The following is a 115,343-nucleotide window of genomic DNA, read 5'->3' as shown; positions in this document are numbered from 1 at the left end:
TGCGCCATCCAGCACCGAATACACCAAATCCGGTTGGATTTGAATGGCAATCAGCATCGCCAATAAACTGCCGAAAAACAGCATTCCCGCCAGCAACAGCGCTTGCCATTCGCGCCGCACCAATTGCGGTAAATCTTGCAAATAAAACTGAATAAAGCGATGCGCGAAATGCAGCCGTGAGGTGTACAAACAGTGATGCCCGCGTGTTACCAACTCGTTGAGTTGCGCAAGCAGCAAGGGGCTATACATGCGCGATTGTGCCAGCGCTAACTGGTGACACAGTTGACGGTAGGCAGCAGGGAAATCCAACATTGGCTCACTGAGTGCGTCACGTTTGCGCTGTTTTGGGGGCATTTGCTGGTAATCCAGCCAAGCACGCATGTGTTCCCACTGCGGTTGGTATTGGCTGATGAATTGTTCTTGCTTCATGTTCTGCCTCCGCCGGTTAACCAACGGGCAATGCCTTGCACATACGCTGTAGGCTTGGATTGCGGCGCGACGAGAACGCCAGTCATCTGCGCCAGTTCATCCAAGCGGGCGGGGGCGAGGGTGTGGCTACGTTGGGCAAACAACATAATCGCTTGTTGTTCGGGCAGGGTTAATGTGACTTCGGGGCGGATTGCCTCTACCGCTGACATTGGATTGGGCGTATCAGCCCGGATTTTATGGAGCACCACTGTATTTGCAGCCAAATCCCCAAGGCGCTGAAAGCGTTGATTTAACAACATGCTGGCAAGTCCAAACCCGTAGAGAAGCGGCAAAAAATCCACAACGCGTAATAAGTTACGGACTAACGAGGCTGAAAAGGTAATCGGGCTGGCATCGGCGTGCGCAACATAAATGTCCAGCATTTTTTTGCCGGGTGTTTGCCCTTGATGACGCAATTCAAAATAGACGGGGTAAAACCATTCCAACAAAAAGGTGAGGATTAGCGCAATGCCGATGCCCATTTCGCCGAGTAGCGCGAGTCCGATAAATAACAATGCGCTAACTAAACCGCGTAGCAATAAATCCACCAACCATGCCAACAATCGTGGGGCTGGGCCTGCGGGTGATAGTTGTAGTGCAATGCCTTCCGGCGTGTTGACCGTGTAGGTGGTGTCTAATTTCATGCAACCTCACCGTTTAGCCCATACCTCCCTTGATGAGGGGAGGTTGGGAGGTGTTTCTTTTATAATTATTTTGCAGCAGGGGTAGGAGGCAAAGCCGGTGCCGGTGTTGGATTAACCGTCGTTGGCATCCAACCGGACGTAACGCCTGCGGGCGGGTTATTAATGATTTTCTCACCCGGATTCAAGCCCGAAATAATGGCTACTTTGCTACCGCCATTCTGTTCTGCGCCCAAGCGCACCATGCGCAATTCCGAAGTATTGTTATCTTTAACCACCAAAACACCCGGTAAGCTGCTGCCCTTCATCAAGGCAGAGCGCGGAATTACGGTCACTTGGCTGCCGCCTTTTTTGTTTTCAGGCACATAGATTTCTGCATACATACCCGGTGCGGTAGTGATTTCCATCGGAATATCAAACTTCACCGTAACGGTATGACGGTTAGGGTCAGCAATCGGGTAAATTTCAGAAACCCGCACCGAAGTGTCGGTACTGCCATCAATCTTCGCCGGTAACAACATGTCTTTGCTCAAATTTCCGACCAAACCGGAGGGCACATCCGCTTGTAAACGTTTGTATTTGACGTAACCGAATTTGACCAGCGGTTGACCCGGTTGCACGGTGTCGCCAACTTCGACCATTTTTTCGAGGATAATGCCTTCAAATGGCGCAAGGGCGCTGGCATCGCGCAACGCCGAATCAATTTCTTGCAACTGCGACATGGCTTGTTGAAGTTGGCCTTGCGCTTGTGAAACGACCGACATTGCGTTGGTCAAATCACTCTGCCGGATGGTGTCAGCGTCATAACCACCGATAAAGGATTCCGCAAAAGGGCGTACCGCAAACCGATCAAACATCGACGGCAAGCCGAAGCCGGGCATGGCGCCGATGTCTTTGCTACGCGGGGAGGTCATTTCACGGTAATATTGAGCTTGCGCATTTTGGACGCCCGCTTGTGCAATTGAAATTTGGGCAAGCACGGCATCGCGTTTTGCCACAAGTTGGGCTTCATCAATCTTAAAAACAGCCGCGCCTTCGGTCAGGTTGGTGCCTACTGCGCCTGCTACGTATTTGACAACACCGGGAATTTGGGCACTCAAGGTGACTTCTTTGTACGGAATAACGGTGCTGCCCAGTACCGATTGCGAGCGTGCGCCAGCGGTTTCAACTTGAATGATTTCGGCGGCTTGTGCGGCGAGTGTGCTGGCAAGTAAACCAGCCATTAACAATACCGACGCTGTTTTGCGTGTAGTCATGTGATCTTTTATCCTCAGAGCGGGCAATTCAACAAATTATGGCATATTAGCATGATCTTGCGTTATTGCCGGTATTCAATCGAGGCCAGCAAATCGCGATTATTCAGTAATTGTAATGCATTTTCGGGTGTATCAATAAACGGATTTCGGATACCTAAGCGCGAATATACCCAGTTATTGTAAGCCAACTCCCAAGCACTGGGGCTGTCTACCTTCGCCCAATGCACCAGTGTCGCAATGTGACGATTATAAAGTTCGTCGATTTCGTATACCAGCAGCATGTACAGCAGCGCCCGCGCGATGTCTCCCCGATTGCGGGAAGGAATGACCCATTCATGATCGGCATCAAAACCCGTGGCCTCACTGAAACTGTCCGCGTGTAAGATTAGGTTGTAAGGCCGCACAATCTTGTCATCGTCCAGATCAAAATTGAAGTTAGAACGCTTGGCATTTAAACCGCGCTCTGACGGCGCGAAATTGAGCGGATTGGTGCTGGCGCCGTTACGCACATGACGCGGCACGTTTTTGTACGCAAGGTAACGGTCTAAGAAATCCCGTGGAATCAGGTGTTCAATGCTGTGATGTTGTTTTTGATACAGCTCATTGACCGGAGCGGTGCCGTAAATGGACGTGACCCAGCCGTATTCATTGTCAAAAAAGAATGACCAGAAATTATTCCATTTGGCGGTACCGTCCCATTGTTTGAAGTGCTCGCGTGCTTGGAATACACCACCAGCATATGCCACAAAGTCCTGCCGCGTGAGAATATCAGCGACGTGCTTAATATTATGGGCAGGGCGTTGGTGAATACTATCGGCGTAGTCAGGGGGCGCATCGCAGGGAAGCAGTTCCACGCAGACTTGCCCATGATCCGATTGCAGGCGTTCATCCATTCCATCGGTTTCCAAATGCTGATTCCAGACTTCATAGTGTGCAACTTCGGCTTTGGCGTCGGTATTTTTGGGGTTAAGCGCATTGGAGACAAGAATGTAATCGAGAACACCACCCGTGCCGCGATGAATTTTAGTAAACGGGCGTACCCGCTGGCGCATATTCGGCGCAAGCCGGAAGGTATCAGCCAAACGATAAGCGTATAACCAAGGTGTAATGCCTTCTGGCCATTGTTCTGCTTCTAAGCCGCCAATTGCGTAAACGCGCTCCTGCATGGTTAGCGCCGCCAGTGGAATGGAGTTTTCGCTATCGTTCATGTCACCCAATACCACGATGGGGTGGGTGGCATCCTGTTCTAGGCGGCGCACAATGTGGTGATAGAGCAGGGTAGCCTCCAAGCCGCGTTGCAGCAAGGAGGCAATCGTGCCGCGTGATAAGCGTTGCAAGGTGTCTGCAACACGCTGTTGCCATTCCAAACTGTCGGCGTAGCGCAAATCCAAAGTGGCGGGGCGTTTGGATTTAAGGTGTAGCACGTAAACAGTCAACAGACCGAACCCAGGTACTTGCACATCAGCACAAATAGGTGCGCGGCTAAAGCGAAAACTTTCAGGAATCGGCAATTCATCGCGCACTGCGTCAATAATGTCTACCGGATGAACTGCCACCACCGGAAAGCGCGAGGCTAAGGCCACCACCGACTTGTGATAGACCAACGGATCGTCGTCACGCACACCTGAGGTGTCAACTTGGATAAAGTACGGATACCCCGCTGCCAAGCACAATTGCTGAAGTTCGGGAATACTGAATACTTCTTGAAAACCCACGATGTCTGCATCCATTTGGTGCAAGCGTGTGCGAATCCAGTGTTGTTTTTGTTCCCACTCAGCAGCACTAAAGGTGTTGTATTCGGTATGCTCATGCCAGTAATACCCGTGTGCAGCGAACTGATAAAGGTTAAATGTGGCAAGTTTCATCTTGTTTTGGCCTCCTTCTTGCAATCGTCATCCTCGCACGTTTCGTTTATAATGTCCCCCACGCGCTGAGAGACAACCACCAAAAATTGGAGAGAGTACCGATGTACCAACATATCAAAGTCCCCGCACAAGGCGAGAAGATTACGACCAACGCCGATTATTCCCTGAATGTGCCGAACAATCCGATTATTCCATACATCGAAGGCGATGGCATTGGGGTTGATATTAGCCCAGTGATGATGAAAGTTGTCGATGCGGCTGTGCAGAAAGCTTACGGTGGTGAGCGCAAAATTGCGTGGATGGAAGTGTACGCTGGTGAAAAAGCGACACAAATTTACGGCGAAGACGTGTGGTTGCCGGACGAAACAGTCGATGCCGTCAAAGAATTCGTGGTGTCGATCAAAGGCCCATTGACCACGCCGGTCGGTGGCGGAATTCGTTCGTTGAACGTTAAGTTGCGCCAAGATTTGGATTTATACTTGTGTTTGCGCCCGATTCGCTATTACGACGGCGTGCCCAGCCCAGTCAAGCACCCGGAGAAGACCAGCATGGTGATTTTCCGCGAAAACTCTGAAGACATTTACGCGGGGATTGAATGGGCAGCAGAATCCCCCGAAGCCAAGAAACTCATCGATTTTTTGATGAATGAAATGGGCGTCACTAAAATTCGTTTCCCCGAAACGTCTGGCATCGGCATCAAGCCCGTGTCGCGTGACGGTACGAAACGTCTGGTTCGCAAAGCATTCCAGTACGCGATTGATAATGACCATGACTCCGTAACGCTGGTGCACAAAGGTAATATTATGAAATTTACCGAAGGTGCCTTTAAAAACTGGGGCTACGAGTTGGCGAAAGAAGAGTTTGGCGCAGTGGAAATTGATGGCGGCCCTTGGTGTTCCATGAAAAATCCGTTGAACGGCAAAGACATTATTGTTAAAGACGTCATCGCGGATAACTTCCTGCAACAAATTTTGCTGCGCCCAGAAGATTATTCAGTGGTAGCAACCCTTAACTTGAATGGCGATTTCGTATCGGATGCGCTCGCCGCGCAAGTGGGCGGGATTGGCATTGCTCCCGGTGCTAACTTGTCTGATACCATCGCGATGTTTGAAGCGACTCACGGTACGGCACCAAAGTTTGCAGGTTTGGATCAAGTCAACCCTAGCTCGATCGTATTGTCAGCCGAAATGATGCTGCGTCACATGGGTTGGTTAGAAGCGGCTGATTTGATTAACAAAGGCACGGCGGGGGCGATTTCCTCTAAGCGTGTGACCTTTGACTTTGCCCGCATGATTGACGGGGCAGAAGAAATTGCCTGTTCAGAATTCGGTGATAATGTGATCGCTCACATGTAACGCTCGGTACGCGATTGTGTGGCAACAGGCGACCTGAGTGTCGCCTGTTTTTTTATTGAGGTACTTGTATTTCGAGAAGTTACACCAATCTATGCAGGGAATAGTGACAGCGAACGGTCAAACCGTTTATAACATTAGCATCAAAACCCGTAAGCTTGGGGCAAGGTAAATTAGGTATGGCGCAAAAACACAAAGAAGATCACGGTAACGGTCAGGATTCCGGTGTAGCGGTACAGGAATCCCGCCCAGAGGTGAAAGAACCCCCCCGCTTTAAAGTTATACTATTAAATGATGATTTCACACCGATGGACTTTGTAGTTGAAGTGCTGCAAACCTTCTTCGATATGGATCACGAAAACGCGACTCGCATCATGTTGCACGTACATACACGTGGCAAAGGCATTTGTGGGGTCTATACTCGTGATATAGCGGAAACCAAAGTGGCACAAGTCAGCCGGTTTGCGCGGGAATATCAACATCCTTTGCTGTGTACAATGGAAGAGGCATAAGTTTTATGTTGAGCGCTGAAGTAGAATATTCAATCAATACGCTGTACAGCGATGCCCGTAGCCGCCGTTACGAATTCGTCACCGTTGAACATTTGTTACTGATTATGCTGGATAACCCCAGTGCGGCAGAGGCATTGCGTGCCTGTTCCGTGGACATTCCGCAGTTACGCCGTGAACTGGAAATGTTTGTGGATGAAAACACCCCACTGGTTCCTGATAATGATTCCTCGCGTGATGTACAACCTACTTTGGGTTTTCAACGCGTTATCCACCGCGCCATATACAGTGCCCAAACTTCGCGCAAGGGTGAGGTGACTGGTGATGCTATTTTGGTGGCTATTTTCGGTGAGCCGGACTCTCATTCGGTGTACTTTCTGTCACGGCATGATGTGACGCGCTTGGATATTATTAATTTCATCTCCCACGGTATCCGCAAAGACCATCAGCCTGAAGCGTCTAAAGGCAAAAATCCTGACGACAATTCATCGCAGTCATCTGGCAATCAAGCGGATAACGACTCTGATACCAATGATAATGGCAAACCGTTGGAAAAATACGCCAGCAATCTGAATGAGATGGCATTAGAAGGCAAAATCGATCCCTTAATTGGGCGCGATCTCGAAATCGAACGCACCATTCAAGTGTTGTGCCGTCGTCGAAAGAACAATCCATTGTTGGTTGGCGAAGCAGGCGTTGGCAAAACCGCGATTGCCGAAGGTCTAGCCAAACGCATTGTGGATGGCGAAGTGCCGGAAATTCTTGCTGATGCGGTGATTTACTCCTTGGACATGGGGTCGTTGCTGGCGGGCACCAAATACCGAGGGGATTTTGAGAAACGCCTGAAAGCCGTGTTGAAGCAAATCAAGAACGAGCCGCACGCGGTGCTGTTCATTGACGAAATTCACACGATTATTGGGGCGGGCGCAACTTCCGGTGGCACGATGGATGCTTCCAACCTCATTAAGCCGGTACTGTCATCGGGCGAACTCAAATGCATTGGTTCCACTACCTTTCAGGAATACCATACCATTTTCGAGAAAGACCGTGCCTTGGCGCGACGTTTCCAGAAAATCGACATCAATGAGCCATCAGTAGAAGAAACCATTGAAATCCTCAAGGGCTTGAAATCACGGTTTGAGGCACATCACAATGTGCGTTATACCCAGCCTGCGCTCAAGGCGGCGGCAGAGCTGGCAGCTAAATACATCAATGACCGGCATTTACCCGACAAAGCCATTGATGTGATTGACGAAGCAGGCGCTAACCGTCAATTGCAACCGGCAGCTTCTCGCAAAAAAACCATCAATGTCACCGATATTGAAGACATCGTGGCAAAAATTGCGCGGATTCCACCCAAGTCGGTGTCCACTTCGGATATGCATACTTTGCGCAATTTGGAACGTGACCTGAAAATGGTTATCTTCGGGCAAGACAAAGCGGTTGAGCAATTAACCGCTGCTATCAAAATGGCGCGTTCTGGCTTGCGTGATGATACTAAACCGATTGGTTCCTTCATGTTTGCAGGGCCAACCGGGGTAGGGAAGACCGAAGTTTCTAAGCAATTAGCATTACGTTTGGGAATTGAATTGCTGCGCTTTGATATGTCCGAATACATGGAACGTCACACGGTTTCACGCCTGATTGGTGCGCCGCCGGGCTATGTGGGTTATGACGAAGGCGGTTTGCTCACCGATGCGATTAATAAACACCCGCACGCGGTATTGTTGCTGGATGAAATTGAAAAAGCCCACCCTGATATTTTCAACATCCTGCTGCAAGTAATGGATCACGGCACACTGACCGATGCGAACGGGCGCAAGATCGACTTCCGCAATGTGATTCTGATCATGACCAGTAACGCAGGGGCGGAGAATATCAGCCGTAAATCGCTCGGTTTCACCGTGCAAGATCACACCTTGGATGCGACCGAAGCGGTTAATCGCACCTTCTCACCCGAATTCCGCAACCGTTTGGATGCGGTGATTCAGTTTAACCCGCTGACGGCTGAAGTGGTGTCTTCGGTAGTGGATAAATTCATCATCAAACTGGAAGCACAATTGGAGCCGAAGAAGGTGGTACTGGTGGTTGATGAAGCGGCTCGGCGTTGGTTAGCGGATAAAGGCTACGATCGCTTAATGGGCGCACGTCCAATGGAGCGGGTGATTCAAGAGCACATTAAAAAACCACTGGCAGACGCCATTCTGTTTGGCGAACTCAGCCAGGGTGGTCGGGTGGAAGTATCGGCAGATGCTGGAGGGCTGGTGGTCGAAATGCACGGCACGGAAGCCGTACCAGCCTGAGCATTATCGGGAAACGGAGACACGATGCGCCCTGCGGGGCGCATTTTTATTTGTTGCGGTAACTGATGCGGCCTTTGGTGAGGTCGTAAGGGGTGAGCTGTACGGTAACGCGGTCGCCAGTCAAAATACGGATGTAGTTTTTACGCATACGGCCGGAAATGTGAGCATTCACCACGTGACCGTTGTCTAATTCAACGCGGAAAGTTGTGTTTGGCAGGGTTTCCTGCACAATACCTTCCATTTCAATATAATCTTCTTTCGCCATAATCTCACTAAATACTAAGGTGTACCAAACGACGTATTATCCTTGCCACGCGCCATATGACAAGTTCTTTTTTGGATTTCTCGATTTGACAGTTTTCATGGCAACGTAATTTTATTAGGATAGAACAATTTTTCACGCGGGAGCAGTAAAACACATGACCATTGCGGGTATTTTTCCGGGGCAAGGTTCGCAGTCACTCGGTATGTTGGCAACCTTGAGCGCAGACTTTGGGGAAGTGCGTGACACTTTCCAAGAAGCTTCCGCCGTATTAGGGCGCGATTTGTGGCTATTGGCGCAAGCAGGGCCTGAAGCCGCGCTCAATAGCACTGAAAATACTCAGCCGTTAATGTTGGCTGCTGGCGTCGCTGTTTGGCGTGTTTGGCTGAAACAAGGTGGTTGTCAACCTGTTGCGTTAGCGGGTCATAGTTTGGGTGAATATTCCGCACTGGTGGCGGCAGGTGTGTTGAGTTTTACAGATGCGGTAGCTTTAGTTGCAGAACGCGCCCGTCTGATGCAATCGGCAGTGGCAGACGGTGACGGCGCAATGGCAGCGATTTTAGGGTTGGATGATGCACAAATTGTAGCCGCTTGTGCGCAAGCCGCTCAAGGCGAAGTGGTTGAAGCAGTGAATTTCAATTCACCGGGGCAAGTTGTAATTGCGGGAAATGCGGCTGCAATTGATCGCGCCATTCAAGTGGCAACCGAGATGGGAGCGAAAAAAGCCATCAAATTGTCGGTGAGTGTGCCGTCTCATTGTGCGCTGATGTTACCTGCCGCGACCCAATTAGCAAGTCAGTTAGCCGTTACTACGCTTAACACGGCGCAAATTCCCGTGCTGCATAACGTCGATGCGGTAGCGCGTACTACGGCGGATGCCATGCGTAGCGCTTTAGAGCAACAACTCTATCGCCCGGTGCGTTGGGTTGATACGATTCAAGCCTTACAGAATACTTACGGTGCGACGGCGGCTGTCGAGTTTGGCCCCGGCAAGGTGTTGACTGGTTTGAATAAACGGATTGACCGCAAACTCAATGCCGTGTGCATTTTGGATAGCAAAACATTGGAAGAAGCATTAAAACTTTGTGAGGAGGCGGGAGCGTAATGGATTCACTCATCAGTCTACAGGGTGAAATCACCCTAGTCACCGGCGCAAGCCGAGGTATCGGACGTAGCATTGCAGAAATGCTAGGCAAAGCGGGCGCAACGATTGTTGGTACGGCGACCAGTGAAAAAGGCGCAGAAGCCATTTCTGCCTATTTGGCTGCTGCGGGTATTGCTGGCAAAGGGATGGTGTTGAATGTCGCCGACAAAGATTCCATCGAATCCCTCACTAAAGCGGTGACAGGCGAGTTCGGCAGTATCAGTGTGTTGGTGAATAATGCTGGCATTACCCGCGATAACCTGCTGATGCGCATGAAAGATGAGGAATGGGATGACATTATTGCGACCAATCTGACATCGGTGTACCGCATGAGCAAAGCATGTATGCGCGGCATGACCAAAGCTAAAAAAGGGCGCATTATCTCGATTTCATCCGTGGTGGGTGCGTCCGGGAATCCGGGGCAAACCAATTACGCAGCCGCCAAAGCCGGTTTGGTTGGATTTTCCAAATCACTGGCTCGCGAAATCGGTTCACGCAATATTACGGTGAACGTGGTTGCGCCGGGCTTCATTGATACGGATATGACTCGCGAATTGTCCGAAGAGCAGCGCAGTCATTTGCTGCAAAATATCCCACTAAGCCGCTTAGGGCAACCCAATGAAATTGCTGGTACTGTGTTGTTTTTAGCGTCCCCCTTGGGCGCATACATCACAGGCGAGACAATTCATGTCAACGGTGGTATGTATATGGCTTAAACCTGCTGGTATGATGCACGGGTTTTAAATACAATAGCCTACCGCTACCAATACTTTTTATTTACGAGGAATACAAAACCATGAGCGATATAGAAGAGCGCGTCAAGAAAATCGTTGTTGAACAATTAGGCGTTGATGAAGCTGAAGTGAAAAATTCATCTTCTTTCATTGACGATCTGGGCGCGGATTCTCTGGACACCGTTGAACTGGTTATGGCACTGGAAGAAGAATTCGGCGCTGAAATCCCTGATGAAGACGCAGAAAAGATTACCACTGTGCAAGCTGCTATTGATTACATCAAAGCTCAGCCACAAAAGTAAGTTCTTGCTTGATAAACCGCAGCTTAAGGTTGCGGTTTATCTGTGTATCACGATGAAATAGGGGCATAAGTTTGTCTAAACGACGTGTAGTAGTAACAGGTCTCGGTATTGTTTCACCTGTGGGTTCCAAGCTGGAAACAGCATGGGACAATATCAAAGCTGGTCGCAGCGGGATTAACCGTATTAGTCCTGACCTGTTCGATACCAGTGCTTTCAGTGTGCAAATCGCTGGTAACGTCAAAGGCTTCAATGCTGACGATTACATCAAGCCTAAAGATCAGAAAAAAATGGATAAATTTATCCATTACGGCATCGGTGCGGGCGTTGAGGCGATTCGCGACTCTGGTTTGGAAGTCACCGAAGAAAATGCGGAACGCATTGGTGTACTGATGGGATCAGGGATTGGTGGATTGGATACTATTGAGCGCAATTATGCGACCTTCCTCAATGGCGGGGCGCGGAAGATTTCCCCTTTCTTCGTGCCTGCTAGTATTATCAATATGGTGGCGGGTAATCTTTCCATCATGTTTGGCTTGAAAGGCCCAAATATGTCTATCGTGTCGGCGTGTGCTACTGCGACTCACAGTATCGGTGATGCAGCACGGATGATTTCTTACGGCGATGCAGATGTCATGGTTGCCGGTGGTGCTGAAATGGGTTCAACCCCGTTAGGTATCGGTGGTTTTGCGGCAGCGCGCGCATTGTCTACCCGCAATGATGACCCTGAAGCGGCCAGCCGCCCGTGGGATAAGGATCGTGACGGTTTCGTACTCGGTGACGGCGCAGGCGTTTTGGTGCTGGAAGAATACGAATTTGCGAAAAAACGCGGCGCTCGGATTTACTGCGAACTGGTCGGCTACGGTATGAGCAGCGATGCTTACCACATGACCACGCCATCCGAAGGCGGCGAAGGTGCAGCACGCTGCATGGTGAATGCCATGAAAGATGCAGGTTTGAATACGACGGATATTGATTACGTCAACGCACACGGCACATCAACACCGGCTGGTGATAAAGCGGAAACGATGGCGGTGAAACGTGCGCTGGGCGATTATGCTTACAAAGTGGCGGTCAGTTCCACCAAGTCGATGACCGGGCATTTGCTGGGTGCTGCGGGTGGTATTGAAGCGGTGTTTAGTGTATTAGCTATCCGTGATCAAATTCTGCCGCCGACGATCAATATGGATAACCAGGATCCTGAGTGCGATTTGGACTATGTGCCAAACGTTGCCCGCGAAACCGCTGTCACGGTTGCCATGAGCAACTCGTTTGGCTTTGGTGGCACGAACGGAACGTTGATTTTCAAGAAACTCTGATTGCATACGCAAACTTTCAAGGGCGAGTACGATTTACTCGCCCTGCATTCACAAAATCCCGTCCGTTATCCTTTCCTGCTGGAAAGTGTCGCCACATCCCCACTATCCCGTTACAGCTTGCTGTTTGCGTTCCCGCAGGAAAGCATTCGTCTGGATAGTTTGGCAGAAACCAGTTTTTGTGAGCGCCTAGATGTTGCCTGGGCAGAAGCAGGTAGGGGCAGTTCACTAACTGCCCTTGCGCACACATTGCCTTTTCGAGGTGGATGGTTTCTTTATTTGGGGTATGAGCTGGTTGGGCAATTGGAGCCGACGTTGGAATTGCCGGACACGCCAGCAGGTTTACCAATTGCATTAGCAGTACGTATCCCAGCAGCGGTGATCGTAGATCATTTACGTGGTGAGACGATCGTTGTAGCTGAGGAGGAGTTTGCCGAAGCTTTTGCTGAAATACAGACAGACATGGCAGCAACGAACGTAGAGACGCAAGATTTTGCGTCTCTACAGGTGCGAATTTCCGAAGACTTGCCAGAACAATTTACCGCTGGGGTTGAGCGTATTCGTAATTACATTGCGGCGGGGGATGTGTTTCAGGTGAATTTATCGCGTGTATGGCGTGGTGATGTACAGTCGGAACATTCTGCTGCTGACGTTTACCGCTTGTTACGCAAAACCAACCCCGCACCGTTTGCCTGTCTTGCCGATTTCGGCGAATTTGCGGTGATAAGTTCCTCGCCAGAACGTTTGGTCAGAGTGCAAGCGGGCAGGGTGGATACGCGTCCAATTGCGGGTACACGTCCACGCGGTGCTGGCCCTGAACGTGATCAAGCTTTGTTGGAAGAGCTGATTGCACACCCCAAAGAACGTGCTGAACACATTATGCTCATTGATTTGGAGCGTAACGATCTGGGGCGGATCTGTGAATACGGCACGGTCAAGGTCGACGAATTAATGGTGGTGGAAAGCTATCAACACGTCCACCACATTGTTTCCAATATTCAGGGAACCTTGCGGGAAGGCATGACACCTGGGCAAATAATCCGCGCGGTATTCCCCGGTGGCACGATTACTGGCTGCCCCAAAGTGCGCTGTATGGAAATCATCGCCGAACTGGAACAGGTTGGCAGAGGCGCTTACACCGGCTCGGTCGGCTATCTGAATCACAACGGCGATATGGACTTGAATATCCTGATTCGCACCATGACACTGCAAGGCAAACAGTTACAATTTCGCACGGGTGCTGGCATCGTCATGGATTCGGTTGCCCCCAACGAACTCAAGGAAACCCGCCACAAAGCGCGGGGGTTATTGCGGGCACTTGGTCATGATATGGGTTAATGGTGACATCGCCACGCATTTGCCGGTCACTGATCGGGGTTTGCTGTACGGTGATGGTGTTTGGGAAACCATTGGTGTGCAACAAGGTAAACCGCAATTGCTCGACTGGCATTTGCAACGCCTGAGTGTCGGTTTGCAAGCCTTGAACATCAGCTTTCCACATTTTGAAGCGTTCCGTGCGGAAATACTGGCTGCCTGTGTTGCGCAGGAACGTGCAGCCCTGAAATTGATCGTGACGCGCGGCGCGGGGCAACGTGGTTATAATCCGCAAACCACGGCTGAACCAACACGCATTCTGCAATTATCCGTTTGGGCAAACTACCCGGCAAGTTACGCCGAGCAAGGCATCCGCCTGACCTTGTGTGAAACCCGCTTGGCACACCAGCCGCGTTTAGCGGGTTTCAAGCACCTGAACCGTTTGGAACAAGTGTTGGCAAGAGCAGAATTTGGAAGCGATTATCAGGAAGGGCTGGTCTGCGATTATCACGGCAATGTCATCGAGGGCACCATGAGCAATCTGTTTGTGATGCGTACCGATGGCTCAATATGTACTCCCGACTTAACACAATGCGGTATTGCGGGCATAATGCGCCGATATATTATCCAAACGCTTGAGAAATTCGGCAGTCAATGCCACATTCACCCTTTAACGCTGAAGGACGTTGAACAGGCGCACGCACTCTTCATGACCAATTCCCTGATTGGTTTATGGCCTGTACGCGAATTTTCCGGCAAACAGTACACCCTACCGCCATTGCTTAGGGATTTGCAGGCGGCAATACACACACTAGCATGAAACTGTTATTCAAATTAATCAGCCTGTTACTCATTACTGCAATTGCTGCCGTTGGATTTCTAGCTTGGTATCAGTACCAACGCTTTCAAGAAACGCCGCTGGCAGTCACGCCAGAAAATGCCCTGTTTGAAATTAAGCCTGGCAGCAATATTCGCCAAGTTGCCAAACAGTTAGCAGATAAAAAGCTGATCGAAAACGAACTATTGTTTTTCGCCCATGCACGGATCACGGACAAAGCGGCGCAAATCAAAGCAGGGGAGTACCAACTGGAACCCGGTATGCTACCCGATGAAGTGCTACAAAAATTTGTGTCAGGTCAGGTGTTGCAATACCAATTGGCGATTTTGGAAGGCAAAACCTTTAAAGATATTTTGGCAGATATACGCAAACATCCTAATCTCGAACAAACACTGGGTGATGCGGATGGACAGGCGGTTATGCGTCAATTGGGTGCGCCCGACGGCATGTCGCCAGAAGGGTGGTTTTATCCCGATACCTACAGTTTTCCGCGCAAAACCAGCGATATAGCTTTTTTGCAGCGCAGCTATAAGGCGATGCAAACCTATTTGCAAACCGCATGGGAGGGACGCGAGCCACACCCGCATATCAAAACCCCTTACGAAGCGCTAATTTTAGCCTCTATTGTGGAAAAAGAAACCGGATTGCCAGAAGAACGCCCGTTAGTAGCTAAAGTGTTTTTGAACCGTCTTGAAAAAGGCATGTTGTTGCAAACCGATCCTACCGTAATTTACGGCATAGGCGATAAATACGATGGCAATATTCGCAAGACCGACTTGCAAACCGATACGCCTTACAACACCTATACCCGTGCTGGTTTGACGCCAACGCCGATTGCTACACCGAGCAAGGCGGCGATTGATGCGGTGATGCACCCGGCTGGCAATCCCAAAGTCTTGTATTTTGTCGCGACCACGCCCGGTGGCGCATCACATTTCTCCGAAACATTGGATGAACACAACCAAGCCGTGCGTCAATACATTATCAATCGCAATAAAATCAAGGAACAACAACCATGAATCGCGGTGTTTTTATTACGTTAGAAGGTGGCGAAGGTGCTGGCAAGAGCACTAACGTACCGTGGGTAGCTGATTATTTGCGTTCCCAAGGTAAAACGGTATTGGTGACACGCGAACCGGGCGGTACGGAGGTCGCGGAAGCGATCCGGGAAATATTGTTGTCTCCTGAATTGCCAACGATGAATGCAGATACCGAATTACTGCTGATGTTTGCGGCACGAAACGAACATTTGCAAACTAAAATTTTACCGGCTTTGGCACGCGGTGAATGGGTGGTTTGTGACCGTTTCACTGATGCAACCTACGCTTATCAGGGTTATGGACGGGGCATTTCTCTATCACGCATCGCTGCTTTAGAACAGTGGGTACAAGGCGATTTACGCCCTGATTATGTGATCTTGTTTGATATTGACGTGACAACCGGCATGACAAGAGCTAAAGCGCGGGGGCGGGCGGATCGTTTTGAGCAAGAACACGCCGCGTTTTTCGAGCGTATTCGCAGTGGCTACTTGCAAAGGGCAGGGGAGATGCCAAACCGTTACGTTACTATCCAAGCTGCTCAGGCACGGGTCAATGTTCGGGAGCAATTGCAGCAGGTGTTGGCGCGTATTGTTGCTGAGAAAGAGGCGTGAGTAATATCTATCCTTGGCAAATACCCGCATGGCAACGCTTGCAACAAGCTAGGGTGAGTAATCACTTGCATCATGCTTTGTTGTTTAGCGGCGAAGCTGGGTGCGGAAATGAGCGTTTCCTTGCAGCATTAGCGAACAGTTTATTGTGTCTAAACCCTGACAGCGATGGCAGCGCCTGCGGTGAATGCCGCAGTTGTAAGGTGCAAGCAGCGGGGGCACACCCGGATTTTATGGCGGTTGGCATATTGGATGACAAGCAATCTATCCTAATAGATCAGATTCGTGAGCTGAACTATTTTTTGAACTTGAGCCGTAGTTACAGCCCGCGTCGTGCTGTCATTATTCATCCTGCTGAACGTATGAACGCCAATGCCGCCAATAGCTTGCTGAAATCATTAGAAGAACCTGCTGCCGATACTCATATCTTACTATTGACGGAAAATCCGGCTGTATTATTGCCTACAATTCGGAGTCGGTGCTTAGCGATTCGGTTGCCATTGCCAACGCATCAACAATCCGTGGCATGGCTGCAACAACAAACCCTGCAACACCCTGTTGAATCATTGTTGGCAACAGCGTTGGGTAGGCCATTAATGGCTTTAGCGTTGGATTCTACGGATACTTTGAGTCATCGCACTCAGTGGTTAGCGCATTTAACTCAATGCCTACAGGGGCAGGGTAATATCACTGAGATTTCGGCACATTGGGAGAAATTTGACAAAGTACAGTTGTTAGATTGGCAGTTTACGTGGCTACAATCACTACTAAAACAACGTGCTGGTGACGACAGCACCATAATAATCGGCGAATTACACAACCTGTATACTTTGTTAAATTCACACCGTTTGTTAAGCATGTACGATAAATTACTTGAACTTAAGAAATTATCCACTCATCCCCTTAACCCCCGTTTGTTTATAGAATCCATGCTAATATTGTGGCAAGCACAACATTAGTCGTTTCAAAGAGAGTTAAAGTTTACGTTAAATGGACGATACCCAGCAGGCGCATCATAAACATTCCAGAGTGGAAGGCAATCCAGCCAGCCTCTCCATGGCTATTGCTGAAAAATCTGCGTTGCACGCCAACTACATGCCGTTTATTAAAGATGGTGGACTTTTTGTGCCAACAACCGAAAAATTTGGATTACATGATGAAGTCGTGTTGCACCTGCGTTTAGTGGAAGATGGTAAAAAATTGCTGATTCCGGGGCGGGTTGTATGGATTTCTCCTGGAATTGGTCAGCGTGGCACAAGCCCTGGCGTTGGCCTACAATTTACCGGGGAACACCGTTTTCGCGTCAAACAATTCATTGAAGAAATGCTAGGTGATCTCTTAAAACAGCCCATTACAAACCCCGCTTATTAGATCTAACAGATGTTAGTTAAGGTACCATCATGTAGTTCTTTATTTCGCATAATACATATTATGTCAAATTGACATAATATAAGTGTTATGTAGATATACAGTAAATAACTATGATGTAGAAACACAATTTAGCGTTTGCAAATAGGTGAATCATCCGGTGTTTCGACACTGCGTACAATCGTATCCACAAAAGTGTTCATTTCCTCAGTCGTAATGACCGTTAGCATTCGACTCATAACGTCGGGGTCAACTTGCGCAATGGTTTGATGCCCTCCTGCTAATTGCAGATAAATGCCAGCCGTACTTTTATTTTCTTCATGTTCAAATCCCGCTTCTACCAGTGCTTGATCAGCTTCGCTGAGTTCATCGTACAAATCGTCCAGCGTGTCCCATAGATCATCGCCTACCCCTTCGGCGATTTTTAGAACAATAGCACCCTGCATTGATTCGATCTCGCGTTCAAAGTGCAAATCATGTTCGTGCAATACCGCAATAAATTGGTCAGCAATGTCTTGGGTGAAAAATAAATATTCTAATGTTTCGTTCATAATGTTGACAACCTATTGATTTTCCTTGTTAGAAATGCGTAATAAAATGCTATCTAACCAACGTGTCGGCAATACTCGCCGCAAAACCCAAAAAAGATGCGCAGGTACTGTGACCGGGTAACGTGATTTGGGATTTGGGCTTTCTAAAGCATGAATGACTTTCGCCAACACTGCTTCCGGTGGCAAAGTAAACGGTGCTGCTGGCTCTTCCTTTTCCAAACGGGAAATTGCGCCTTGGTATTTGGCACGGTGCACACTTTGATCAATGCTGACATGCGCTTTCAGTGACTGCAAAGCATTGACTCTGAAACGGCTCTCAATCGGGCCTGGCTCAATCAAACACACTTTAATGTCGGTATCCGCGAGTTCCAAACGCAAGGTGTCTGCCATGCCTTCTATCGCGTATTTACTGGCATTGTATGCGCCGCGAAACGGTAACGCTACGTAACCTAGCAACGAACTGTTGTAGATAATTCGGCCTTCATTGCGTTGGCGTAACAGCGGCAAAACCATTGTCGTCAATTGATGCCAACCAAACACATTGGTCGCAAACTGTTGTTCCATTGCCGTCCGGGATAAGTCTTCCAACGCCCCTGCTTGTCCGTAAGCGCCATTATGAAACACCGCATACAGTTCGCTGTTAGTGCGCAGCATCAGCTCGTATACCGCGTCCTGTACGCTTTCAGGATCAGCAAGATCCAATTGCAACGTTTTAAATCCCTCTGCCTCCAAGCGCTCGACATCCTCCGCTTTGCGTGCAGAAGCAAAAACTTGATAACCCCGTTCACGCAAGCCTTTTGCTACGCAATAGCCAATGCCGCTGGAACACCCGGTAATCAATACATTACGCATGTTTTTCATTCCTTTGCTCTCACGAGGTAAGAATGTAGCGTGATTCATTGAATTCATGCAAGTACACCCCTATTATCACGGTTCACTAATATACACGGACTGGAGTCTCAATATGCCTATTTATGCTTATCAATGCAGTCACTGCGGTCATGAAATGGAAGCTTTGCAAAAAATGTCAGATGCGCCCCTGACTGATTGCCCTGCTTGCCACGCATCGACTTTAGCAAAAACAGTAACAGCTGCCGCATTCCGCCTAGGTGGTAGCGGTTGGTATGAAACTGACTTTAAAAGCAACAATAAGAAAAATTTGGCAACTAATGACGCCCCGTCTGCGGCGTGCGGAACGGGTGCTTGCCCAGCTTGCAAATAAATCGATTGCACCCCCTTCACCTACTTATTAAGTGAAGGGGGTTTTTGGTCAAAGCCACTCATCGGAAACACTCTAGCGCTCATTGCTTCTTACCTATCGACCAGAATAAAATGTTTGTGATTGCTTAATTACAACAATAAAAGGTACAAGCATTATGAACAAATCTATTTTGGTAGCAGCTGCTATTGCTGCATTTTCCAGTTCTTCGGTATTTGCTGGCGGTTCTCTCTTTGGTAACAGCAGCCCTTCAGATGAAGATGGCACTGGAGCTATTTACGGTGGTGCAAGCATTGGGCAGTCCAGCGACAGTACCTGTAATTCTGTGGCTGACCAAGCCGGGCTGTTATTGGATAATATTGACTGCCCTACTCCTAGCGCTTGGAAAGTTTTCGGCGGCTATGAAATCGCGCCAAACTTGGCTATTGAAGGCGCCTATATTGATTTTGGCGAATCTTCCGCAGAAAGCGTTATTCCCGTCATTCCCCGCATCAATACCGTAGCTAATCCTGCCGGTCTCACCACGCAAGCAACGGGATTTAATGCCTCAGGCGTTGCTAACGCGCCTGTCACCGATGAACTTAGCGTGTTTGGCAAAGCTGGCTTAACCATGTGGGACAGAGAAACAACCGCTACTGTTCAAAACGTGGGTGCAAGTGCAACTACAATCGTACAAACCACCGCAACTGATGGTATTGATTTGTCTTTGGGTGCTGGTGCCGAATACAAAATCAGTGACAACTGGGGAGTACGGGGCGAGCTTGAGCATTTCAATGGTTTGAATAACAACCTTTACTCAGTAGGCGCGACTTTTTCCACTTTCTAATTTGTTAATTGTGAGTCCCTTGCTCGTATCTGAGCGGGGCTTTTACAAAGGAAACCCCCATGAAAATTTCCTACTTGATCTGTTTGTTTAGTTTGAGTATTGCCCCGTCAATAAGCTTAGCCCAAGACATTTTTACCGCGAATGAGACTGTGCCTGGTCAGTTTTACGCAGGTTTCAGCTTGCTTAAATCTGAGGCTGAATGTGATTATCAAGGTGTAGCTTGTGACAGTGCTGGCTATAAAATGGCAACCGGGTACAAATTCAATGATAGTCTCGCAGTGGAAGGAGGGTATTATGATTTATTCACCAGCGACGGTACCAATACAACCACGGGTGAAAATTCAACGGTTAATGGCTCCGGCTTAGCGCTTTCGACTATCGGCACATATGCGATTGATAATAAAAAATCGGTTTCGGGTAGAGCTGGATTTATGGCGTGGGATGCAGAAGCCAGAGTTACTGGATTGCCAGTAGCAGGCATGAGCGGCACCAATATTTTATTGGGTGTTGGTGCCGGGTATAAGCTAAACGATCAGTGGCAGCTCCGGGGCGAATACGAACACGTTGGCGGTGATTTAGAAGCAAACGTTTACTCACTGGGTACGACACTCTCCACCTTGTAACAACCTGCCTCGCTTTCCTGTATCTCGCTTGCGTATGAGGCTGTCAGGGCTTAACATTCCCGCCTTTACACTGCAATGTTCCCGGTTTAAATAACAAATCGGGGCAGATTGAAACCAACAGGAATAAGCAATGCGTAGCCATTATTGTGGGCAGGTGGATGAAGCCCTGCTAGATCAGCAAGTAACTTTGTGTGGATGGGTCAACCGTCGCCGTGATCACGGTGGTGTTATTTTTATCGACTTACGTGACCGTGAAGGCTTAGTGCAGGTTGTATTTGACCCTGACAGAGCCGATGTTTTCCAAACTGCTGAAAGAGCGCGTAATGAATATGTGTTGCAAGTCATTGGCAAAGTCCGTCAGCGTCCTGCGGGTACGGAAAATGCCAATTTGCGTAGTGGGCAAATTGAGATCCTTGGTCTGGAGCTGAATGTTCTGAATGCGGCTGAAACCCCGCCATTCCAGCTAGATGAAGACAATGTTAATGAAGAAACCCGCTTAACTTACCGTTATATCGACCTGCGCCGCCCTGAAATGCAAAAGCGGATGCAAACCCGCGCCAAAGTCACCGGCTTCTTACGGCGCTTCCTCGAAGATAATGGCTTCCTTGATATCGAGACTCCGATGTTGACCAAAGCAACGCCTGAAGGAGCGCGTGATTACCTTGTGCCTAGCCGTACCCATCCGGGTTCATTCTTCGCCCTGCCTCAATCACCGCAATTATTCAAACAGTTGCTGATGATGTCAGGGATGGATCGTTACTACCAGTTTGCGCGTTGTTTCCGTGATGAAGACTTACGCGCTGACCGTCAGCCTGAATTCACTCAGTTGGATATTGAAACCTCCTTCATGGATGACAATGCCATCATGGGCTTGATGGAAGAGATGATGCGGGCAACCTTCAAGGAAACCTTGGGTGTAGAGCTACCTAATCCGCTGCCACGTATGCCCTACTCCGAAGCCATGCACCGCTTTGGTTCTGATAAACCGGATATGCGTATTCCACTGGAATTCATCGAAGTCAGTGATTTGATGGAAAGCGTGGAATTCAAAGTTTTCTCCGCCCCTGCAAAAGATCCTAACAGCCGTGTCGTTGCCATGCGTTTACCTAAAGGCGGCGATTTATCGCGTAAAGAAATTGACGATTACACCACGTTTGTCGGGCGTTACGGCGCAAAAGGCTTGGCCTATATCAAAGTGAATGACGCCGCTGCTGGGCGTGACGGTTTGCAATCCCCTATTCTCAAATTTCTACCCGATGAAACCGTTACTGGCATTATGGAACGTACCAGCGCACAAACTGGCGATTTGATTTTCTTTGGCGCAGACAAGTCCCGCGTGGTGAATGACGCTTTAGGCGCGTTGCGGGTAAAGCTGGGGCATGATCGCGGTTTAATTGAAGGCGCTTGGGCGGCATTGTGGGTTGTCGATTTCCCCATGTTTGAATGGGATGACAAAGACAACCGCTGGGTCGCCTTGCACCACCCGTTCACTGCCCCAAAAGGCTCACCCGAAGAATTGCTGGCAAATCCAGGGGAAGCATTGTCTATCGCTTACGACATGGTATTGAACGGTACTGAGGTTGGTGGCGGTTCTGTGCGTATCCATAATATGGAAATGCAGAAGTCAGTGTTCAAACTGCTGGGGATTTCTGATGAAGAAGCCCAAGAAAAATTTGGTTTCCTACTGAACGCATTGAAGTACGGTTGCCCTCCACACGGAGGCTTAGCATTTGGTTTGGATCGCTTAATCATGTTGATGACAGGTAGTCAGTCGATTCGTGATGTGATGGCTTTCCCTAAAACACAAACCGCAGCTTGCCCATTGACAGATGCACCGGCTGAAGTCAGTGCTAAGCAATTACGTGAACTGAATATTCGAGTGCAATTGCCACAAAAATAATAGTTGTACAGTTCGATTTTAATGTATTTAGTTGCCTCTTTCACAAGAGAAGAAAGAGGCAACTTTCTTATAAAAAGCTATTACCAGCGTGATTTTTAAAAAGTTCAGCGTTTCTTACGTAGCCTTGTACAGTCTGTATAGATTTGTGCCGAGATATATCCATTATCTTAAACAAATTAGCACCAGCTTCAGCAGCGGTGGTGATGAAGCCTGACCGTAAGCTATGACCACTAAACTCCTCTGCGTTCAAGCCTGCTGCTTTTGCATAACGTTTCACAATATCAGCTACAGAACGATCAGTTAATGTTTGTTTGCGAATTTTACCGTATTTGGTAATCGGTCTAAAAATAGCGCCTTCAGTAAGATTTGCTGCTTTTAAATAATCTTTGAGGACACCAACAACATTTAACCGCCCATTTAAAATGGCAATGGTATGTCCTTCACCCTCTTGGTCTGTTTTTGATTTTTGTATCAAAATTTTCAAACCATCCGGTACTTCTTCAATATCAGCAACCGTTAGCGCTACCAATTCAGAACGACGAAATGCACCTGCAAACCCTAAGATCAAAATTAACTTGTCACGCTTACCCTGTAAGGTTTGGGTATTACAGTGCGCTATCATTTGGTAAAGTTTATCCACGGTAGCTGCTGCTTTCTTGCGTGTTCGCACTCTGTTAGCGCGACGAATACCTTTTAAAGTAACACTAACCAATTTATTCGTAGTTGGCGTTTCGTACCCTGCTGCTTCATGAGCATAACGAATCGCTCCAATACGACGGTTTAACGTCGATGGTGAAATGCCTGTTTGCGCTTGACCTGCTAAAAAGTCAGCTATCGTTATTGCAGTAGCAGGAATCGCTACTAATCCCCTTTCTTCACACCAAGTTACGAATATCTTGACATCAGCACGATAAGCGCGTCGTGTCGATGCGCTTGTTGCTTCAACCACAAAACGTTGAACGTTTTCACTAAGTACACTCGACGTTAAACCTATTGCCTGAAAATTGTTCATTAATCACCTCTTCAACTAACTTCCGAGAATAATAGTTATCAGAAGTTATAGAATCTAGTTAAATTATTTAAAATAAATAAATAAATAAATAAATAAATAAATAAACGTACTTACGTAAAATTATAAAAATTGATAAAATACAATAACTTAATTTCTAATTAAGTGGTTTTATTTTTAAGTAGTTTACTTACTTAGTATCTGATAAGTTCAAAAATCGTAGCAGGCTTGCCACTACGACCATCAGAACGGTGTTTAACTGTACGTTTGATGCGTCCTTGTGTTTCCAACGATTTCAACAACGTATTCATCGCCGCTGATTTGATATTTTGCTGAAAAACGTTGACTCGGATCTGTGTTGTAGTTAGGCCGCCGTGTTTGCGTAACGCTGCGATGATTTTACCTTCATCTTCGTTTTGCTCACCTTCAAAGATGTATGCAACGCTGCCAAGGCAGTAATCCCAAATATGGGTAGCGGCATGTAAATGTTTTGGCTTGACTTGATCGGTACAATCCAGCAAGGCAAAAATGCAGGCGATGCGTAACACTTGCACACGCGAGCGTTCCGACATGGGTGAATTCACTTTCGCTAACGACAGTGCCAATGTTGACCATAACTCCAAAGATTCAGGCGAAAGCGCTAATTCGTTCACGTCGCTCGAAAACTGAATGGCTTTGGCGACTTCATCTGCGTAGTGCAACATTTTGACAACAGGAATGCTTTCGGGAATGGCTACAATTTTCGGGCGACGTACACAAATCCATAAAATGCGGCTGGCTAATGCAGTGGCATATTCACTTTGCTCCAAACGCTTCACCAACTCTTCATAAGTAATGTGACCTACGAAACACACATGTGCATCCGTGACCGTCACGCGATTGTTTTTAGTCAAGGGAGAAAAGTTACCCGTATCCCAAAAGCGACGAATTGCAGCCGAGACCGTATTACCTTCACGACGCGCTGCTTGCAGAACAGCGGCGAATTCTTCTTCGAGTATCATTAAGCGCTTGTCGGTAACACCTTTGTCGGTTGGGTTGCCATCTTCATCATCCGTATCCGCCGGATCACGTACCGCCCATGCCAACCCTTCCCCGCTCGACATTGGCCCGTCCCGGTACAATATCAACGGTAAACCTAACTTACGTAATTGCACGTTTACATAGTCATGCATTAATTTTCTTACTGGGGAAGCTGCTGTGCCTTTACCACCACCGGCAGAACTCGCTGTCACGCTAAAAAGACGTGGTGGCGCTTCCACATCTCCTAAACGCAATACCGCTTTGTTGCCGAAATAAGCACCCGCCCATGTTAATAGGTGAATGAGCACCCCCATGGGATCGGCCTCGGACTGCTGACAAGCATCAAAGGCAAATTTCCCGGCTATTCCGTAGTAACAACCCTCGTGAGGAATTGGAAATTCTGACGGAGCGTCTTCTACCTCAATTCCGTTCTGCGAGCCTGTTTCAGGCAATTTGACAACATTACTCATGGTGTTTCCCCGTTCAAAGCACTATTAAGTACGTAATAGTATAAACTATAAAATATCATAAAATAACATTTAAGTTAATGTAAATAAACGTTAATTTTATTTTTACGTAAATACGTTATATAATTTTTATAAGTTACAGCATAATACCAGTGCACGTAATGAATACGCGCACCTTACTCATTACTTATGGCGAATTAACCAACAACTATGAATTTTAGGATCACGTTCAAAATCCAGTGGCAATGACTGCTTGCGGTAATCTTGTACCGCATATTGGTCTTCCACTTCAGCATCCAACTTGAATTTACGGAAATTGTTGGAAAAAATCAGTGTGCCATCCGGTGACAGTACCCGCATGGCATCGTTGATCAGCGCGATATGGTCACGTTGTACATCAAAGGTATCCTGCATCCGTTTGGAATTGCTGAACGTGGGTGGATCAAGAAAAATCAAATCGTAATATTCATCACAGTCATACAACCAATCCAACACATTTGCTTGAATAAAGCGGTAACGGCGATACGGATCATGTTGCAAACCATTCAGTTCAAAATTATCTTTTGCCCACTCCAAATAAGTTGCTGACATATCCACGCTATCGACACGATTTGCCCCGCCTATTGCCGCATGAACGCTTGCGGTGCCGGTATAGCAAAACAGATTCAACACTCGCTTCCCCTTAGAATGCTGCTGCAACCAATAGCGCATTGGGCGATGGTCTAGGAATAGCCCAGTATCCAAATAATCCGTTAAATTTACTTTAAAACGTGCGCCATGCTCAGTGACAACGAGGGATTGTTCTGCCCTACCCTGTTTTTGATACTGACTTTTACCTTTTTGCTGCCGCCGTTGTTTCAGCACAATCTTTTTGGGGTCAACACCCAACGCCTCAGGCAAGGTTAGCAACGCTTGTTGCAAACGTTGTTCTGCCGCTTTTTCATCAATGGTTTTCGGTGGTGCATATTCCTGCACATGCAACCAGTCTGCATAACGGTCAACGGCAATGGCGTATTCGGGAATATCCATATCATAGACGCGGTATGCATCGGTATGCCCTTGCTTGATGAAACCTTTTAGCTTACGTAAATTTTTGCCAAGCCGATTCGCCAAATCCTCAGCAATCCAAGCAGTTGGGCGTTCTTTCTGCAATAACTTGTCAAAAGTATAGAGCTTGAATTCGGTTTCACTGTTCAGGAAACGGTATTCTTTGCTGTAAAACAGATTGGTTAGCGCAACAGGTGCCTCGTTTTCCGCGAACAATGCCCCGCGATAAGTATCCGGCAAACTAGCCATCCATTGCCCCAACGCATCATAAATTGGGCGGAGTGCAACCACGTTGCTATCGGTAGTAAACGGTGGACTGCTAATCACTAAACCTGTTGTCGCTAATGTAGGTTCTGGCATTGCCTTCAAGTCACATTGCGTCCAACGCGCCGCAGGTAAGTCGATAGAACGCCAATCCGCTCGCGCAGCCATCACAGCCGCCGGATTATTGTCATTCCCCCAAAATTCAAAACGTTCAGCATTCGCAAAACCAGCACTACGGCGTTGTTTAGCTTCGGCATACAGTCCATCCCACAACACAGCATCATGACCTAACCAACGTTCTGCAACCGTTTGTTCACGCAATAAACCGGGAGCAATATCCAGCGCCATCAACGCGCCTTCGATCAGAAACGTGCCAGCACCACACAGCGGATCAATCAATACTACTGTCGTAGCATCACTGACCAACATTTCTAACCACCCAGCTCGCATCAACACTGCCGCAGCAAGATTTTCACGCATGGGCGCGTGTGTATCTAAATCGCGGTAGCCACGTTGATGCAAACTGTGTTGGTTAAGTTCGATACCAATGCTGGCATTGCCTTTATGTAAGTTCACCACAACAACCAGATCAGGCGTATTACTGACGCTAGGGCGCACCCCGTGTTGACTGCGAAATTGATCGCCAATTTGATCTTTAACCCATTGCGCCCCAAATTGCGTATTGCGAATATCGTCATTTAAACCAAAAAATCGCACTTTTAGCGTTCCCTCTGGGCGCAGGTGTTGTTGCCAATCAATGCTATCGATCAGCGCTTGTAACTCTGTTTGGTCTTTGCCGAAACCGTGAGCCAGTTGCAAGGTAGCGCGCGAAGCCAGTCGACTCCACAACATTGCGCGGTAGCCGAAACGCAAATCCCCAGTAGCTTGCACACCGGCGTGACCGATTTTGACTGATTCTGCCCCATAACGGGTAAGTTCATCTGCCAACAGTGGCTCGATAAATTGAGGACAGGCAAAAAACCATTGCAAAGGGGCTGAAGCGTCTGCTTGCATTGTGTTGACCGGGGTTAAAAGCAAAGCGGGATTCTACCATCAAAATCGGCTGGAATTCGCAGTTGTGCTAACATCTCATGAATTTTACCTCTTGTAGGAGTTTCAATGACCATGATAACTCAACCTAAAATCGGCTGGATTGGCCCCGGCATTATGGGGCTACCGATGTGTAGAAACCTGATGAAAGCCGGTTTCACCCTCGCCGTTTATGCGCGTCGCCCTGAAGCGGCACAAGAACTCGTGAATCAAGGCGTGGAATATTACGCCACCCCCGCTGCACTCGCTGCAAATGTCGACATCGTAATTTCCATCGTATCCGATACACCGGACGTCGAAGCAGTATTATTAGGCGATAATGGCGTTATTGCAGGTGGTAAACTTGGTTTGCTAGTGGTTGATATGAGTACCATTTCCCCAGTCGCAACCCGTGAAATTGCCGCAAAACTGTTAGAGAAAGGCATCCGAATGTTGGATGCACCTGTATCTGGCGGTGATGTTGGCGCAATCGCTGGCACATTAACCATTATGGTGGGCGGCAATGCGGATGATTTGGAATATGCTCGCCCCGCTCTTGCTGCAATGGGCAAAACCATCACCCACATCGGCGATCACGGCGCTGGGCAATTAGCCAAAGCCTGTAATCAGTTGATTGCTGCACAAACAGTCATTGCAGTCACGGAAGCATTTGAAATGGCAAAAGCGGCGGGCGTTGATCCCGCTAAAGTACGCGCGGCGCTGCTGGGTGGTTTTGCCTATTCAAAGGTGTTGGAACTGCACGGTCAACGCATTTTGGATGAAAATTTCCAGCCCGGTTTCAAAGCGCACTTGCACAACAAAGATATGCATATCGTGACCGACACGGCGGCTACGTTTGGCTTACACTTACCGGGAACACAACGCGCTGCCGATTATATGCAGGCGTTGGTGGATGCAGGTTTTGGGGAACTTGATTCGTCAGCATTGGCGAAAATCGTGCAGCAAAACGCCCTTACTTAAGTGCCTGAAGTCGCAGCAGAATGAGGCGCACCGCTTCACGGCGTAATTCTTCCTTGATAACGGTTTCCTCTTCTGCTGTGCCTAATACGTATTTACCATCATACACTTGGGCACGAGTGGCACTTACCGAACGTTCCACACTTTCAGTCATAGCAGGTGTCTTAACAATGAAATCGACAGTGACGGAATGATTGAACTCGCGCACCTGCCGCGTGGATGAATATCCCGAAACCGAACGGTTTTCCCGCACATTACTGATCGTTAATGTGGTAGCCGCATCTTGCGGGTTTTGTTTAATATCCGCGCCTGCATCCTCCAAACCATCGCGCAATGCCAAGGCAAAATCACTTTGCGGGTCAAGCCCTTGCAAATAAATCCCCTGACGCATGAGTTCGGGCAAAGGCTTGCTGCCGCGCAGGTGGAACGGTTCTCCCCCACATGCTGACAGCAATAATAGTAAACCGAGAGCTAAGATTAGCGTTTTCATTAGTTTGCCACAATGTTTACCAAACGACCTTTCACAACAATCACTTTTTGCACGCTTAAACCTTCGAGGAATTTCTGGACATTCTCATTGGCTAAAGCCGTGGCTTTAATGGCGTCCTCAGCCGTGTTAGCGCTTACCTGAATCTTACCGCGTACTTTGCCATTCACTTGCACGATCAGCTCCAGCGTGTTTTGCACCAAAGCACTCTCATCCACGGCAGGCCAGCGCGTATTCACTACGGCGTCATCATGTCCCAATGCTTGCCAGAGTGCATGAGAAATGTGCGGGGTAATCGGCGCCAGCATCAGCACCACGGTTTCTAAGGCTTCGTGACGCACTGCCCGACCTGTAGCGCTATCATCGCCAAAGCGCGAAATCTCGTTCAGCAATTCCATGTTCGCGGCAACGGCGGTGTTGAACGTATGGCGACGTGCCATATCATCCCCCACTTTCTGTATCATCTGATGAACTTTGCGGCGCAATGCTTGTTGCACATCATCCAAAGCAGTGGTATCCAGCGGGGTGACGGAGCCGGAAGCCACGTGATCAAAAACCTGTTTCCACAAACGTCTGAGGAAGCGCTGCGCACCTTCTACGCCAGCATCTGACCATTCCATGCTTTGATCTGGCGGTGCAGCAAACATGGAGAACAAACGTAACGTATCCGCGCCGTATTTCTCAATCATTTCCTGTGGATCAACGCCGTTATTCTTGGATTTAGACATTTTGGTAACGCCACCGGATTGCACGGGTAAACCATCCGCAAGTAGCGTTGCACCCACGACACGCGCTTTATCATCACGTTCGACATTCACGGCAGTGGGTTGAAACCAATCCTGACCACCGTTCTCTTTCTCGCGGTAGAACGTTTCTGCCAACACCATGCCTTGGGTCAGCAAATTAGTAAATGGCTCATCCGAATCCACTAACTTATTGTCGCGCATCAATTTATGGAAGAAGCGCGAATACAACAAATGCAAAATCGCGTGCTCGATTCCACCGATATACTGGTCAACCGGCAACCAATAATTAGCCCGTGAATCCAGCATCGCGTCATGATTATCTGAACAAGTGTAACGGGCGTAATACCACGAAGACTCAAAAAACGTATCAAACGTATCGGTTTCGCGCGTCGCGGGCTTGCCACAGCACGGACAAGTCGTTTGGTAAAATTCCGGCATCCGTTTAATCGGTGAGCCGCCGGTTTCATCAAAGGTCACGTCTTCCGGCAAAATTACCGGCAAATCTTTTTCGGGAACAGGTACAGCGCCGCAATCATCGCAATAAATAATGGGAATTGGGCACCCCCAATAACGTTGCCGTGAAACGCCCCAGTCACGCAAACGGAAATTAATCCGTCGCCGCCCCTTCCCCTTCTTCACCAAATAGTCAGCAATGGCTTCAAAGGCCGCCGCAGAAGTCAGCCCGCTAAACTCACCTGAATCAACCAACACGCCTTTTTCGGTAAATGCGGCGCTATTCAAATCAATGTCACGTTCATCGGTGGGCGCGATGACTTGCTTGATAGGCAAATCGTAAACCTTGGCAAATTCCCAGTCACGCTGATCGTGCGCCGGAACCGCCATCACTGCCCCCGAGCCATAAGACATCAACACGAAATTGGCAACCATGACCGGCACGCTTGCGCCCGTCACCGGATGCAGCGCCATGATTCCCGTCGCCATGCCCTTTTTTTCCATTGTCGCCATATCAGCTTCGGCAACTTTGACCAATTTGCATTCTTCGATGAAAGTGGCTAATGCTGAGTTAGTGGTTGCCGCTTTCAGGGCTAAAGGATGTTGTGCGGCGACCGCCACATAAGTCACACCCATTAACGTATCTGGGCGTGTCGTAAACACGCTTAACTTAGCATCTGAACTCGCTAAACCGAATTCAAGTTCTACCCCTTCCGAACGTCCAATCCAGTTCTCCTGCATGGTGCGTACTTGTTGCGGCCAGCCCGGCATCTTGCCGATTTCTTCTAATAATTCATCGGCATAAGCAGTAATCTTCAGAAACCACTGGTCAATTTCACGTTGTTCAATCAGGGCACCAGAGCGCCAGCCACGCCCGTCAATGACTTGCTCATTGGCTAATACGGTTTGGTCAACCGGATCCCAATTTACCGTGGATTTTTTACGATATACCAAGCCTTTTTCATACAATTGAGTGAAAAACCATTGTTCCCAGCGGTAATATTCAGGCGTACACGTAGCAATTTCGCGTGACCAATCAATGCCCAAGCCCATGGATTTGAGCTGAGTGCGCATGTAATTGATGTTTTTGTACGTCCACGCGGCAGGCGCGGTGTTATTTTTGATTGCCGCATTTTCAGCAGGCAAGCCGAACGCATCCCAACCCATGGGTTGCAAGACGTTTTTACCCTGCATCCGCTGGAAACGTGCAATCACATCTCCGATGGTGTAATTGCGAACATGCCCCATGTGCAGCACGCCGCTGGGGTAAGGAAACATGGAGAGGCAGTAATACTTTTCCTTGTTGGGGTCTTCGGTGACTTCAAAGGTACGTTGTTGTTCCCAGAATTGCTGAATTTCCGGTTCCAAGGATTGCGGTTGATACTGTTCCTGCATATTACTCATAGCCTATTTACGGGTAAGCGCGGGATTATAGCGGATTATTTAGGGCAATTCTCCACGCAAAACTGATAAGGCTTCACCGCCCCACCACAACTGGTATAGCACTGGCGATATTGCGTGTCACATTGGCATTCATTGCTGCAAATCAGGTCACGAATCCGTGCGGTTTCGCTGGTTAAAGTAGGCTTTTCAGGCATGTTCTCAGGGCGACGCGGCTCACTGAGTAACGGCATTCCGTTTAGCAGGGAATGATGGTGCAAGCAATTCGCTGATTCTTTGCCCTCGCGGTCACAGGTGAGTCGCTGCAAATCGTGTTGCAATTCACGCTGACGCAATTCCATTTCGTAAAAGCGCAAATCGGTTTCATAACGTTCTCTCTCGCGTTGCCAAGCAGCAAAGCGCGTATCGTACTCGCTAAGCTTTGCGGGAAGTTCGGCTTTAGCTTGTTGTTCCGCTTTAGCGCTGCATTGACCGTATTGTAAATTGCATTGCAGGTTGCAGGTGCGCGTTTGGGTTTCGCAGCGGTTGAGACAACTCAAACCGCCGGTACTCGTCGGTGGCGTGAACTCGTAGCGGGTTTCGTATTGCGGCGCACAGCCGGATAACAGCCAAAGGCTGATTAGTAATCCCCACCATTTGTTCATCACTCACCTCATTATTTATTTACGCATTTTCGCCAAGGCTGCGGCTAAGGCATCACCCATTGCTGAGTTTGCGGCAGGCGCTGGCTCTTTCATAGGCTTTTTCGCGTTTGGCTGACGGGTGTCCGATTTACGGTCATTACTACCGTGATTACGGTCATGATTGCGCTCCTGCGGCGGACGCACCGCTTGTGGTCTGCGTTCTTCGCGATTAGCTGCCGCCTTGGACATGGGGTTTTGGACAGCTTTCGGCTGGGTGGGTTCCAAACGCATGGTTAAGCCAATGCGCTTGCGCTGCACATCGACTTCTTCCACGCGCACTTTCACCACATCACCGGTACGCACTACTTCACGCGGGTCTTTGATGAATTTATCGGTCAGTTGAGAAATGTGAACCAAACCGTCTTGGTGTACGCCAATATCCACAAATGCCCCGAAATTCGCTACATTAGTGACCACGCCTTCGAGAATCATGCCCGGTTGTAAATCCTTCAACTCATTCACGCCTTCGCGGAACGTGGCAGTCACAAATTCGGGGCGCGGGTCACGACCCGGCTTCTCCAGTTCCGTCAAAATATCGCGGATAGTGGGGACACCGAATTGTTCGGTGACGTAATCGGTTGGTTTCAGGGTGCTGACAAACTCGCTATTACCGACCAGTTCCTGCAAAGGCTGACGGTGGACGGCAGCAATCTGTTCTACCAATGTATAGGCTTCCGGGTGGACGGCGGATGCATCCAGCGGGTAATCCCCATCGCGGATACGCAAGAAACCGGCGGCTTGTTCAAAGGTTTTTGCACCCAGCCGTGACACTTTTTTCAATTGGTTGCGATTGCGGAATGCGCCATTGTCATTGCGAAAATCCACAATATTGTCGGCAATGCCGCTGTTTAGACCGGAAACCCGTGCCAATAATGCCGCAGATGCGGTATTCACATCGACACCGACCGCGTTTACACAGTCTTCGACGACCGCATCCAGTGAACGCGCCAGTTCTGGTTGATTCAAATCGTGTTGGTATTGACCGACACCAATGGATTTAGGGTCGATTTTCACCAGTTCTGCCAGCGGATCTTGCAAGCGGCGGGCAATGGATACTGCACCACGGATAGAAACATCCAAACCGGGGAACTCGCGGGCAGCCAATTCCGAAGCGGAATACACCGATGCACCCGCCTCCGAAACCACGATTTTAGACAATTTGAGTTCGGGGTGACGGCTAATCAAATCGCCTGCCAATTGATCGGTTTCGCGGGATGCCGTGCCATTGCCAATGCTAATCAGTTCAACACTGTGTTTAGCGCATAAATCAGCCAATATCGCAATCGACTGATCCCATTGCTTTTTCGGCACATGCGGATAGATGGTGGCAAAATCCAACAGCTTGCCGGTGGTATCAACGACAGCAACTTTCACACCCGTGCGCAAACCGGGATCAAGCCCCAGCGTATTACGCGCCCCAGCAGGCGCTGCCAATAACAAATCTTTCAAATTGGCGGCAAACACACGAATGGCTTCTGCTTCCGCTTGTTCACGCAAACGCTGATTCAAGTCGGTGCTTAAGCGGCTGTGCAATTTTACTTTCCATGTCCAACGCACCGTCTCCAGTAACCACCGATCCGCTGCCCTGCCCTGATCACCAATATTGAAGGCTTGCGCAATTTTAACTTCACACGGGTGATTCATGCCCTCTGCCACCGTGACATCCAGTTTTAAATCCAGAATGCCTTCATTGCGCCCACGGAATAATGCCAAGGCACGATGCGAAGGAATTTTGTTTAATGCTTCGCTATACGCAAAATAATCCGCAAACTTTTGTCCTTCCTCTTCCTTGCCCGCAATCACGCTGGACTCGAAACCGCCCTGCTCCCACAAATATTCACGCAACACACCGCTCAATTCAGGGTTTTCAGCGAAATCTTCCATGAGGATTTGCCGTGCACCATCCAGCACCGCTTTGGTGTCAGCAAACTCCATCTCAGGGTTGAGGTACTTGGCGGCTTCGGTTTCAGGGTCAAGTTGCGGGTTACTGAGCAAAGCGTCTGCCAGTGGTTGGATACCGGCTTCGCGGGCAATCATGGCTTTGGTGCGGCGCTTGGGTTTGTAAGGCAGGTAAATGTCTTCGAGTTCGGTGCGGGTTTGTGCTTGCAATACTTGTTGCTCTAACTCGGCACTCAGCTTGCCTTGTTCGCGGATGGAGTTGAGCACGGTGTCACGACGCTTTTCCAGTTCACGTAAGCTGCCCAGACGGGTTTCGAGGTAACGCAGTTGGGTATCGTCCAACCCGCCGGTTTTTTCCTTACGGTAGCGGGCAATGAAAGGAACCGTTGAACCCTCGTCCAATAAAGCGACAGCACTAGCCACTTGCTGTTCTTGAACCGCCAATTCGGTAGCGATACGGGAAAGAATACTTTGCATACGAAACTCGTTGTTGTGATCAATGCCTTGCATCATAACAAAGTCGGGGAAAGCCGCAAAACAAAGCGAATTAAATGTGATTGGTGATGATTATCACAGTAAAACGCCCAGACCGCTGCGATAATTCGCTCACTAAGTAAGCAATAGAATGCACATACCTCCCTTCAGCTGGTTGGATTGATACAGCGGGGGTGATGATGTGCACAAACACTCGCTGTGTTTATAAAATTTTTTGGCATTGCCATTTCTCAAAAAGGGTCTAATTATCATGGGTGTACATTTACATCTTGCTGCAATTTCTGATTTTAATATCAGCCGTCTGATGGCTAATCCTAAGCTCATCTGGACTGTCGCGTTTGCAGAACAACTCAAGGCCATTCAAGCGCAACAACCATTTCCTGCATCACGCTACGCACTCGAACCCGAAATTATTCAACTGCGGGAAACACTGGGTGAGTATTGGCACGGGATTCATTACTTAATGTGTGGACAAGTGTGGAGCGGTGAATTTCCTGATGCATTTCTGATTGATGGCGGCAGCTATGTCGGTGATGTCGATTTAGGTTACGGCCCGGCGCGTGCGTTTGAATCGTGTGAAGTTAAGCATATCGCGCAAGCATTGCTTAATAAAACACCGGATTCATTAGCCCAACATTTTGATGCTAACCAAATGTTGGATGACGATATTTATCCGCAAATATGGGATGGTAACGATCAGGCATTGACTGACTGTTTGAACCGTTTCAAGGCCATGCAACATTTCATGAGTCATGTTGCCGAAAATGATCTGGGATTAACGGTTTACTTGCAAGCAACGCATTGAGCATGATCCCCGTACCGTTTAAACAGTACGGGGATTACGTCAGATTAAACACATGAGCGGGGTTTTAGACCGCCCCAGCTCTAATCGTAGCAAGGCGATTCCGTGCATACATAAAATACATCAGCGGAATCAGTACCAGCGTTAGCACAGTCGATACCAATATCCCAAAGATCAGCGATACCGCCAAACCGCCGAAGATAGGGTCATCAATAATAAAGAATGCCCCGACCATTGCCGCCAGTGCGGTTAAAGCAATCGGCTTCGCACGCACCGCGCTGGAGTTGATTACCGCCGCCTTTAAATCCATGCCGCCGCGTACTTGTTCATTAATAAAATCTACCAACAAGATGGAGTTACGTACAATAATCCCCGCCAAGGCAATCATGCCGATCATCGAAGTCGCGGTAAATTGCACCCCTAATAGCGCATGACCCGGCATCACCCCAATAATGGTCAGAGGAATGGGCGACATAATGACCAATGGCACCATGTATGAGCGGAATTGCGCCACAATTAATAAGAAAATCAGAATCATCCCAAATGCGTAAGCAATTCCCATATCCCGGAAGGTTTCATAAGTCACCTGCCACTCGCCGTCCCATTTCATCCCATACAAATACGGGTCGTCGGGTTGCGCAGTAAAGAATTGATTAATGGGATTATCGTAAACCGACAACTCCTTAATACCGCTAAAAATTTCAAACATGCCATACAGCGGGCTATCGGTAGTGCCCGCCATGTCGCCTGTTACGAAAACAACCGGCAGCAAATCTTTGTGATAAATGGAGTGTTCACGGGTGGTTTCTTGCACGCTCACCAATTCGGACATCGGCACCAGCTCGCTGGATTGGCTACGCACCCGCAACGCAAGTACCGAGTCCATTTTGTCTTTAAGCGCTACCGGGAATTCCACACGAATTGGTACCGCGTATTTGATGCCTTTGCCATGCAAGAACACCACGTCTTCGCCGCTCAGCACCGTATTGATAGCAGAAGCAATGGCATCTTGTGATACCCCCAGCAAAGCCGCCTTGCGCCGATCCACTTGCACCACCAAACGCTTTTGCGCTGCTTCCACGCTGTCATCAATATCGACAATATCCGGCGTTTGCTCAAATACTCCTCGAACTTGCTTGGCAACCGCAATTTGCCCCGGATAATCCAAACCGTAAACTTCCGCCACAATCGGTGACATCACGGGTGGCCCTGGCGGTACTTCCACGACTTTCACGTTCGCATTGTATTTCTTGGCAATTTCTTGCAACGGCGGGCGCACCCCCAAAGCAATCTGATGGCTTTGGCGTTCGCGTCCGTGCGAATCGGTCAGGTTTACCTGAATATCGCCAACATTAGCCCCCTCGCGCAGATAATATTGACGCACCAAGCCATTAAAGTTGATCGGTGCAGCCGTCCCCGCGTAAATCTGGTAATCGGTCACTTCATCCACTTTGCCCAGATATTCCGACATCTCATTGAGTACCCACGAAGTTTGCTCCAATGACGTGCCTTCCGGCATATCCAGAATCACTTGAAATTCAGATTTATTGTCGAAAGGCAGCATTTTCAGCACAACCAGCTTGAATACCGCCAGCGAAGCCGATAATACGATCAGCAAAGTAATTACCGCAAACAACGTGACCCGCCGCTTCCCGCCCTTTTTGTCATCCAAAAACGGCGACATAATCCGGCTGAAAAATCCGTGCAGCTTATTGTTACCGTGCTGATGATGGCTGAAATCGACCTTCTCCAACATTTTACCCGTCATCCACGGCGTTACCACGTAAGCCACTGCCAAAGAAACCAACATCCCCATGCTGGCGTTAATCGGAATCGGTGACATGTAAGGCCCCATTAATCCCGATACAAACGCCATTGGCAGCAATGCCGCGATCACCGTAAACGTCGCTAAAATAGTCGGGCCGCCAACCTCATCAACAGCCAACGGAATGACTTCCAACAGTTTTTTACCGCCCTGCTGCATGTGCCGGTGAATATTTTCCACCACCACAATCGCATCATCCACCAGAATTCCGATAGAGAAAATCAACGCAAACAATGACACCCGGTTCAGCGTAAACCCATACGCCCACGAAGCAAACAAGGTGACTGCTAACGTAATCACTACCGCTGCACCAACAATTAAAGCCTCGCGCCACCCTAAAGCAAACCAAATCAGCAACGCGACCGCAATCGTTTCAATGATCAGCTTGTGAATCAGCTTCTCAGATTTGGCTTGCGCAGTTTCACCGTAATTGCGCGTCACTGACACATTCACGCCCTCTGGTACAAACGTACCGCGCAACTTCTCAAAACGGTCAATGACATTATTGGCAACATCCACGGCGTTCGTACCCGGCTGTTTGGCTACCGCAATCGTTACCGCCGGTGTGTGAATGCCAGTGGGCAAGCCTTTGTGTGCCGCCGCCGCACCCGTGCCAAAGCTCACATACGCTTCCGGTGAATCCGAAGTACGCTTCACTTCCGCCACATCGCTGAGGAATACAGGTTTGCCATCAAACACCCCGACCATCAGCTCGCCCACTTCATCGGCATCCATGAGGAAAGTACCGGCTTGCACCTGAATCTCTTCATTATTATTTACCAAGGAGACCGCATCCCGTGCCGAATTGCTCGCCTGCAATGCACTACGCAAATCGGCGAGTGAGATTCCATGCCCGGCAAGCTTCTCCGCATCCAAGAGCACATGCACCACTTGCTGCGGGCCGCCGATGGTATAAATATCACGCGAACCGGGAACGCGTTTCAGCTCGGATTCAATCGCATGTGCCACCTGATTTAACTCATACGCACCGCGCTTGTCATCTTCTGTCCACAAGGTCAGCGCCACAATCGGTACGTCATCAATGCCCTTGGGTTTAATCAATGGTGTACCCACCCCCAAATTTTGGGGCAACCAGTCTTGGTTAGACGCAACTTTATTGTACAAACGCACCAAGGCATCGGTACGATCCTGCCCCACCTTGTACTGCACTGTCAGTACCGATATCCCCGGCATGGACGTGGAATAAATGTGTTCCAAGCCCTCAATCTCGGACATAACCTGTTCCGCAGGTGTGCTCACCAAGCTTTCCACTTGTTCAGCACTGGCTCCCGGAAACGGGATAAACACATTCGCAAAGGTCACATTAATTTGCGGGTCTTCCTCTCGTGGCGTCACCATTACCGCAAATAGTCCCAACAGCAGCCCCACCAACGCTAATAACGGCGTGATTTCAGTAATCAGGAACTTTTTAGCAATCGCCCCGGATATGCCCAACTTTGGCTCATTCATCGTGCTTTGCCTCCGCTGTTTGTTGTTTAAGCGAAATTGCCGCGTGCACCGGATCCAGCGCAATGGTTTCCCCAGCGGCTAAACCTGCCAAGACGCTGATGGTATTGTCGTCCAATTTCTTGCCCAAGCGAATCTGCCGCAAGGAAGGCTTGCCCTCAGCGTTCAACACGTAGACGCCAATCACTTCACTGCGCACCACCACCGCGCTTTCAGGAATACTCACCACGCCTTGCTGTTGCCCCATGACAAACGCCACCTTGACGAACATGCCAGGAAACAAATCTTGTACACCCGCTTTCAGATCAATTCTGACCTTGAAAGCATTGGTTTTAGGATCGGCATACGGAAAAAACGTAAGTGAATCAACCGCTAACGATTTGTTAGAACCGTCTTGAAACACAAAGGCCTTCTTTTCTTGGCGCACTTTAGCGATCAACCGTTGCGGCACTTCAACCACTACGCGCATTTTATCCAATGAAATACCCGTCATCACTGGCGTGCCCGGGTTGACTGCTTCACCTAATTGCACGTGACGTTTGGTCACAATGCCGCCGTAAGGTGCAATCAATGAGGTGTAACCCAACTGCTCACCGGCTTGCGTCACTTGTGCTTTCGAGGCGGATAAACGTGCTTCCGCTGCTTTCAATCCCGCTTGAGCACCGTCCAAATCGGCTTTGGGAACGAGGCGTTTTGCATAAATTTCACTGATGCGCTTGAAATCTGCTTGCGCTTCGGTGTAGCGTGCTTGCGCCTCATCCAATGAAGCTTGTGCCTGTTCGACACCTGCTTGCTGATTTTTGGATTTGATCCGCGCAATTACCTTGCCCGGTTCAACATAATCGTCTACGTCATAGAACAATTTTTCGATAACGCCGCTGGTTTGCGCGGAGATAGTGCTCTCATTGACGGCCTCAACGTGACCATCGAGATAGTGCAATTCAGGCGTGCCGACAGCACTGACTGTCGCGGTTTTAAGCACCGAGGATGAAGTCGTTTTTACAGCGTCTGAATCGGCAGCGTGTTCAGCTTTTCCGCAGGCTGACAATCCACACAATCCGATGATCAGTAAGCACTTTACTAACATTTTCATGGCATAATTACCTTAAGCAAAATGAGAAATTGACGCATCCTAACAGAGAATATTAGAAAATACTAATATGTGATCAAACACTAACAACACAAGGTGATTCATGAAAAAAGCAATCTTTATGCCAGTTATACTAATGACAGCCGCGCTGGTAGTGACTGATGCAGCCGCTGAAATGTACAAATGGACCGATAAAAACGGTGAAACACATTATACCCAAACGCCACCGCCACCTGAGGCCAAAGGTGAAAACATTGAAGATGAAATTCGCCTATCGACTGGTAAATTAGGTAACACCATTCCCACTGCCCCAGAAGAAGCCCCTAAAGACGAATTGGCTGAAGCGCGTCAAGAAGGTGAGAAAAGCGATCAGAAACACCGGGAATTCTGTGCCCAACAAACCGACGCCCTGCAAAAAATGACAGCAAACGCTATCATCAAGTGGAAAGATGCCAAAGGCGAACGCTTCCTAACCGCCGCAGAGAAAGCAAGCAAAACACAAGAAGTCCAAAAAAATATCGACAGCTTGTGCAAGCCAGAGATGTTCAATAAAACGGATAAATCCAGCAATCAAACCAAAGAATCCACTGATACGCCGCCAAGCGATGCGACTCAAACCACTCCAGAAGTCAGCCAAAATACTGACACATCAAACGCCGGTGATAGCACCGCGAATTCAGGCAACGCTGCCACCAATCAGGCTGCCACGGCAATGCTACCGGCAACCGATTGACTTAAGTCAAGAAAGTACGCCTCAACCTAGTAAAAACCCTTGAGAAACCCGCTATTTCCCCACGGTGCTGCGCATTGGTTTATTAGCAAATACTAATTACAATCCGCGCCAACACTTGCAACAACAACCGCGTGTGACGCTAAGCTAGGAGCGAAAGCAAGTGCCTCTGAAATAGACCGAACGAAACCATAATAAAACCAATCTGGGGAGTCAGAGTCATCTGACTCCCCAATTTTTTGGGATTTTCGGTACAGTAAAATTATCTGCTACTATAAGTTTGTTACAACAGGGATAAAGTTATGCTCAACGATATTGACAGCGAAAACGTCAACAAAAAAGAAGATGACAATCGCACCATCATCGTTGGCATTGGCGCATCCGCAGGCGGCCTAGAAGCATTAAGGGCCTTAGTTCCCAATCTTCCAATTGATGACCGCGTTGTCTATATTTTAGCGCAACATTTAGACCCCAAGCACAGCAGCATGATGGTGCCCATTCTGGCACGCGAGACCAAACTGCCAATTGCCGAATTACAACACAACCAGTCCATTCAAACCGGGATGTTCTATATTATTCCGCCTGGAATGGATGCTTTTTATGCCAGTGGACGTTTTCATTTGGAAAAAGCCACGGGTATTGGCCCCAAACCTTCTGTCGACCGGCTGTTTGCGTCGTTAGCAGAAAATCATGGCAGGCATTCGGTTGGCATTATATTGTCTGGAACAGGTACCGACGGCACACACGGCATTCGTGCGATCAAGGCAGAAGGCGGGATTACCATTGCGCAGCTCGAATCCACCGCGCGTTTCGACAGTATGCCGCATTCTGCTATTGGCACGGGTCACGTTGACCTTGCCTTGCCTCCTGAAGATATTGCCCAGCAAATTCACGATATGCTGGCACAACCGGATATTTCGTTTTTATTTACCAGCAAACCTGAACCGAGTGAAGATGAGATTCAGGAAATCCTGAGAATGCTGCTCGATCAAACGGGTACGGATTTTCGCGATTACAAACGCAATACCTTGCTACGCCGCATTGAACGCCGCATGACGGTGCACAAATGCAAACAGTTGAGCGAATACGCTGCTTACCTGAAACAAAAGCCCGAAGAATTATACGAACTGCACAATGATATTCTCATTTCAGTGACCAGCTTTTTCCGCGATACGGATGCTTATCAAGCACTGCGGCGCGTGATTGAAGACGTGGTACCTGAAGGTGGGCATGAAATCCGCGTATGGGTAGCCGGTTGTGCCACGGGTGAAGAAGCTTATTCGATTGCTATTATGCTGTCCGAGTACCTCGGCAATCGCATTGCACGCTACAAAATACAAATTTTTGGCACAGATTTATACGATGGCGTCTTAACCATTGCACGGCAGGCGCGTTATTCCAAAGCTTCGGTAGCCGGGATTGATCAACGTATTCTCGACAAATATTTCATTCAAAAAGACGGTGAATACCAATTGACGCAAACCATTCGCAATATGGTATTGTTTGCGCGGCATGATTTGGTACGCGACCCGCCCTTCTCACATTTGAATTTAGTATCCTGCCGCAATGTGTTGATTTACTTCAATCAGACCTTGCAACGCAATGTATTGGAGTCTTTTCATTACGGTTTAGAGCCTGATGGCATTATGTTTCTCGGCAAATCTGAAACCATTGGCGGCAGTGATCGCTTATTTGTAACCGTAGACCGTAAATCACGCATTTATCGCCGTCGCAGTGACGTAAAGGGTCACTTACCCTATTTATTGCAAAATCGTTCACTGCGCGAACAACGCAACCAACAATACAGCAATAATCTGCGTGATAAACCCCGCGCTAAACTGCAAGACTCCATCGACAAGCTGTTAGTCAATATTTACCAACCGGCTTGTATCATGCTCGATGACCGCCAAGAAATCGTGTACGTGCGCGGCAATGTTGACCCTTATTTGGGTTTTGCGGAAGGGCGTGCCGCATTGGGAGTATTGGATTTAATTCGCACTGAATTACGTCAAGATTTACGGGGTTTGATTTACAAAGCACGGCGTACCGACGAAACCATCAGCAGCCGCCGCATTAATTTCACACTCAACGGTGAGCCTGTGCGTGTGGTAATGCGTACCCGCCACTTTCCTGCGGGCAAACTCACTGAAACCGAAGTTAGCGTGGTTATTTTTGAAGTGCTGCCCGCTAACGATTACCCTGTCACGCCAGAGCAAGAGGCGATCAGTGTCAGTGATGCGCTACGAATCAAAGAATTGGAAGAGGAATTGCGTGAAGTTCGTGAAAGTTTGCAGACCACGATTGAAGAGCTAGAAACGTCCAACGAAGAGCTGCAATCCACCTACGAAGAAGCCCAATCCACTAACGAAGAACTTTATACCTCCAGTGAAGAGTTGCAGACCTCTAATGAGGAACTGCAATCCACCAATGAAGAACTGCGCACAGTCAACCAAGAAGTTAGCGTCAAAAGCAGTGAACTCGAAGCGGCTAATTTGCAATTAAAAAACACCAATGAACTGTTAATGCACGAAATTGAAGAACGCAAATGGGCTGAAGCTCGCTTGGAAATCGAACGCGCTAAGCTGGATACTATTTTCCAGAGCCAACCCAATTGGATTAACATTTGTGCATTGGATGGTACCATTCAAGAGGTGAACCCGGCGGGACCACTGATTATGGAGGCTAAAAATCCAGAACAGTTGATTGGACATTCGCTTAAGGATTTCGTTTTCCCTGAATACCAAGCGGATGTGGATGCTTGCATCACCCAAATCAGTCAAACGGGCGAATTTCATGCGCGTGAAGTGAAAGTAAACACCTTCAAAGGCAATATTCGTTGGCTGGAAATACGCCCTGTCTTGATTCATCTGGATAACGATGAACTGCGGATTATGTCGATAATTGTTGACCATACCGACCGTATGATTGCCCAGCAATTGCTGGCTGACCGTCAACAGGAACTTGCACACATTATGCGTTTGAACACCTTAGGCGAAATGGCGTCGGGTATTGCGCATGAGCTTAACCAACCCTTGTCAGCGATTGCGAATTACATTCGTGGCTGTGAATTACGCATGAAAAGCGACGAATGCAGCATGAAAGACATTGCCGATGTTATCCAGTTGGTTAGCACACAAGTACGACGCGCTGGCGAAATCTTACGCTATGCCAAGGATTTTACCCGCAAAGATCAGGATGTCGAATGGCAGGAGCACGACATTAACCAAATCATCGAAGAAACCTTGCACCTTTTGGATACCACAGAGCAGTTTAAACAAGTTAGATTAAGCAAAGTGCTCTACCCCAATTTACACTGGGTGAATGTGAATAAAATCCAAATAGAGCAAGTATTGGTGAATATGATTTTGAACGCACTGGACGCAATGGAAGAATATTCTCCAGAATCCATGGGTAGACTGCACATTGTTAGCGAACCTGTTGGTACTCAAGCGGTGCGAGTTTCGGTGATCGACGAAGGCACTGGCCTACCCGAAGACTTTGCTAGTAAAATTTTTCGACCTTTTTATACCAGTAAAAAAAGTGGCATGGGCATGGGATTACCCATCAGCAGTTCCATCATTGAAGCTCACGGTGGTAAGCTTGAAGCTTTTAACAATACCACTAAAGGCGCTACTTTTAGTTTCACTTTACCGCTAACAGGAACTAACCGTAAATGAATTATGAACCTACCGTATTTATCGTTGATGATGACCCCGCTGTGCGTGATTCCCTACGCTGGTTATTGGAGTCAATGCGTTTAAAAGTGGCGACATTCGGTTCAGCCGAAGATTTTCTCAAGTTTTATACCATGCACATGATCGGTTGTCTAATTTTAGATGTGCGGATGCCTGGCATGAGTGGCTTGCAACTACAGCAATTTTTGACCAAACAAAAATACGCGCTGCCCATTTTATTTATTACCGGTCATGGCGACATTCCGATGGCAGTACGCGCCATGCAAGCCGGAGCCATGTATTTCTTGGAAAAGCCGTTTGAAGATCAGGTATTGCTGGATTATGTACACGAAGCTTTGACGTTGGATGTTGAAAATCAACAATCCCGCATTCGTTTGACCATGATCCAAGCGCGTATTGCTAACCTGACCGAACGTGAACGCGAAGTCATGGAATTAGTGATAGACAACAATTCCAACAAAGAAATTGCCACCAAACTGGGCGTTAGCATTAAAACGGTTGAATTTCACCGCAGCCACATGATGGATAAAATGCACGCCACGTCACTGATTGAGTTGGTGAACATGGCACGCGAAGCCAGCGACAACGAAAAAATTTAGGTTTAATGGTGTTCGCCGACCAAGTGAAAACTGCGCACGGTACGTCCATCGGGTTCTACTGAGTGCAAATTGACATCATAACCCCACAACTGATGCACATGGCGTAACATTTCGTTCACGTCATTATTCAAGGGGCGACGGTCGTTCAACACGTGCTGCAAAGTCAGCGAACGGTCGCCGCGTACATTCACTTTGTAAATTTGAATATCCGGCTCTTGCTGACTCAGGTTATATTGCAGGGATAACATTTCTCGCACCCGCCGATAACCTTCATCGTTATGAATCGCTGCCACATCAATGGTATTTTTGCGGTCGTCATCCTCCAATGCAAACAAGTGAAAATCCCGAATCACTTTCGGCGATAAAAATTGTAAGATAAAGCTTTCATCACGGTAATTGCGCATCACATTATCCAAAGTGCTGAGCCAATCACTGCCTGCAATATCAGGGAACCACTGCCTATCTTCGTCCGTCGGGTGTTCACAAATGCGTCGAATATCGCTCATCATCGCAAAACCCAGCGCGTAAGGATTAATCCCACTGTAATACTGGCTATCAAAACCGGGTTGCATCACTACATTGGTGTGTGACGTCAAAAATTCCATCATGAAACCGTCGTTTACCAGCCCTTCGTCATACATTTCATTCAGAATGGTGTAATGCCAAAAGGTCGCCCACCCCTCATTCATCACTTGCGTTTGGCGTTGTGGGTAGAAATATTGCGCCACTTTGCGCACGATACGGATAATTTCACGTTGCCAAATTTCCAGCGATGGCGAATTTTTCTCAATGAAATACAGTAGATTTTCTTGCGGGTCTTGTGGGAAATTCCTGACTACTTTCTCTTCATCGCGTTCCCGCCCGCGATGCGGCAAGGTGCGCCACAAATCATTGAGGTGCTGCTGAATATACAACTCACGTTCTTTTTGGCGGTTTTGCTCTTCTGCTGCGGAAATCGGCGCGGGACGTTTGTAACGGTCTACCCCGTAATTCATCAGTGCATGGCAAGAATCCAACAATGTCTCGACCTGCTCCACACCGTGGCGCTCTTCGCACTCACTGATGTATTTTTTCGCGAACATCAGGTAGTCGATGATCGCTTCCGCATCCGTCCAAGTGCGGAACAAATAATTGCCTTTGAAAAAAGAATTATGCCCATAACAAGCGTGCGCAATTACCAGCGCCTGCATCGTCATGGTATTTTCTTCCATTAAATACGCAATACACGGGTTGGAATTAATGACGATTTCATACGCCAAGCCCATGCGCCCCCGGCTGTAGTTTTGCTCCACATTGACAAAATGCTTGCCATACGACCAATGGTTGTAGAAAACCGGCATCCCGATAGACGCATACGCATCCATCATCTGATCCGAGCGGATCATTTCAATCTGATTCGGGTACGTATCCAGTTTGAATTTATCGCGGGCAATGCGAGCAATTTCACGCTCATAGGCTTCGATGGTCGCGAATGTCCATTCTGAACTGGTGGAAATATAGCGGTCAGTCATCAATCAACCTCCTCACCCGCGTGTTTGCGGAACAACTCACGGAATACTGGGTAAATTTCAGCGTTATTGCGCACCCGTTGGATCGCAAACCGATCCATAAAATCACGCTGCAAGTGCTCGTACAAATACCACAAGCCTTGCGGATCACGGTCGCCAATTTCGATATAGGTGTAATACTGCACGAATGGCAAAATATCCTTGATCAAGGCATCGTGACAGCGTTGATTATCTTCGTGCCAGTTATCCCCGTCAGACGCTTGCGCAACGTAGATATTCCATTGGCTGGGTGCATAACGTTCTTCAATGATCTCGCCCATCATATTCAAGGCGCTGGACACCACTGTGCCGCCGGTTTCGCGGGCGTAGAAAAAAGTGTTTTCATCCACTTCCTGCGCTTGCGTATGGTGACGAATAAACACCACTTCGATCTTTTCGTAATTCTTTTTCAAGAATAAATACAGCAAGAAAAAGAAACGTTTTGCCGTGTCCTTAATATCCTGTGTCATCGAACCCGATACGTCCATCACACAAAACATCACGGCCTTAGGCGATGGTCTGGGTATCTTAACTCGAAGGTTGTATTTCAGGTCAAAATCATCTAACCAAGGAATTGCGTGAATCTTCACATTCAAGCGTGCTAATTCAGCCTGCAATAACGACTGTTGCGTGGTAGTTTCAGCAGAAGTATTGGCCTGCTCCAATAATGCCAGCTCAGCCAAAATTTCACGCCGCCGCCGCCGCTCTTTGCCTCGCAGTGCGATGCGCCGCGCATGAGCACTGCGCATCGAACGCACCACGTTAATTTGCGCCGGATTGCCGACTTCACTAACCCCAGCGCGGTGATAATCAAACGAATCGCTGCTCAACAACTGACGTTTCACCATATTGGGCAAGGCGAGGTCTTCAAACAAGTATTCGAGAAATTCTTCCTGCGAAATCTGGAATACAAAGTCTTCCATGCCCTCGCCGTCAGCGGACGCTTGCCCTGAACCGCTGCCGCCGCCAGCACCACCGGGTGGACGCTGGATACGGTCGCCTTCCACAAACTCCTTATTGCCGGTATGCACAATGCTGCGCTTGCCGCCCTGCCCGTGCCGAAACACCGGCTCAGAAATATCACGCTTGGGGATCGTAATACTCTCCCCTTGTTCCATATCCGTGATGTTGCGACGGCTCACCGCATCCGACACAGCGCGGCGAATCTGCTTCTGGTAACGCTTTAAAAAGCGCTCCCGATTCACCAGACTTTTGTTCTTGCTGTTTAACCGACGATCAACAATATAGGCCATACGGCACTCCTTTGGGTCTCACCGTTTACTGCGATTTACGTACCCGTAAATACCACTCAGCCAACAAGCGCACTTGTTTCTCGGTGTAGCCACGTTTCATCATGCGCTCCACGAAATTGTCATGTTTACGCTGTTCATCCGCTGACGATTTTGCGCCATACGAAATCACCGGCAGCAAATCTTCCGTGCTGGAGAACATTTTCATCTCAATCACGCGGCGTAACTTTTCGTAGCTTGTCCACGCCGGATTACGTCCGTTATTGCTATTGGCACGCGCCCGCAACACAAAGTTGACGATTTCATTACGGAAATCTTTCGGATTGCTGATACCCGCCGGTTTCTCAATTTTTTCCAAATCGGCATTGAGCGCCGCACGATCCAAAAACTCGCCGGTTTCAGGGTCACGGAATTCCTGATCCTGAATCCAGAAATCGGCATACGTCACGTAGCGATCAAACAAGTTCTGACCGTACTCTGAGTACGACTCAAGATACGCTGTCTGAATTTCCTTGCCGATGAAATCCACATAGCGCGGCGCAAGATACTCTTTGATAAAGCGCACATAACGGTCTTGCAATTCGCGTTGGTACTGCTCTTTCTCAATCTGACGTTCCAACACATACATTAAATGCACCGGGTCAGCCGCCACTTCGGTCGCATCGTAGTTGAAAACTTTGGACAGAATCTTGAAGGCAAAGCGCGTCGACAGCCCATTCATGCCTTCATCCACACCGGCAGCATCCTGATATTCCTGAATGGTCTTGGCTTTCGGATCAATATCCTTCAGGTTTTCACCGTCATAAATGCGCATTTTGGAATAAAGACTAGAATTTTCCGGTTCTTTCAGGCGTGACAGCACAATAAATTGCGCCAACATCTTCAAAGTATCCGGGGCGCATGGCGACGCCGCTAAAGAGCTATTAAATAATAACTTTTCGTAAATTTTAATTTCTTCGGTAACGCGCAAGCAATACGGCACTTTCACAATCGACACGCGGTCAATGAATGCCTCATTGTTGCGGTTATTTTTAAAGGTCTGCCATTCAGATTCGTTGGAATGCGCCAGAATCACCCCACTGAAGGGAATCGCACCGATACTTTCCGTGCCGTTGAAATTGCCTTCTTGGGTCGCGGTCAATAGCGGATGTAGCACTTTAATCGGCGCTTTGAACATCTCCACGAATTCCATCAAGCCTTGGTTCGACAAGCACAAACCGCCGGAATAGCTGTACGCATCGGTATCGTTTTGCGGGAAATCTTCCAGTTTGCGAATATCAACTTTGCCCACCAGTGCCGAAATGTCTTGGTTATTTTCATCGCCCGGTTCGGTTTTGGACACCGCAATTTGGTTGAGGCGCGAAGGATAACGCTTCACCACCCGGAACTTGGTAATATCACCACCGTATTCGTGCAAGCGCTTGACTGCCCAAGGCGACATCACGGTTTTCAGGTAACGGGTCGGAATCCCGAAGTCTTCTTCCAAAATCGCACCGTCTTCTTCTACATTGAACAAACCCAGTGGCGATTCGTTAATCGGCGAGTTTTTGATGCAATAAATCGGGGCTTTTTCAATCAATGCTTTGAGACGTTCAGCGAGGGACGATTTACCGCCACCCACGGGGCCCAGTAGATACAACACCTGCTTGCTTTCTTCCAAACCTTGCGCGGCGTGACGGAAAAAGGACACGATTTGTTCAATGCATTCCTCCATGCCATAAAATTCAGAAAAAGCCGGATAACGACGGATAACTTTGTTGGAAAACATCCGGCTCATGCGCGGATCGCGAGACGTATCGACCAATTCCGCTTCACCGATAGCGTACAACAGTCGTTCAGCGGCGGTGGCGTAAGCCATGCGGTCGCGTTTGCACAGTTCCAAATATTCTTGCAGCGAGTATTCTTCTTCCTGCAAAGCTTCATAACGCGATTGATAGTGATTGAAAATGCTACTCATTGTGTACCCCTTTCACGGTAAATACGGGGGCAGGTCAGTGCCCGGCGATGTATATGCAGACAACTATCTATTTCTGATAATGACAGTTTGCAAGTCGAATGCCAATTGACTGCAAACCGACTAATGTTGAATTCCTGCCTACCTCTTAGTGTAGACAGCCGATTCGTTAAAAAGTGTGATGAAAAGAACCTTTCATCATCAAACGTTATCTGTTATACCATTGCTGTTGACTTAACCAATAATTAGCATTGGAAAACTCAATGCTAAACCATGAATACCATGAGGAGGAAATTTTCTATGTTAAAACAAACAATTCTGGCATCCTGCCTACTGATGTTAGTGACAACAACCAGCCAAGCGGCCGAATTTATGGATGCAGCTTGGGCAAAACAAGCCTGTGATGCATGGAACGCAGACGCTACACTGACCACTGGTCTGAAAGAGAACGACGGCTATTCATGGATTCAAAATGATAACGGTCGAGGCTATAAATTGGTGCAAATGTACCGCACGGATTGCGGTGAAAGCACCAAAGTGCAGCTCAATATCGGTTTGCAAACTGATAAAGCCATGTGCACTTACGGCGGAGTACCGGATGGTAAAAAAATGGAAACCAGTTACGACTACCTGATGCACGCTACTGATGCAGATTGGACGTGCATGGGCGAAGGCAAGTTCGGTTGTGGTGCAATGGGCGCGATGGGCACGGGCAAGCTCAAATTCACCGGCCCAAAGATGGAGGCCATGAAAGTGATGGGGCCATTTGAAAACTTCCTTAAGCTCACCGGCAAAGTCGCGGGCACAAAAACGGAATGCAAGGCCAAGTAAACCGCACGGGGTGAGGTTGCTCCTGCGCAAAACATGCTATTATCCGCGCGGTCAATATTAGGATAAGAACCATGTCGGAGCAGCTTCCCCCGCAATTACCCAAATCCGTGCTATACCAGTGGTCGCAATCATTGGGTTTACGCACAATTGTTGTTAGCTTGTTGGGACTACTGATGTTGGTTCCCCTGTTTTTTGTCGACAAAGTGGTGAAAGAGCGCCAAGCGCATTACCAAACTGCGCTGAACGGTATAGCGGAACGTTGGGGTGGCAAGCAAACATTGATCGGCCCGGTTTTGGTTGTGCCGTATGTGGAACACTTCACCAGCGTTGACACCATTAGCGATGAAAACGGCGAAAGTCGTGTGGTTAGCAAGGATGTTTTCAATGACCGTACTGCTATTTTATTACCTGAATCGCTTGAAATCCGCGCTAATCTTAACGAGGAACACCGTCAACAAGGCATTTACGATGCGCTTGTCTACAACGCCACCGTTAGCTTGAGTGGCAAGTTTAACCACGCTCAAGTGCTGCAATCGAGCGAAGGTGAGCGACGCATTCTGTGGAACAAAGCTTTCATCGCATTGGGCTTGACGGATCAACGCGCGATTGATACCGCATCCAGCTTCTTTTGGAATGACGGACGCATCGAGATGCAACCCGGCACGCGGTTGAGCAAGCTACTGCCTTCTGGCTTTCACATTCCTTTGAACGTCAATGCCGATAGCACCCCCACCAATGAATTCAAGTTGACACTCAATCTGCGCGGCAGTGATGGCTTACTGTTCGCACCCTTGGGGCAAACTACCGCGATTCGCATGACCTCAGCGTGGACGCATCCCAACTTTCAAGGTGATTTGCTGCCCAGCAAATACGACATTACCGAAGCGGGCTTTAATGCCGCATGGAATATTCCCCACCTTGTGCGCAACTACCCGCAATATTGGGTACTGGAAGATCAGCAAACTTACGATTTACGCAGTTTCAGTGCCGGGGTGAGTTTGGATGAACCGGATGCGCTCTACCCCTTAATTGAGCGTGCTGTAAAATACGGGGCGCTGTTTATTGGAATGACTTTCTTGGTGTTTTTCGCGTTTGAAATTAGCCTCAAACAACGCTTGCATGTACTGCAATACGGCTTAGTCGGCGTAGCATTATCGTTGTTTTATTTGATATTGCTGGCGGCGGCGGAACACATTGGCTTTTTGTATGCCTATGTAGCGGCGGCGGCGGCGACTATTCTCAGCATCACGGTTTACACCGGGGTAATATTGCGCAATGGGTGGCGAACTTTCCTGCTGTTTTTGCTGTTAGTGTTATTGTACGGTTTACTATACTTGTTGTTACAGATGGAAGATTACGCGCTGTTGATCGGTGTAGGGCTGTTGTTATTTGCCAGTGTTATTATGATGTACGTGACGTGTCATTTGATAAATAATCCTGTATAGCTTTTGAGGAGATATACACAGTGTATGTAGCCACCCCTTCATACCAAGCGTTTACGTTGGAGTGGCAAAGCAGCATTGCTACACACCACGATTGTTGGTTTGGTCAACGGCCTACAGGAAACGCTGCCAAGGTGTCGGCAACAACATTCGCAGCCGGTGAATTGACAAGCCCTAATCAAACTCCCCCTGTGGTATTTCCGCGCCAACGGTTCATTACCCAGCACCGCCAGCTTACGGTTGAACCGCACGCGGGGCGCTTTTACCCGCAAGCTTACGCGTGGGAAGCATTGGGTTGCAGCCGCAGTGAATTTCGCCCGTTTCGTTTGATTAACCTGACAGCGAACACCTTAACCGCTGACGTGAATCATCCTCTCGCGCCCTATGCGTTGCGTGTCAGCGCGGCGGAACACGCCCCCATTGCCCCTGAAATCATTAAAGCGCTCACCGAAACCGGCGCGGGGATGCAAGCACCCTACCCCGGCGTATCTACCGATTATTACGCGGTTTATCCTTTCACCCGTGCGGATGAGCGGGCAGATGCGCAATTTTATACGGCACCGCGCTTCGTTAATCATTTGGATACCACCGCTTTAACGCAAGTCACTGCTTTATACAAACGTTTGCTGCGCCCCGGTATGCAAATTCTTGACCTGATGACCAGCCACGTTTCGCACCTGCCCGATACTCTAGTAGACGTAGAAATCACCGGGCTTGGCATGAATCCGGCAGAACTTGCAGCTAATCCGCGCTTGCATCGTCACGTCGTTCACGACCTCAATCAACACCCGCAATTGCCGTTTGCCGACAGCACTTTTGATGCGATTATTTGCACGGTTTCTGTCGAATATTTGACTCAACCACTGGAAGTTATGCGTGACGCACTGCGAGTAACCAGGAGCGGCGGCTTGGTAATTGTGGCATTTTCCACTCGCTGGTTCCCACCCAAAGCCACCACCTTGTGGACTGAAATGCACCCGTTTGAGCGTCAAGGTTTGGTGTTGGATTTTTTTGTAAAAAGTGCAAAGTTCACTGATTTGCACACCACATCAGTACGCGGTTTGCCACGCCCTAGTAACGATCCGCACCGTCGTACCACGCCATTCTCCGACCCGGTTTTTGCGGTGTGGGGAACAGTTATGCCCAAAGAGTTCTAATAAACCCCACAAAATCTTCGTTTTCTAGCAGTTTCCTACGTCCATATCGCATACTTGATCGTATAAATAAGGTATAGGTTTTGACAAGGAATGCGGGAAATGTACAGGAAGAAGATTGCCATTATTGGTTCAGGTATTACAGGATTAGCCTCCGCGTGGCTACTCCACCAGCAGTATGACGTTACCTTGTTTGAAAAGGATAATTACATTGGCGGACACACACACACCATTGAAGTATCTGAAGCAGATCGCACTGTGCCAGTCGACACCGGGTTTATTGTGTACAACGAGCGCAATTACCCCAATTTAATCGGTCTTTTTGCGCAACTTGGCATTGCCACGCGTGAAACCGATATGTCCTTTGCCTTCTCACTGAACCAAGGCGAATTAGAATACGCGGGTTCTAACCTCGATACCTTGTTTGCCCAGCGCAAAAATGTATTTAATCCGCGTCACTGGCGTTTAATCAGTGAAATCATGCGTTTTAATAAAGTGGCGCATCAATTATTGGCTGACTCTGCGACGCTGCCTGATTTGAGCTTGGGTGAAATGCTCGACGCACACCGTTTCTCACGCGACATGCGCGAACATTACCTGTTGCCAATGGGGGCTGCCATTTGGTCATGCCCGGTCGACACCATGCTCACGTTTCCCGCGCTCAGCTTCCTCCGCTTCTTTGCCAATCACGGTTTGATCGATCTGCGTAACCGTCCCCTGTGGCGAACTGTTTGCGGAGGAAGTTCTTTTTATGTGCGCAAACTTCTCGCTGAAATGGGTGACAAAATCACTACTCAGTCCGGCGCAATACGCGTAGAACGCAACGACACCCACGCCAGGGTGTTTACTGATGCCACGCAATTCGACTTCGATGCAGTGATTTTTGCCTGCCATGCGGATCAAGCGCTGGCTTTGTTAGCGCAACCTAGCCCGGCAGAACAGCGCATTCTCAGTTGTTTCCGTTACGAAAAAAACCGGACTTACTTGCACACCGACGCCCGACTTATGCCGGTAAACCGCAAAGTATGGTCATCATGGAATTACCTTGCCACCAGCCAACCAGAACACGCCCATGCGCGTCAACAAATGACCGCAACGTATTGGATGAACAATCTGCAAGGGCTGGACACCACCACTGATTATTTCGTGACACTCAACCCTTACGCGTTGCCACGTGACGAAAACATCATCACTGAAATGACTTACGAACACCCGATCTTCGACCAAGCCGCTGGCGCCGCACAACCTCAGCTTACCAGCCTGCAAGGTCAACAACATTCGTGGTTCTGCGGCAGTTATCACCGCTACGGTTTTCACGAAGATGCCATCGCCTCAGCAGTGAAGGTTTGCGAAGATTTTGGCATTACCCCGGTTTGGGTCAAAGCACAGGAGACGACTCCTCAGCCTGTGCTTCCAGTGTCGATAGCTGGAGCGATTACCCCATGAATACGCAAGCACCGGCGGCTGTATTCCCCTCAACAGTCATGCACAGTCGGCGTTTCCCGGTGGCTTACCGTTTCAGCTATCGCGTTTTTAGTGTGTTGGTAGACATCGACCGCCTCGCTGAAATTGGGCGTAACCCGTTATTTTCCATCGACCGTTTTAACCTATTCAGCCTTCACCTGCGCGACCATGGCGCACACAATGGCAGCAATTGGCGCGACTGGGCAGAAACGTTGCTGCGCGATCATGGCATTGACGGTGCGATCGGTAACATCCAGTTGCTGTGTTTGCCACGTATCTTGGGGTATGGCTTCAACCCATTAAGTCTGTGGTTCTGCCATGACCCTGAAGGGAGACTGTTGGCGGTTATTGGTGAAGTGAGCAATACCTTTGGCGAACACCATCATTATTTATTGGACGTACCTAGCGACACCAGCGCCCCCGTGATCACGGGCAGTAAGCAAAAGGTGTTTCACGTATCACCGTTTATCGGGATGGACGCACGTTATGAATTCTTTATCCATCCGCTCAGCCATAACCTGAACATTCTAATTCACGAGTACGTAGGCGATGAACTTATGCTAGTTGCCAGTCAGCGCGGGGAGCGTTTACCCTTTAGCACGGCAGTATTGCTGCGGCAATTTGCGCTCGTGCCTTTCATGACACTCAAGGTCATGACCTTGATTCATTGGCACGCCCTGAAAATCTGGCTAAAAGGCGGCAAGTTGTATAGCAAGCCTGCGCCCCCCACGGAGACCGTAACCTAATGCCCTTAGAGACGACCCTGAACCCGCCGTCAGTACCCAGTTTTGATCATTTACCGACCCTGAAACGTTGGTTGCTGGCAACGCTTGCCCGCATCCAACACGGGCGGCTCAGTATTCATTTGGACGGTGAATACTATGTGTTGGGGCACTCGGATGAATTGCACGCCAGCATCCACATTCACCGCCCGTTCCGCCTTGCCCTGAAATGCCTCACCAAGGCCGATTTAGGGTTTGGTGAAGCGTACATCGCCGGTGATTGGTCGAGTGAACACCCGGTTGACCTGCTGACCTTGCTATTACGCAACTGGGAACAATTTGGCAAAGTATTGGATGACCGCAAGTTGTTGCGCGAACCGGCCAACTGGTTCCACCGCCTACGCCGCAACAGTGTCCGCAACAGCCGCAAGAACATTGCCCACCATTACGACATGGGCAACGATTTTTACCGCGAATGGCTAGACACCAGCATGACGTATTCGTCAGCGTTGTACACCACGCCCGACTTAACCTTAGAACAGGCGCAACGTGCCAAATACCAACGGATTTTGGATGAATTGCAGGTGCAAGCGGGTCAAACTGTGCTGGAAATCGGCTGCGGTTGGGGCGGTTTCGCGGAAATGGCAGCCGAACAGGGCTGCAAAGTGCATGGCATTACCCTTTCCAGCGAACAATTGGCCTGGGCGCAACAGCGTTTGGAACGCTTCGGCGCACAAACCGTGCTGGAATTGCGCGATTACCGCCACCTAGAAGGCACTTACGACCACATTGTCTCGATTGAAATGTTTGAAGCGGTGGGCGAACAATATTGGGAAACCTATTTCCAAACGCTGCACCGTCATCTCAAACCGGGTGGACGGGCAGTGCTGCAAATCATCACGATTGGCGATGAATGGTTTGACATGTACCGTTCGCGGGCAGATTTCATTCAACGTTATATTTTCCCCGGCGGCATGTTGCCAAGCCCTGCCAAGCTCGAAAAGTTGGTCGCGAATAGTCGCCTTAAGCAAATCAACCACATCGGCTTTGGTAAGGATTACGCCCGAACATTGCGGGAATGGGATGCGCGTTTTGTCGCCGCACTGCCAACACTGCGCCCGCTGGGTTATGACCAGCGCTTTGAACGTTTATGGCGTTATTACCTCGCGTATTGCGAAGCGGGTTTTACCGAGAACCGCCTTGATGTTGTTCAGGTAACGCTGGAGAAACCGCTGTCATGAAATCGGCCTATTATCGCCAGTTGCTGTTTTACGGCTTACCGGGACTGCCGCTGGCGATGTTAGGCCTACCGTTGTACGTGTATTTGCCGTCGTTTTATGCGCAAGAGTGGCATCTGTCATTGACGGTGATTGGCATTGCGCTACTGGCGGCACGTGGCTTTGATGTGCTGACTGATCCGCTGATTGGCTGGGTGAACGACAAAGTAAACAGCCGTATTGGGCGGCGCAAATTGTTCATCTTATTGGGAATACCGCTATTGCTGGTCGGGCTGGATTATTTGCTACGCCCTGTCGGTAAGGTCGATGGGCTGTATTTATTCACTTGGTCAATGGTCACGTATTTGGGTTGGACATTGATCAGCATCCCTTGGCAAGCGTGGGGGTCGGAAATGACCCGCGATTATCACGGCAAAAGTGCTTTATCCGCCAGTCGCGAGGTGTTTGGCATACTCGGCACGGTGGTGGTGATTAGCTTGCCGTTTTTTGTCGGTTCGATGGATAACACTGCACTCACGCTCGACACCCTCGCCAAACTGTTGTGGGTGTTGTTGCCCTTAAGTCTTTTTCCCGCCTTGGTGTGGTTGGTGGAACGCCGCCAAGTGCGTCGGTTCGCGCCGTTGCGCAAAGTGGGTAGCATTCTCTCAGCACATCCAGCGATACGCCAGTTGCTGCCCGCTTATTTTATTAACAGTTTAGCCAATGCCCTGCCTGCTACCTTGTTCATTTTGTTTGTGACCCATGTGTTGCAAGCGCCGGAACAGGTCGGCACTGTGCTGATGGTGTACTTCCTCAGCGGTATTGTTGGTCTGCCGCTGTGGTTGTGGCTCGCCCGTCGCATCGACAAAAGTCGGGCGTGGGTATTGGCTCTTGTATTGTCGGTGGCGGCGTTTGTGTGGGTGCCGTTTTTGGGTGTGGGCGATGTGTACGGGTTTCTCGCGGTTTGTGTGATCAGCGGCTTAGCATTGGGGGCAGATGTGGCCTTGCCCGCGTCAATGCAAGCCGATATTGCCCAGCAAATGGCGCATCAAGGCAATCCGCAAACCGGCTTATTGTTTGGTTTGTGGGGATTGTTGACGAAATTAGCATTCGCCTTGGCGGTGGGGATCGCGTTTCCGTTATTGGATTGGGCGGGGTTTGTGCAAGAGGCTGCCTCGCAAACTGATGCCACCTTACTAACCATGGCTTTGTTATACGCCGGGCTACCCGTCTTGCTGAAAAGCTGGGTAATTTGGCGCATGTGGCGATTTCCCTTCAGTGAAGTCGATTTTCGGGATTATTGGGAGATAAGTTATGCGAATGCGCTCTATTCTGCTCGCCCTTCTACTCATCACAATGAGCGGGTGCAGCAACATGAAGATTGAAGATTACGCGACGTTTGAACCAAAATTTGACCTTTTTGCCTATTTTCAGGGCAATACCCGTGGTTGGGGCGTGTTTCAGGATCGCGGTGGCGCGTTGAAACGCCAATTCGTGGTCGATATTAACGGCACTGTCAGTCCCGACGGTGAGTTGGTGATGACCGAAGATTTTGTGTGGAATGATGGCGAAAAATCGCAACGTGTTTGGCGCATCCGCAAGCAAGGCGACCACGGTTACAGCGGACGTGCGGCGGATGTGGTCGGTGAAGCCAAAGGCGTGGCTTACGGCAATGCGCTGAATTGGCGGTATGACTTGAATCTGCCGGTGGATGGCAAAGTGTGGCAAGTGAGTTTCGATGATTGGATGTATTTGCAACCCGATGGCGTACTGCTGAATCGGGCAAAGATGAGCAAGTTCGGTTTCACCTTGGGTGAAGTCACCATTGCGTTCCAGAAGAAATAAGGGGTAGCGAGATGTTACGGAAAAGTTTATTGCTGGCATTGTGCTGTTTACCGCTGAGCGTGTGGGCAAACATTCCGGCGGGCTTACAGACCGCTGGTAAGGGCGAGGCGTTGTACATGGGTGTTATCAAAGTGTATGACGCGGAATTGTCAGTTAGCCCTGGTGCAACCCGCGCTAATGTGCTGGATGCGTCAGTGTCGCGCTGTTTAAAGCTGGACTATGCGGTGGAACTGACCGCCGATAAATTCACGCTTGCCGCCGAAACCGTGTTGAAACGCCAGCATGACGCGGCGACACTGGCAAAGATTCAGCCGCAACTTGACCAACTGCACGCGGCGTATGTGGATGTGAAACCGGGTGACATTTACCAAATGTGCTATGACACCAAAACACAAGCCACCAGCTTGCTATTGAATGGCAAGGCGGTGACACAGGTGAAATCGGCTGCGTTTGCGCAAGTGTATTTCGGTATTTGGTTAGGCGAAAAGCAGCCGATTGCGCAGGAATTGCGGGAACAGTTGCTTACCGGGCTATGAGCGACGCAACACTAAGCATTGCTCACTAGTATCATATTGGTAATGCACAATTTGTCCTGTGAGCAATGAACGAATCGCTTGATCAATCACCGTGAGTGGTACCACAAACCACTCGCGGGGACTATGCCGCTGCCCTGCCGCATCAAATATATCCAGACTCAAGCACGCCTCGGCAAACAGGGTGTGCAGGAGCCATTCCAGCTTCTGTGGGTTCAGGTCATAAGTCTGGTACTCCGCCACCACCTCGACCTCCGCCAGCAAATAGGTTGGCTCTTGCACTGCATTTTTCAGACGCTGTGCAAGCGCTTGACTGGAAAAACCAATTTTGTGCAGATAAGGCAATTCCAGAATAGCCGGGTTGCGACTCAAAGAGCGCAACACATAAATCACCCCAGTCTGTGTGCCGGTTTCACTGACTCCGGCAAAGCCCGCGCTAAAACGGGCGTGCGTTTCCGCTTCGGTATCGGTGACGATATAACCCATTTGATACAGCGCTTTCGCCAGGGAACGGTAGAGCATGTTCGATTCCGTAGCGTTTTCAAACACGCAATACGTGCGCCCGTCTTTGCGGTAACGCCTGCCATTCACCGTTTTTTCTGTTGAAGTGAAGTGGACGCTCACCATTTTGAGCAAAATGCCATCCAACACATAATAAGCGCCATCTACCAATTGCTCGCCCTTATCCGTGAAAGGCAACAGTTTGCGTTTCCCTGTGGCTAATTCGCGGTGTACCTGCTTAAACTCGGCTTCATACGCCGCAAACTCAGCCGGGTTACACGGCTTACGCTTGGCGACATACGCACTGCTGGCGCGGGGTATTACGCTGACATGCTGCAATTGCAAAATACTGTCCGCAACCGTTTCCTCGGCGGATGCGCCCCCTAATAAACCCAGCGGATCATCCAAAACATCCGCGACCGTTTCAATGGTGGTTATATTAGGAAGCGTAATCCCCGCCAACAAACCAAAACGGTCAACGCTTTGCAAGGAAAGCGCTTTTTCGGGGTCAGCACGTAAACTTTGCAAGCGGCTATAGAGTTTACGTTCTTGAATATCACGACTGGCGGCAGGCTCACGCCCATGTTGTGCAAAAAACGTATTGATTTCCTCAAACGCTGCCAACAAGCGTTCATCGGCAGAGACGCTATTGCTGGCTTTGGCGGTTACACTCAGCAACCCCAAGGGATCATTGTGCAGAATGGCTTGCATTTCCTTATCAAAGTCAATCATGCCGGATTCGCCTGTGCTGCTTGTTGGGCTTGTTGCTGGCGGCGTTTATTGCGCAAATACACCAAGGCTTCCGCCATGCGCTTTTCCAGCGGGTCAGAAGCGTTGATATGCGGTTCACGCCCGTGTTGCTGCATAAACGCGCCGATTTTATCCCGGTATAGAATCACCGCCTCGTCATCGGTCATCTGAATGCGCCCCGCATCAATGGTTTCCTGAATCACTTTGAGCAAGGAAGCCGTCACCGATTTGGATAACACTTCAAACGCTTTCTGGAACGGATTCACGCGGTCAATCAGATCAATGTGCAAATCTTCGATATTGACGAATTTGCCCGCCATGCGCACAAACTTCTTATCGCCGACATCCTTGATTTCACCGTTTTTGATAGCGGAATCCGCCACGACGTGCTGGCGCACTTCCTCGACCTGTTCATCGTTCAAATCGGGGTATTTGGTGCGAATAACCCGTGGAATCAGCACCTTGTTAATCACTTCTGGGTCAATAAACTCGCCTGGTAGCACTTTCAGCAAGGTACTGTCTTGCAAAATACTCGCCTTTAAATCGTTCAAGTCCGACGCGACAATCGCTTTTACCCGCATAGAGGTCGGCTCTTTGAAACCACGAATGTGGATAGTCCCCACTTCTGGGGTTTGCGTATCATCGGGGTGCTTGGTCTTGAATTTAAAATTAGGCGCAAGCACTTGCTCCATTAACAGCGAGGCGGTAATCGCTTTCAGCATATTATTGACGGACAGCTTCACCTCGCCGTCCGCCGCATCCGGCTGCGCAATCAGGTTGGTAAATTGCGCATGGGTTTTGTTCGGGCTATCGCGGGTAGCACGCCCAATAATTTGAATGATTTCGGTCAACGAGCCGCGATAACCCACCGTCAGTGCGTGTTCGCAAAAAGGCCAGTCGAAACCTTCTTTCGCCATCCCCAGCGCAATGATCAAATCCATATCATCGGGGCTATTGAGAGTGCGCAGGTAAGCGACGATCTTGTCACGGTCTTTGGGATTATCGTTCACCAAATCCGCCACTTTAATAACCTTGCCATCGGTTTTGCGGCGCACGAATAACACCCCCGTCGCGGAATCCTGCTTTTCCACCTCACCGATAGCATCAAGAATGTAATTGACCTCATCGTGCTTTTGCTTGGTCGACTCACCCGCATTGACATTGGGGATGTGCAAAATGGTTTTCTTATCAGTATCCAAAATCTGCGCAATCGCGCTCAGATAACGCCCCTGATAAAAATGGTAGCCAATCCCCAATGTTGTCAAATGGGTATAACCGTTCAATTGCTCGTAATAGTTATAGGTCACTTTGCTAAAGCGAGCTTCATCCTCCGCTTGCAGCACCGGCACGCTATCCCCACGGAAATACGAACCCGTCATGGCGATAATATGCGCGGTGGTATGACTCATCACCGAGCGCAACACTTCACCGAGACGGTTATCGACATCCGCCGATACGTGATGAAATTCATCAATCGCCAGCAGCACGCGGTTAAAACGGCTTTCTTCCACCGCATCAAAGGCAAAACGCAAAGTGGCGTGGGTACAAATCAAAATCGTCGCCGCCGCGTCATCCAAAAACTTGCCGAAAGCCTTGACCTTGCTGGGCTCACCACCGGGCGTACACAAGTTGTAAGCGTCATTCACTTCCCAATCCGCAAAGAACCCGTGGGCAGTCAAGCGGGTACTGGCAAACGAGGCACCGATGGAACGTTCCGGCACGGCGACAATCACCTTTTGTACGCCTTGATTGAACAGTTTATCCAGTGCCAGAAACATGAGAGCGCGGGATTTGCCAGAGGCTGGCGGGGCTTTCAGCAACAGGTATTGCGCGTCACGCGCCAGAAACGCCTTGGCTTGCATTTCACGCATTCCCATGCGGTCAAGCGCGATGCTATTGCCGGTTTGAGCGTAGGTGACGTTGACAAGATTGGTGGGGGCAACCACAGAAGAGGGCGTATGCAATACGCCCCTACGGGGAGATTCTGTAGGGGCGACCGGCGGTCGCCCTCTTCCAGCGTCGCCATCGTAATCCACCTCAAACGGTTTGACCTGACCTTTGACTGGGAAAGGTTCGATGGCACGCGCATCTGCCAAAATCCATGCCCAATCACCGGAATCTTCGCAATCTTGCGCGGTTTCACGGTCACAGCCTGCGGCTTTGCCGTGTTGTTTAGCATTAAACGGTACGCAATCCACCAACTTGACGTGCGCTATTGCCATGCCGGAGGGGTAAAGCGTGTCATCCCGCATCCGTTGCCCTGCCATGTTCTTGCTGGCACCAATCAGCAAATCGCCACGGTGGGCGTAGTGCCAACTGCGGATTTCCACAGTCTTGCTGCCGTCAGCAATTTGGCTGGCCCACGGTTGGCGTACCATCAAACATTTCATTGTTAAGCCCCTTTTGTCTGAACTGGGATTTTCCGGTAGAATCGTATTCGTCTTTCATGCTGTACCTCACTCGAACCCGTTTTCAACCCATCGCTTTGCGCAACAGTGCCAAACCGCGTTCGGTTTTGTCGCGCCCGCGTGCTGCACGTAGCCGAAAGCGTGTTTCTGCGTCAAAGTCAGCCAATAACAGCGTCGTCATTTCATTCAATAGCTGGTTGATGCTCATCCCACGCATTTCCGCCAGTGTTTTCAGGCGTTGATGGTTGTCATCGGGTAAACGTAAAGTAATTGCGCTCATGATTGCACCTCTTCAAAAAATTGTTCGGGTGAACAAATGCAGACTTCGGGGAATTTCAACTCCATCTGTTTGAAATCCCTAAGGTTGTAAGTCACTAGATAACGGGCATTTCCGGCAACAGCTAGTTCAATTAAGTGATTGTCGCCTTCATCTTTTAAGTTGGGTCGCCATGCGTAGTAAATCCGCACCCATTGGCAATGGGAGAGGAAGATGTCTAACAATTCCGCCCGTTCGTCATGGTTTAGACGCGCTTTGGAGAATAGGTGATCACGCCCTAGTACGTCTTCGTATTCTGCTAATAGCGCAGCCCCCATTAGTGGGGAGAAATCGCCTTGTAAACAACGACTAACCAGCTTATTGGCGTTGCCTTGACCGATACATGCGCCAAGGAAAATATTGGTGTCTAGGATAATATTCATGGGTTAAATGGTAGCACTGATGCCATCATTTTTCCACAATCATCCCCGCGCTTTCTCCTTGGCGATCATCGCCTCATACAACGTGAACAAATACTCCAGCCGTTCTTCGTCGTTGGTGAAGGGTTTGGCGCGGTAGCATTGCTCGATGGCGATGTCCATGTCGTGGTGGGCTTGGCGGAGGGCTGCGGGCATTTTGTCGGGGTCGTAGAGTTGCGCCATCGTCTTTTCGGGGTGTTTTTCGCGCTCATCCAAGACGCGGAAGACGTGATCTTCCAGCTTCTCTTTTTGCTTTGCCGAAATATCAGGAAACGGAAACGTGTTATAACAAAGCGACGACGAATACCGAATTCGTGTTTCTAAACGTCCAGCAACCGCTCGAACCCAAGTCATGTGCATCCGCGACGAAATCACCGCAAATATCCACGTCGGTGGGTCATAAATAACCTGTGCATCTGCAACAACGCACTGATTATCTAAAATGCCCATCGGAATGTAGGTTCTTAATTCAGATGAAACACGAGAAATCAATAAAAGCTCATTAGTTGCTTCTTTCATTTCACGAAACTGGTGCGATCTTTCTGCAAGTTTTCTAGTACCAGAGTCTTTGCTTTTTTCTCTAAATCTTCTGACATCTTCTATTCTTTTTTTAATTTCTGGAATATTTTCAACTGTATTTCTATCATTGTCATTCAACCACAAGCACCATCTAGTAGTTCCTCTTATGAATTCACTTGAACCATACAGCTTCTTAAAAAAATAAGAAAGCATTGGGTATTTTGATACCAAACCGTTTCTCTCTTCTACTGAAAAAATCAAATTTCCGTTATCAACAGGCATATTGCCTAGATCCATTTTCGGAAAACTAGAAATTGGCATTGTTCTTCTGGAAACAATTATATTACTACCAGAAGCAAGATAGGGATTGATATTTTTAACCACTTTGGCAGCGCCTAAAGTAAACAGTATTTTTGAATCATTTGATAAGTTTCGCATTCCAATGATTGCACACGTAACTCCAGCATTCCCTTTGGCATTATTCACCCACTTAAAAGAATTGTGCGCGAAATATATTTCTTTTTTTAATTTATACATTTCAGTCCATAACATGGCAACTTGATTGCCTTGACAAATAGAGTTTGTTGTTACGAATGCAAACTTTGATGGGATTTTTTCTATATATTTCGCTGATTTATAAAACCAACAGGCAATATAATCCAAGTCCTTATAATTCTTTACTTGATCGAATACATACGCCATATCTTCTTTGTGGCTTTTTTCCTGTACTTTTGAGCCGAGGTAGGGTGGGTTGCCGAGGATGTAGGTTTCGTGGGCGGGGTCTTTGGGGCAGACGGTTTCCCAGTTGAGGCGGGTGGCGTTGCCGCAGACGATGTTGCCGCCGCTTTGCAACGGTAGCGTAGGCTTGGCATCGCCAAACACTTCACGGAATGCCATGTTCATTTGATGCTCAGTCAACCACAGGGAGAGCTTGGCGGTTTCGTGCGCGAAATCGTCCAATTCAATCCCGTAGAATTGCGTCAACCGAATGCCGGATTTTGCCGTCTTCCACTTGGTATTCAACCCCTGCAATTCGCGGAAAATCGCAATCTCCAGCTTGCATAATTCCTTATACGCAATGATCAGGAAATTCCCCGACCCACACGCCGGATCAAAAATCCGCAAGTGATACAGCCGATCCAGCAATTTCACCAGCTTGCCCTCATTCCCCGCCGCCTTCCCCAACTCCTCCGCCAATTCATTCAAAAACAGCGGCTCGATCACCTTCATGATATTCACCACCGAGGTATAGTGCATCCCCAAATGGCTACGCTGCTCATCATGCACCACCGCCTGAATCATCGAACCGAAAATATCGGGATTAATCGCCTTCCAGTTCAACGCCCCACATTCCAAAATCAGCTTACGTGATTTAGCACTGAATTGCGGAACCGGATAATCCTTCTCAAACAAACCGCCATTCACATACGGAAACGCCTGCAAAAACGCCGGAAACTCGCCCCGTTCCCGCAACGCCAACACCCGAAACAATTTCTGCAAATAATTCGACAAATCGCTGCCATCGTCCGCCGTGTGCGACCCCACCGCATTGGTAAACTGGTTGTCGCTAAAAATGCCGGTATCTTCCGCGAAAAAGCAAAACAACAAGCGCGATAAAAACAGATTCAAGGCATGGCGATCAAAGGCCTTATTGTCGGCATGGATCAAATCATACAGCCGCCCCATGCGCTCCGCCGCTTTCACATCCGCCGGATTTTCGCTTTGGAATTGCTGTTTCTCCATCCCCGCCCAGGGCAAAAAGAAATCAAAATGCTTGGGCAAATCCACCAATTCAATATCCAGCGTATCCTGCGTTTTGGTATCCACCGCCACCAGATGCTGCATAGTGGTCACGATTAAGAAGCGGGGCGCATGGCGCGTAATCGCCGTATCTTGCTGGATAGCATCAATCAGCGCGTGCAAATCCAAATGGCGTTCATGGCTGAAATACACTTTCTTTTTCCATAACACATCAGTGCCACGTTTGGCGAGGTTGTAATCGCCCTTTTGCAAACGGGTGATGGACGCACGCGGCTGCTCATACGCCAGTAACAACTCATACAGAAACTGGTCAGGGTCAGGGTTTGTCACCAATTTGCGTAGATTCTGTTCCAGCGTGTCGATATTCATGCCATGCGTTGCCCGTGATGAAAGAACCGGCATATTACCCCGCCGTCAACTTCCCCCGCAACCAACGCATCCCCCACCCTAACACCGGCAACTTGCTGTAAATATGCTCCGCCGGATCCCAATAATCGACATGCTCGACCGCCAAGCCTTCAGCATTAAAGCGCACCACACTCGTACCCGGGATTTCCCAACGCTCACCTTTCAAGGTTTGAAAATGGTAATCCCAACGAATAAACAGCGTATCACCCGCCAACGCATGATCCACAATCATAAAGCGCGAATGCTGGGTGGTCGCAAACATGTGCGCAAAAATCCGCGTAATTGCCGCCAAGCCGCGCACATCGTTAAACGGGTCTTTGAACCGCGCATCCGCTGCAAAAATCCCCGCCAAACGCTCCAAGCTGTCTGCCTGCAAGGTCGTGAACGTGTGCAAATAACGCTTCACATGTTCCATTACGCCGCCCCCTTCGTCAGTTTGAAATACAACCCATACGGCAAGATACGCAACAGTTTCATCAAATACGCAAAGCGTTTCGGAAACACAATCTCGAAATTCTGGCGCGGCAAGTCACGCATAATCGCTTGCGCCGCGTCCTCTGCCTCCATCAAAAACGGCATTTTGAAGTCGTTTTTATCCGTCAGTGGCGAACGCACAAAACCGGGGTTGACCACCCGCAGCAACACACCCCGCGCTTTCAATTCCAGATGTAACGATTCCGCCAAGCTAATCACTGCCGCTTTGCTGGCACTGTAAGGCGCGGATTTTGGCAAACCGCGATACCCCGCAATACTCGCCGTCAGCAAGATTTGCCCACGCCCCCGCGCCAACATCAACGGCAAAATCGCATCCAAGCCATTGACCGTGCCCAAATAATTCACTTCACACAGCTTACGAAATAACGCTGGGTCGAAAGCGTCCAACGGCATCGGGGTGTAATCGCCCGCATTCAGTACGCACAAGTCAATCTCACCGAGTTCACGGGTAATCGCCGCCGCCGCCTCATGCAAACCGTGCGCATCGGTCACATCCAGCGGGTAAGGTGTCAGCAGAGCGTTGCGGGTTTGCATCGCCTGCAATGGCTCAATGCGGCGTGCACTGATCGCTACATTCCAACCCGCCTCCGCCAACGCAAACGCGAGCGCTTGCCCAATGCCGGAACTCGCGCCAACCAACCAAGCGACTGAAGGTGTTGCCATGCGTGCCATGCCTCTTAACATTGTGTGTACTTACCATTTTAGCGGGCAGGAACTGAAAGCCCTAATGCCCAGTCAAAGCTAAGTATAATCATGAGTGTAAGGAGTATTTTATGAGCGCGATGCGTTTTAGCGGTGTAGCAATGCTGGCTGGCAGTGTGTTGTTGAGTGCGTGTGTACCAAACGGAATGTATGTTGACCCGTTTAACCCGTGGGGTGTGCCCACTTACCCACCTGCAACACCGATGCCGGTCACTTACGTGGATGTTTACAAATACCAAGGGTCACGCCAATGCGAAGGCGGCGGCACACCATTAGCGGAAATGCAGCGTCAACTCCAAGCCGGTGGCGCGATTGTCACCAGCACCAGTTGCGGCACGGACGGGCGCATGTACTCCGCGCTCTGCGGCACAACTGATGGAAGAATCAATATCTTCACCATCAGCAGCAATTCGATGAATGCCGCCTTAGCGCAAGGGTTCACGCCACTTACAAACTTGCCGGAAGCGCAAAAAGCCAGTTGCTACAACGCCCCCGCCAGCACCGGCACTAGCACCACCTACCCGTATACCGGCGGCAGTAACAGCTCGTACTATTCCTACCAATAGCGTCTAAGCAACAGCTAATTCCCGTACTTGATCGGCGGTGAGCAGGAAGACTCCATCACCGCCGCGCTCAAACTCCAACCAATGAAATAACACATCGGGGTAAGCGGCTTGCAGCGCATACTGACTGTTCCCCACTTCCACCACCAAAATCCCATTCGGGGTAAGGTGATCGGCAGCATCGCGCAAAATACGCCGTGCGTGTTCCAAGCCATCCACACCAGACGCTAACGCCAGCTCTGCGGGTTCGTGTAAGAATTCCGGGGTCAAGGCTGCCATGTCTTCCGCATCCACATACGGCGGGTTACTCACAATAATGTCGTACTGCCGCCCTTGCAGGTTCTCGAATAAATCCGATTCAAACGCTTCAACCTGCCCCGCTAAATTGTGGCGTTCAATATTAATGTGCGCCACTTCCAACGCCCACGAAGAAATATCGCTCAAATCGACCCGCGCATGGGGGAAAGCATAGGCGCAAGCAATCCCAATGCAACCACTGCCAGTGCAAAGATCCAAAATCGTGTGGACTTGCGGTGGCTCAATCCAAGGCGCGAATTGCTTTTCAATGTACTCCGCAATCGGTGAACGCGGAATCAGCACATTTTCATCCACGTAAAACGGCAGCCCCAAAAACCAGCCTTCGTTGGTCAAGTAAGCCGCCGGTTTGCGCGTTTCTACCCGTTGTTGCACGATGTCAGCCACCGCTTGGCGTTCATGGCTGGTTAGGCGGCTGTCGAAATACAGATCGGGCGTATCCACCGGCAAATGCAGCGTATGCAATACCAAATACGCCGCCTCATCAAATGGCGACGCCATGCCGTGGGAAAAACTCAATTCCGCCTCAGCAAAACGGCTCGCGCCCCAACGAATATAATCCTTAATCGTCAACAATTCGGCGTGATTGAAATCCATAAGCTCCGTCATCGCATCAGTCCAAAGGGCTTCTATCATCCCGCATTTTGCAGAATGCCGCCACGCTTATTGCCACTGCCCACGACACCCCCTATGATTGCGCCCATTCTTAACCTAGCAATAAAGCAACAGTCACCATGAAATACATCGAAAGTTTTTTTGAACACTTCCTATTCACTAGTCGTTGGCTGCTTGCCCCCGTCTACTTAGCTTTAGTGGTTGCACTGGGCGTATTATTGGTTAAAGCGGCGAAAGTCTTATGGGTGCTGACCACTGGCGCTCTAACCGCCAGCGAAGACGACATTATCATTGGCGTTCTCTCACTGGTGGACATTTCCCTGATCATGAACTTACTGATCATTATGATTTTTAGCGGTTATGAAACCTTTGTCTCCAAAATGGAAGACCTGCACGGTCACGCGGACCGCCCCGACTGGATGGGGCATATTGGTTTCAGCGATTTAAAACTCAAACTCATCGGCTCTATCGTCGCCATTTCAGGGATTGATTTGCTCAAATCGTTTATGGCACTGGGTACACCCTACGCCCCCACCACCCAAGAATTGGCGTGGATGGTCGGCATACACGTGACTTTTGTGGTGTCTGGCGTGTTATATGCCCTCACCGATCGCTTAAGTCGCGGCAATTCGCATTAATCACTGCGCGAATCTGTTGCTCACAGGCTGCCGCCAGCGCCCTACGATCAGTGCCAGTGGTAGTAATCAAGGGCAAGAAATGGATTTCTACCTGAATATTCGTCTCTGCCAGCAACGCTTTCAGATTATCCCATAAGGATTGTTGACCGACATACGGTACGACCGGATGCGTCAAACCGTCCAACCCCGGATAACGCACGACAATGGGTTGCACCGCAGCATTCACGTCAAACGCTGGCGCAAATAAACGCGCATGGAAAGTACCCACGTTATCGCCGGTAGTCGTGGTGCCCTCTGGGAATAACAACACCGAATTTCCAGCCTGCAAAGCCTGCAAAATGGTCGTGGCCGCTTGTGCGGCTGCTCCCGCTTTACCCCGCGTAATGAACAAAGTGCCAGACTTTGCCGCCAACCAACCGATGACCGGCCATTGCCGCACTTCCTGTTTGGACAAAAAACGGGCGTTAGTAACCCCGCCCAACAGGGGAATATCCAACCACGAAATATGATTAGCCACCATTAATACCGCCTGTTCAGCAGGCTTGCCGACCACTTTAGCCGTTACCCCAACAATCCGCCCCGCCTTACCTAGCCACCAGCTTACCAAGCGTGGATAAAAAGCAGGGTGCCAAATTCCAGCAAACAATACCGTGATGAGCACTCCCACCAACACATGCGTCGCCAAGCGAATCAACCGTCTTATTCTGCGCAGTCGCTTCATTTTATTTCCCTAATTTCAGATTATTGGAGGTTATTGGGTTACATTCTTTAGCGAAAGAGCATAACCGTATTTTTTTGTGTTTGTCACAAAGCCGTCATATTCAGCGCCTATAGTTTATAGCAGTTCAACACTGACACTGATTGAAACTGACTGATTTAAAACATTGGAGACATTACAAATGAAGAAACTTACTCTGGCGATCGCTGCTGCCTTGGCGCTCTCTGCTACTGCTGTACAAGCGCGTGACAACATCGAAATCGTGGGTTCTTCCACTGTTTACCCTTTCTCTACAAGTGTTGCGGAAACGTTTGCTAAGAAAACTGGCAATCCAGCACCAAAAGTTGAATCCACTGGTACAGGTGGTGGTTTCAAACTGTTTTGTTCTGGCGCTGGCGTCGACACCCCTGACATCACTAACGCGTCACGCCGCATGAAGAAAAGCGAGCTGGACGATTGCGCTAAAAATGGCGTTGATAAAGTCACTGAAGTACAAGTTGGCTTCGACGGCATCGCGATTGCTAACGCAAAAAGCGCGGCTGATTATGACCTGAGCCTGAAAGACATGTTCATGGCGTTGGCAAAAACCGTACCGAACGACAAAGGCGAAATGGTTGCCAACCCTTACAAAACATGGAAAGAAGTCAACCCAGCCCTGCCTGATGCAAAAATTGAAGTATTAGGCCCGCCGCCAACTTCCGGCACACGTGACGCTTTCTCTGAAATGGTCATGGAAGGCGGCTGTAAAGGCGTTGAAGCACTGGACAAGATCCATGACGAATACAAAAAGCTGAAAGAAGACGGCAAAGCTGACGAATCCAAAGCGAAAGAAAAAGAGCACAAAGCGGCTTGTACAACCATGCGTGAAGATGGCATTTACATCGAAGCCGGTGAAAATGACAACCTGATCGTACAGAAACTGGGCGCTAACCCGAATGCAGTAGGCATTTTTGGTTTCAGCTTCTTGGAACAAAACAACGACAAAGTGAAAGGCTCCAAAGTTGGTGGTATTGCCCCAACGTTTGAAAGCATTTCTGACGGCAGCTACCCTGTGTCACGCCCATTGTTCATGTACGTGAAAAACGCGCACGTTGATCAAGTGAAAGGCATCAAAGAATTCGTTGCTGAATTCACTAGCGAAGACGCGTGGGGCAATGATGGTTATTTAGCTGACAAAGGCTTGATCCCAATGCCTGATGCCATGCGCAAAGAAGTCGCTGCCAGCGCAGTAGAAATGAAGCCGTTGGCTGCTGATGCATTGAAATAATAATATCCTCCGCCGAAGATAATATTTCTAACAACGGATTTGAAGGGAGTGCCTCGGCACTCCTTTTTTTATGGAAAAAAGCAATCCACCCCACGTATTACGGCTTCTCGACACGCCCCTCGTCATCTGCTTTGCTTGTAAGCATTCCACCAACAGGATTTCCCATGCACTCCTTAAATTTCGACAACCGTTTCGTGCGCGAACTCCCCGGCGACACCGATAAAATCAAAATGCCGCGCCAAGTGTACGATGCACTGTGGTCAAGCGTGCAACCCACGCCGGTAGCCAATCCGCAATTGCTGGCTTATTCACCCGAAGTAGCCGCACTGCTGGGTTGGACAGATGCCGACATCCAACACCCCGATTTTGCCAAAATCTTCGGCGGCAACCAACTCATGGCAGGAATGCAGCCCTACGCCGCTTGCTACGGCGGACACCAATTCGGCGGCTGGGCAGGGCAATTAGGCGATGGACGCGCCATGAGCCTCGGCGAAACCATTAACAGCGCGGGCGAACGCTGGGAATTGCAACTCAAAGGCGCGGGCCCCACCCCCTATTCCCGCCGCGCTGACGGACGCGCAGTATTACGTTCCTCGGTGCGCGAATTCCTGTGCAGCGAAGCCATGCACCACCTTGGCATTCCCACCACGCGCGCCCTCAGCCTCGTCGCCACGGGTGACGGCGTAATGCGGGACATGTTTTACGATGGCAATCCGCAGGTCGAACCCGGTGCCATCGTCTGCCGCGTCGCCCCCTCATTTATCCGCTTTGGCAATTTTGAACTGCCCGCCTCACGCGGCGACATCGGCTTGCTAGAACAATTGGTGGATTTCACCATCGCTCGCGATTACCCCGAACTGCACGGCGATACGCAAGCAAAACGTGGGCAATGGTTCTTGGAAATCTGCCGCCGCACGGCGGTAATGATTGCGCACTGGATGCGCGTAGGCTTCGTGCATGGCGTGATGAACACCGACAATATGTCGATTCTCGGCCTGACCATCGACTACGGCCCTTACGGTTGGCTGGAAGATTATGACCCGATGTGGACACCCAACACCACCGACGCGCAAGGCAAACGTTACAGCTACGGGCAACAACCCTACATCGGTCACTGGAATCTGGCGCGTTTAAAAGATGCGCTAAAACCCGTGATTGCCGATGCCAGCGCGTTGGATGCCGGTTCGCAAGTGTACGCCGACACCTACAGTGAAACCTTCGGCGCAATGCTGGCGGCTAAATTCGGTATCAAGGAATTGTCGGATGAAGATGCGCCGTGGATCAATGGCGCGTTTGAGCTGCTGCATAAGGCCGAAGTGGACATGACGCTGTTCTTCCGCAATCTTGCATTATTGGATGTGCAGCAGCCCACGCTTGCACCGCTTTACCCAGCGTTTTACCGCGACGATTTATTGCAGCAATATCATGCAGAATGGGAGCAGTGGTTGCAGCAATACTGCCAGCGTTTGCAGCGTGATTGTCTGCCTGACGCGGAACGCCGCCAGCGCATGAATGCCGTGAATCCACGGTTTGTGCTGCGCAATTACCTCGCACAACAAGCCATCGACCAAGCCACGGCTGGCGATAGCAGCATGATCACAGAATTGTTAGACGTGTTGCGTCACCCGTATGCCGAGCAAGCGCAATATGCAAAGTTTGCCGAGAAACGCCCTGAATGGGCACGGCACAAGGCGGGCTGTTCGATGCTGTCTTGCAGCTCTTAATTCAACGGTGGCTGGCGCAGCGGCAAGGCGCAGAAAGTGGTACATTGCTTATTATTGCCGATATTAATTTCCACTTCCTGCTGCCCCTTGGGTTCAGGAGGCTTGGTTTCTACCCGAATGCTAGTCGTTGCGGGCGCAAATGCAGGTGCCGGGCTTTCGGCATCTGTCTGCTGTTTAAACGGATTAACCATCAGTGTGGAACAAGCGGATAGCGATAAGCTACCCAACAACACTGCCACACACGCCAAAATTCTTGGGCTTTTCATTTATTAGTCTCCTTGCTGTGTCCACTAATAGGACTATATTTTACACAACAACCTAAGTGTAGCAGTAAAGAGACAAAAAGCCTGTTGATTTTATTGATATGTTGCGAATTTCATACAAAAAATACATTCCAAATACGCGTTTTAAGCCTTTGGTTGCATTTGTTCTGGGCGCGTGGGCGGATTCAACTCGGCTTCTGCCCAGTCGACATCCACTTGCTCACCGGCTTTATTGAACAAAGGCAACTCGTAATCATTCCAGCCGCGCACCCCCGTTTTCATGGAATACACGTGTTGATAACCCAATAACTGCAATGTCAATGCCGCCAATGCAGTGCGATTTCCCGAACGGCACACCAACACGACTGGCTTGTCGCGTGCCATGGCTAACGCTGGAATGGTATCGGAATAACCCCAATCACAAGATGCTTCTAAAATGCCGCGTGGCACGTGCAAGGAATCTTTAATGTGCGCCGCCTCGTATTCATCTGGCTCACGAATATCGACAAGCAGCAAATCGGAAGTACTGGCTTGCATCGCTTCCACATCCCACGGCATCAATTCTTGAATACGGGGCAAAGCATCGGCAACTAATGCCGCAAAAGTTTGGGTGTTCTTCATGGTGTCCGTTGATTTAATTAATGTTCTGCATTCGCCGCTTCAACACGAATACCGTGTTCGACTGCCATCACCGCAGCGGTAATACGCGAACTGACGTTTAACTTGCGTAAAATGGCTTTGACGTGCAATTTCACGGTGCCATCCGAGATACCCAAATTGCGAGCAATCACCTTATTGCTCTGACCTTCTGCCAATAAGGTGAGGATTTCGTATTCGCGCGGGGTCAATTCGGAAAACGGGTTAGCCAATTTATCCTCATTAGCACGTGAATCGCCGCCCTGCACCACTCTTGCCAGTACCGGCGCGAGTTCCGGGGCAACCACGGTTTTGCCCGCCACGATTTCGCGTAAAGCCACCACCAACTCATCCGGCTCAATGTCTTTAAGCAAATAACCGCGTGCACCGCTACGCAACGCCTCCACCAAATCGCTCTCATTACTGCTGGTGGTAAGCATAACAACGCGCAGATTCGGCGTATTTTTGCGAAGTTGACGCAGTACCGTGAGGCCATCCATTTGAGGCATCCGCATGTCCAGCAAGACAATATCCGGTTCAAAATTGAGGGCAGCCGCCAAGCCTTCGTCACCACTGCCCACCGCAGCAACCACACGGATCCCCCGTCGTGTCAACAAATCTTCCAAACCTGCACGGAACAGGGTGTGATCATCAATTAGTAATACTTTTTCGTTCATGTAGGGTCGCTTGTTACTGTGGTCATCAAGAGGCGGATTACGCACCAAACAAGTCAGACAGCTTCTTGATTGGGGGTGCATCGAAATTCAGTTGTATCAGTGTACCCTCACCCGGCTCACTTTCAAACTGTATCTCGCCACCGATCTTCTCGGCACGCTCTTGCATAATGCGCAAACCGATGTGTTCGCCCGTGGTTGGGTCGGGTTCGGGCAGTGGATCGGGTAAGCCAATGCCGTCGTCTTCCACCAAAATACTGCACTTGCCTTCTTCGCTGCTGTGCAGCAATAAGCGCACCGTAGAAGCTTGGCTGTGCTTGCGAATATTGGTCAATGATTCTTGTACAATGCGGATGACTTCCAATTCCACTTCGCGGGACAAATCTTTCAATGCCCAATTGTGGTAGAAAAACACTTCCATCGTCGTTTCTTGACGGAAACGTTCGGTCAAACGCTCCACCGCCCGTAAAATACCTTTGCCGTCAATCGGTGCACGAAAATCGGTAATCAGGCTGCGTAACTCAGCATAGGCTTCGTCGATGGTATTTTCCAACACCTCCAACTCATGCCACATGTCTGCTTCCGCGCCACGATTGAAAGAATCATCCAGCAGGCGCACTTTGAACCGCAAGCTTGCCAGCGTTTGTGCCAGCGAATCATGCAATTCGTGCGCCATACGGGTGCGTTCTTCCATGATTGACAAGGTGCGCATGTCTTCATCGCTATTGGCTTTCTCGATCGCCATGCCCAGATGTTGACCGATACTGAGTAATAACTCGTCATCTTCTAATTTATCGTAGCGCCCTTGGCTAATGAACAAATTGTAGACGCCCAAGATTTTATCGCGGTATTGCAACGGAATCGCCAACATTTCCAAATCTTGTTTACCCGCGCACAAAGGCTTGCCCAAAATGGCGTTGCAGCGTGAAACATCGCTACGCATCTTGATTTCGCGCTCACTGGCAGCTTTACCGCACAAGCAACTGGGCAATGGCAAGGTCTCTTCGGCTTTCAACACGGCGGCATTCAAACCGATGCTCGACACCAGACGCATATTGCCATCCCGATCCAACAGACGCACCGTCGCCGCTTCTGCGTGCACCACGTCAGTGAGTGTGTGTAAAAAGCGGTTCAGTAAATCTTCCAAACTGTCAGCACGGTTCACACAACTGGCAACTTCGTAGAGAACGCTGAGGTGGCGCTTTTTCTGGGCAATATACTTTTCTTGCCGATTCATGCGCTTTTGCTGCACCCGTGACAGTGCTTGATAATCCTCGGTAATCGCGTTGATTTGCTCACGGATTTTGCGTGACGGGCAACTTTTTCCTGAAATCGGCATCCGCGCACTGAAATCGCCTTTGCGCAAACGAATCGCCCAACGCGACAGTTCCGCGCCAAATTTGGAAAATTCGCGCCACACCCAATACAGCAAGGACAATACGCCAGCACCTGCAATCAACCACAACCCTGTCATGACGGGCGCAATCCAAGGGTATTCGGCTTTGCTGCTCGTTACCCAAAAATAGACCGCACCAATCACCGTGAAAGTAAAAATCAATACCATCAGGCTGACTTGCGCCAACCAAGGCAAATCAATAACCGGGCGGCCTTCCTGACTCGCCCAGTAACTGTCGCGTGAAGCCGTCGCAACGGCATCGTCAACTTCTGCCTGCTGGTGCAGCCTATCTTGCATGAAATTACGCCTGCGGTGGACGGTAGTTAGGATCATTCGGATTAATGAAAACAAACTCCAGTTTGCCATCGATTTCCACGTAATCCAGCGTCATACCCGCCGCCAATGGCTGAGAAGCCTCATCCACCACCAATGCCACGCCTTCGGATTCTATTTTTTGGTCGCCTGCTTTTTCCTGGTCGTCAAACCCCATTAGGTAATGAAATCCACCGTCCGACTTTGTTTGGATAGCAATGCGTAACGGTAAACCAATGGCATTGCCCTGTACCGAAGCGGTACGAACTTGAGTGGCGGCGGCGGCAGTAACGGTGATCATGCAGTAGGGTTCCTTTGAGTTTGACGGATAAATTCCACAAAACGCTGCGCCCACCGGAATTGGGAGGTATCGCGCATGTGGGTGTAAGAAGCTAACAAATTGCGGTAGACCCAGCCATCGTGTTGACCATCAATGCCGGTTCCGCGCCGCATACGGTAGGCGAATTTACCCGTTGCGGTCAAATTCTCAAGCCGCGAATAGTGGAACTCGTGTGCATTAATGGTGTGCAACGTGTCGCCACCCGGCCAAGGCATATCGGCGGTTTCTTGCAATTTCACGTATCCCCGACCCTGCGGCTTGGTATGCATGACCGCATCACCGGGAATCACGCCCACCATATCCGCCTGTTGCCCGTTCCAAATTAGGCTACGGGAAAGGTACATTAAGCCGCCGCATTCCGCATACGTCGGCAAACCGTTGTCGATGGCGCAGCGGATGGATTCACGCATTGACGTATTCGCCGCCAATTGCTGCATGTGAGTTTCGGGAAAACCACCGCCGATGAACAGACCGTCGATGTCTGGCAAAGCGCCATCTTTTAGCGTATTGATCGGGATAAGTTGTGCACCGGCTTGTTGCAAAGCTTCGAGATCGCCGGGGTAATAAAAACCAAAAGCGGGGTCTTGACAGATACCGATGCGCAGCAATCCTGAAGAGGAAGAAGGCGACCACCGTTCGCCCTCTTCACAATCTTCCGCACTCCCCGCAATCTGGAGCAACGCCCGCAAATCCACCTGTTCTGCCACTAGCTCCCGAATCCGCGCAATCTGCTGTTCTGCATCACCGCTCTCATTGCTCGGCATCAACCCCAGATGGCGCTCTTCGATTTCCATTTCGGGATTATTTTGTACCGCGCCCAATACCTTAATATCGGTGTAATGCTCGACGGATTCACGCAACTTGGCGGCGTGGCGAGCACCGCCCACACGATTGAAAATGATTCCAGCAATGTTTACGTCGCGATCAAACGCTTGATAACCGAGCAATAACGGCGCAATGCCGCGTGTCATGCCGCGTGAATCCACCACCAAAATAACGGGGGATTGCGTCAATTTAGCGACCGCTGCATTGCTATCCGAACCATCCAGCGCCATACCGTCGTATAACCCTTTATTGGCTTCGATCAGCGCAATATCGGCATTCTGCGAATAATGCTGCACAGTCTGGATGATTTCAGCCGGGGTCATCGTGTTGAAATCGAGGTTGTGGCAAGGGCGCTGACTCGCCGCCCCTAACCACAGCGGATCAATGTAATCCGGGCCTTTTTTGAACGGCTGGACACGTAAACCTTGCGCGTGCAAAGCGGCACACAGACCGATGGACAGTGTGGTTTTGCCGGAGGATTTGTGGGTTGCGGAAATAAAAACTCTTGCCATGGACGCATTCTACCGCAACTCAGGTATATTATTAAATCTTAATATTAGCGTGGCGTTGCCAGACAAACATAATCCAATAGAACAAGGCAGCAATGACCACAAGGCTGATCAAACTCGCCATCGGCTCAATGTCACTGGCGGTAAACAGTGACGGTGCTGGCAATGCAGAATCAGCATAATTCATAATCAACACGGTAAACAAATTATTGGCGGCGTGCACGCCGATCGCCAGCTCCAAAGAATTACTTTTGACCGTGATCATCGCCAAAAACACGCCCATCGATAGATACAGCAAGGGAATCAAATAAGCATCCGCACCAACCTCTGGATTTGCCAAGTGTGCCACCATGAAAAGCAATGAAGAAACCAACACCGGCATGACAGCACCACGCCCAAACAAACCTAACCATTGCATCACGTAACCACGGAACAACAATTCTTCTGCTGCCGCCTGAAGCGGCGTAATTACCAATGCAATCGGCAAGAAAATCAGGAATTGCGTCGCATCAAACGTCATTTGATACCCTGTGGGCTGAAATAGTGCTTCCAAGAAAGTTGCCAGGGCTATCAGGCTGAAAAACACAGCAAACCCTTTAAACATCAGCTTCCAATCAATGTTAATTAAGGGTGTTATGAGGCTAACAAAGTGGCGTTGGTGTAAAAAGCGCACCGTCACAAACACGCCCAGCAACATCGCCAACAGGGTGAAATTAATCCCCAGATAGAACCACAAGCTACTGACTCCCTCAAACTGCAAGGTGGTCGGATCAACGTTGGTGCTAGGGTCATTGTCGCCCAGTAACACAAACACCATGATTCCTAACGGAATAGCACCCAATAATTGCCAAAAAATCACAATGATTAATAAGCCAAGTACATAACGCCACCAGTGGTTTTTGCCTAGACGGGCTAGGCTTAGATAACTTGTGTTCACTTATTTTTCCTTAATTATGTAATGCACATCGTACACGTACAGATCATTGTAGCGCACATTTTGAATTGCACATGCACCAACAGACAACCATAATTAAGATAACCAGATGCAGACTAACGCAGTGAAGAACACGCTTGTAACAGCGCACGACGGGATTCGGCGAGGCAGTAATACACCCGATTAGCTACCCGATGCGAAGACAATAAGCCCTTGTCGCGCATGATCGCTAAATGTTGGGAAACATTGCTTTGGCTGGTGCCGACATGATCCACAATGTCTTGAACTGTCATCTCATGTTGCGACAGTAAGCACATGATTTTTAAACGTAGTGGGTGAGACGCAGCTTTAAGGGAACGGCTGGCGTACTCAATGTCGTCTTCCTGTATCGGAATACCATTAACCATAATACTGTGTTCTGATGTGTGCATATTTAACCCTTCCTAGGTCAATCTCAATGGAAAATCTAGCGGGTTGATGTGTTAATTAGAATATTAGAATAAGCTTAATCATAGAAGCTTTTAGAGGCTTTGTCACGGTTAAATCTCAGAAAGATAAAGGTTGTATGTTGCAGTATGTCGTTAAACGCTTGCTAGGTGCGCTGCCCACCTTGCTGGTGATCATTACATTGGCATTTTTTTTAATCCGCTTAGCACCGGGCGGGCCGTTTGATACTGAACGCCCAATGCCGCCGGAAATTGCCGCGAATATGGAACGCGCTTACCACTTGGACAAGCCCTTGCCGATGCAATACGGGTATTACTTGCTCAATGTGTTGCAGGGGGATTTGGGGCCGTCGTTTAAGTACAAGGATCACAGTGTCAGCAGCTTGATTGCGGAAGGGTTTCCGGTGTCTTTGCAATTGGGGGTGTTTGCCATGCTACTCGCCTTGTTGGTTGGGATTCCGGCGGGGATGCTGGCGGCGTTGCATCACAACCGCCCGCTGGATCACGCGGTAATGGCGGTTTCCATGACGGGTATTACGGTGCCTAATTTTGTGATGGCACCGTTATTGGCTCTGGTGTTTGGGGTGTTGTTGCATTGGCTGCCGGTAGCCGGTTGGGATCAGGGCTGGAAATCAGCAGTGTTGCCGGTAATTGCGCTGGCATTACCGCAAATAGCGTATGTAGCGCGGTTAATGCGTGCCGGTGTGCTGGAAACGCTGTCTAGCCCGCATATTCGTACCGCTGTTGCCAAAGGTTTACCGATGCGCCTGATTGTGTGGCGGCATGTGTTGAAAGGGGCATTGCTGCCAGTATTGTCTTGGCTGGGGCCTGCAACGGCGGCGATTATTACCGGGTCGGTGGTGATTGAGCAGATTTTCGGGATTCCGGGCATCGGGCGGCATTTTGTGCAAGGGGCATTGAATCGGGATTACACGTTGGTCATGGGCGTGGTGATCTTTTACGGCGCGTTGATTATTTTGATGAATTTGTTGGTGGATGTGATCTACGGCTGGATGGATTCGAGGGTGCGTTATGATTAAACACAAAGCATGGCAGCGCTTATTGCGTAACAAAATGGCGGTTGGGAGTGCCATATTGTTACTGCTGATTGCCGTATTGTGTGTCTTGGGGCCGTTGTTTAGCCCGCACCCTTACGACGAAATTTATTGGGATTCGATGGGAATTCCGCCCGATGCCGCGCAAGGTTTCTGGTTTGGGACGGATGCGAATGGACGGGATTTGTTCGTGCGCACCCTGATTGGTGGGCAAATTTCGTTAATGGTGGGCTTGGCGGCAACCTCGGTCAGTTTGCTTATCGGGGTTTTGTATGGGGCAACGGCGGGGTATTTGGGCGGGCGCACCGATGCGCTGATGATGCGGCTGGTAGATGTGTTGTATGCCCTGCCCTTTATGTTTTTCGTGATTTTGCTGATGGTGTATTTCGGGCGTAGCATTTTCCTGATCTTCGTGGCAATTGGCGCGGTGGAATGGCTGACCATGGCGCGAATTGTGCGTGGGCAAGCCTTATCCTTGAAAAGTCGAGCTTTTGTGGAAGCCGCACAGGTCAGCGGCGTGAGTCATTTCGGGATTATTCGCCGTCATATTATCCCCAATACCTTGGGATCGGTGATTGTGTATGCCACGTTGACCGTGCCACAAGTGATATTGTTTGAATCGTTTTTGAGCTTTTTAGGCTTGGGGGTGCAAGAGCCGCTCACCAGTTGGGGCGTGTTGATTGCAGAAGGGGCCGCACAAATGGAAACTGCGCCGTGGATGTTATTGTGTCCGGCTGGATTTTTGGCGGTGACGTTGTTCTGCCTTAATTTTTTGGGCGATGGCTTGCGGGATGCGTTGGATCCGAAAGGGGGATGAAACAGGGCTGACAAACCATGCTAAACTATTTGCGTAATCCGTCACGCTAGGGCATCACAATGGAATGGTCAGAAGTTATCGACAACCCATTACTGCAAAACTTACCGTTCAAGATCGAACTGAATAAGTTTGGCAAACTCTTGATGAGTCCCGCCTCTAACAGCCACGGCAGGTTTCAAGGGCGTATTGCGGGTGTATTGTGGCAACGCCAACCCGAAGGCGAAGTCATCACGGAATGCTCGATTCAAACCTCAGAAGGTGTCAAAGTGGCGGATGTGGCATGGGCTTCGGCGGCTTTCATTGCGGAGTTTGGCTATGTCACACCGTACCCTAAAGCGCCGGAGCTGTGCGTTGAAATCGTGTCACCATCCAATTCCAAAATAGAAATTGCGGAAAAAGTGGAACTTTACCTCGCCAAAGGGGCGCAGGAAGTGTGGGTGGTGTACGAGAATAATCGCATGGAAATGTTTACCCATGTTGGGCAGATTGAACAGAGTAAGTTTGCACCGGACATCAAAGCCCAGATTTTTCGTTAAGAGAAGAAACCCCTTCTAACCTCCGAGGGGTTTCTTTAACGTTACATTACTCGAATTCGACGACCAAATCGCCTTGCTCGACCAACTCGCCCGCCTGCAAGTGAACCTTTTTCACCTTACCCGCCTCTGGCGCAGTAATCGTGGTTTCCATCTTCATCGCTTCAATGACAAACAGTGGTGCATTCTGCTCCACCTCATCCCCCGCCTTGACCATGATGGCAGATAACTTGCCCTGCAACGATGTACCCACTTCATTCGGATCAACCGCTTTGCGGTTAGTCGCACGGGTCGGCTTTACGGACAAATCGCGGATTTGCACCGCACGAATTTGCCCGTTGAAGTCAAACGTCACGCCACACATGCCGTTCTCATCCGTCGGTGAACGGTACAGCAAGCGGATAATCAGCACCTTACCGCGCCCCAGATCAACCAGCACTTCCTCGTTCAGCTTGAGACCGTAGAAGAACAGCGAAGTAGGCAGATGGCTAATTTCGCCGTATTCCTGCTGATGCTTGTAGAAATCACGGAACACTGCCGGATACATGGTGAACGACAGGAAATCGAGGAAAGTTTGCTCAGGGTCAAACGCTTGCTTAAACGCCTCAAATGCCGCATCCAAATCCACCGGCTTCAAGTGATCATTCGGGCGACCCGTGTACGGCTTTTCGCCTTTGAGAATAATGTCGCTCAAGTCTTTCGGGAAACCGCCCGGTACTTGTCCCAAGCCGCCTTTGAACAAGTCGATCACGGAATCAGGGAACGCCAAGGTGCGCCCACGTTCCATCACATCCTGCTCGGTCAAACCGTTGGAAGTCATGTAAATCGCCATGTCACCGACGACTTTGGACGATGGGGTAACTTTCACGATGTCGCCAAACATGCGGTTGACCACCGCGTAATTTTCCTTCACTTCCTCGAATTTATGTTCCAAGCCCAGCGCAATTGCTTGCGGGCGCAGGTTGGAATATTGACCACCTGGAATTTCGTGGTTGTACACTTCCGCCGTGCCTGCTTTCAAACCAGACTCAAACGGGTAGTACATTTCGCGCACATCTTCCCAGTAATTCGCGTAAGCATTCAAGGACTTAAGGTTGTACGGCTGTTCACGCGGCTGACCTTCCATCGCCGCAATCAGCGAGTTCAGGTTGACCTGCGAAGTCAGCCCCGACATGGAACTCATGCAGCCATCCACGATGTCCACACCCGCTTCAATCGCTTTCAGCAAGGTGGCGGATTGAATCGACGCGGTGTCATGCGTGTGCAAATGAATCGGAATGCTGACAGATTCTTTCAACGCGGTAATCAACGTCGTCGCCGCATACGGCTTCAACACACCTGCCATATCCTTGACCGCCAGCATGTGCGCACCCGCGTCTTCCAACTGCTTCGCCAAATCCAGGTAATATTGCAGGTTGAATTTGTTCGCCGGATCTTTGTTCAACACGTCGCCCGTGTAGCAAATCGTGCCTTCCGCAATCCCGCCGGTACGTTCGCGCACGCACTGAATGGATTTGCGCATCCCTTCAATCCAGTTCAAGGAGTCGAAGATACGGAACACGTCAATACCGTTTTCCCACGACTTTTCGATGAAGGCTTCCACCACATTGTCGGGGTAAGCGGTATAACCCACTGCATTAGAGCCACGGAACAGCATCTGGAACAGGATATTCGGAATCGCTTCCCGCAACAGCTTGAGACGATCCCACGGGCATTCGTGCAAGAAGCGCATTGCCACGTCAAACGTCGCCCCGCCCCACAGTTCCAACGAGAATAATTGCGAATGATTTTTTGCCAAACCTTCGGCAATTTTCATCATATCGTCAGTACGCACGCGGGTTGCCAGTAAGGACTGATGTGCATCACGCAAGGTGGTATCGGTATAGAAGATGTTCGGCTGTTCCTTTACCCACTGGCAAAACTTTTCCGCACCCATCTCATCCAGCAAGTTTTTGCTGCCCTTAGGGTATGCACCTAACTTGTCGAAATCGGGAATGATCGGTTTGCGGAAACGCTTGTTCGGGTCAACGTATTTCACGTCAGGGTTGCCGTTAACGGTCACATTGCCGATGAATTTCAGCGTTTTTGTGCCACGGTCAAAACGCAACGCGGTGTGGAACAGTTCAGGGTGATTGTCGATGAACGTCACCGCGCATTTACCCGTAGTAAATACCTGATGTTGCAGCACATTTTCGAGGAAACCGATATTGGTTTTGACACCCCGAATACGGAATTCCTGCAAAGCACGCAAGTTGCGGTTGGCAGCACCTTCCAACGTGCGCCCCCAAGTCGTCACTTTGACCAACATGGAGTCAAAAAACGGCGATACTTTCGCACCGGGATAAGCCGCGCCCGCATCCAACCGCACGCCGAAACCGCCACTGCTGCGGTAGGCGATAATCGTACCGTAATCCGGTTTGAAGCCGTTTTCAGGATCTTCGGTGGTGATCCGGCACTGCACGGCGTAACCGTTGCATTCCACCGATTCTTGGTTGGGAATCCCGATTTCAGGGTCATCCAAGCGTGCGCCGCCTGCAATCAAAATCTGGCTACGCACAATGTCGATGCCGGTGATTTCTTCGGTGATGGTGTGTTCCACCTGCACACGCGGGTTCACTTCGATGAAGTAAATGCGCTCGTCTTTATCGACCAAGAATTCAACTGTACCCGCGCACGAATAATCAACGTGGCGGGTAATTGCCAGCGCGTATTTGTATAGATTTTCGCGGGTTTCGTCTTTCAAACTGGTGCTGGGCGCGACTTCCACGACTTTCTGGAAACGGCGTTGCACCGAGCAATCGCGCTCGTACAAATGCACCAGATTGCCGTGGGTATCGCCCAAAATCTGGATTTCGATGTGCTTGGGCGAGTCGATGTATTTTTCGAGGAAAACTGTAGCGTCGCCGAAGGCTTTTAGCGCTTCGTTACGCGCATCGTGGTACGCGCCATCCAACTGCGACGGGTCACGCAACACGCGCATCCCGCGTCCACCACCGCCCGACGCGGCTTTGAGCATCAGTGGGTAGCCAATGCGGTCAGCTTCGCGGCGGGCAATCTCCACGGTATCCAGCGGTTCACGGCTGTCTTCAATAACGGGCAAACCGGCAGTGATGGCGTTTTCTTTCGCGGCAACTTTGTCGCCTAAACGCTGCATTGCTTCAGGGGTCGGCCCTACGAAAATAATGCCTTCTTCGCGGCAACGCTGGGCAAAGCGCACGTTTTCAGACAAGAAGCCGTAACCGGGGTGAATCGCATCGACATGGTGACGCTTGGCGGTTTCAATAATGGCTTCAATATCGAGGTAGGGTTTGAGCGGCTCGTCGTCTTTGCCGATCTGGTAGGCTTCGTCCGCCTTGTAGCGGTGCGGTGAAAAACGGTCTTCGTAGGTGTAAATCGACACCGTACACAGCTTGAGTTCGGCGGCTGCGCGTAGGATACGGATCGCAATTTCGCCACGGTTGGCGACCAGAAGTTTCTTGATTGAGCGGGTCATGGAACTACCTTCGATAAGAGTGGAACGGGTTGCCATTAACGGTGGGCTGGGTGTGGAACTTGAGCGTATCCACACTATTATTATGCCAATAGTTTGCGTGAGTGAGCGGCGCTAGTCAAACCGCTATTGGTGCTTTAATCAGCGGATGGTGGGCGTAATCGACCAATTCAAAGTCGTCGTAGGTAAAGGCGAACAAATCGGTCACAGCGGGGTTCAATTTCATCTGCGGCAATGGGTACGGTTCACGGCTCAATTGTAGCTCCACCTGTTCCAAATGGTTGGAATACAGGTGTGCATCCCCCAGCGTGTGAATAAATTCACCGGGTTGCAGCCCCGTCACTTGCGCCACCATCAGCGTCAGCAAAGCGTAGGAGGCAATATTGAACGGCACACCGAGGAAAATATCCGCACTGCGCTGGTACAATTGGCACGACAGCTTGCCTTCCGCCACGTAAAACTGGAAAAAGGCGTGGCACGGCGGTAGCGCCATATTGTCCACATCCGCCACATTCCACGCGCTAACAATAATGCGGCGCGAATCGGGGTTATGTTTCAATTGCTGGATAATTTGCGCAATCTGGTCAATATGCCGCCCATCAGGGGTAGGCCAGTTACGCCACTGATAGCCGTACACCGGCCCCAGTTCACCGCTTTCATCCGCCCATTCATCCCAAATACTCACGCCGTTTTCTTTCAAGTAACGAATATTGGTATCGCCTTTCAGAAACCACAGCAACTCATGAATGATCGAGCGCAAATGCAACTTTTTGGTGGTGACAACCGGAAACCCTGCACTCAAATCAAAGCGCATCTGATAGCCGAATACCGACACCGTACCCGTCCCCGTGCGATCCGCTTTGACAACACCGTGATCACGCACATGCCGCATCAAATCAAGGTATTGCTTCATGCCTTCGCCTTTTTGTAGGCCAACCACATAATTAACAAACCCAGCACAATCATCGGCACACTCAAGACCTGCCCTTGCGTCACCCAACCCCACGCCACATAGCCGAGTTGCACATCCGGTTCGCGCACAAATTCGACAATAATCCGTGCAATGCCGTAGCCGACGAGGAATAAGCCCGAAATCGCACCCACCGGCGGTGAACGCTTTCTAAACCAATTCAGTACGATGAACAACACCAAGCCTTCCAAAAACGCCTGATAAAGCTGTGACGGGTGGCGTGCAATATCGTCTACCCGTGGGAATACCATGCCCCACGGCACGTCAGTTGCCCTGCCCCACAATTCACCGTTGATGAAGTTGCCGATACGCCCAGCGCCCAAACCGATGGGAACAAGTGGTGCAACAAAATCACTGACTTGAAAGAACGTCAACTTCCAACGCCGTGCCAGCAAGAACATCGCCAGAATCACCCCCAGCAAACCGCCGTGGAAACTCATCCCGCCATCCCAAATCTGAAACAACGAAATCGGGTCAGACAAAAAGCCTTTCAAGTTATAAAACAGCATGTAACCGATGCGCCCACCGGCAACCACGCCGAGAGCGCCCCAGAACATCATGTCATCCACACGGTCTTCGGTCATGACGCTATGCGGTTCTTTCGCCCGCATTTTGCCGATGAATAAAAAACCGAGGAAACCGATCACGTACATTAGCCCGTACCAATGCACTTGCAACGGGCCCAGCGATAACGCAACGGGGTCAAATTGAGGGTGTACCAGCATAAGTTGTGTTTACTCGCTTGCTAGAAAAAGAGTTTTTTGAGTTCGGAGCCGGGGTCTTCTGCCCGCATAAAGGCTTCGCCCACCAGAAAGGCGTTCACGCCGTGGTCACGCATCAGTTGCACATCGGCGGGGGTATGTATGCTGCTTTCCGTGATAAGCAGAACATCCTCTGGCACATCAGGAAGCAGATCAAGGGTCGTTTGCAGAGACGTTTCAAACGTCCGCAGGTTGCGGTTATTGATGCCGATCAGTGGGGCATTGAGACGCAAGGCACGCCCAAGTTCATCCTTGTCATGCACTTCAATCAGTGCATCCATGCCCAGTTCCGTTGCCAGCGCGTACAGATCCATCATCTGTGCGTCAGCCAATGCCGCCACGATCAGCAGGATGCAATCTGCACCAATGGCTCGTGCTTCGTACACTTGATACCGATCAACGATGAAATCTTTACGAATAACGGGCAATTGGCACGCGGCACGCGCGGCTTGCAAATAGCTTTCGCTGCCTTGGAAGTAGTGTGCATCGGTCAGCACCGATAAACACGCCGCGCCCCCACGTTCGTAACTCACCGCAATCGCGGGCGGGTCGAAATTTTCGCGAATCAAGCCTTTGCTTGGCGAGGCTTTTTTGATTTCCGCAATCACCGCCGCTTCACCCGCCGCCAGACGCTTGCGCATGGCTTGCTCGAAACCACGCACGGGCGAAGCACTCGCCGCCTCTGCCTGCAATTGCGCCAGACTACGTACCGCAGAACGTGCCACGATTTCTTCCTGCTTGGTACGCAGGATTTTTTGCAAAATATCAGGGGTACTCATCAGGCATCAAAACTTTTGGTTAAGTCAATCAATTGCTGCAAACGCACAGCGGCTGCACCGGAATCCAGCACTTGCTGGGCTTTGACGACACCAGCGGCATGACTATCCGCCAGACCCGCCACGTAAATTGCCGCACCCGCATTCAAGCACACAATGTCACGCGCGGTGCCTTGCTCACCGGCAAACACGCGCTGAATCAGTTGCAGGCTTTCTTGCGCCGTTTCCACCCGCACACTGTCGAGGCTGGATTGCTGCACACCCACATCTTCGGGCTGAATGGTGTATTCAGTGATCATGCCGTCTTTCAACTCTGCGACGAAGGTCAGGGCGGCGGTGCTGATTTCATCCAAACCGTCAGCGGCGTGTACCACCATGACATGTTTGCTGCCTAAGTTTTTCAGCACTTCCGCCATCGGGCGCACCCAGTGTTGGTCGAATACGCCCAGCACTTGATTGGGCGCATTCGCCGGATTCGACATCGGTCCCAATAGGTTAAAAATAGTACGTACACCCAACTCGCGGCGTGGCACACTCGCATGACCCATTGCGCTGTGATGCTTTTGTGCGAACAAAAAGCCCACGCCCAAGGTGTTGATGCAATGCGCCACCTGTTCGGGGGTAATGTTCAAATTCACACCCGCTGCTTCCAACACATCCGCACTGCCGGATTTGCTGGAAATCGAGCGGTTGCCGTGTTTAGCGACTCGCGCCCCCGCTGCGGCGGCAACAAACGCACTGGCAGTGGAGATATTGAACGTACCGGAAGAATCACCGCCCGTACCGCACGTATCCACCAAATTCTCCGACGACACCTCAACGCGGGTCGATAATTCGCGCATCACGCTGGCAGCGGCACTGATTTCTGTCACCGTTTCGCCACGCATCCGTAAGCCAATCAGAAACCCGCCGATTTGCGCGGGAGTCGCCTGACCTGTCATGATGGTACGCATCGCAGCCGTCATTTCTTCGGTGGAAAATGAGCCGTTTTCAGTGATTTTACGTATAAATTTTTGCAATTCCATGAAATCCGCTTAATTCTTGCTAAGATAGATGTGTACGAATGCTAACATGGATTTGGTCTTTTGTGTTCACTACTGAATGAGGTGTCTTATGGAAAAGAACGTTGGCAGCATGGATAGAAATATCCGCTTCGGTGCAGGCGCTGTCCTGCTGATTTGGGGTTTGGTGTTCAAGGGTGGCTTTCTGTTGATTCTGCTTGGGATTGCGCTACTCGCCACTGGCTACCTGAACTTTTGTCCAGCCTACAAACTGATTGGCATGAATACCAATAAAAGCTAAGCGGATTTCTACTGCGCTGGCTACCGTCATTTGCCGGTAGCCAGTCAGTGTGCGATATTCGCTACCATTTTTAGAATGGATAGTTTGCACCATGATCATCAAACCCAGTGAACAGCCCGGTTCACACGAACGTCATTTACTCCGCAAAGCCAGCAATCCGCTGTTCCCAACCGCCCCCACGCTAGACGATGACAACCTCATCGACGCGCAACGCCTAGACCACGAAGCCCTGCAAACCTTCAACACCGAATTCCGCGCTTTGCTGGAAGAAACCACTTCACTCACTGGCAATGTTGAGAGCGATGTGATTTTGCAACTTAAAGATCGGTTGGATCGGGCGTATGAAGCCGCATCCAGCGTTGGCGGCGATCTCAGCAAAACCAAAGACGCGATTCGCAAGCTGCTGGGCTTTATGATGGCAAGCGTGCGCCGAGGCGCTGGCAATGACGCGCAAGCCCACTTGGAGCTTGATCAGGAAGAAATGGCTCGCGAAGCCCATTTTGCCTTGCTAGATGCACCGTTAGTGGCAGATTTATTGCACCCTGAATCGCCGATTCACCCCGATGAACTCGTGCCAACCCTGCTGTCTGCGGATAAGGATGAGCTGCAATTAGCCCTGCAAATGTTTGATGAAGTGCAACTGCTGGCGATTTTAAGCCAAGGTGCGGCACTGCTGGAACAATTGCAGGGCGAAGGCGTGAATGTCAGTATTCCGCAGGAAAAACTGGCATTCATGCAAGGTTATGCGGAATTCGCGGGCGGATTGTAGAGACCCACGGTTTTACGTGCCAATGCTGCAATGCCCTGCCAATCGTGCGCACTCACCGTTGCTTCCGGAGTTAGCCAAGAGCCGCCCACACACAACACATTCGGCAGTGCCAAATAGTCGCCGAAGGTTTGCTCGCTGATTCCCCCTGTTGGGCAAAAACGCACGTCCGGCAGGGGGCCGTGGATGGATTTCAACATCTTCACCCCTCCTGCGGCTTCCGCTGGGAAAAACTTCAAGGTATCGAAACCACGCTCCACCAGCCGCATCACTTCGGATACCGTGGCAACACCGGGCAGCAACGGCAAGCCTGCATCCTCAGCCGCCGCCAACAAACGTTCGGTAGCACCGGGGGAAACGGCAAACGCCGCGCCCGCCGCCTTCACCGCTTTCACATCGGCAGGGGTTAGCACCGTGCCTGCACCGACAATGCTACCGGGAACGGCGCTCATGCGGCGGATGACCTCCAACGCGACCGGCGTGCGCAAGGTGACTTCCAAGACATGCAAACCACCGCTAATCAACGCAGAGGCGAGTGACTCGGCGATGGCAAGGTCTTTCACCACTAAGACCGGAATCACCGGCACTTGCTGACAAATACTTCTAACTGACATGCTTACACCCTCGCTGTATCGGAAAACAGGGCGCTTGCCCCGCTGGCGGCTGCACTGACGTGGGTACGGAATACGTCGAATAAATCCCGTCCACAGCCGGTTGCATTCATACTCAAATCGGCAGTTGCCGCTTCGCGCTCGGCAAAATCGTGCGCCAACACCTCCAGATGCCCGTGATGCGCATCCAAACGGATCACATCGCCGTCGCGGACTTTGGCAAGCGCACCACCATCCATCGCTTCGGGGCTGACATGAATCGCGGCTGGCACTTTACCACTCGCACCCGACATTCTGCCATCCGTAACCAATGCCACGCTTTGCCCACGGTCTTGCAACAGCCCCAAAATCGGGGTTAAACCGTGCAATTCGGGCATTCCATTGGCTTTAGGCCCTTGGAAACGCACCACGCACACAAAATCACCGTCCAGCTCACCCGCTTCAAACGCAGCTTTGACCGCTGCCTGATCATGGAAAACCTTGGCAGGCGCTTCAATCAGGTATTTTTCCGGTTTAACGGCAGATACTTTGATCACGGCATCGCCTAAATTACCCACTAAGCGCACCACGCCCCCAGAAGGCTGGAAGGCTTGGGCAACCGGGCGTAACACCGTGTCATCATGGCTAATGCTCGCGCCGTCACGCCAAGCAACCGTACCATCGGCGGCTAAATAGGCATCTTGGGTATAATGGTGCAGCCCCTTACCGGCTACCGTTGCCACCTCTTCATGCAATAAACCGGCTGCCAACAACTCGCCAATCACGAATTGCAAACCGCCTGCCGCGTGAAAATGGTTCACGTCCGCCACGCCGTTGGGGTACACCCGCGCCATCAGCGGCGTAATCGCGGATAAGTCCGCAAAATCTTCTGGGCAAATCACAATGCCCGCCGCTCGTGCCATTGCTACCAGATGCAGCAATAAATTGGTCGATCCACCTGTCGCATTCAGCCCCACGATCCCATTCACAAAAGCTTGTACGCTGAGAATGTGTGCTGCTGGGGTGTAATCCTGCCCTTGCGCTGTCATCGCCAACGCACGCTGCGCCCCCGCCACGGTTAAGGCTTCGCGCAATGGCGTACCCGGATTCACAAAACTGCTTCCCGGCAATTGCAAGCCCATGAATTCCATCAGCATTTGGTTGCTATTCGCCGTGCCGTAAAAGGTGCAAGTGCCAACGCCGTGGTAGGACTGCATTTCGCATTGCAACAATTCGTCCCGCCCGATTTTGCCCTCAGCGTATTGCTGACGCACCTTGCTTTTCGCGTCATTCGCCAAACCGGACACCATCGGCCCTGCGGGTAAGAAAATGCACGGTAAATGCCCAAAACTCGCCGCAGCAATCACCAAGCCCGGCACAATTTTGTCGCATACGCCAAGGAAAACCGCCGCATCGAACACATTGTGCGACAAGGCAATCCCTGCGCTCATCGCAATCACATCACGGGAAAACAGTGACAGTTCCATGCCCGCCTGCCCCTGGGTCACGCCGTCACACATCGCCGGAACGCCGCCCGCCACCTGTGCTGTGCCGCCGACTTCACGCGCTGCCGCTTTGATCACATCGGGGTAATACACAAACGGCTGGTGTGCGGAAAGCATGTCGTTGTAAGCGGTCACAATACCGAGGTTGCCCGCCGTCCATTCCACCAGTTTCAGCTTGTCGGCGTTAGGGACGGCGGCGACGGCGTGCGCCAAATTGCCGCAACTCAGCTTGCTGCGCGGCGTCACCGGGTCGGCAGCGGCAATCTGTTGCAAATACGCGCGGCGGGTGGTCGCACTGCGGGTTTCGATACGCTGCGTCACTGCCACTAATTGAGGGTGAAGGTTATTCATGCTCATGCTTCGATCTCCCGCCAGCGGCGTCCGTCCCGTGCCATCATTTCAATCGCCGAAATCGGCCCGGAACTGCCCGGTTCGTAGCCATCCGGCTTAGTGCCCGATAATTGCCAAGCTTCGATAATCGGATCAATCCATTGCCATGCCGCCTCCACTTCATCGCCGCGCATGAACAGGGTTTGATGACCACGCACCACGTCCATCACCAAGCGTTCGTAAGCATCCGGCATCCGCCAGCCCGCATCCTGACGTTCTGCAAACGCCATATCCAACGGAATATCGTGCAAACGAAACCCCCCAGGCCCCGGCTCTTTGGTCATAATGTGCAAACGCAAGCCCTCATCCGGCTGCAAACGCATACTCAATACATTGGGGAGAATCGGGGTATGCAATTCCCCAAACATGACGTGAGAAGGTTTTTTAAACACCACCGCAATTTCAGCGGCTTGAGCTTTCAAACGTTTGCCGGTTCGTAAATAGAACGGCACGCCAGACCAGCGCCAACTGTCAATTTCGACTTTCAAGGCAACATACGATTCGGTCAAACTTGCCGGATTGCCCACTTCATCGGTGTAAGACGGGGTGGTCGATGTTCCCGAATATTGCCCACGCACCGTATAGTCGCGTACTTTATGCCCGGTAATGGGGCGCAGGGAACGCAATACTTTGAGTTTTTCATCGCGCACGGCATCCGCTTCAAAGCGGTAAGGGGGTTCGATGGCGATCAAGCACAGCAACTGCAATAAATGGTTTTGCACCATGTCGCGGATAGCCCCAGCATTGTCGTAATAGCCACCGCGAGTGCCAACCCCTAAGGATTCGGCGGCGGTAATTTGCACATGATCAATGCACTGTGCATTCCAAATCGGCTCAAACAGGGCATTGGCAAAGCGCAATGCCATCAAGTTCTGCACCGTTTCCTTACCGAGGTAATGGTCAATGCGGTAGATAGCGTGTTCGTCAAACACTTCGCCGATTTGCGCATTTAGGCGGGCGGCACTCGCGTAATCATGCCCTAACGGTTTTTCCACCACTAGCCGCGCATTATTGCCCGCCAAGCCTGCCGCCGCTAAACCGTGAGAAATCGGGTCGAACAGTGCCGGAGCGACGGCCAAATAATAAACGCGCACCCGCTCTGGGTGTTCGTCCAGCAAAGTGGCAAGGGCTTGGAAACTGGCAATATCCCCAACATTGGTCACACGGTATTCGAGACGCGCTAGAAAACGCTCCAACATTCCAGCTTGTAATTCGTTGGCATCCAGATGGCTTTGCAGAGCATCGGCTACCTGATCGCGATACTCTGCGGTGGTTTGCTGGTTCAATGCCAGCCCAATGATGCGGGCTGGGGCGGGAATTTGCCCCGCTGCATCCCGTCGAAATAATGCCGGTAATAACTTGCGTAATGCCAAATCACCTGTTCCACCAAAGATGACCAGATCGAACGCGGCTACCGGAATAATGACTTGACTCATACCCTTAGCTCCGTCAGTTATTCAATTTTACTGCCGGGGTAACAATGCAAGTTTTACGCCATGAACTTGCTACGGGTTAATACGCTCCATCACCATCCGCCCAACTTCGCTTTCCACCGCGACGATTTCGCCACGCAGGGAATTGGGTTGGGCTTCGGTGATGCGCACATCCACAAACCGACCAATCAAATTCGGCTGCCCGTCAAAATTCACCACGCGATTATTCTCCGTGCGCCCCGCCATTTGCTCATGCTTGCGGGAGGGGCGTTCCACCAACACCCGTTGCACCGTACCCACCATTGCTGCGCTGATGGCGTTGGCTTGCGTCAAAATACGGGTTTGCAAGTGTTGCAAGCGGTCTTTTTTCACCGATTGCGGCACATCATCCGGCAAGCTCGCGGCGGGTGTACCGGGGCGTTGGCTGTAGATAAAGCTGAAACTCAAGTCGAAGTTCATCTCTGCAATCAGCTTCATGGTATCGGCAAAATCCTGCTCGGTTTCGCCGGGGAAGCCAATAATGAAGTCGGATGACAAGCTCAAATCCGGGCGAATCTTGCGCAATTTGCGGATTTTGGCTTTGTATTCAATCGCCATGTGATTGCGCTTCATCGCCATTAAAATCCGGTCAGAACCGCTTTGCACGGGCAAGTGCAAATGGCTAACCAATTCCGGCACATCCGCGTACACCTCAATCAGACTGTCGTTGAATTCATTGGGGTGCGAGGTGGTGTAACGGATACGATCAATCCCGTCCACCGCTGCCACCAAGGTGATCAGCATGGCAAGGTCAGCAATCGAACCGTCGTGCATTTTGCCGCGATACGCATTCACGTTTTGCCCCAGCAAATTGACTTCGCGCACGCCTTGCGCCGCGAGTTGCGCCACTTCGGTAATCACGTCATCAAAGGGACGGGAAATTTCTTCGCCACGGGTATAAGGCACGACGCAGAACGTGCAATATTTGCTGCACCCTTCCATCACCGACACAAATGCGGTGGAGCCTTCGGCACGCGGTTCCGGCAAGTTGTCGAATTTTTCGATTTCGGGGAAGGAAATATCCACCACCGCATGGTGTTCGGTGCGGACTTGGCGAATCATGTCCGGCAAGCGGTGCAAGGTTTGCGGGCCAAACACCACATCCACCACGGGCGCACGTTGCCGCAAGGCATCCCCTTCTTGACTGGCGACGCAACCGCCTACACCGATAATAATATTGGGATTTTTATCTTTGAGCTTTTTCCAGCGCCCTAATTGTGAGAACACTTTTTCCTGCGCTTTTTCGCGGATCGAACAGGTATTCATCAGCAGCACATCGGCTTCTGCGGGGTTGTCGGTGAGTTCCATGCCCTGCGCATGATGCAACACGTCCAGCATCTTGGCTGAATCGTATTCGTTCATTTGACATCCGTGGGTTTCGATAAAAATTTTGCCTGCCATTGTGTCCGTTCTATCCGTCGTGAAAGCGTGGGGAAACGCACTATTATCCGCGCTCTACCGAATACAGACAACTTTTCATAAAAAACAGGCTAAAATTGTGGGTGTAATGCCCGCGATGGGCGCTTTAATGAACAGAAATCGTAGGAATACATTATGAAAACAGCTTCATTCTTTTCAGCATTGGCCTTAGCGCTGGCGCTCAGCGTCTCCAGCGTACAGGCTGCCAGCGATGTGTACGTGGTCACGGGCGTGACAGCGGGCGAATTCTTAAACATGCGGGCTAACGCTGGCACGGGTAACAGTGTTGTCGGCAGAATTCCGTATAACGGTCAAGGCATTGTGACCACGGGCGAAGAGAAAAAAGTCGGTGGCACCGTCTGGGCAAAAATTTACTGGAATGGCGTAGGTGGCTGGGTCAGCAAACGTTATCTATTGCCGGAAGATCAAGCTGCAAGCGCACCACCCGCGCCAACGCCAGCACCTGCTGCACCACCTGCGGTTATTGTCCCGCCAGTAAAAGTCCCTTCTAATGTCACCCCACCGCCTGCAAAAGCCGCCAGCAATATCTTGGTGTGCAGCGGTACTGAACCTTTCTGGGGCATCGAAGTAACTGATACCAATTTAAGCGTGAATATGATGGATGGTCCACGCTATAGCGTCCCTGTGACTTTCCGCCAAACGTCGGCGAATAACGCCACCATCGCGGTAATTGCCGGAGTCGCCGGTACGAATAATACCCAAGCGTTCATGCAAAAAGTCAGCAGTTGCAGCGATGGCATGTCGGATACCAAATACCCGTATAGCATTACAGCGGTGTTGAATAACCAGCAGGTCGTGTCAGGGTGCTGTCGGGTGCAGTAACAACATAGAAAAAGGCGGAGATCATCGGTACACTCCGCCCTTTTCTCTTCTGTGCAAGGAATCCCCATGCCCCACATGCAGTTCGACCTGCTCACCACCGACGGCAATGCGCGGCGCGGTCGCCTCACGTTTCCGCGTGGCACGGTAGAAACCCCCGCCTTTATGCCGGTTGGCACGTATGGCACGGTCAAAGCCATGACCCCCGAAGAACTGCAAGGCATTGGCGCAGAAATCATCCTCGGCAACACCTTCCACCTAATGCTGCGCCCCGGCACGGAGATTGTGCAATTGCACGGCGATTTGCACGGCTTTATGCACTGGGAAAAACCGATTCTCACCGATTCTGGCGGTTTCCAAGTGTTTTCACTCGCAGAAATGCGCAAGATTTCCGAAGAAGGCGTGCGCTTTCAATCCCCCGTCAATGGCGCAAAAGTGCTGATGACCCCGGAATCGTCCATGCAAGTGCAGCGTGAACTCGGCTCGGACATCGTAATGATTTTCGACGAATGCACCCCCTTCCCCGCCACGCCCGACGAAGCCCGCCATTCGATGGAGCTTTCCTTGCGCTGGGCAAAACGCAGCAAAGATGCACACGAGGGCAACCCCTCCGCCCTGTTTGGCATTGTGCAAGGCGGCATGTACGAAGACTTGCGCAAAACTTCCGCCCATGGCTTGCTCGACATCGGTTTTGACGGCTACGCGATTGGCGGTTTGTCGGTCGGTGAACCCAAAGACGAACGCGATAAAGTGCTAGAATGCACCCTGCCCGAACTCCCCACTGACCGCCCACGTTACCTCATGGGCGTCGGCAAACCCGAAGACATTGTGGAAGGTGTCCGGCGCGGGGTGGATATGTTCGATTGCGTCATCCCCACCCGCAATGCGCGTAATGGCTTTTTATTTACCCGCTACGGCACATTGAAAATCCGCAACAGCCAATACCAGCACGATACCCGCCCGATTGACGAGCAATGTGGTTGTTACACGTGCCAGCATTATTCCCGCGCCTACCTACGCCATTTGGACAAATGCACCGAAATTTTGGGTGCGCGACTGAACACCATCCACAATCTGTACTACTACCAGGAATTGATGCGCGGTATCCGTGCAGCGATTGCAGCGGGGACGTTTGCAACCTTCGTGCATGATTTTTACGCCTTACGCACCAAGACTGAGGATTGCTGACTACCACAACAGGGTTATTGGCATCCCGACCGCCTACCCCGATAATCTTGACATATTCCCTAGGATAATCGGTACACCCCTTGCAGCTTTCCAACGAAGACAACCTGCGGCTCAATGTCCTGCTTGCCCAACCGCTGCAAGCCGTGCGCATTAACGAGTCCACCATGACCGTCCACGCCCTCACCGAGCGGGGCGAAGCGAAAGTGCGCCTCAACCCCACCGCGCGGGACGAGCAATACCTGCGCTGGGTACGCGAATTGCTCTCCATGAAAGTCACCGGCTCGCCCGGCGGCTACCCGATTTTCCTGAAACGCTGGACGCGCATGGGTCACGCCCGCAATAACCTCGACCAAATGCTGCTCCTTGGCGAACCCGAAGCCGTCGCCGCCGTGGTCTACACCCCCGGCTTAACCCACGACATCGCGAAACGCGCATGGTGGGCAAGCCCCAGCGCCACCAACGCCCGCTGTTTGTTGGAAAACCCCGAAGTCGTCAACGGCGAACTTGGCAAAGAACTCACCGCCTACCTACTCGAATTCCTGCCCTTCGAGGAAGTGCAACTCGACGTGGTAGACACCGTGCGCCTCTGCCTGCAAGGTGAACTGCTATCACCTGCCGAACGCAGCAAACTTTGGGAACGCGCCAAACGCAAAAACCCGTTCTACATCGGCTTCCTGCACGCTGACCCCACCTACATTCCCTTGCCCGACAAGCCGCATCGCCACCATGCCGACCTCACCGCGCAACTGGCAACGCTGTTGGAAAATGGCAACCCCTACGCCCAAGCCCTCAGCCAAACCCTCGATAGCGCAGGGCAAAATTGGCTACGCGCCCTGCAACTCGCGCTCGAAAAACCCGTCGATCAAGAAGTCGTCATCTCCTTATTCATCGCTATCGACAAACGCTTCCCGCTGCCGTTGCCGGAATCGCGCGGCGTGCGCGACCTAAATACCGCCCTGCAACGCGCCGAACAGTTTTGCCACGCCGCCGATGACTGCCCAGCCGACGCAAAAGCCGTGCGTGACACCTTGAATCCCGACACATTGCCCCTATTTAAGGCTATGTTAATACTCGCGCAAATGGGGGAAGATTCCCTCATTCCGTATTTTGGCGGCAACGATTCGGTCGGTTCAGTGATGCGCAAACGCCTCGAACCCTTGATCAAACCCTTGCTGGCGCAAACCACCCTTTTACTCTTGAGGTAAATCCATGCCCTACTACGTGTTCAAAATCACCCAACCCAACCCGATGATCAAAAATCTGGACATGCAGCAAGCCTGCGAAGCCTATCCAGAAGCGCGTGAACTGGCTCGCAGCCTACGGGCGCAACAAGAACCGGGTGACAAAGCCATCGTCAAAATCGTCTTCGCCGCCAGCCTTTTAGAAGCCGAAGAAAACCTGCACGAAACCCGCGAAAAGCCCATCCTGATGGAATGGGAAAAGTAAGCCGCGCATGGATGAAGACCAATACCGCACGGTTTACCGCGAAGTTAACGCCAACCGCTGCGTGTTCGAGAAAGCGTTGAATAACCGGCGGTGCGATTGCAGCCGCCACGAGCGTTTCCTGCTGGCGAGCCGCGAAGCCGTCGGCTGTGTATCAGAGGCGAGTCTGGCCAATTGCGCGGTTTTTTTGGAGACATTGCGCGAAAAATCCCGCTTTGCGCTGCGCGAAACCCTGATTGATGGCCCGTTACCGCACAATAAGGAGCTCAAAGTGCAAGCAGGCGGCACTTTAGCCCTGCAACAGCACCTGCTTCCTGAGCAAATAGCGGAAAAAACGGTGCGCGACATCTACGAATTGGTCAACATTGCTTTGTCAAAATACGGTAACATTGCTGATTTCCCGTATGGCGAACTCGTTAAAGGTGTCGTCCACTACGAAAGCCGCCCCAAACGTGGCAAATAAACATACCCAGTTTTAGGTGATTAATGGATCGTTTTCCTGTTTTTCTTGACCTGCACCACCGTCAATGCTTGGTCGTCGGCGGTGGCAAAGTAGCCGAACGTAAAGTCGACAGCTTGATTAAAGCAGGCGCAATTGTGACATTGGTGTCGCCGTTCATCACCGCAGAAATGGCGATCACCATCAGCGGCAATAAGGTCAAGCATTACACGCGCCTGTTTGAAGACAGCGATATTGACGGGCAGTTTTTGGTGGTAGCTGCCACCAATAGCCCCAACGTGAACGCGCGGATTGCACGCATGGCCGAAGAACGCAATATGCTGGTCAATGTGGTGGATGATGCGACCGTTGGCAATTTCATTATTCCCTCGGTTGTGGATCGTTCGCCCGTAATAATTGCGGTCTCAACCGGCGGCGCATCCCCCGTATTGGCGCGGCAATTGCGGATGCGGCTGGAAACCATGATTCCCCCTCAGTGCGGCGAGCTGGCGGGTATCACCGAAGAATACCGCGATATTGTCAAAAAACACCTGCCTGAGAACCAGCGCAAAGCCTTCTGGGAAAAAGCGCTGAAAGGCACATTTGCCGAACTGGTATACGCCGGGCATGTCTCTGAAGCTCGCCGCTTGTTGGAAGAGATGTTAGCCACCTACCCGCACGGGCAAACCATGGGCGAAGTCTATTTGGTCGGTGCTGGCCCCGGCGACCCGGATCTGCTTACTTTCAAGGCATTACGCCTCATGCAGCAAGCGGATGTAATGGTTTATGACCGCTTGGTTTCCAAGTCGATTCTGGACATGGCGAACCAACGCGCCGAACGCATTTACGTCGGCAAAGAAAAAGCCAGCCACGCCGTACCGCAAGATCAAATCAACGACTTGCTGGTGAAACTTGCCAAGCAAGGCAAGCGCGTCTTGCGTCTGAAAGGCGGCGACCCGTTCATCTTTGGGCGCGGCGGCGAAGAAATCGAAACGCTGGCGGAAAACGGCGTACCGTTCCAAGTCGTTCCCGGCATTACCGCCGCTTCAGGCTGCTCGTCTTACGCAGGTATTCCATTGACGCACCGCGATTACGCGCAATCCTGCACCTTTGCCACCGGACATTTGAAAGACGGCAGCATCGACCTGAATTGGGCGCAATTGTCGCAACCCAATCAAACCGTGGTGTTCTACATGGGCTTGACCGGCATCGAAGTGATCAGCCAGCAATTGCAAGCCTTCGGACGTTCCGGCGACACGCCAGCGGCATTGGTCGAGCAAGGCACGACCCGTAATCAGCGCGTTCACATCGGCACGATTGCCACCTTGCCGCAATTGGTGAAAGACAGCGGTGTCCGCGCCCCCACCCTCACCATCATCGGCGAAGTGGTGCAGTTGCATAGCAAATTGCATTGGTACGAGCCGCAACGCCACGTCATTGCCAGCGAATTCAGCCTCGATCACCCTGTCGCCCCTGTGGAGGTATAAGCCATGTCCGAAACCCGTATCAGCGTTGAAACCTTCAAGCAAAACTTGAACGCCGTCGCGCAACCCGATTTCAAGCACAATATGAGTTCCGAGGGGAATTGTTCCGAAAACGAACCCTACGCCATGCAGGTCATCGACGACAGTATGCAGCCGGAATTCGCCAAAGGTTGCGTGATCGTGATCGACCCGACCGGCATTGTGCGTGACGGCGCGTATGTGTTCGCGATTGACGACAAAGACGAATACATTTTCCGCCAATTGCGCATTATCGAAGGCAAATACATCCTCGTTGCTCTGAATGAGGACTACGAAGCGATTGAGATCAGCGGCATGAATCGCATCGAAGGCGTGATTACCCAACGTTCAGCGGGCAGTTATCGCCCACCGAACGGCAAACGCCGCACTTACCACAAGTGGTACGACAAATGACCATCCTGTACGGCATCCCCAATTGCGACACCGTGAAAAAAGCCCGTGCGTGGCTGGGCGAGCGCGGGATCGAATACACTTTCCACGATTTTCGTAAGGATGGCGTGAATCCGGTATGGTTACGTGCATGGGTAGCAGAGTTCGGCTGGGAAACGCTGGTCAACCGCAAAGGCACAACTTGGCGCAAACTACCAGAAGAAACCCGCGACAACATGGATGAAGCGATTGCGTTAGCGGTGATGGAAGAATTGCCGTCGATCATTAAACGTCCGTTGCTCGATATGGGGTCGCGGCATGTGGTGGGCTTTTCGCCGGATTCTTACCGCCAGCTTTTTCAAAACTAAAACACGAGATTCTTTGATGTCCGCTACTCTCGATCTTGCTATCGACCTGATCTCACGCCCCTCCGTCACACCACTGGATGAAGGTTGCCAGCAATTATTAGCTGATCGCCTTGCGCCGCTGGGCTTCGTTGCCGAACACCTGCGCTTTGGCGATGTGGATAATATTTGGCTGCGCCGTGGCACGACCTCTCCCGTGTTTTGCTTTGCTGGGCATACCGATGTTGTTCCAACAGGGCCATTGGAGGCGTGGGATAGCCATCCGTTTCAGCCCGAAATTCGTGATGGAATGCTCTACGGGCGTGGCGCGGCGGATATGAAAGGTAGCATTGCCGCATTCACGATTGCTTGCGAAACCTTCGTGCGCGAAAACCCTGAGCACCAAGGCTCGATTGCGTTCCTGATCACCAGCGACGAAGAAGGCCCTTCCATCAATGGCACGGTCAAGGTCATGGAAGTGCTGGAGCAGCGCAACGAGAAAATCGACTGGTGCTTGGTCGGCGAACCCTCCAGTACGTGCTGCGTGGGCGATGTGGTGAAAAACGGGCGGCGCGGTTCACTCAATGGCGTACTCACCGTGATTGGGCAGCAAGGGCATGTGGCGTACCCGCATCTGGCAGACAACCCCATTCATCGCGCCGCGCCTGCGTTGGCGGAATTGGTGAGCATCGAATGGGACAAGGGTAACGAATTTTTCCCGCCGACCAGCTTCCAGATTTCCAATATCAAAGGCGGAACGGGTGCGAGTAATGTGATTCCGGGGACGCTGACAGTGGAATTCAACTTCCGTTTTTCAACGCAACAGACTGAAATGGGCTTGCGCGAATGTGTTGAGGCGATTTTCAACCGTCACGGGCTGAAATATGCGCTGAAATGGACGCTTTCGGGCAATCCATTTTTGACAGCACGCGGGGATTTGGTCGATGCCAGCGTTGCAGCGATTCAAGCAGTGAGCGGGCAAACCACCGAATTATCCACCGCAGGCGGCACCTCCGATGGACGTTTCATTGCGCCAACAGGTGCGCAAGTCATGGAACTGGGGCCGGTCAATAAAACCATTCACAAAATCAACGAATGTGTCGCTGTGGATGATTTGAACGCGCTCACGATTATTTACCAAAAAATTCTGGAACGTTTATTGGTGGAAGACGCGCCGGGCTGACGCCCGGCCTCATCTTATTTGAAGGTTTTGCGAGGTCGGCCGCGTTTCCGCTGCGTTATCTGGCCTTCTTCCAACTCTGCGTTTGCCCAGTCCGTTAAGCTCTTATGGATATGCTCCGCGACCACTTGCAAGCGATCTTCTAAAGCCGCCCTGAAAAAGGCTTCACGCTGTTCACTGGCACGCAGTGCTTCGCGTAGCTCACGCACCTCATCTTTATAATTAACATCAAGTTCTTCGAGCTGACTGCGCAACTGGTTGATCTTGTGCGTTAACTCTTCCCGAATTTTGCGCTTTTCATCTGCCGCTTGTGTTCTCACATCGGCAAGGGTGCTGGAAGTTGCACCTTTGGGGCGTCCTCTGCCGCGCTTATTCATCGCATCGTCTGTCTGCATGGATGTGTGACCTATTTCGTTATCATCGCTGTTGCTTTGTAAAGTCGTCATGCTGGGCATCCCGTTCGTATAATCCGCAGTTCTCACTTTTTTTCCCTCACAAGAACGCATTGAAGTGATTTCTTGATTCTGACCGTAGAGTCATTATTATCTGAATAAATATTCTACATTTCAAGATGATATTTGAAATTTATTCAAAAATAAATAATTTTATTCGTCAAAATAAAATCGTAATACCACAGGCGGTGCAAGGTGCAGTCGCCTTTATAAATTGATTTGTCGCAAGTACCGCTAGGTTACACTTTTTTTTGTTACGGTTTCAATTAAAAAGCGCGGTCGTGTAGGATATTTCTCATTGAGTCTGTACCCAGAGTGTGCGATGTTAGTGCGCTTTAAATGCTGCACGGAAAGCATGAGAACTAGATTACAACAGCATTTCTTACTGAGCACCCTGTTGGTATTGGCGTGCAGCCCCACCGTGGTATTGGCGCAAACCGGGTGGATGGCATGTCCTGTGCCCACGGTAAACACTGGCAACGGAACAACTCAACGCCCCGGTAATCTGCCCCCACAAGCGGTTTACATTGAAGCTAACACTGCGTTATTTCGCGGCGAAGGTATTTCAAGCATGAGCGGTAATGTGCATATTTCCCAAGAAAATAAACAATTAACCGCAGATCAAGCCAGCTACACCCAACCAGCAGGCATTATTACAGGCTCCGGCAACGTCAGTTTTAGCAGCGATGCCATGCAGGTGCGCAGCCAACAACTCCGCTACAATTTGCTGCAAAATACCGGCGAAATGCTGGCAGCAGAATATGACTTGTCGCAAGCCGATGGCCAAGGCTTCAGCAAACGGGTGGTGCAAGAATCGCCAGAATTAACCCGCTTAGAAGATTCCACCTACACAACCTGCCCAGTCGACAATCCCGACTGGAGCTTGAATGCCAACACCATTTATCTGGATCACCGCCAAGAACGCGGTAACGCTCGCAATGCCACCTTGAAAGTGCGCAATGTTCCCATTATGTATTTGCCGTATTTCTCGTTTCCACTTACCGATGCACGTAAATCTGGCTTTCTGTGGCCAGCCATTAGCACGAATGAGCGCTCCGGCTTGCAACTCAGTGCGCCCTACTACTGGAATCTTGCTCCTAACTACGACCTCACATTAACCCCAGCGCTACTGAGCAATCGCGGGTTGCAACTGGGCACAGAATTCCGTTACTTAACCGAAAAACACCGAGGCGAAGCTTCCTATGTGTTACTGCCAAATGACAATGCCAGTGACCAAAACAACCGTTACTATTTCAATGTTCACAATGACACCCGCCTGAGCACTAAATCCAGTTTGCAACTGAAAGCAGAAGGGGTTTCCGATGATCAATATTTCGTTGACCTGGGCAATTCACTCGCAGCCACCAGCGTAGTCAATTTGGAACGGCGCTTAAAATACCAGACTGCGGGTCAACACTGGTCGTTTTCAACCCTGTTACAAGACTACCAAGTATTGGATGGCGGCACTGCGCCTCATGCCCGCTTGCCGCAATTGGTCATGCGCTACCAACCCCCGCAAATCAACAATGGCTTAAATCTCGATGCAGAAGCCGAATACACCAACTTTAGTGGCAGCACCACCGAAACCAATGGCACGCGCTTCGATGTCACCACTCATGCCAGCAAGCGTTTCAGCACCGAAGCCGCTTACGTAAAACCTTCGCTGACACTGCGCCATACGCAATACCAGCTCGATGACGCTACCGATGCTCAAATCAGCCGCACCGTACCCAGTGCCAGCATCGATGCGGGATTGTTTTTTGAGCGTGACATTAAGCAAGGGCGCTATGTCCAAACGCTGGAACCGCGCTTATTTTACACTTACACACCTTACCGCGATCAAAGCAGTATTCCGGTGTTTGACTCCTCTGCGCGTAGTTTAAGCTACAGCCAATTGTTTGCCGAAAACCGCTTCACCGGCAAAGATCGAATCGGCGATGCCAACCAGCTCACGGCTTCGGTATCGACGCGGGTGCAATCCCCCGCAGATGGGCGCGAATTGTTCCGTGCCAGCATCGGGCAGGTATACCATTTCGATGAACGCAAAGTGACCCTCCCAGATGAAGCACCGTTGCAGGGCAACCGCTCCGAACTCATTTTGGAAGCTGCCGGAGAAATCAACCCACGCACGCGTCTCAGCACCACTGCGTACTGGGACAGCCAAGAAAACGCGGTTAATGCCGGGGAAGTAAGGGTAAACTACAAAGATGATAAAAAGCGCATTCTCAATGTCGGTTATGCGCAACGCAAAGACAGCTTTGAGTCTGCCAATCTTTCACTTTCCGTACCCGTCAACGAGAATTGGAAAGCGGTGGGCGCCTGGGAACGTGATTTGCAAAATGACCGTAACCTTGAAACCGTGATCGGTGCCGAATACGAAAATTGCTGCTGGAAAACCCGCGTCGCCAGCCGCAATTACTTACTTCCCGACAACACCACGCAAGACAACGCGCTGTTTGTCGAGTTTGAACTAAAAGGACTGGGCAACTTTGGCAGTGGTACGCGTGACCTGCTACAAAATCGTGTGTATGGCTATGAATAAATTAACATTTTTCCCATTAATCAGCGCTGCGGTCTTAGCGATGTTATTGACTGCTCAACCCGCACAAGCTGAAAATGCCACGCCGCTGGATCAAATTGCGGCGGTCGTAAACAGTGATGTGATCATGATGAGCGAAGCACAAGCACGCGCTCAACGCTTACGTGCAGCGAATCAAACCGCAGCAAGCCTTGCCGCGCCTGCCCTGCTTAAACAAGCCGTCGACAACCTGATTCTGGAAAAGCTGCAACTTCAGCAAGCCGATGCTGCCGGAATCCAGATTGATGACGTCACCCTGAACAAAATGATTGCCACGATTGCACAACGCAATCAATTGAGCCTGCCTGCATTCCAGCAAGCCTTGCAGCAGGAAGGCATTGATTACGCAGATTTTCGCGAGCAAACCCGGCGCAAACTCATGGCGGATGCATTGCGCAAACGTGAAGTAGAACGGCGCGTGCAAGCCACTGCCACTGACCCCGCCGCTGCTGACGCGCAAGCCGAGGAACAGTTTCAGACATGGCTCCAAGAATTGCGCAATGCCGCTTATGTGGAATACCGCATTCCGGTGGAAAATAGCGGTCTGACACTGCAATAGGCGAATACCATGACAAGCACTCCGTTGCGCATTGCTATCACGGCTGGCGAACCTGCCGGTATTGGCCCTGACATTATTCTGACCTTGTTGCAACAACAGCAATGGGCGGCGGATTTGGTCGTCATTGCTGATCCCACAGTATTGCACGATCGTGCTCAACAATTAGGCATCAACCTGCACTTACGCCCCTACACCCCGACTGAGGCGCAACGCCCGTGCGTGGCAGGCGAATGCTTTATTTTGCCGGTGACGTGCGCTGCACCAGTCACCACGGGTGTTCTCAACCCAGCGAATGCTGACTACGTGTTGCAAACCTTGCGCCATGCGGCATCCGGCTGCCTGAGCGGTGAATTTGCGGCGATGGTGACAGCACCGTTACACAAGGGCGTGATTAACGATGCAGGCATTCCATTTACCGGACACACCGAATTTCTGGCGGAACTGACCGGGGCATCCTTGCCAGTGATGATGCTGACGGCGGGAACGTTGCGGGTAGCGCTCGCGACGACGCACGTTCCCTTGAAAATGGTCAGTGGTTTAATTACCCAGCCTTTACTGGCAGAGGTGCTGACCATCTTGCATCACGACTTGCAAACCCAGTTTGGCATTGCTGATCCGCATATTCTGGTGTGCGGCTTAAACCCACACGCGGGCGAAGGCGGGCATTTGGGGCGGGAAGAGATTGAGGTAATCACGCCGGTTATCCAACGCTTATGCCAACAAGGAATGCGCCTGAGCGGGCCATTACCGGCGGATACCTTGTTCACCCCTCGGCATTTGCAAGGCGCGGATGCGGTGCTGGCAATGTATCATGATCAAGGTTTACCCGTGCTCAAGTACGCCGGATTTGGTAAAGCGATTAACATTACCTTGGGCTTGCCGATTATTCGTACTTCGGTGGATCATGGCACGGCCTTGGATTTGGCGGGAACCGGCAAAGCAGAAACCGGCAGTTTGCGTGAAGCCATTGATCTGGCGGTGCAATTAGGCAGAAATCGCGCATAAAAAAGGGCATCCCGAAGGATGCCCAACCGCTAGGAGGATATAACCATCACCTGACTTGTATGAAGTGTTGCTTATATCGTTCTGATGGGATTACTGATTAGTCGTGGCTTAATTTGTATTGGTTCATGATAATATTCACATGTTCTTATGATTAGAATATAACCGAATACTAATATATATCCCACAACAAAGCAAGTTTTTTGTCAAGAGGTTTATACCATGTCCAATAAGCAACAATTGTTGATTATCATCACGCTGTGCGGCGGCTTGGCGTTGCTGTGGTTTTTCAAGCAAAATCCGGCACTCAATAACCTGAATGCGGCGTTGCAAGCCGATGCCAAGTTGCAAGCTTACCCCTACACATTTCGCACCGTCAAAATCGAAGGCGACGTTGCCACGCTGACCAGCCCGCGTTCACCCCAAGTATCCGTGCTGCAATTTTTACAGATTGCCAAGCCGAATCTGGATACCAGCAACCCTGACAGCCCGCCCATGATTGCCGCGCAAAAAGAACTCGCGCAAGTGCAAGAACAAGCGGCGGACATTGCCAAAGCGCAACCGGGCATTAAAAGCGTGCAATGGGAAATTGACCGCAGTTGGTACGCCAGTCACGGCATTATCGTGGAATAAGCATCACTCAAACGGGTAATTCGCGCCCACCCAGCAACAGTGCCAAATCCAATAGTTCATCCCACAAGCGTTGGGGGTGGCGCGAAACGTCTTGCCCCACGCCCTTGCTGTGCTGATCCAACCGCGCTGCCATCGCAAACAACCGCTGCCAATCCGCATTCAACAATCGCCGCAATGCGGTTTGAAATAGCCCTTGACGTGTTTTAGGCATTCGCATCAGCAAGGCTTGATTGGACACATTGTTGCGCACATTTTCACACCCCGCGTAAAGCTGGCGCAGCAAATCTGCCAACGCCCACACCAATAGCGGGGTGGCGGTTTCTTCCTCTTGCAAGACCAGCACAATGTGGCGAATCCGGCGGGCATCTTGCGCCAAGATTGCTTCCGCCAGATCAAAGACGGTGAAACGCGAATTATCTTCCACCACCGCCATAATGTTCGCTGCCGTCAGCGGACGACTGCCGTACAGCAAGAACAATTTGCCGATTTCTTGCACGGCTGCCAGCAAGTTCCCCTCAACCCGCTCGGTGAGGTAGCGCACCGCCTCACTATCCGGTTGCAAGCCCGCTTGTTTCATGCGCCGCGCTATCCACGCCAAGGTTTGCGCGGGGGATAAATCCCAGACTTGTACCGAAACCCCCAGTTGCTCGACTTTTTTCACCCATGCGGCACTTTTACACGCTTTATCCAACCGCCCGGTCTGGAGCAGTAAAATTTTATCCGTGGGTAAATGCTCAAGGTAATGCTGCAAGGCTTTCGTGCCCGACTGCCCGGCTTTACAGGTTGCCAAACGCATATCGAGTAATTTTTTATCAGAAAACAGCGACAACGCCCCCGCCGCGTCATACAACGTCCCCCAGTCGAATTGCGCATCGACGGTCATCACATCACGTTCGCTGAAACCCTTTGCTGCCGCCGCTTTGCGAATCGCATCAGCGGTTTCCATCACTTGCAATGGCTCATCCCCACTGATCAGGTAAACCGGGGCGAGAGTATGGCGAAGGTGGTCTTCAATCTGTTCAGCACGGACTTGCATAGGCGTTATAAAGTGACACAAAAAAGAAAATACTAGCATATCAGGCTTTTTGCGCGGTTTTTGTTTAGAATCCACCCCTGAATTTATTCCCGTTGCTGATTACCTTGAAATAAACCATGAAAATCATCCATTTTTCCGTATCGCTATTAACCACTATCGTGTTCATTAGTGCGCCTGTTAGCGCTGAACCCGCCCCGCAAGACGCAATTTGTGCATCACAAGTATTAGCGCCTGCATTGTTTCGCCCCAGTACAGCGGCGGTTACTGTTTACGAATCCAGCACGCACTACAGCACTACCCCGGTTCAGATCGGTTACGGCGAGCGCAAGGTAAAAATAGCCGATGCATACGTTGAGTACGACATCATTCCCGCCAAATTCGGCGAAGTGACCGAAACCATCGAAGTCGAACGCGAACGGATAGAACTCGAAACACTGCCCGCCACTTACCGCACCGACACCAAGCGCATTAAAGTCAAGTCAGCGACCCAGCGCTGGAATCCCAACTGCCCAGCAATACAGACAGCCGACAATAACTCAACAAAAAACTGCTTACTAACCGTACCGGCAGAATACACCACCGTCACCCGTGAAGTGATTGACAGCCCGGCACGTACCGTCAAGCGCGTCATCCCCGCGCGTACTGAAACCATTACCCGCAAAGTGTTGCTCGAACCTGCCAAAGCCGTCCGTCGCGAAATCCCTGCGGTTTACACCAGCGTTAAATTAGCCAAAGTCGAACAGCCCGCTAAAGTCGTCACCACGCAACAACTTGCCAAAACCCAAAACATACCCGTGGAACAAACGGTGCGCTCAGAATTGGTGATCGCCATGCCAGCTTTGTGTGAAGCCTCTGTCAGCCCCGCGACCATCGAAAAATTGCAACAGCGCCTGCAACAACAAGGGTATTACCAAGGCACACCCGACGGTGTATTAGGCCCGAAAACCCGCACCGCACTGACCCAATACCAAGAAGCGCACGGCCTTGCCAGCGGCGCAATTACCCTTGAGACCTTGCGAAAACTACAGCTTCAATAGAGACTTGCGGCGCTTTCCTGTTAAACTCAATACAATCTAAAAATAGTAGAAATGAAGGAGTCATCATGTCACAACCGAGCGGAATCCTGATCGGCAAGGGCGAAGAACAAGTTTTCCTGAACCCACGCTTTGCCAATCGCCACGGCCTGATTGCGGGTGCAACCGGCACGGGGAAAACCATTTCCCTGCAAGTCTTGGCGGAAGGATTATCCCGCATTGGTGTGCCGGTGTTCCTAGCGGACATCAAAGGCGACCTCACCGGCATTAGCAAACCCGGCAACCCGCACCCCAAAGTGGATGAGCGCGTCGCTAAAATTGGCATTGACGATTTCCGCTTTGAAGGCTGCCCCACCGTCATTTGGGATTTATCCGGGGAACGTGGGCATCCGGTACGTGCCACCATTTCCGACATGGGGCCTTTGCTGCTGGCACAACTGCTTGAATTGAATGACACCCAAGAAGGCGTATTAAACATCGCGTTCAAAGTGGCGGACGAACAAGGCATGTTGCTGCTAGATCTGAAAGATTTACGCGCCATGCTGCAATACCTCGGCGAAAACAGCAAAACCTTTAGCAATACTTACGGCAATGTCAGTTCCGCCTCCATCGGCGCGATTCAACGCCAATTGCTGGTGCTGGAACAACAAGGTGCTGACCAATTCTTCGGCGAGCCTGCCTTGGATTTGTGGGATTTCATGCGCACCGGGGCAAACGGTTACGGCAATATCAATATCCTCGCCGCTGATCGCTTGATCAATACGCCGCGCTTGTATGCCACATTCCTGCTGTGGTTGTTATCTGAACTGTTTGAGAACTTGCCCGAAGTCGGCGATATGGAAAAGCCGCGCCTCGTGTTCTTCTTTGACGAAGCGCACTTACTGTTCAATGGCGCATCCAAGTCACTGGTGCAAAAGGTTGAGCAAGTCGTCAAGCTGATCCGCTCCAAAGGTGTGGGGATTTACTTCATTACCCAAACACCGCTGGACGTGCCGGAATCCGTGCTGGGGCAACTCGGCAATCGCGTGCAACACGCACTGCGGGCATTCACGCCGCGTGACCAAAAAGCGGTGCGCACGGCTGCCGAAACCTTCCGCCAAAACCCGAATCTCGACACCGCTGAAACCATTATGCAAATGGGTGTGGGCGAAGCGCTGGTTTCGGTCTTGGATGACAAGGGCATTCCCACCGTCGTGCAACACACCCTTATCCGCCCGCCGCAATCACGGATTGGCTCACTCACGGAAGAAGAACGCAGCGAGATTTTGCGCACCAGCCCGTTTGCAGGGCGTTACGACAATCTGGTGGATCGTGAATCGGCTTACGAACTGTTGCAAAAACGCGCTGTCAGCGCTGCCACCGAAGCGGCTGAACAGGAAGCGGAAGCCGCCGCACAAAAAGCCGAACGGCGTACTAACAGTGGGGCGCGTCGCGTTGCCGACCGTGAACCTGAGGCCGACAACTTATTGGGCAGTATTGGCGAAACCTTCATGAAAAATGCGGTGAAAGCGGCAACCTCCAGCGCGGGGCGACGCATCGGCACACAAATCGTGCGCGGTTTGCTCGGCTCATTATTCAAAGGACGCTAGGCAACACCCTTAACACTTGGGCGTGATAAATCCAGCATTTTCGCGCCCAATTGCTGCATATCGCCGCCGTTCGGTGTAGAATCTCATGGTTTTACGGTTTCGAGAGTAAAGGCAGATTTCAATGGCAAGCATTCTTCTGCTCAATGGTCCCAATCTGAACTTGCTAGGCAAGCGTGAGCCGGGGCATTACGGTACTATGACATTGGCTGATATTGAAGCGCGTCTGATAGCATTAGCAGACCAGCAACAACAAACACTGCATTGCTATCAGAACAATTCCGAGGGTGCTTTGGTGGATCGCATTCACCAAGCCATGACGGAACAAGTCGATTTCATTCTCATCAACCCCGGTGCTTACACGCATACCAGCATTGCGCTGCGGGATGCTTTGCTGGGGGTCGCGATACCGTTTATCGAAATACACTTGTCCAATGTACACCGGCGAGAACCTTTCCGTCATCACTCGTATCTATCGGATATAGCCGAAGGCGTGATCTTGGGACTCGGTACAATGGGCTATGAACTCGCACTGTATGCCGCTATACAGAAACTCAACAAACACGACAGAGCATTAACCCATGATGGACGTTCGTAAAATACAAAAATTAATCAGCTTGCTGGAAGGCAGCGATGTCGCCGAAATCGAAATCAAAGAAGGCGAAGACTCGGTACGCATCAGCCGCGTGAACTCCGGCATGACACTCGCTTCAGCGCCGCAACAATACTATGCACCGCAGCAACACCCACAAGCGATGGTATCCACACCCATTGCCGCTGCTGAGCCTGTTGCGCCGGTAGCACCGTCCGGTCACGTGGTAGAATCACCGATGGTCGGCACGTTCTACCGCGCCTCCTCACCGACCGCGAAAGCCTTTGCCGAAGTCGGGCAAAGCGTGAAAGTCGGTGACACCTTGTGCATTATCGAAGCCATGAAAATGCTCAACCAGATTCAATCTGACGCATCCGGTGTCATCAAAGCCATCTTGGTTGAGAATGAACAACCTGTCGAATTCGGGCAGCCGCTGTTCATCGTTGAATAATCATTGCGCTTGGCTAACACCTTCGAGGTGACAACATGTTGAAAAAAGTACTGATCGCAAACCGGGGCGAAATTGCCCTGCGTATTTTGCGTGGTTGCCGTGAACTCGGCATTAAAACGGTAGCAGTGCATTCCACGGCTGACCGCGACCTGAAACACGTGCGTCTGGCGGATGAATCGGTGTGTATCGGCCCACCCCGTTCCATTGACAGCTACCTAAACATCCCCGCGATTATCAGCGCGGCAGAAGTCACAGGCGCAGATGCGATTCACCCCGGCTATGGCTTTTTGTCTGAAAACGCCGATTTTGCCGAGCGCGTCGAATCCAGCGGATTCATTTTCATTGGCCCGCGTGCGGACACCATTCGCCTGATGGGTGACAAGATTTCCGCAAAAGACGCGATGATTGCCGCTGGTGTTCCGTGCGTCCCGGGTTCTGAAGGCGGCACGCCCGAAGACCCCGAAGAAATCCTCAAAATGGGGACGCGCATTGGCTACCCATTGATCGTCAAAGCTACGGGCGGTGGCGGTGGTCGCGGGATGCGCGTGGTGCATTCTGCCGACGAACTGGTGGCAGCGGTGAGCTTGACCCGTGCCGAAGCCAAAGCCGCGTTTGGTAACGACGTGGTGTTCATGGAAAAATTCCTGCAACGCCCGCGTCACATCGAACTGCAAGTATTGGCGGATTCCCACGGCAACGCGATTCACCTGTGCGAACGCGATTGCTCGATGCAACGCCGTAACCAAAAAGTGGTGGAAGAAGCCCCTGCCCCCTTCATTACCGCAGAACAACGCGCCCGCATTGGCAACCGTGTTGCCGAAGCCTGCCGCAAAATCGGCTACCGTGGTGCGGGTACGTTTGAATTTCTGTACGAAGACGGTGAATTCTATTTCATCGAAATGAATACCCGTTTGCAGGTTGAACACCCCGTCACTGAACTGATTACCGGCGTGGATTTGGTGAAGCAGCAATTGCTGATTGCCTCCGGTGAAGTGCTGGCGTTGCGTCAGGAAGACATCAAGGTCAACGGTCACGCGATTGAATGCCGTATCAATGCCGAAGACCCGCAAACCTTTGCACCGTCACCGGGTAAGATTACCCGTTATCACGTACCGGGTGGCTTGGGTGTGCGCGTGGATTCGCACATTTACGCCGATTACAGTGTACCGCCCTACTACGATTCCATGATCGGCAAGCTGATTGTCCACGGGCAAGACCGCGAAACCGCGATCAATCGGATGCACGGTGCACTCAGTGAAATGGTCATCGAAGGCATTAAAACCAATATCCCGCTGCAAACCCGCATTATGGAAGACCCCGCGTTCCGTGCCGGTGGTGCTGATATTCACTACCTCGAAAAAATGTTGGGAATGCACAAATAATGAGCTGGCAACAATTGGTTTGTCATACCACTTCCAAACATCAGGAAGTGGTCGTGGACACAATGGAAGCCGTGGGAGCGGTTTCCATTACCTGGCAGGATGCGGAAGATGACCCCATCCTTGAGCCACGTCCCGGCGAAATGCGCTTGTGGAACAATCTGGTGGTCACGGCATTGTATGAGGAAGATACCGACCTCAATTCCTTGCAGTTACTGCTGGAAACGCGCAAAGCCGACTGGCAAATCGAATCCGTGCTGTATGAAATCGTCGAAGATCAGCCGTGGGAACGCGCTTGGATGGATAGTTTCCAGCCCATGTGCTTCGGTAAACGTTTGTGGATTTACCCCAGTTGGTTTGAAATCCCCGACGATGACAGCGTAAAACTGCTGCTCGATCCCGGTTTGGCGTTTGGCACGGGTACGCACCCGACCACCGCGCTGTGCCTTGAGTGGTTGGATGGGCAGGATATGACAGGGCTGGATGTGCTGGATTACGGTTGCGGCTCTGGGGTACTCGCCATTGCAGCACTCAAGCTGGGCGCGAAACATGCCGTAGGCACAGACATCGACCCGCAAGCATTGCTGGCTACCCAAGACAATGCCGAACGCAACAGCATTGATCCGGCGCTGTTGCATACCTGTTACCCCGAACAATTGCCTAAGCAAACGTGGGATGTGGTCATGGCAAACATTTTGGCAGGGCCATTGGTGGAACTTGCGCCCGCGTTATTGGCGGCACTGCGCCCCGGTGGGAAATTGGTGTTGTCGGGTATTTTGGCAGAACAAGCCGCCGCGATTACGCAAGCTTACCAAGCGTCATTAGATGAATTTTCGCTGGTGCAAAAAGAAGATTGGCTACGGGTCACGGGTGTGCGCCGCTAGTCTGTATTTTTTGTCCAACTACGCGACTGGTGATATTTTCTCTCGCCTAAACTAAACATTTTTGCCAAACAACAACTAGAATAAAGCGATTAATCAAATGGCGCGGAGTCATGTATACACAGTGTAACCACTGCAACGCGATTTTTCGCGTTACCATGAAAGAATTAACAGCAGCCCAAGGGTTGTTGCGCTGTGGTGAATGTGACAACATTTTCGACGCGATGAAAAGCTTAAGCCAAACACTGCCCGAAGAGCGCCGGTTTGCCAAATTAAGCACCGCTACCGCTGCTGACCTTACCGATATTCCCCCACGACTCAAAACTGGTCGCCCTGCTTCGCGCCCATTATTCCAGTGGTCTTGGCCTAAACCAAGACCGAGCATCTGGAAGGCAGTGCTTGTCAGCATATTGCTGGTATTATTGCTGTTGCAAGTGCTTTACAACAGCCGTCATTGGTTGGCACAACAACCGCTTACCGCTGCATTGACCCAAAAGGTGTGTGGTTTCGTGGGGTGCAACCTTACCCAACCGCGTGATATACGCAAAATTGATTTACTAAGCCGCAATGTTTATTCACATCCCAATACCCCTAAAGTTCTGACGATCAGTGCATCCATCCAAAATGAAGCCGTATTCCCCCAACCTTATCCCATGATTGAAGTCAGTTTTTTGGATCAAAACAATAAAGTTATCGCGTTGCGGCGTTTTCCACCTGAAGAGTACGTACCCCATTTCAAGGGACAACTCATGCCTATTGGCGAACCGGATGAATTATTGCTCAATATCACCGACCCCGGTGACACAGCGGTGCGCTTTCAGTTTCGCTTTATGTGAATAAAAAGGTGTAAGCGCATAATTTTTTTGATAAAAATCCGAAAGAAATACGAAAGTTCTGTTTATTATGAATAATTCAGCTATAATCCGCCCGCGTAAATTGCTGGTCAGTGTTAA

The 115,343-nt window shown here is 50.5% G+C and carries 106 protein-coding genes and 1 pseudogene (1 of these 107 only partly in view); 60 read left to right on the top strand and 47 right to left on the bottom strand.

The genetic code is table 11. The features are described from left to right. From L3K52_12080 to L3K52_12065, 4 genes are all read right to left on the bottom strand, one after another. Window positions 1-429: the beginning of a stage II sporulation protein M gene (locus tag L3K52_12080; protein ID UOG90934.1), read on the bottom strand. 570 nt of this gene lie to the left of the window's left edge; 429 of the gene's 999 nt are visible here — the first part of the coding sequence; its start codon is at window positions 427-429; its stop codon lies beyond the left edge, outside the window. Beyond that, on the bottom strand, window positions 426-1,112 hold the full coding sequence (locus L3K52_12075; GenBank protein ID UOG90933.1) for an RDD family protein: 687 nt from the start codon (window positions 1,110-1,112) through the stop codon (window positions 426-428). Before L3K52_12075 ends, L3K52_12080 begins: the two co-directional genes overlap by 4 nt. A gap of 65 nt (window positions 1,113-1,177) precedes the next feature. Next, a complete protein-coding gene (locus tag L3K52_12070) occupies window positions 1,178-2,365 on the bottom strand; it encodes an efflux RND transporter periplasmic adaptor subunit (GenBank protein ID UOG90932.1) in 1,188 nt (395 codons plus the stop codon). A 62-nt stretch (window positions 2,366-2,427) separates the two neighbouring features. Further along, window positions 2,428-4,230, bottom strand: coding sequence for an endonuclease (locus tag L3K52_12065; protein UOG90931.1), 1,803 nt, complete (start codon window positions 4,228-4,230; stop codon window positions 2,428-2,430). A gap of 101 nt (window positions 4,231-4,331) precedes the next feature. Between L3K52_12065 and icd the strand changes: the two genes are divergently transcribed. The 3 genes from icd (at window position 4,332) to clpA (ending at window position 8,394) form a co-directional block, all read left to right on the top strand. After that, the gene (gene icd / locus L3K52_12060) at window positions 4,332-5,585 is read left to right on the top strand and encodes an NADP-dependent isocitrate dehydrogenase (protein UOG90930.1); all 1,254 of its coding nucleotides are present in this window, start codon (window positions 4,332-4,334) and stop codon (window positions 5,583-5,585) included. 176 nt (window positions 5,586-5,761) lie between these two features. Beyond that, window positions 5,762-6,094, top strand: a complete 333-nt coding sequence (clpS, locus tag L3K52_12055) for an ATP-dependent Clp protease adapter ClpS (protein UOG90929.1) — start codon at window positions 5,762-5,764, stop codon at window positions 6,092-6,094. A 5-nt stretch (window positions 6,095-6,099) separates the two neighbouring features. Beyond that, window positions 6,100-8,394 (top strand): ATP-dependent Clp protease ATP-binding subunit ClpA, encoded by a 2,295-nt coding sequence (gene clpA, locus L3K52_12050; GenBank protein UOG90928.1) that lies wholly within the window; start codon window positions 6,100-6,102, stop codon window positions 8,392-8,394. A 46-nt stretch (window positions 8,395-8,440) separates the two neighbouring features. On the opposite strand, the gene infA is transcribed toward clpA, so the two are convergent. Further along, a complete protein-coding gene (gene infA, locus L3K52_12045) occupies window positions 8,441-8,659 on the bottom strand; it encodes a translation initiation factor IF-1 (protein ID UOG90927.1) in 219 nt (72 codons plus the stop codon). A gap of 154 nt (window positions 8,660-8,813) precedes the next feature. Here infA and fabD point away from each other — a divergent pair, with 154 nt between their 5' ends. From fabD to L3K52_11995, 10 genes are all read left to right on the top strand, one after another. Beyond that, window positions 8,814-9,761 carry an ACP S-malonyltransferase gene (gene fabD / locus L3K52_12040; GenBank protein UOG90926.1) on the top strand — a complete coding sequence of 316 codons (948 nt, stop codon included), beginning with the start codon at window positions 8,814-8,816 and terminating at the stop codon, window positions 9,759-9,761. Next, window positions 9,761-10,516 (top strand): 3-oxoacyl-ACP reductase FabG, encoded by a 756-nt coding sequence (fabG, locus tag L3K52_12035; GenBank protein UOG90925.1) that lies wholly within the window; start codon window positions 9,761-9,763, stop codon window positions 10,514-10,516. The genes fabD and fabG overlap by 1 nt, the downstream gene beginning before the upstream one ends. An 80-nt stretch (window positions 10,517-10,596) precedes the next feature. Further along, window positions 10,597-10,836: an acyl carrier protein gene (acpP, locus tag L3K52_12030; GenBank protein UOG90924.1), complete on the top strand. Its 240-nt coding sequence runs from the start codon at window positions 10,597-10,599 to the stop codon at window positions 10,834-10,836. A gap of 71 nt (window positions 10,837-10,907) precedes the next feature. Further along, the gene (gene fabF / locus L3K52_12025; GenBank protein UOG90923.1) at window positions 10,908-12,152 is read left to right on the top strand and encodes a beta-ketoacyl-ACP synthase II; all 1,245 of its coding nucleotides are present in this window, start codon (window positions 10,908-10,910) and stop codon (window positions 12,150-12,152) included. Next, window positions 12,153-13,487 carry an aminodeoxychorismate synthase component I gene (locus tag L3K52_12020; GenBank protein ID UOG90922.1) on the top strand — a complete coding sequence of 445 codons (1,335 nt, stop codon included), beginning with the start codon at window positions 12,153-12,155 and terminating at the stop codon, window positions 13,485-13,487. It abuts the gene before it with no gap. Then, window positions 13,474-14,283: an aminodeoxychorismate lyase gene (gene pabC, locus L3K52_12015; GenBank protein UOG90921.1), complete on the top strand. Its 810-nt coding sequence runs from the start codon at window positions 13,474-13,476 to the stop codon at window positions 14,281-14,283. The genes L3K52_12020 and pabC overlap by 14 nt, the downstream gene beginning before the upstream one ends. Further along, window positions 14,280-15,320, top strand: a complete 1,041-nt coding sequence (gene mltG / locus L3K52_12010) for an endolytic transglycosylase MltG (GenBank protein UOG90920.1) — start codon at window positions 14,280-14,282, stop codon at window positions 15,318-15,320. Before pabC ends, mltG begins: the two co-directional genes overlap by 4 nt. Beyond that, complete coding sequence (tmk, locus tag L3K52_12005; protein ID UOG90919.1) at window positions 15,317-15,952, top strand: dTMP kinase; 636 nt, start codon at window positions 15,317-15,319, stop codon at window positions 15,950-15,952. Before mltG ends, tmk begins: the two co-directional genes overlap by 4 nt. Then, window positions 15,949-16,908 carry a DNA polymerase III subunit delta' gene (gene holB, locus L3K52_12000; GenBank protein ID UOG90918.1) on the top strand — a complete coding sequence of 320 codons (960 nt, stop codon included), beginning with the start codon at window positions 15,949-15,951 and terminating at the stop codon, window positions 16,906-16,908. Before tmk ends, holB begins: the two co-directional genes overlap by 4 nt. Window positions 16,909-16,939: 31 nt before the next feature. Beyond that, a complete protein-coding gene (locus L3K52_11995; protein ID UOG90917.1) occupies window positions 16,940-17,320 on the top strand; it encodes a PilZ domain-containing protein in 381 nt (126 codons plus the stop codon). 128 nt (window positions 17,321-17,448) lie between these two features. Here the strand turns inward: L3K52_11995 and L3K52_11990 are convergent, their stop codons facing one another. Then, window positions 17,449-17,868, bottom strand: a complete 420-nt coding sequence (locus tag L3K52_11990; GenBank protein UOG90916.1) for a hypothetical protein — start codon at window positions 17,866-17,868, stop codon at window positions 17,449-17,451. Between the two features lie 12 nt (window positions 17,869-17,880). Continuing rightward, on the bottom strand, window positions 17,881-18,720 hold the full coding sequence (locus tag L3K52_11985) for an SDR family oxidoreductase (protein ID UOG90915.1): 840 nt from the start codon (window positions 18,718-18,720) through the stop codon (window positions 17,881-17,883). Window positions 18,721-18,832: 112 nt separating this feature from the next. On the opposite strand from L3K52_11985, the gene L3K52_11980 reads away from it, so the two are divergent. The 4 genes from L3K52_11980 (at window position 18,833) to aspS (ending at window position 22,436) form a co-directional block, all read left to right on the top strand. Then, window positions 18,833-19,090 carry a zinc ribbon domain-containing protein gene (locus L3K52_11980; protein ID UOG90914.1) on the top strand — a complete coding sequence of 86 codons (258 nt, stop codon included), beginning with the start codon at window positions 18,833-18,835 and terminating at the stop codon, window positions 19,088-19,090. 154 nt (window positions 19,091-19,244) lie between these two features. Then, window positions 19,245-19,913, top strand: coding sequence for an outer membrane beta-barrel protein (locus tag L3K52_11975; protein ID UOG90913.1), 669 nt, complete (start codon window positions 19,245-19,247; stop codon window positions 19,911-19,913). Window positions 19,914-19,972: 59 nt separating this feature from the next. Then, window positions 19,973-20,536 (top strand): porin family protein, encoded by a 564-nt coding sequence (locus tag L3K52_11970; GenBank protein UOG90912.1) that lies wholly within the window; start codon window positions 19,973-19,975, stop codon window positions 20,534-20,536. 130 nt (window positions 20,537-20,666) lie between these two features. Beyond that, window positions 20,667-22,436: an aspartate--tRNA ligase gene (gene aspS, locus L3K52_11965; protein ID UOG90911.1), complete on the top strand. Its 1,770-nt coding sequence runs from the start codon at window positions 20,667-20,669 to the stop codon at window positions 22,434-22,436. Window positions 22,437-22,503: 67 nt separating this feature from the next. On the opposite strand, the gene L3K52_11960 is transcribed toward aspS, so the two are convergent. The 3 genes from L3K52_11960 to rlmKL form a co-directional block, all read right to left on the bottom strand. Beyond that, window positions 22,504-23,448 (bottom strand): tyrosine-type recombinase/integrase, encoded by a 945-nt coding sequence (locus L3K52_11960; GenBank protein ID UOG90910.1) that lies wholly within the window; start codon window positions 23,446-23,448, stop codon window positions 22,504-22,506. 191 nt (window positions 23,449-23,639) lie between these two features. Beyond that, entirely contained in the window at window positions 23,640-24,935 is a 1,296-nt protein-coding gene (locus L3K52_11955; protein ID UOG90909.1) for a hypothetical protein, read from the bottom strand. A 180-nt stretch (window positions 24,936-25,115) separates the two neighbouring features. Continuing rightward, entirely contained in the window at window positions 25,116-27,257 is a 2,142-nt protein-coding gene (rlmKL, locus tag L3K52_11950) for a bifunctional 23S rRNA (guanine(2069)-N(7))-methyltransferase RlmK/23S rRNA (guanine(2445)-N(2))-methyltransferase RlmL (GenBank protein UOG90908.1), read from the bottom strand. 105 nt (window positions 27,258-27,362) lie between these two features. Here rlmKL and L3K52_11945 point away from each other — a divergent pair, with 105 nt between their 5' ends. Next, window positions 27,363-28,253: an NAD(P)-binding domain-containing protein gene (locus L3K52_11945; GenBank protein UOG90907.1), complete on the top strand. Its 891-nt coding sequence runs from the start codon at window positions 27,363-27,365 to the stop codon at window positions 28,251-28,253. Here the strand turns inward: L3K52_11945 and lptE are convergent. From lptE to L3K52_11925, 4 genes and pseudogenes are all read right to left on the bottom strand, one after another. After that, window positions 28,246-28,740 carry an LPS assembly lipoprotein LptE gene (gene lptE, locus L3K52_11940; protein UOG90906.1) on the bottom strand — a complete coding sequence of 165 codons (495 nt, stop codon included), beginning with the start codon at window positions 28,738-28,740 and terminating at the stop codon, window positions 28,246-28,248. The genes L3K52_11945 and lptE overlap by 8 nt on opposite strands. Continuing rightward, window positions 28,740-31,331, bottom strand: coding sequence for a leucine--tRNA ligase (gene leuS / locus L3K52_11935; protein UOG94003.1), 2,592 nt, complete (start codon window positions 31,329-31,331; stop codon window positions 28,740-28,742). The genes lptE and leuS overlap by 1 nt, the downstream gene beginning before the upstream one ends. Before the next feature lie 44 nt (window positions 31,332-31,375). Further along, a complete protein-coding gene (locus tag L3K52_11930; protein UOG90905.1) occupies window positions 31,376-31,981 on the bottom strand; it encodes a hypothetical protein in 606 nt (201 codons plus the stop codon). A gap of 261 nt (window positions 31,982-32,242) precedes the next feature. Further along, window positions 32,243-34,432, bottom strand: a pseudogene (locus L3K52_11925) (RNA-binding transcriptional accessory protein). A 286-nt stretch (window positions 34,433-34,718) separates the two neighbouring features. On the opposite strand from L3K52_11925, the gene L3K52_11920 reads away from it, so the two are divergent. Beyond that, window positions 34,719-35,219: a YfbM family protein gene (locus tag L3K52_11920; GenBank protein UOG90904.1), complete on the top strand. Its 501-nt coding sequence runs from the start codon at window positions 34,719-34,721 to the stop codon at window positions 35,217-35,219. A 64-nt stretch (window positions 35,220-35,283) separates the two neighbouring features. Here L3K52_11920 and L3K52_11915 read toward each other — a convergent pair whose 3' ends face one another. Both L3K52_11915 and L3K52_11910 read right to left on the bottom strand, forming a co-directional pair. Then, window positions 35,284-38,511: an efflux RND transporter permease subunit gene (locus L3K52_11915; GenBank protein UOG90903.1), complete on the bottom strand. Its 3,228-nt coding sequence runs from the start codon at window positions 38,509-38,511 to the stop codon at window positions 35,284-35,286. Next, window positions 38,504-39,601, bottom strand: coding sequence for an efflux RND transporter periplasmic adaptor subunit (locus L3K52_11910; protein UOG90902.1), 1,098 nt, complete (start codon window positions 39,599-39,601; stop codon window positions 38,504-38,506). The genes L3K52_11915 and L3K52_11910 overlap by 8 nt, the downstream gene beginning before the upstream one ends. A gap of 118 nt (window positions 39,602-39,719) precedes the next feature. Here L3K52_11910 and L3K52_11905 point away from each other — a divergent pair, with 118 nt between their 5' ends. From L3K52_11905 to L3K52_11895, 3 genes are all read left to right on the top strand, one after another. After that, window positions 39,720-40,331 (top strand): DUF4124 domain-containing protein, encoded by a 612-nt coding sequence (locus tag L3K52_11905; GenBank protein UOG90901.1) that lies wholly within the window; start codon window positions 39,720-39,722, stop codon window positions 40,329-40,331. A 299-nt stretch (window positions 40,332-40,630) separates the two neighbouring features. Then, complete coding sequence (locus tag L3K52_11900; GenBank protein ID UOG90900.1) at window positions 40,631-44,005, top strand: ATP-binding protein; 3,375 nt, start codon at window positions 40,631-40,633, stop codon at window positions 44,003-44,005. Next, window positions 44,002-44,622 (top strand): response regulator, encoded by a 621-nt coding sequence (locus tag L3K52_11895; GenBank protein ID UOG90899.1) that lies wholly within the window; start codon window positions 44,002-44,004, stop codon window positions 44,620-44,622. Before L3K52_11900 ends, L3K52_11895 begins: the two co-directional genes overlap by 4 nt. Before the next feature lie 2 nt (window positions 44,623-44,624). Here L3K52_11895 and L3K52_11890 read toward each other — a convergent pair whose 3' ends face one another. Genes L3K52_11890 through L3K52_11880 form a run of 3 tightly spaced genes read right to left on the bottom strand, consistent with a single transcriptional unit; the run spans window position 44,625 to window position 49,376 of the window. Then, window positions 44,625-46,133: a SpoVR family protein gene (locus L3K52_11890; protein UOG90898.1), complete on the bottom strand. Its 1,509-nt coding sequence runs from the start codon at window positions 46,131-46,133 to the stop codon at window positions 44,625-44,627. After that, a complete protein-coding gene (locus L3K52_11885) occupies window positions 46,133-47,422 on the bottom strand; it encodes a YeaH/YhbH family protein (GenBank protein UOG90897.1) in 1,290 nt (429 codons plus the stop codon). The genes L3K52_11890 and L3K52_11885 overlap by 1 nt, the downstream gene beginning before the upstream one ends. Before the next feature lie 25 nt (window positions 47,423-47,447). Then, window positions 47,448-49,376, bottom strand: coding sequence for a PrkA family serine protein kinase (locus L3K52_11880; GenBank protein ID UOG90896.1), 1,929 nt, complete (start codon window positions 49,374-49,376; stop codon window positions 47,448-47,450). Between the two features lie 297 nt (window positions 49,377-49,673). On the opposite strand from L3K52_11880, the gene L3K52_11875 reads away from it, so the two are divergent. The 9 genes from L3K52_11875 to L3K52_11835 all read left to right on the top strand — a co-directional run bounded on the left by L3K52_11875 (window position 49,674) and on the right by L3K52_11835 (window position 58,584). Beyond that, entirely contained in the window at window positions 49,674-50,204 is a 531-nt protein-coding gene (locus tag L3K52_11875) for an SCP2 sterol-binding domain-containing protein (GenBank protein UOG90895.1), read from the top strand. Between the two features lie 71 nt (window positions 50,205-50,275). Next, window positions 50,276-51,649 carry a cell envelope integrity protein CreD gene (gene creD / locus L3K52_11870; GenBank protein UOG90894.1) on the top strand — a complete coding sequence of 458 codons (1,374 nt, stop codon included), beginning with the start codon at window positions 50,276-50,278 and terminating at the stop codon, window positions 51,647-51,649. Window positions 51,650-51,669: 20 nt separating this feature from the next. Further along, window positions 51,670-52,803, top strand: a complete 1,134-nt coding sequence (locus L3K52_11865) for a class I SAM-dependent methyltransferase (GenBank protein ID UOG90893.1) — start codon at window positions 51,670-51,672, stop codon at window positions 52,801-52,803. 99 nt (window positions 52,804-52,902) lie between these two features. Continuing rightward, entirely contained in the window at window positions 52,903-54,246 is a 1,344-nt protein-coding gene (locus L3K52_11860; protein UOG90892.1) for an FAD-dependent oxidoreductase, read from the top strand. Beyond that, on the top strand, window positions 54,243-55,010 hold the full coding sequence (locus L3K52_11855) for a DUF1365 domain-containing protein (protein UOG90891.1): 768 nt from the start codon (window positions 54,243-54,245) through the stop codon (window positions 55,008-55,010). Before L3K52_11860 ends, L3K52_11855 begins: the two co-directional genes overlap by 4 nt. Beyond that, entirely contained in the window at window positions 55,010-56,227 is a 1,218-nt protein-coding gene (locus L3K52_11850) for a cyclopropane-fatty-acyl-phospholipid synthase family protein (protein ID UOG90890.1), read from the top strand. The genes L3K52_11855 and L3K52_11850 overlap by 1 nt, the downstream gene beginning before the upstream one ends. Then, window positions 56,224-57,588 carry an MFS transporter gene (locus L3K52_11845; protein UOG90889.1) on the top strand — a complete coding sequence of 455 codons (1,365 nt, stop codon included), beginning with the start codon at window positions 56,224-56,226 and terminating at the stop codon, window positions 57,586-57,588. Before L3K52_11850 ends, L3K52_11845 begins: the two co-directional genes overlap by 4 nt. Further along, window positions 57,578-58,048 carry a DUF3833 domain-containing protein gene (locus tag L3K52_11840; protein ID UOG90888.1) on the top strand — a complete coding sequence of 157 codons (471 nt, stop codon included), beginning with the start codon at window positions 57,578-57,580 and terminating at the stop codon, window positions 58,046-58,048. Before L3K52_11845 ends, L3K52_11840 begins: the two co-directional genes overlap by 11 nt. Window positions 58,049-58,059: 11 nt before the next feature. Then, window positions 58,060-58,584, top strand: a complete 525-nt coding sequence (locus L3K52_11835) for a chalcone isomerase family protein (protein ID UOG90887.1) — start codon at window positions 58,060-58,062, stop codon at window positions 58,582-58,584. Here the strand turns inward: L3K52_11835 and L3K52_11830 are convergent. From L3K52_11830 to L3K52_11800, 7 genes are all read right to left on the bottom strand, one after another. Further along, complete coding sequence (locus L3K52_11830; protein UOG90886.1) at window positions 58,579-59,814, bottom strand: GIY-YIG nuclease family protein; 1,236 nt, start codon at window positions 59,812-59,814, stop codon at window positions 58,579-58,581. The genes L3K52_11835 and L3K52_11830 overlap by 6 nt on opposite strands. Beyond that, window positions 59,811-62,222, bottom strand: coding sequence for an ASCH domain-containing protein (locus L3K52_11825; protein UOG90885.1), 2,412 nt, complete (start codon window positions 62,220-62,222; stop codon window positions 59,811-59,813). The genes L3K52_11830 and L3K52_11825 overlap by 4 nt, the downstream gene beginning before the upstream one ends. Before the next feature lie 82 nt (window positions 62,223-62,304). Further along, a complete protein-coding gene (locus L3K52_11820; GenBank protein ID UOG90884.1) occupies window positions 62,305-62,520 on the bottom strand; it encodes a toxin-antitoxin system HicB family antitoxin in 216 nt (71 codons plus the stop codon). Next, window positions 62,517-62,939 (bottom strand): putative toxin-antitoxin system toxin component, PIN family, encoded by a 423-nt coding sequence (locus L3K52_11815; GenBank protein ID UOG90883.1) that lies wholly within the window; start codon window positions 62,937-62,939, stop codon window positions 62,517-62,519. The genes L3K52_11820 and L3K52_11815 overlap by 4 nt, the downstream gene beginning before the upstream one ends. A gap of 39 nt (window positions 62,940-62,978) precedes the next feature. Then, entirely contained in the window at window positions 62,979-65,657 is a 2,679-nt protein-coding gene (locus L3K52_11810; protein ID UOG90882.1) for an N-6 DNA methylase, read from the bottom strand. Between the two features lies 1 nt (window position 65,658). Further along, window positions 65,659-66,078: a nuclear transport factor 2 family protein gene (locus L3K52_11805; GenBank protein ID UOG90881.1), complete on the bottom strand. Its 420-nt coding sequence runs from the start codon at window positions 66,076-66,078 to the stop codon at window positions 65,659-65,661. Beyond that, window positions 66,078-66,821: an SDR family NAD(P)-dependent oxidoreductase gene (locus tag L3K52_11800; GenBank protein UOG90880.1), complete on the bottom strand. Its 744-nt coding sequence runs from the start codon at window positions 66,819-66,821 to the stop codon at window positions 66,078-66,080. The genes L3K52_11805 and L3K52_11800 overlap by 1 nt, the downstream gene beginning before the upstream one ends. Before the next feature lie 110 nt (window positions 66,822-66,931). On the opposite strand from L3K52_11800, the gene L3K52_11795 reads away from it, so the two are divergent. Beyond that, window positions 66,932-67,426, top strand: coding sequence for a hypothetical protein (locus tag L3K52_11795; GenBank protein ID UOG90879.1), 495 nt, complete (start codon window positions 66,932-66,934; stop codon window positions 67,424-67,426). A gap of 3 nt (window positions 67,427-67,429) precedes the next feature. Here L3K52_11795 and prmB read toward each other — a convergent pair whose 3' ends face one another. Then, window positions 67,430-68,347 carry a 50S ribosomal protein L3 N(5)-glutamine methyltransferase gene (gene prmB, locus L3K52_11790; protein ID UOG90878.1) on the bottom strand — a complete coding sequence of 306 codons (918 nt, stop codon included), beginning with the start codon at window positions 68,345-68,347 and terminating at the stop codon, window positions 67,430-67,432. Between the two features lie 125 nt (window positions 68,348-68,472). Between prmB and L3K52_11785 the strand changes: the two genes are divergently transcribed. Beyond that, complete coding sequence (locus L3K52_11785) at window positions 68,473-68,991, top strand: TIGR00645 family protein (GenBank protein ID UOG90877.1); 519 nt, start codon at window positions 68,473-68,475, stop codon at window positions 68,989-68,991. Here the strand turns inward: L3K52_11785 and L3K52_11780 are convergent. Further along, the gene (locus L3K52_11780) at window positions 68,957-69,712 is read right to left on the bottom strand and encodes a 1-acyl-sn-glycerol-3-phosphate acyltransferase (GenBank protein UOG90876.1); all 756 of its coding nucleotides are present in this window, start codon (window positions 69,710-69,712) and stop codon (window positions 68,957-68,959) included. The genes L3K52_11785 and L3K52_11780 overlap by 35 nt on opposite strands. Before the next feature lie 178 nt (window positions 69,713-69,890). On the opposite strand from L3K52_11780, the gene L3K52_11775 reads away from it, so the two are divergent. Together L3K52_11775 and L3K52_11770 are read left to right on the top strand one after the other, a co-directional pair. Next, window positions 69,891-70,976 carry a substrate-binding domain-containing protein gene (locus tag L3K52_11775; GenBank protein ID UOG90875.1) on the top strand — a complete coding sequence of 362 codons (1,086 nt, stop codon included), beginning with the start codon at window positions 69,891-69,893 and terminating at the stop codon, window positions 70,974-70,976. A gap of 164 nt (window positions 70,977-71,140) precedes the next feature. Next, the gene (locus L3K52_11770) at window positions 71,141-72,700 is read left to right on the top strand and encodes a YdiU family protein (protein UOG90874.1); all 1,560 of its coding nucleotides are present in this window, start codon (window positions 71,141-71,143) and stop codon (window positions 72,698-72,700) included. Here the strand turns inward: L3K52_11770 and L3K52_11765 are convergent. The 8 genes from L3K52_11765 to L3K52_11730 form a co-directional block, all read right to left on the bottom strand. After that, window positions 72,697-72,966, bottom strand: coding sequence for a hypothetical protein (locus L3K52_11765; protein ID UOG90873.1), 270 nt, complete (start codon window positions 72,964-72,966; stop codon window positions 72,697-72,699). The two genes, L3K52_11770 and L3K52_11765, sit on opposite strands and share 4 nt — an antisense overlap. Before the next feature lie 141 nt (window positions 72,967-73,107). Then, the gene (locus L3K52_11760) at window positions 73,108-73,584 is read right to left on the bottom strand and encodes a rhodanese-like domain-containing protein (protein UOG90872.1); all 477 of its coding nucleotides are present in this window, start codon (window positions 73,582-73,584) and stop codon (window positions 73,108-73,110) included. Between the two features lie 17 nt (window positions 73,585-73,601). Further along, window positions 73,602-74,276 (bottom strand): response regulator, encoded by a 675-nt coding sequence (locus L3K52_11755; GenBank protein ID UOG90871.1) that lies wholly within the window; start codon window positions 74,274-74,276, stop codon window positions 73,602-73,604. A 37-nt stretch (window positions 74,277-74,313) separates the two neighbouring features. Next, window positions 74,314-75,966, bottom strand: a complete 1,653-nt coding sequence (locus L3K52_11750) for a histidine kinase (GenBank protein UOG90870.1) — start codon at window positions 75,964-75,966, stop codon at window positions 74,314-74,316. 4 nt (window positions 75,967-75,970) lie between these two features. Continuing rightward, window positions 75,971-76,282 (bottom strand): iron-sulfur cluster assembly accessory protein, encoded by a 312-nt coding sequence (locus L3K52_11745; GenBank protein ID UOG90869.1) that lies wholly within the window; start codon window positions 76,280-76,282, stop codon window positions 75,971-75,973. Further along, on the bottom strand, window positions 76,279-77,658 hold the full coding sequence (gene cobB / locus L3K52_11740) for a hydrogenobyrinic acid a,c-diamide synthase (glutamine-hydrolyzing) (protein ID UOG90868.1): 1,380 nt from the start codon (window positions 77,656-77,658) through the stop codon (window positions 76,279-76,281). Before cobB ends, L3K52_11745 begins: the two co-directional genes overlap by 4 nt. Before the next feature lie 31 nt (window positions 77,659-77,689). Beyond that, a complete protein-coding gene (locus L3K52_11735) occupies window positions 77,690-78,592 on the bottom strand; it encodes a CPBP family intramembrane metalloprotease (protein ID UOG90867.1) in 903 nt (300 codons plus the stop codon). 113 nt (window positions 78,593-78,705) lie between these two features. Then, window positions 78,706-79,020, bottom strand: coding sequence for a metalloregulator ArsR/SmtB family transcription factor (locus L3K52_11730; protein UOG90866.1), 315 nt, complete (start codon window positions 79,018-79,020; stop codon window positions 78,706-78,708). Window positions 79,021-79,154: 134 nt separating this feature from the next. Between L3K52_11730 and oppB the strand changes: the two genes are divergently transcribed. The 3 genes from oppB to L3K52_11715 are packed head-to-tail and all read left to right on the top strand — an operon-like array spanning window position 79,155 to window position 81,443. Then, entirely contained in the window at window positions 79,155-80,075 is a 921-nt protein-coding gene (oppB, locus tag L3K52_11725; protein UOG90865.1) for an oligopeptide ABC transporter permease OppB, read from the top strand. After that, window positions 80,068-80,907, top strand: coding sequence for an ABC transporter permease subunit (locus L3K52_11720; protein ID UOG90864.1), 840 nt, complete (start codon window positions 80,068-80,070; stop codon window positions 80,905-80,907). Before oppB ends, L3K52_11720 begins: the two co-directional genes overlap by 8 nt. Window positions 80,908-80,966: 59 nt before the next feature. Beyond that, window positions 80,967-81,443, top strand: a complete 477-nt coding sequence (locus L3K52_11715) for a Uma2 family endonuclease (GenBank protein UOG90863.1) — start codon at window positions 80,967-80,969, stop codon at window positions 81,441-81,443. 46 nt (window positions 81,444-81,489) lie between these two features. Here the strand turns inward: L3K52_11715 and L3K52_11710 are convergent, their stop codons facing one another. From L3K52_11710 to trpD, 5 genes are all read right to left on the bottom strand, one after another. Next, a complete protein-coding gene (locus L3K52_11710; protein ID UOG90862.1) occupies window positions 81,490-84,933 on the bottom strand; it encodes a pyruvate carboxylase in 3,444 nt (1,147 codons plus the stop codon). A gap of 115 nt (window positions 84,934-85,048) precedes the next feature. After that, complete coding sequence (locus L3K52_11705; protein ID UOG90861.1) at window positions 85,049-85,843, bottom strand: thymidylate synthase; 795 nt, start codon at window positions 85,841-85,843, stop codon at window positions 85,049-85,051. Then, window positions 85,840-86,625: a prolipoprotein diacylglyceryl transferase gene (lgt, locus tag L3K52_11700; protein ID UOG90860.1), complete on the bottom strand. Its 786-nt coding sequence runs from the start codon at window positions 86,623-86,625 to the stop codon at window positions 85,840-85,842. Before lgt ends, L3K52_11705 begins: the two co-directional genes overlap by 4 nt. Before the next feature lie 20 nt (window positions 86,626-86,645). Further along, window positions 86,646-87,440, bottom strand: coding sequence for an indole-3-glycerol phosphate synthase TrpC (gene trpC, locus L3K52_11695; protein UOG90859.1), 795 nt, complete (start codon window positions 87,438-87,440; stop codon window positions 86,646-86,648). Beyond that, window positions 87,440-88,462 (bottom strand): anthranilate phosphoribosyltransferase, encoded by a 1,023-nt coding sequence (trpD, locus tag L3K52_11690; GenBank protein UOG90858.1) that lies wholly within the window; start codon window positions 88,460-88,462, stop codon window positions 87,440-87,442. Before trpD ends, trpC begins: the two co-directional genes overlap by 1 nt. Before the next feature lie 88 nt (window positions 88,463-88,550). Between trpD and L3K52_11685 the strand changes: the two genes are divergently transcribed. Beyond that, entirely contained in the window at window positions 88,551-88,739 is a 189-nt protein-coding gene (locus L3K52_11685) for a DUF2892 domain-containing protein (GenBank protein ID UOG90857.1), read from the top strand. Window positions 88,740-88,830: 91 nt separating this feature from the next. After that, on the top strand, window positions 88,831-89,508 hold the full coding sequence (locus L3K52_11680; GenBank protein ID UOG90856.1) for a hypothetical protein: 678 nt from the start codon (window positions 88,831-88,833) through the stop codon (window positions 89,506-89,508). On the opposite strand, the gene eda is transcribed toward L3K52_11680, so the two are convergent. The 4 genes from eda to miaB all read right to left on the bottom strand — a co-directional run bounded on the left by eda (window position 89,481) and on the right by miaB (window position 94,863). Continuing rightward, complete coding sequence (gene eda, locus L3K52_11675; GenBank protein UOG90855.1) at window positions 89,481-90,119, bottom strand: bifunctional 4-hydroxy-2-oxoglutarate aldolase/2-dehydro-3-deoxy-phosphogluconate aldolase; 639 nt, start codon at window positions 90,117-90,119, stop codon at window positions 89,481-89,483. The two genes, L3K52_11680 and eda, sit on opposite strands and share 28 nt — an antisense overlap. A 2-nt stretch (window positions 90,120-90,121) precedes the next feature. Then, window positions 90,122-91,951 (bottom strand): phosphogluconate dehydratase, encoded by a 1,830-nt coding sequence (gene edd / locus L3K52_11670; protein ID UOG94002.1) that lies wholly within the window; start codon window positions 91,949-91,951, stop codon window positions 90,122-90,124. A 2-nt stretch (window positions 91,952-91,953) separates the two neighbouring features. Beyond that, window positions 91,954-93,426, bottom strand: coding sequence for a glucose-6-phosphate dehydrogenase (gene zwf, locus L3K52_11665; GenBank protein ID UOG90854.1), 1,473 nt, complete (start codon window positions 93,424-93,426; stop codon window positions 91,954-91,956). A gap of 69 nt (window positions 93,427-93,495) precedes the next feature. Beyond that, complete coding sequence (gene miaB / locus L3K52_11660) at window positions 93,496-94,863, bottom strand: tRNA (N6-isopentenyl adenosine(37)-C2)-methylthiotransferase MiaB (GenBank protein ID UOG90853.1); 1,368 nt, start codon at window positions 94,861-94,863, stop codon at window positions 93,496-93,498. Window positions 94,864-95,016: 153 nt separating this feature from the next. Here miaB and L3K52_11655 point away from each other — a divergent pair, with 153 nt between their 5' ends. The 9 genes from L3K52_11655 to dapE all read left to right on the top strand — a co-directional run bounded on the left by L3K52_11655 (window position 95,017) and on the right by dapE (window position 102,210). Further along, window positions 95,017-95,724 carry an SH3 domain-containing protein gene (locus tag L3K52_11655; GenBank protein ID UOG90852.1) on the top strand — a complete coding sequence of 236 codons (708 nt, stop codon included), beginning with the start codon at window positions 95,017-95,019 and terminating at the stop codon, window positions 95,722-95,724. 75 nt (window positions 95,725-95,799) lie between these two features. Then, window positions 95,800-96,909, top strand: coding sequence for a tRNA guanosine(34) transglycosylase Tgt (gene tgt / locus L3K52_11650; GenBank protein UOG94001.1), 1,110 nt, complete (start codon window positions 95,800-95,802; stop codon window positions 96,907-96,909). Between the two features lie 80 nt (window positions 96,910-96,989). After that, window positions 96,990-98,114 (top strand): hypothetical protein, encoded by a 1,125-nt coding sequence (locus L3K52_11645; GenBank protein ID UOG90851.1) that lies wholly within the window; start codon window positions 96,990-96,992, stop codon window positions 98,112-98,114. A gap of 4 nt (window positions 98,115-98,118) precedes the next feature. Further along, complete coding sequence (locus L3K52_11640) at window positions 98,119-98,355, top strand: hypothetical protein (protein UOG90850.1); 237 nt, start codon at window positions 98,119-98,121, stop codon at window positions 98,353-98,355. 7 nt (window positions 98,356-98,362) lie between these two features. After that, on the top strand, window positions 98,363-98,815 hold the full coding sequence (locus tag L3K52_11635) for a hypothetical protein (protein ID UOG90849.1): 453 nt from the start codon (window positions 98,363-98,365) through the stop codon (window positions 98,813-98,815). 23 nt (window positions 98,816-98,838) lie between these two features. Beyond that, a complete protein-coding gene (gene cysG / locus L3K52_11630) occupies window positions 98,839-100,278 on the top strand; it encodes a siroheme synthase CysG (GenBank protein UOG90848.1) in 1,440 nt (479 codons plus the stop codon). A 3-nt stretch (window positions 100,279-100,281) separates the two neighbouring features. Then, on the top strand, window positions 100,282-100,707 hold the full coding sequence (locus L3K52_11625; GenBank protein ID UOG90847.1) for a S24 family peptidase: 426 nt from the start codon (window positions 100,282-100,284) through the stop codon (window positions 100,705-100,707). Beyond that, complete coding sequence (locus L3K52_11620; GenBank protein UOG90846.1) at window positions 100,704-101,051, top strand: ArsC family reductase; 348 nt, start codon at window positions 100,704-100,706, stop codon at window positions 101,049-101,051. The genes L3K52_11625 and L3K52_11620 overlap by 4 nt, the downstream gene beginning before the upstream one ends. A gap of 16 nt (window positions 101,052-101,067) precedes the next feature. Further along, window positions 101,068-102,210, top strand: coding sequence for a succinyl-diaminopimelate desuccinylase (gene dapE, locus L3K52_11615; GenBank protein UOG90845.1), 1,143 nt, complete (start codon window positions 101,068-101,070; stop codon window positions 102,208-102,210). A 14-nt stretch (window positions 102,211-102,224) separates the two neighbouring features. Here the strand turns inward: dapE and L3K52_11610 are convergent, their stop codons facing one another. Next, window positions 102,225-102,653: a DNA-binding protein gene (locus L3K52_11610; GenBank protein UOG90844.1), complete on the bottom strand. Its 429-nt coding sequence runs from the start codon at window positions 102,651-102,653 to the stop codon at window positions 102,225-102,227. A 361-nt stretch (window positions 102,654-103,014) separates the two neighbouring features. Between L3K52_11610 and lptD the strand changes: the two genes are divergently transcribed. From lptD to L3K52_11590, 4 genes are all read left to right on the top strand, one after another. Further along, window positions 103,015-105,201: an LPS assembly protein LptD gene (gene lptD / locus L3K52_11605; GenBank protein UOG90843.1), complete on the top strand. Its 2,187-nt coding sequence runs from the start codon at window positions 103,015-103,017 to the stop codon at window positions 105,199-105,201. Continuing rightward, window positions 105,194-105,796, top strand: coding sequence for a SurA N-terminal domain-containing protein (locus L3K52_11600; protein UOG90842.1), 603 nt, complete (start codon window positions 105,194-105,196; stop codon window positions 105,794-105,796). The genes lptD and L3K52_11600 overlap by 8 nt, the downstream gene beginning before the upstream one ends. 9 nt (window positions 105,797-105,805) lie before the next feature. Continuing rightward, entirely contained in the window at window positions 105,806-106,801 is a 996-nt protein-coding gene (pdxA, locus tag L3K52_11595) for a 4-hydroxythreonine-4-phosphate dehydrogenase PdxA (GenBank protein ID UOG90841.1), read from the top strand. A 219-nt stretch (window positions 106,802-107,020) separates the two neighbouring features. Then, window positions 107,021-107,431 carry a hypothetical protein gene (locus tag L3K52_11590; protein UOG90840.1) on the top strand — a complete coding sequence of 137 codons (411 nt, stop codon included), beginning with the start codon at window positions 107,021-107,023 and terminating at the stop codon, window positions 107,429-107,431. A 7-nt stretch (window positions 107,432-107,438) separates the two neighbouring features. On the opposite strand, the gene holA is transcribed toward L3K52_11590, so the two are convergent. Next, window positions 107,439-108,467, bottom strand: coding sequence for a DNA polymerase III subunit delta (holA, locus tag L3K52_11585; GenBank protein UOG90839.1), 1,029 nt, complete (start codon window positions 108,465-108,467; stop codon window positions 107,439-107,441). Between the two features lie 116 nt (window positions 108,468-108,583). On the opposite strand from holA, the gene L3K52_11580 reads away from it, so the two are divergent. The 7 genes from L3K52_11580 to L3K52_11550 all read left to right on the top strand — a co-directional run bounded on the left by L3K52_11580 (window position 108,584) and on the right by L3K52_11550 (window position 115,226). Beyond that, the gene (locus L3K52_11580; GenBank protein UOG90838.1) at window positions 108,584-109,504 is read left to right on the top strand and encodes a peptidoglycan-binding protein; all 921 of its coding nucleotides are present in this window, start codon (window positions 108,584-108,586) and stop codon (window positions 109,502-109,504) included. Window positions 109,505-109,569: 65 nt separating this feature from the next. After that, entirely contained in the window at window positions 109,570-111,090 is a 1,521-nt protein-coding gene (locus L3K52_11575; protein ID UOG90837.1) for a DUF853 domain-containing protein, read from the top strand. A gap of 121 nt (window positions 111,091-111,211) precedes the next feature. Beyond that, window positions 111,212-111,685, top strand: a complete 474-nt coding sequence (gene aroQ / locus L3K52_11570) for a type II 3-dehydroquinate dehydratase (protein UOG90836.1) — start codon at window positions 111,212-111,214, stop codon at window positions 111,683-111,685. Beyond that, window positions 111,672-112,130: an acetyl-CoA carboxylase biotin carboxyl carrier protein gene (accB, locus tag L3K52_11565; protein ID UOG94000.1), complete on the top strand. Its 459-nt coding sequence runs from the start codon at window positions 111,672-111,674 to the stop codon at window positions 112,128-112,130. Before aroQ ends, accB begins: the two co-directional genes overlap by 14 nt. A gap of 35 nt (window positions 112,131-112,165) precedes the next feature. After that, window positions 112,166-113,512: an acetyl-CoA carboxylase biotin carboxylase subunit gene (gene accC / locus L3K52_11560; protein ID UOG90835.1), complete on the top strand. Its 1,347-nt coding sequence runs from the start codon at window positions 112,166-112,168 to the stop codon at window positions 113,510-113,512. Next, window positions 113,512-114,393 carry a 50S ribosomal protein L11 methyltransferase gene (gene prmA, locus L3K52_11555; GenBank protein ID UOG90834.1) on the top strand — a complete coding sequence of 294 codons (882 nt, stop codon included), beginning with the start codon at window positions 113,512-113,514 and terminating at the stop codon, window positions 114,391-114,393. The genes accC and prmA overlap by 1 nt, the downstream gene beginning before the upstream one ends. 155 nt (window positions 114,394-114,548) lie before the next feature. Then, a complete protein-coding gene (locus L3K52_11550) occupies window positions 114,549-115,226 on the top strand; it encodes a DUF3426 domain-containing protein (protein UOG90833.1) in 678 nt (225 codons plus the stop codon). Window positions 115,227-115,343 lie beyond the last annotated feature (117 nt).

Source organism: Candidatus Thiothrix sulfatifontis, assembly GCA_022828425.1.
Lineage (GTDB): Bacteria > Pseudomonadota > Gammaproteobacteria > Thiotrichales > Thiotrichaceae > Thiothrix > Thiothrix sulfatifontis.
Note: the sequence above shows the minus strand (reverse complement) of the source record. Positions and strands in the feature narration are given on the sequence as shown.

Excerpts from the sequence above, each read along its gene's own strand:
- L3K52_11995 (UOG90917.1), top strand. The coding sequence starts at position 16,940 with ATGGACGATACCCAGCAGGCGCATCATAAACATTCCAGAGTGGAAGGC.
- L3K52_11820 (UOG90884.1), bottom strand. The coding sequence starts at position 62,520 with ATGAGCGCAATTACTTTACGTTTACCCGATGACAACCATCAACGCCTG.
- dapE (UOG90845.1), top strand. The coding sequence starts at position 101,068 with ATGTCCGCTACTCTCGATCTTGCTATCGACCTGATCTCACGCCCCTCC.
- L3K52_11840 (UOG90888.1), top strand. The coding sequence starts at position 57,578 with ATGAAGATTGAAGATTACGCGACGTTTGAACCAAAATTTGACCTTTTT.
- L3K52_11610 (UOG90844.1), bottom strand. The coding sequence starts at position 102,653 with ATGACGACTTTACAAAGCAACAGCGATGATAACGAAATAGGTCACACA.
- L3K52_11655 (UOG90852.1), top strand. The coding sequence starts at position 95,017 with ATGAAAACAGCTTCATTCTTTTCAGCATTGGCCTTAGCGCTGGCGCTC.
- miaB (UOG90853.1), bottom strand. The coding sequence starts at position 94,863 with ATGGCAGGCAAAATTTTTATCGAAACCCACGGATGTCAAATGAACGAA.
- aroQ (UOG90836.1), top strand. The coding sequence starts at position 111,212 with ATGGCAAGCATTCTTCTGCTCAATGGTCCCAATCTGAACTTGCTAGGC.
- L3K52_11910 (UOG90902.1), bottom strand. The coding sequence starts at position 39,601 with ATGAAAATGTTAGTAAAGTGCTTACTGATCATCGGATTGTGTGGATTG.
- L3K52_11850 (UOG90890.1), top strand. The coding sequence starts at position 55,010 with ATGCCCTTAGAGACGACCCTGAACCCGCCGTCAGTACCCAGTTTTGAT.
- L3K52_11705 (UOG90861.1), bottom strand. The coding sequence starts at position 85,843 with ATGAAGCAATACCTTGATTTGATGCGGCATGTGCGTGATCACGGTGTT.
- L3K52_12075 (UOG90933.1), bottom strand. The coding sequence starts at position 1,112 with ATGAAATTAGACACCACCTACACGGTCAACACGCCGGAAGGCATTGCA.
- L3K52_11730 (UOG90866.1), bottom strand. The coding sequence starts at position 79,020 with ATGCACACATCAGAACACAGTATTATGGTTAATGGTATTCCGATACAG.
- L3K52_11895 (UOG90899.1), top strand. The coding sequence starts at position 44,002 with ATGAATTATGAACCTACCGTATTTATCGTTGATGATGACCCCGCTGTG.
- L3K52_11860 (UOG90892.1), top strand. The coding sequence starts at position 52,903 with ATGTACAGGAAGAAGATTGCCATTATTGGTTCAGGTATTACAGGATTA.
- L3K52_11800 (UOG90880.1), bottom strand. The coding sequence starts at position 66,821 with ATGGCAACACCTTCAGTCGCTTGGTTGGTTGGCGCGAGTTCCGGCATT.
- edd (UOG94002.1), bottom strand. The coding sequence starts at position 91,951 with ATGAATAACCTTCACCCTCAATTAGTGGCAGTGACGCAGCGTATCGAA.
- tgt (UOG94001.1), top strand. The coding sequence starts at position 95,800 with ATGCAGTTCGACCTGCTCACCACCGACGGCAATGCGCGGCGCGGTCGC.
- icd (UOG90930.1), top strand. The coding sequence starts at position 4,332 with ATGTACCAACATATCAAAGTCCCCGCACAAGGCGAGAAGATTACGACC.
- L3K52_11845 (UOG90889.1), top strand. The coding sequence starts at position 56,224 with ATGAAATCGGCCTATTATCGCCAGTTGCTGTTTTACGGCTTACCGGGA.
- clpS (UOG90929.1), top strand. The coding sequence starts at position 5,762 with ATGGCGCAAAAACACAAAGAAGATCACGGTAACGGTCAGGATTCCGGT.
- L3K52_11890 (UOG90898.1), bottom strand. The coding sequence starts at position 46,133 with ATGACTGACCGCTATATTTCCACCAGTTCAGAATGGACATTCGCGACC.
- lgt (UOG90860.1), bottom strand. The coding sequence starts at position 86,625 with ATGCTGGTACACCCTCAATTTGACCCCGTTGCGTTATCGCTGGGCCCG.
- L3K52_11875 (UOG90895.1), top strand. The coding sequence starts at position 49,674 with ATGTTAAAACAAACAATTCTGGCATCCTGCCTACTGATGTTAGTGACA.
- L3K52_11590 (UOG90840.1), top strand. The coding sequence starts at position 107,021 with ATGTCCAATAAGCAACAATTGTTGATTATCATCACGCTGTGCGGCGGC.
- L3K52_11930 (UOG90905.1), bottom strand. The coding sequence starts at position 31,981 with ATGAACAAATGGTGGGGATTACTAATCAGCCTTTGGCTGTTATCCGGC.
- L3K52_11985 (UOG90915.1), bottom strand. The coding sequence starts at position 18,720 with ATGCGTAATGTATTGATTACCGGGTGTTCCAGCGGCATTGGCTATTGC.
- L3K52_11975 (UOG90913.1), top strand. The coding sequence starts at position 19,245 with ATGAACAAATCTATTTTGGTAGCAGCTGCTATTGCTGCATTTTCCAGT.
- L3K52_11835 (UOG90887.1), top strand. The coding sequence starts at position 58,060 with ATGTTACGGAAAAGTTTATTGCTGGCATTGTGCTGTTTACCGCTGAGC.
- L3K52_11715 (UOG90863.1), top strand. The coding sequence starts at position 80,967 with ATGGAATGGTCAGAAGTTATCGACAACCCATTACTGCAAAACTTACCG.
- eda (UOG90855.1), bottom strand. The coding sequence starts at position 90,119 with ATGTCAGTTAGAAGTATTTGTCAGCAAGTGCCGGTGATTCCGGTCTTA.
- L3K52_11745 (UOG90869.1), bottom strand. The coding sequence starts at position 76,282 with ATGATCACCGTTACTGCCGCCGCCGCCACTCAAGTTCGTACCGCTTCG.
- L3K52_11980 (UOG90914.1), top strand. The coding sequence starts at position 18,833 with ATGCCTATTTATGCTTATCAATGCAGTCACTGCGGTCATGAAATGGAA.
- L3K52_11885 (UOG90897.1), bottom strand. The coding sequence starts at position 47,422 with ATGGCCTATATTGTTGATCGTCGGTTAAACAGCAAGAACAAAAGTCTG.
- L3K52_11755 (UOG90871.1), bottom strand. The coding sequence starts at position 74,276 with ATGAACGAAAAAGTATTACTAATTGATGATCACACCCTGTTCCGTGCA.
- L3K52_11880 (UOG90896.1), bottom strand. The coding sequence starts at position 49,376 with ATGAGTAGCATTTTCAATCACTATCAATCGCGTTATGAAGCTTTGCAG.
- L3K52_11955 (UOG90909.1), bottom strand. The coding sequence starts at position 24,935 with ATGAGTAATGTTGTCAAATTGCCTGAAACAGGCTCGCAGAACGGAATT.
- L3K52_11625 (UOG90847.1), top strand. The coding sequence starts at position 100,282 with ATGTCCGAAACCCGTATCAGCGTTGAAACCTTCAAGCAAAACTTGAAC.
- zwf (UOG90854.1), bottom strand. The coding sequence starts at position 93,426 with ATGAGTCAAGTCATTATTCCGGTAGCCGCGTTCGATCTGGTCATCTTT.
- prmA (UOG90834.1), top strand. The coding sequence starts at position 113,512 with ATGAGCTGGCAACAATTGGTTTGTCATACCACTTCCAAACATCAGGAA.
- oppB (UOG90865.1), top strand. The coding sequence starts at position 79,155 with ATGTTGCAGTATGTCGTTAAACGCTTGCTAGGTGCGCTGCCCACCTTG.
- aspS (UOG90911.1), top strand. The coding sequence starts at position 20,667 with ATGCGTAGCCATTATTGTGGGCAGGTGGATGAAGCCCTGCTAGATCAG.
- accB (UOG94000.1), top strand. The coding sequence starts at position 111,672 with ATGGACGTTCGTAAAATACAAAAATTAATCAGCTTGCTGGAAGGCAGC.
- mltG (UOG90920.1), top strand. The coding sequence starts at position 14,280 with ATGAAACTGTTATTCAAATTAATCAGCCTGTTACTCATTACTGCAATT.
- L3K52_11970 (UOG90912.1), top strand. The coding sequence starts at position 19,973 with ATGAAAATTTCCTACTTGATCTGTTTGTTTAGTTTGAGTATTGCCCCG.
- cobB (UOG90868.1), bottom strand. The coding sequence starts at position 77,658 with ATGGCAAGAGTTTTTATTTCCGCAACCCACAAATCCTCCGGCAAAACC.
- rlmKL (UOG90908.1), bottom strand. The coding sequence starts at position 27,257 with ATGCAAGCAGACGCTTCAGCCCCTTTGCAATGGTTTTTTGCCTGTCCT.
- L3K52_11600 (UOG90842.1), top strand. The coding sequence starts at position 105,194 with ATGAATAAATTAACATTTTTCCCATTAATCAGCGCTGCGGTCTTAGCG.
- cysG (UOG90848.1), top strand. The coding sequence starts at position 98,839 with ATGGATCGTTTTCCTGTTTTTCTTGACCTGCACCACCGTCAATGCTTG.
- acpP (UOG90924.1), top strand. The coding sequence starts at position 10,597 with ATGAGCGATATAGAAGAGCGCGTCAAGAAAATCGTTGTTGAACAATTA.
- L3K52_11990 (UOG90916.1), bottom strand. The coding sequence starts at position 17,868 with ATGAACGAAACATTAGAATATTTATTTTTCACCCAAGACATTGCTGAC.
- L3K52_11945 (UOG90907.1), top strand. The coding sequence starts at position 27,363 with ATGACCATGATAACTCAACCTAAAATCGGCTGGATTGGCCCCGGCATT.
- L3K52_11640 (UOG90850.1), top strand. The coding sequence starts at position 98,119 with ATGCCCTACTACGTGTTCAAAATCACCCAACCCAACCCGATGATCAAA.
- L3K52_11775 (UOG90875.1), top strand. The coding sequence starts at position 69,891 with ATGAAGAAACTTACTCTGGCGATCGCTGCTGCCTTGGCGCTCTCTGCT.
- L3K52_11750 (UOG90870.1), bottom strand. The coding sequence starts at position 75,966 with ATGCAAGATAGGCTGCACCAGCAGGCAGAAGTTGACGATGCCGTTGCG.
- L3K52_11710 (UOG90862.1), bottom strand. The coding sequence starts at position 84,933 with ATGACCCGCTCAATCAAGAAACTTCTGGTCGCCAACCGTGGCGAAATT.
- L3K52_11915 (UOG90903.1), bottom strand. The coding sequence starts at position 38,511 with ATGAATGAGCCAAAGTTGGGCATATCCGGGGCGATTGCTAAAAAGTTC.
- L3K52_12070 (UOG90932.1), bottom strand. The coding sequence starts at position 2,365 with ATGACTACACGCAAAACAGCGTCGGTATTGTTAATGGCTGGTTTACTT.
- L3K52_11830 (UOG90886.1), bottom strand. The coding sequence starts at position 59,814 with ATGATTGACTTTGATAAGGAAATGCAAGCCATTCTGCACAATGATCCC.
- clpA (UOG90928.1), top strand. The coding sequence starts at position 6,100 with ATGTTGAGCGCTGAAGTAGAATATTCAATCAATACGCTGTACAGCGAT.
- L3K52_11795 (UOG90879.1), top strand. The coding sequence starts at position 66,932 with ATGAGCGCGATGCGTTTTAGCGGTGTAGCAATGCTGGCTGGCAGTGTG.
- prmB (UOG90878.1), bottom strand. The coding sequence starts at position 68,347 with ATGACGGAGCTTATGGATTTCAATCACGCCGAATTGTTGACGATTAAG.
- L3K52_11780 (UOG90876.1), bottom strand. The coding sequence starts at position 69,712 with ATGAAGCGACTGCGCAGAATAAGACGGTTGATTCGCTTGGCGACGCAT.
- L3K52_11960 (UOG90910.1), bottom strand. The coding sequence starts at position 23,448 with ATGAACAATTTTCAGGCAATAGGTTTAACGTCGAGTGTACTTAGTGAA.
- L3K52_11680 (UOG90856.1), top strand. The coding sequence starts at position 88,831 with ATGATCATCAAACCCAGTGAACAGCCCGGTTCACACGAACGTCATTTA.
- fabD (UOG90926.1), top strand. The coding sequence starts at position 8,814 with ATGACCATTGCGGGTATTTTTCCGGGGCAAGGTTCGCAGTCACTCGGT.
- lptD (UOG90843.1), top strand. The coding sequence starts at position 103,015 with ATGAGAACTAGATTACAACAGCATTTCTTACTGAGCACCCTGTTGGTA.
- L3K52_11550 (UOG90833.1), top strand. The coding sequence starts at position 114,549 with ATGAAAGAATTAACAGCAGCCCAAGGGTTGTTGCGCTGTGGTGAATGT.
- L3K52_11900 (UOG90900.1), top strand. The coding sequence starts at position 40,631 with ATGCTCAACGATATTGACAGCGAAAACGTCAACAAAAAAGAAGATGAC.
- L3K52_11810 (UOG90882.1), bottom strand. The coding sequence starts at position 65,657 with ATGCCGGTTCTTTCATCACGGGCAACGCATGGCATGAATATCGACACG.
- trpC (UOG90859.1), bottom strand. The coding sequence starts at position 87,440 with ATGAGTACCCCTGATATTTTGCAAAAAATCCTGCGTACCAAGCAGGAA.
- tmk (UOG90919.1), top strand. The coding sequence starts at position 15,317 with ATGAATCGCGGTGTTTTTATTACGTTAGAAGGTGGCGAAGGTGCTGGC.
- creD (UOG90894.1), top strand. The coding sequence starts at position 50,276 with ATGTCGGAGCAGCTTCCCCCGCAATTACCCAAATCCGTGCTATACCAG.
- L3K52_11825 (UOG90885.1), bottom strand. The coding sequence starts at position 62,222 with ATGAAATGTTTGATGGTACGCCAACCGTGGGCCAGCCAAATTGCTGAC.
- leuS (UOG94003.1), bottom strand. The coding sequence starts at position 31,331 with ATGCAGGAACAGTATCAACCGCAATCCTTGGAACCGGAAATTCAGCAA.
- infA (UOG90927.1), bottom strand. The coding sequence starts at position 8,659 with ATGGCGAAAGAAGATTATATTGAAATGGAAGGTATTGTGCAGGAAACC.
- accC (UOG90835.1), top strand. The coding sequence starts at position 112,166 with ATGTTGAAAAAAGTACTGATCGCAAACCGGGGCGAAATTGCCCTGCGT.
- L3K52_11805 (UOG90881.1), bottom strand. The coding sequence starts at position 66,078 with ATGGAACATGTGAAGCGTTATTTGCACACGTTCACGACCTTGCAGGCA.
- L3K52_11920 (UOG90904.1), top strand. The coding sequence starts at position 34,719 with ATGGCTAATCCTAAGCTCATCTGGACTGTCGCGTTTGCAGAACAACTC.
- L3K52_12065 (UOG90931.1), bottom strand. The coding sequence starts at position 4,230 with ATGAAACTTGCCACATTTAACCTTTATCAGTTCGCTGCACACGGGTAT.
- L3K52_11770 (UOG90874.1), top strand. The coding sequence starts at position 71,141 with ATGCACTCCTTAAATTTCGACAACCGTTTCGTGCGCGAACTCCCCGGC.
- fabG (UOG90925.1), top strand. The coding sequence starts at position 9,761 with ATGGATTCACTCATCAGTCTACAGGGTGAAATCACCCTAGTCACCGGC.
- L3K52_11620 (UOG90846.1), top strand. The coding sequence starts at position 100,704 with ATGACCATCCTGTACGGCATCCCCAATTGCGACACCGTGAAAAAAGCC.
- lptE (UOG90906.1), bottom strand. The coding sequence starts at position 28,740 with ATGAAAACGCTAATCTTAGCTCTCGGTTTACTATTATTGCTGTCAGCA.
- L3K52_11580 (UOG90838.1), top strand. The coding sequence starts at position 108,584 with ATGAAAATCATCCATTTTTCCGTATCGCTATTAACCACTATCGTGTTC.
- L3K52_11575 (UOG90837.1), top strand. The coding sequence starts at position 109,570 with ATGTCACAACCGAGCGGAATCCTGATCGGCAAGGGCGAAGAACAAGTT.
- L3K52_11720 (UOG90864.1), top strand. The coding sequence starts at position 80,068 with ATGATTAAACACAAAGCATGGCAGCGCTTATTGCGTAACAAAATGGCG.
- L3K52_11785 (UOG90877.1), top strand. The coding sequence starts at position 68,473 with ATGAAATACATCGAAAGTTTTTTTGAACACTTCCTATTCACTAGTCGT.
- L3K52_11635 (UOG90849.1), top strand. The coding sequence starts at position 98,363 with ATGGATGAAGACCAATACCGCACGGTTTACCGCGAAGTTAACGCCAAC.
- L3K52_11760 (UOG90872.1), bottom strand. The coding sequence starts at position 73,584 with ATGAAGAACACCCAAACTTTTGCGGCATTAGTTGCCGATGCTTTGCCC.
- L3K52_11855 (UOG90891.1), top strand. The coding sequence starts at position 54,243 with ATGAATACGCAAGCACCGGCGGCTGTATTCCCCTCAACAGTCATGCAC.
- L3K52_11905 (UOG90901.1), top strand. The coding sequence starts at position 39,720 with ATGCCAGTTATACTAATGACAGCCGCGCTGGTAGTGACTGATGCAGCC.
- L3K52_11815 (UOG90883.1), bottom strand. The coding sequence starts at position 62,939 with ATGAATATTATCCTAGACACCAATATTTTCCTTGGCGCATGTATCGGT.
- pdxA (UOG90841.1), top strand. The coding sequence starts at position 105,806 with ATGACAAGCACTCCGTTGCGCATTGCTATCACGGCTGGCGAACCTGCC.
- L3K52_11765 (UOG90873.1), bottom strand. The coding sequence starts at position 72,966 with ATGAAAAGCCCAAGAATTTTGGCGTGTGTGGCAGTGTTGTTGGGTAGC.
- trpD (UOG90858.1), bottom strand. The coding sequence starts at position 88,462 with ATGGAATTGCAAAAATTTATACGTAAAATCACTGAAAACGGCTCATTT.
- holA (UOG90839.1), bottom strand. The coding sequence starts at position 108,467 with ATGCAAGTCCGTGCTGAACAGATTGAAGACCACCTTCGCCATACTCTC.
- L3K52_11685 (UOG90857.1), top strand. The coding sequence starts at position 88,551 with ATGGAAAAGAACGTTGGCAGCATGGATAGAAATATCCGCTTCGGTGCA.
- pabC (UOG90921.1), top strand. The coding sequence starts at position 13,474 with ATGATATGGGTTAATGGTGACATCGCCACGCATTTGCCGGTCACTGAT.